General features: G+C 65.0%; 103 protein-coding genes, 3 tRNA genes and 1 other RNA gene (1 of these 107 running past the window's edge). 32 read left to right on the top strand and 75 right to left on the bottom strand.

What is annotated here, in order from left to right; all coding sequences use genetic code 11:
• Together AC5RTS_RS11200 and AC5RTS_RS11195 are read left to right on the top strand one after the other, a co-directional pair.
• Positions 1 to 223, top strand: partial view of an acyl-CoA dehydrogenase family protein gene (locus AC5RTS_RS11200; RefSeq protein WP_493992109.1) — the 3' portion only. Its footprint begins 935 nt before the window's first position; only the last 223 of its 1158 coding nucleotides appear in the window; the start codon falls outside the window, past its left edge; the stop codon is at positions 221 to 223.
• A gap of 42 nt (positions 224 to 265) precedes the next feature.
• A complete protein-coding gene (locus AC5RTS_RS11195; protein WP_493992108.1) occupies positions 266 to 838 on the top strand; it encodes a peptide deformylase in 573 nt (190 codons plus the stop codon).
• A 67-nt stretch (positions 839 to 905) separates the two neighbouring features.
• On the opposite strand, the gene AC5RTS_RS11190 is transcribed toward AC5RTS_RS11195, so the two are convergent.
• The 3 genes from AC5RTS_RS11190 to rnpB form a co-directional block, all read right to left on the bottom strand.
• On the bottom strand, positions 906 to 2369 hold the full coding sequence (locus tag AC5RTS_RS11190) for a glyceraldehyde-3-phosphate dehydrogenase (protein ID WP_493992107.1): 1464 nt from the start codon (positions 2367 to 2369) through the stop codon (positions 906 to 908).
• A gap of 110 nt (positions 2370 to 2479) precedes the next feature.
• On the bottom strand, positions 2480 to 3781 hold the full coding sequence (locus AC5RTS_RS11185) for an MFS transporter (RefSeq protein WP_493992106.1): 1302 nt from the start codon (positions 3779 to 3781) through the stop codon (positions 2480 to 2482).
• A 145-nt stretch (positions 3782 to 3926) separates the two neighbouring features.
• Positions 3927 to 4327, bottom strand: an RNA gene (rnpB, locus tag AC5RTS_RS11180) — RNase P RNA component class A.
• Positions 4328 to 4403: 76 nt separating this feature from the next.
• Between rnpB and AC5RTS_RS11175 the strand changes: the two genes are divergently transcribed.
• Positions 4404 to 5174, top strand: coding sequence for a YaaA family protein (locus tag AC5RTS_RS11175; RefSeq protein WP_493992105.1), 771 nt, complete (start codon positions 4404 to 4406; stop codon positions 5172 to 5174).
• Here AC5RTS_RS11175 and AC5RTS_RS11170 read toward each other — a convergent pair.
• The 3 genes from AC5RTS_RS11170 to AC5RTS_RS11160 all read right to left on the bottom strand — a co-directional run bounded on the left by AC5RTS_RS11170 (position 5171) and on the right by AC5RTS_RS11160 (position 7868).
• A complete protein-coding gene (locus AC5RTS_RS11170; RefSeq protein ID WP_493992104.1) occupies positions 5171 to 6127 on the bottom strand; it encodes a reverse transcriptase-like protein in 957 nt (318 codons plus the stop codon). The two genes, AC5RTS_RS11175 and AC5RTS_RS11170, sit on opposite strands and share 4 nt — an antisense overlap.
• A 3-nt stretch (positions 6128 to 6130) precedes the next feature.
• Positions 6131 to 6871: a zinc ribbon domain-containing protein gene (locus AC5RTS_RS11165; RefSeq protein ID WP_493992103.1), complete on the bottom strand. Its 741-nt coding sequence runs from the start codon at positions 6869 to 6871 to the stop codon at positions 6131 to 6133.
• Positions 6872 to 6938: 67 nt separating this feature from the next.
• Positions 6939 to 7868 carry a Nif3-like dinuclear metal center hexameric protein gene (locus AC5RTS_RS11160; RefSeq protein WP_493992102.1) on the bottom strand — a complete coding sequence of 310 codons (930 nt, stop codon included), beginning with the start codon at positions 7866 to 7868 and terminating at the stop codon, positions 6939 to 6941.
• A gap of 129 nt (positions 7869 to 7997) precedes the next feature.
• Between AC5RTS_RS11160 and msrA the strand changes: the two genes are divergently transcribed.
• From msrA to epsC, 3 genes are all read left to right on the top strand, one after another.
• Positions 7998 to 8522 (top strand): peptide-methionine (S)-S-oxide reductase MsrA, encoded by a 525-nt coding sequence (gene msrA, locus AC5RTS_RS11155; protein ID WP_493992101.1) that lies wholly within the window; start codon positions 7998 to 8000, stop codon positions 8520 to 8522.
• A gap of 83 nt (positions 8523 to 8605) precedes the next feature.
• A complete protein-coding gene (gene cysK / locus AC5RTS_RS11150) occupies positions 8606 to 9541 on the top strand; it encodes a cysteine synthase A (protein ID WP_493992100.1) in 936 nt (311 codons plus the stop codon).
• 50 nt (positions 9542 to 9591) lie between these two features.
• The gene (gene epsC / locus AC5RTS_RS11145; protein ID WP_493992099.1) at positions 9592 to 10176 is read left to right on the top strand and encodes a serine O-acetyltransferase EpsC; all 585 of its coding nucleotides are present in this window, start codon (positions 9592 to 9594) and stop codon (positions 10174 to 10176) included.
• 111 nt (positions 10177 to 10287) lie between these two features.
• On the opposite strand, the gene gnd is transcribed toward epsC, so the two are convergent.
• From gnd to AC5RTS_RS11115, 6 genes are all read right to left on the bottom strand, one after another.
• On the bottom strand, positions 10288 to 11724 hold the full coding sequence (gene gnd, locus AC5RTS_RS11140) for an NADP-dependent phosphogluconate dehydrogenase (RefSeq protein WP_493992098.1): 1437 nt from the start codon (positions 11722 to 11724) through the stop codon (positions 10288 to 10290).
• Between the two features lie 117 nt (positions 11725 to 11841).
• The gene (locus AC5RTS_RS11135; RefSeq protein WP_493992097.1) at positions 11842 to 12687 is read right to left on the bottom strand and encodes a serine hydrolase; all 846 of its coding nucleotides are present in this window, start codon (positions 12685 to 12687) and stop codon (positions 11842 to 11844) included.
• Between the two features lie 224 nt (positions 12688 to 12911).
• Positions 12912 to 12984: transfer RNA gene (locus tag AC5RTS_RS11130), tRNA-Val, on the bottom strand.
• An 85-nt stretch (positions 12985 to 13069) separates the two neighbouring features.
• Entirely contained in the window at positions 13070 to 14041 is a 972-nt protein-coding gene (locus tag AC5RTS_RS11125) for an NAD-dependent protein deacetylase (protein ID WP_493992096.1), read from the bottom strand.
• Positions 14038 to 14508: a peroxiredoxin gene (locus AC5RTS_RS11120; RefSeq protein WP_493992095.1), complete on the bottom strand. Its 471-nt coding sequence runs from the start codon at positions 14506 to 14508 to the stop codon at positions 14038 to 14040. The genes AC5RTS_RS11125 and AC5RTS_RS11120 overlap by 4 nt, the downstream gene beginning before the upstream one ends.
• Positions 14505 to 14924, bottom strand: a complete 420-nt coding sequence (locus AC5RTS_RS11115) for a DUF3052 domain-containing protein (protein ID WP_493992094.1) — start codon at positions 14922 to 14924, stop codon at positions 14505 to 14507. Before AC5RTS_RS11115 ends, AC5RTS_RS11120 begins: the two co-directional genes overlap by 4 nt.
• Positions 14925 to 15217: 293 nt before the next feature.
• Here AC5RTS_RS11115 and aceE point away from each other — a divergent pair, with 293 nt between their 5' ends.
• The 6 genes from aceE (at position 15218) to fabF (ending at position 23184) form a co-directional block, all read left to right on the top strand.
• Complete coding sequence (gene aceE / locus AC5RTS_RS11110) at positions 15218 to 17962, top strand: pyruvate dehydrogenase (acetyl-transferring), homodimeric type (protein ID WP_493992093.1); 2745 nt, start codon at positions 15218 to 15220, stop codon at positions 17960 to 17962.
• A gap of 197 nt (positions 17963 to 18159) precedes the next feature.
• Positions 18160 to 19389 carry a PucR family transcriptional regulator gene (locus tag AC5RTS_RS11105; RefSeq protein WP_493992092.1) on the top strand — a complete coding sequence of 410 codons (1230 nt, stop codon included), beginning with the start codon at positions 18160 to 18162 and terminating at the stop codon, positions 19387 to 19389.
• Between the two features lie 109 nt (positions 19390 to 19498).
• A complete protein-coding gene (locus AC5RTS_RS11100; protein ID WP_493992091.1) occupies positions 19499 to 20452 on the top strand; it encodes an ACP S-malonyltransferase in 954 nt (317 codons plus the stop codon).
• Entirely contained in the window at positions 20449 to 21504 is a 1056-nt protein-coding gene (locus tag AC5RTS_RS11095) for a beta-ketoacyl-ACP synthase III (RefSeq protein ID WP_493992090.1), read from the top strand. Before AC5RTS_RS11100 ends, AC5RTS_RS11095 begins: the two co-directional genes overlap by 4 nt.
• A gap of 112 nt (positions 21505 to 21616) precedes the next feature.
• Positions 21617 to 21862 carry an acyl carrier protein gene (locus AC5RTS_RS11090; protein WP_055240832.1) on the top strand — a complete coding sequence of 82 codons (246 nt, stop codon included), beginning with the start codon at positions 21617 to 21619 and terminating at the stop codon, positions 21860 to 21862.
• 86 nt (positions 21863 to 21948) lie between these two features.
• Positions 21949 to 23184 (top strand): beta-ketoacyl-ACP synthase II, encoded by a 1236-nt coding sequence (gene fabF / locus AC5RTS_RS11085; protein WP_493992089.1) that lies wholly within the window; start codon positions 21949 to 21951, stop codon positions 23182 to 23184.
• A gap of 117 nt (positions 23185 to 23301) precedes the next feature.
• On the opposite strand, the gene AC5RTS_RS11080 is transcribed toward fabF, so the two are convergent.
• The 7 genes from AC5RTS_RS11080 to AC5RTS_RS11050 all read right to left on the bottom strand — a co-directional run bounded on the left by AC5RTS_RS11080 (position 23302) and on the right by AC5RTS_RS11050 (position 30146).
• Complete coding sequence (locus AC5RTS_RS11080) at positions 23302 to 23805, bottom strand: DUF3145 domain-containing protein (RefSeq protein ID WP_493992088.1); 504 nt, start codon at positions 23803 to 23805, stop codon at positions 23302 to 23304.
• Positions 23806 to 23950: 145 nt separating this feature from the next.
• Positions 23951 to 24895 carry a tyrosine recombinase XerC gene (locus AC5RTS_RS11075; protein ID WP_493992087.1) on the bottom strand — a complete coding sequence of 315 codons (945 nt, stop codon included), beginning with the start codon at positions 24893 to 24895 and terminating at the stop codon, positions 23951 to 23953.
• Positions 24896 to 24959: 64 nt separating this feature from the next.
• On the bottom strand, positions 24960 to 25487 hold the full coding sequence (locus AC5RTS_RS11070; RefSeq protein ID WP_493992086.1) for a methylated-DNA--[protein]-cysteine S-methyltransferase: 528 nt from the start codon (positions 25485 to 25487) through the stop codon (positions 24960 to 24962).
• Between the two features lie 87 nt (positions 25488 to 25574).
• A complete protein-coding gene (gene dprA, locus AC5RTS_RS11065; protein WP_493992085.1) occupies positions 25575 to 26813 on the bottom strand; it encodes a DNA-processing protein DprA in 1239 nt (412 codons plus the stop codon).
• Positions 26810 to 28360 carry a YifB family Mg chelatase-like AAA ATPase gene (locus AC5RTS_RS11060; protein ID WP_493992084.1) on the bottom strand — a complete coding sequence of 517 codons (1551 nt, stop codon included), beginning with the start codon at positions 28358 to 28360 and terminating at the stop codon, positions 26810 to 26812. The genes dprA and AC5RTS_RS11060 overlap by 4 nt, the downstream gene beginning before the upstream one ends.
• 270 nt (positions 28361 to 28630) lie before the next feature.
• Entirely contained in the window at positions 28631 to 28987 is a 357-nt protein-coding gene (locus AC5RTS_RS11055; protein ID WP_493992083.1) for a YraN family protein, read from the bottom strand.
• A gap of 109 nt (positions 28988 to 29096) precedes the next feature.
• Positions 29097 to 30146 (bottom strand): hypothetical protein, encoded by a 1050-nt coding sequence (locus tag AC5RTS_RS11050; RefSeq protein ID WP_493992082.1) that lies wholly within the window; start codon positions 30144 to 30146, stop codon positions 29097 to 29099.
• Positions 30147 to 30408: 262 nt separating this feature from the next.
• Here AC5RTS_RS11050 and AC5RTS_RS11045 point away from each other — a divergent pair, with 262 nt between their 5' ends.
• Positions 30409 to 31308, top strand: coding sequence for a hypothetical protein (locus AC5RTS_RS11045; RefSeq protein WP_493992081.1), 900 nt, complete (start codon positions 30409 to 30411; stop codon positions 31306 to 31308).
• A 49-nt stretch (positions 31309 to 31357) separates the two neighbouring features.
• Here the strand turns inward: AC5RTS_RS11045 and AC5RTS_RS11040 are convergent, their stop codons facing one another.
• Complete coding sequence (locus AC5RTS_RS11040; RefSeq protein ID WP_493992080.1) at positions 31358 to 31957, bottom strand: 2'-5' RNA ligase family protein; 600 nt, start codon at positions 31955 to 31957, stop codon at positions 31358 to 31360.
• 41 nt (positions 31958 to 31998) lie between these two features.
• On the opposite strand from AC5RTS_RS11040, the gene AC5RTS_RS11035 reads away from it, so the two are divergent.
• A complete protein-coding gene (locus AC5RTS_RS11035; protein WP_493992079.1) occupies positions 31999 to 32565 on the top strand; it encodes a GNAT family N-acetyltransferase in 567 nt (188 codons plus the stop codon).
• On the opposite strand, the gene AC5RTS_RS11030 is transcribed toward AC5RTS_RS11035, so the two are convergent.
• From AC5RTS_RS11030 to ffh, 14 genes are all read right to left on the bottom strand, one after another.
• Positions 32562 to 32882 (bottom strand): DUF2469 domain-containing protein, encoded by a 321-nt coding sequence (locus AC5RTS_RS11030; RefSeq protein ID WP_227901490.1) that lies wholly within the window; start codon positions 32880 to 32882, stop codon positions 32562 to 32564. The genes AC5RTS_RS11035 and AC5RTS_RS11030 overlap by 4 nt on opposite strands.
• Positions 32883 to 32889: 7 nt before the next feature.
• Positions 32890 to 33693: a ribonuclease HII gene (rnhB, locus tag AC5RTS_RS11025; RefSeq protein WP_493992078.1), complete on the bottom strand. Its 804-nt coding sequence runs from the start codon at positions 33691 to 33693 to the stop codon at positions 32890 to 32892.
• The gene (gene lepB, locus AC5RTS_RS11020; RefSeq protein WP_493992077.1) at positions 33690 to 34457 is read right to left on the bottom strand and encodes a signal peptidase I; all 768 of its coding nucleotides are present in this window, start codon (positions 34455 to 34457) and stop codon (positions 33690 to 33692) included. Before lepB (AC5RTS_RS11020) ends, rnhB begins: the two co-directional genes overlap by 4 nt.
• An 11-nt stretch (positions 34458 to 34468) precedes the next feature.
• Positions 34469 to 35173, bottom strand: a complete 705-nt coding sequence (gene lepB, locus AC5RTS_RS11015) for a signal peptidase I (protein ID WP_493992076.1) — start codon at positions 35171 to 35173, stop codon at positions 34469 to 34471.
• A 5-nt stretch (positions 35174 to 35178) separates the two neighbouring features.
• Positions 35179 to 35538 carry a 50S ribosomal protein L19 gene (gene rplS, locus AC5RTS_RS11010; RefSeq protein ID WP_227901486.1) on the bottom strand — a complete coding sequence of 120 codons (360 nt, stop codon included), beginning with the start codon at positions 35536 to 35538 and terminating at the stop codon, positions 35179 to 35181.
• A 238-nt stretch (positions 35539 to 35776) separates the two neighbouring features.
• Entirely contained in the window at positions 35777 to 36556 is a 780-nt protein-coding gene (gene trmD, locus AC5RTS_RS11005) for a tRNA (guanosine(37)-N1)-methyltransferase TrmD (RefSeq protein WP_493992075.1), read from the bottom strand.
• The gene (rimM, locus tag AC5RTS_RS11000; protein WP_493992074.1) at positions 36557 to 37123 is read right to left on the bottom strand and encodes a ribosome maturation factor RimM; all 567 of its coding nucleotides are present in this window, start codon (positions 37121 to 37123) and stop codon (positions 36557 to 36559) included.
• A gap of 164 nt (positions 37124 to 37287) precedes the next feature.
• On the bottom strand, positions 37288 to 37530 hold the full coding sequence (locus tag AC5RTS_RS10995; protein ID WP_146364407.1) for an RNA-binding protein: 243 nt from the start codon (positions 37528 to 37530) through the stop codon (positions 37288 to 37290).
• Position 37531: 1 nt separating this feature from the next.
• Positions 37532 to 37939, bottom strand: coding sequence for a 30S ribosomal protein S16 (gene rpsP, locus AC5RTS_RS10990; protein ID WP_493992073.1), 408 nt, complete (start codon positions 37937 to 37939; stop codon positions 37532 to 37534).
• Between the two features lie 207 nt (positions 37940 to 38146).
• Positions 38147 to 39028 carry a VOC family protein gene (locus AC5RTS_RS10985; protein ID WP_493992072.1) on the bottom strand — a complete coding sequence of 294 codons (882 nt, stop codon included), beginning with the start codon at positions 39026 to 39028 and terminating at the stop codon, positions 38147 to 38149.
• A 29-nt stretch (positions 39029 to 39057) separates the two neighbouring features.
• Entirely contained in the window at positions 39058 to 39573 is a 516-nt protein-coding gene (locus AC5RTS_RS10980) for a GrpB family protein (protein ID WP_493992071.1), read from the bottom strand.
• A gap of 7 nt (positions 39574 to 39580) precedes the next feature.
• Positions 39581 to 40132: a GNAT family N-acetyltransferase gene (locus tag AC5RTS_RS10975; RefSeq protein WP_493992070.1), complete on the bottom strand. Its 552-nt coding sequence runs from the start codon at positions 40130 to 40132 to the stop codon at positions 39581 to 39583.
• A complete protein-coding gene (locus AC5RTS_RS10970) occupies positions 40129 to 40692 on the bottom strand; it encodes an NUDIX domain-containing protein (protein WP_493992069.1) in 564 nt (187 codons plus the stop codon). The genes AC5RTS_RS10975 and AC5RTS_RS10970 overlap by 4 nt, the downstream gene beginning before the upstream one ends.
• Positions 40693 to 40794: 102 nt before the next feature.
• On the bottom strand, positions 40795 to 42378 hold the full coding sequence (gene ffh / locus AC5RTS_RS10965) for a signal recognition particle protein (protein ID WP_493992068.1): 1584 nt from the start codon (positions 42376 to 42378) through the stop codon (positions 40795 to 40797).
• A gap of 129 nt (positions 42379 to 42507) precedes the next feature.
• On the opposite strand from ffh, the gene AC5RTS_RS10960 reads away from it, so the two are divergent.
• Positions 42508 to 43902, top strand: a complete 1395-nt coding sequence (locus AC5RTS_RS10960; protein WP_493992067.1) for a glucose-6-phosphate dehydrogenase — start codon at positions 42508 to 42510, stop codon at positions 43900 to 43902.
• Between the two features lie 6 nt (positions 43903 to 43908).
• Here AC5RTS_RS10960 and AC5RTS_RS10955 read toward each other — a convergent pair whose 3' ends face one another.
• A complete protein-coding gene (locus AC5RTS_RS10955) occupies positions 43909 to 44247 on the bottom strand; it encodes a P-II family nitrogen regulator (RefSeq protein ID WP_227911708.1) in 339 nt (112 codons plus the stop codon).
• The gene (locus AC5RTS_RS10950) at positions 44244 to 45539 is read right to left on the bottom strand and encodes an ammonium transporter (RefSeq protein WP_493992066.1); all 1296 of its coding nucleotides are present in this window, start codon (positions 45537 to 45539) and stop codon (positions 44244 to 44246) included. Before AC5RTS_RS10950 ends, AC5RTS_RS10955 begins: the two co-directional genes overlap by 4 nt.
• 237 nt (positions 45540 to 45776) lie before the next feature.
• Here AC5RTS_RS10950 and AC5RTS_RS10945 point away from each other — a divergent pair, with 237 nt between their 5' ends.
• Positions 45777 to 47444, top strand: coding sequence for a hypothetical protein (locus tag AC5RTS_RS10945; protein WP_493992065.1), 1668 nt, complete (start codon positions 45777 to 45779; stop codon positions 47442 to 47444).
• A 90-nt stretch (positions 47445 to 47534) separates the two neighbouring features.
• Here the strand turns inward: AC5RTS_RS10945 and ftsY are convergent, their stop codons facing one another.
• Positions 47535 to 48722, bottom strand: a complete 1188-nt coding sequence (ftsY, locus tag AC5RTS_RS10940; protein WP_493992064.1) for a signal recognition particle-docking protein FtsY — start codon at positions 48720 to 48722, stop codon at positions 47535 to 47537.
• Between the two features lie 62 nt (positions 48723 to 48784).
• On the opposite strand from ftsY, the gene AC5RTS_RS10935 reads away from it, so the two are divergent.
• Together AC5RTS_RS10935 and AC5RTS_RS10930 are read left to right on the top strand one after the other, a co-directional pair.
• The gene (locus AC5RTS_RS10935; RefSeq protein WP_493992063.1) at positions 48785 to 50014 is read left to right on the top strand and encodes an MFS transporter; all 1230 of its coding nucleotides are present in this window, start codon (positions 48785 to 48787) and stop codon (positions 50012 to 50014) included.
• Positions 50011 to 50742, top strand: a complete 732-nt coding sequence (locus tag AC5RTS_RS10930) for a glutamine amidotransferase (protein ID WP_493992062.1) — start codon at positions 50011 to 50013, stop codon at positions 50740 to 50742. The genes AC5RTS_RS10935 and AC5RTS_RS10930 overlap by 4 nt, the downstream gene beginning before the upstream one ends.
• Before the next feature lie 53 nt (positions 50743 to 50795).
• Here the strand turns inward: AC5RTS_RS10930 and smc are convergent, their stop codons facing one another.
• Entirely contained in the window at positions 50796 to 54407 is a 3612-nt protein-coding gene (smc, locus tag AC5RTS_RS10925; protein WP_493992061.1) for a chromosome segregation protein SMC, read from the bottom strand.
• A gap of 214 nt (positions 54408 to 54621) precedes the next feature.
• Here smc and AC5RTS_RS10920 point away from each other — a divergent pair, with 214 nt between their 5' ends.
• Genes AC5RTS_RS10920 through AC5RTS_RS10905 form a run of 4 tightly spaced genes read left to right on the top strand, consistent with a single transcriptional unit; the run spans position 54622 to position 60167 of the window.
• Positions 54622 to 55647, top strand: a complete 1026-nt coding sequence (locus tag AC5RTS_RS10920; RefSeq protein ID WP_493992060.1) for a 3-oxoacyl-ACP synthase III — start codon at positions 54622 to 54624, stop codon at positions 55645 to 55647.
• On the top strand, positions 55641 to 58334 hold the full coding sequence (locus tag AC5RTS_RS10915; protein ID WP_493992059.1) for an alpha/beta fold hydrolase: 2694 nt from the start codon (positions 55641 to 55643) through the stop codon (positions 58332 to 58334). Before AC5RTS_RS10920 ends, AC5RTS_RS10915 begins: the two co-directional genes overlap by 7 nt.
• Positions 58331 to 59338 carry an NAD-dependent epimerase/dehydratase family protein gene (locus tag AC5RTS_RS10910; protein ID WP_493992058.1) on the top strand — a complete coding sequence of 336 codons (1008 nt, stop codon included), beginning with the start codon at positions 58331 to 58333 and terminating at the stop codon, positions 59336 to 59338. Before AC5RTS_RS10915 ends, AC5RTS_RS10910 begins: the two co-directional genes overlap by 4 nt.
• A gap of 1 nt (position 59339) precedes the next feature.
• Entirely contained in the window at positions 59340 to 60167 is an 828-nt protein-coding gene (locus AC5RTS_RS10905) for a serine hydrolase domain-containing protein (RefSeq protein ID WP_493992057.1), read from the top strand.
• Between the two features lie 6 nt (positions 60168 to 60173).
• On the opposite strand, the gene AC5RTS_RS10900 is transcribed toward AC5RTS_RS10905, so the two are convergent.
• Positions 60174 to 61643 carry an HNH endonuclease gene (locus tag AC5RTS_RS10900; RefSeq protein ID WP_493992056.1) on the bottom strand — a complete coding sequence of 490 codons (1470 nt, stop codon included), beginning with the start codon at positions 61641 to 61643 and terminating at the stop codon, positions 60174 to 60176.
• A 265-nt stretch (positions 61644 to 61908) separates the two neighbouring features.
• On the opposite strand from AC5RTS_RS10900, the gene AC5RTS_RS10895 reads away from it, so the two are divergent.
• On the top strand, positions 61909 to 62301 hold the full coding sequence (locus tag AC5RTS_RS10895; protein WP_493992055.1) for a VOC family protein: 393 nt from the start codon (positions 61909 to 61911) through the stop codon (positions 62299 to 62301).
• 3 nt (positions 62302 to 62304) lie between these two features.
• Here the strand turns inward: AC5RTS_RS10895 and mutM are convergent, their stop codons facing one another.
• From mutM to AC5RTS_RS10875, 4 genes are all read right to left on the bottom strand, one after another.
• Positions 62305 to 63285: a bifunctional DNA-formamidopyrimidine glycosylase/DNA-(apurinic or apyrimidinic site) lyase gene (mutM, locus tag AC5RTS_RS10890; RefSeq protein ID WP_493992054.1), complete on the bottom strand. Its 981-nt coding sequence runs from the start codon at positions 63283 to 63285 to the stop codon at positions 62305 to 62307.
• Positions 63286 to 63296: 11 nt separating this feature from the next.
• Positions 63297 to 64004 (bottom strand): ribonuclease III, encoded by a 708-nt coding sequence (gene rnc / locus AC5RTS_RS10885; RefSeq protein ID WP_493992053.1) that lies wholly within the window; start codon positions 64002 to 64004, stop codon positions 63297 to 63299.
• Between the two features lie 88 nt (positions 64005 to 64092).
• Positions 64093 to 64296, bottom strand: a complete 204-nt coding sequence (gene rpmF / locus AC5RTS_RS10880) for a 50S ribosomal protein L32 (protein WP_146364453.1) — start codon at positions 64294 to 64296, stop codon at positions 64093 to 64095.
• A gap of 2 nt (positions 64297 to 64298) precedes the next feature.
• Positions 64299 to 64865, bottom strand: coding sequence for a YceD family protein (locus tag AC5RTS_RS10875; RefSeq protein ID WP_493992200.1), 567 nt, complete (start codon positions 64863 to 64865; stop codon positions 64299 to 64301).
• Positions 64866 to 65092: 227 nt separating this feature from the next.
• Here AC5RTS_RS10875 and AC5RTS_RS10870 point away from each other — a divergent pair, with 227 nt between their 5' ends.
• Complete coding sequence (locus AC5RTS_RS10870) at positions 65093 to 65674, top strand: YdcF family protein (RefSeq protein ID WP_493992052.1); 582 nt, start codon at positions 65093 to 65095, stop codon at positions 65672 to 65674.
• Positions 65675 to 65686: 12 nt separating this feature from the next.
• Here AC5RTS_RS10870 and coaD read toward each other — a convergent pair whose 3' ends face one another.
• Positions 65687 to 66151, bottom strand: coding sequence for a pantetheine-phosphate adenylyltransferase (gene coaD, locus AC5RTS_RS10865; protein ID WP_493992051.1), 465 nt, complete (start codon positions 66149 to 66151; stop codon positions 65687 to 65689).
• Between the two features lie 40 nt (positions 66152 to 66191).
• Between coaD and AC5RTS_RS10860 the strand changes: the two genes are divergently transcribed.
• Both AC5RTS_RS10860 and AC5RTS_RS10855 read left to right on the top strand, forming a co-directional pair.
• On the top strand, positions 66192 to 67439 hold the full coding sequence (locus AC5RTS_RS10860) for an aminotransferase class I/II-fold pyridoxal phosphate-dependent enzyme (RefSeq protein WP_493992050.1): 1248 nt from the start codon (positions 66192 to 66194) through the stop codon (positions 67437 to 67439).
• On the top strand, positions 67436 to 68284 hold the full coding sequence (locus AC5RTS_RS10855; protein WP_493992049.1) for a spermidine synthase: 849 nt from the start codon (positions 67436 to 67438) through the stop codon (positions 68282 to 68284). Before AC5RTS_RS10860 ends, AC5RTS_RS10855 begins: the two co-directional genes overlap by 4 nt.
• Here AC5RTS_RS10855 and rsmD read toward each other — a convergent pair.
• Genes rsmD through AC5RTS_RS10840 form a run of 3 tightly spaced genes read right to left on the bottom strand, consistent with a single transcriptional unit; the run spans position 68281 to position 72210 of the window.
• Positions 68281 to 68928, bottom strand: a complete 648-nt coding sequence (gene rsmD / locus AC5RTS_RS10850; RefSeq protein ID WP_493992048.1) for a 16S rRNA (guanine(966)-N(2))-methyltransferase RsmD — start codon at positions 68926 to 68928, stop codon at positions 68281 to 68283. The two genes, AC5RTS_RS10855 and rsmD, sit on opposite strands and share 4 nt — an antisense overlap.
• 59 nt (positions 68929 to 68987) lie before the next feature.
• Complete coding sequence (locus AC5RTS_RS10845; protein WP_493992047.1) at positions 68988 to 71207, bottom strand: ATP-dependent DNA helicase RecG; 2220 nt, start codon at positions 71205 to 71207, stop codon at positions 68988 to 68990.
• Positions 71197 to 72210 (bottom strand): DAK2 domain-containing protein, encoded by a 1014-nt coding sequence (locus AC5RTS_RS10840; RefSeq protein ID WP_493992199.1) that lies wholly within the window; start codon positions 72208 to 72210, stop codon positions 71197 to 71199. The genes AC5RTS_RS10845 and AC5RTS_RS10840 overlap by 11 nt, the downstream gene beginning before the upstream one ends.
• A gap of 198 nt (positions 72211 to 72408) precedes the next feature.
• Between AC5RTS_RS10840 and AC5RTS_RS10835 the strand changes: the two genes are divergently transcribed.
• From AC5RTS_RS10835 to AC5RTS_RS10825, 3 genes are all read left to right on the top strand, one after another.
• The gene (locus AC5RTS_RS10835) at positions 72409 to 72705 is read left to right on the top strand and encodes a hypothetical protein (protein ID WP_493992046.1); all 297 of its coding nucleotides are present in this window, start codon (positions 72409 to 72411) and stop codon (positions 72703 to 72705) included.
• 120 nt (positions 72706 to 72825) lie between these two features.
• Positions 72826 to 73950: a non-hydrolyzing UDP-N-acetylglucosamine 2-epimerase gene (gene wecB, locus AC5RTS_RS10830; RefSeq protein ID WP_493992198.1), complete on the top strand. Its 1125-nt coding sequence runs from the start codon at positions 72826 to 72828 to the stop codon at positions 73948 to 73950.
• Positions 73951 to 73986: 36 nt separating this feature from the next.
• Positions 73987 to 75048, top strand: coding sequence for an XcbB/CpsF family capsular polysaccharide biosynthesis protein (locus AC5RTS_RS10825; RefSeq protein ID WP_493992045.1), 1062 nt, complete (start codon positions 73987 to 73989; stop codon positions 75046 to 75048).
• 486 nt (positions 75049 to 75534) lie between these two features.
• Here AC5RTS_RS10825 and AC5RTS_RS10820 read toward each other — a convergent pair whose 3' ends face one another.
• The 14 genes from AC5RTS_RS10820 to AC5RTS_RS10755 all read right to left on the bottom strand — a co-directional run bounded on the left by AC5RTS_RS10820 (position 75535) and on the right by AC5RTS_RS10755 (position 99980).
• Positions 75535 to 76500, bottom strand: coding sequence for a hypothetical protein (locus tag AC5RTS_RS10820; RefSeq protein WP_493992044.1), 966 nt, complete (start codon positions 76498 to 76500; stop codon positions 75535 to 75537).
• A gap of 239 nt (positions 76501 to 76739) precedes the next feature.
• On the bottom strand, positions 76740 to 80525 hold the full coding sequence (locus tag AC5RTS_RS10815) for a CDP-glycerol glycerophosphotransferase family protein (RefSeq protein WP_493992043.1): 3786 nt from the start codon (positions 80523 to 80525) through the stop codon (positions 76740 to 76742).
• Positions 80526 to 80592: 67 nt separating this feature from the next.
• A complete protein-coding gene (locus AC5RTS_RS10810) occupies positions 80593 to 81306 on the bottom strand; it encodes a phosphocholine cytidylyltransferase family protein (RefSeq protein WP_493992042.1) in 714 nt (237 codons plus the stop codon).
• 139 nt (positions 81307 to 81445) lie between these two features.
• Entirely contained in the window at positions 81446 to 84304 is a 2859-nt protein-coding gene (locus AC5RTS_RS10805; protein ID WP_493992041.1) for a CDP-glycerol glycerophosphotransferase family protein, read from the bottom strand.
• A gap of 110 nt (positions 84305 to 84414) precedes the next feature.
• On the bottom strand, positions 84415 to 87168 hold the full coding sequence (locus AC5RTS_RS10800) for a bifunctional glycosyltransferase/CDP-glycerol:glycerophosphate glycerophosphotransferase (RefSeq protein WP_493992040.1): 2754 nt from the start codon (positions 87166 to 87168) through the stop codon (positions 84415 to 84417).
• Positions 87161 to 90277 carry a bifunctional glycosyltransferase/CDP-glycerol:glycerophosphate glycerophosphotransferase gene (locus AC5RTS_RS10795; RefSeq protein ID WP_493992039.1) on the bottom strand — a complete coding sequence of 1039 codons (3117 nt, stop codon included), beginning with the start codon at positions 90275 to 90277 and terminating at the stop codon, positions 87161 to 87163. Before AC5RTS_RS10795 ends, AC5RTS_RS10800 begins: the two co-directional genes overlap by 8 nt.
• Position 90278: 1 nt before the next feature.
• Positions 90279 to 91565 carry a UDP-N-acetyl-D-mannosamine dehydrogenase gene (gene wecC / locus AC5RTS_RS10790; RefSeq protein WP_493992038.1) on the bottom strand — a complete coding sequence of 429 codons (1287 nt, stop codon included), beginning with the start codon at positions 91563 to 91565 and terminating at the stop codon, positions 90279 to 90281.
• A complete protein-coding gene (locus AC5RTS_RS10785; protein ID WP_493992037.1) occupies positions 91546 to 93447 on the bottom strand; it encodes a glycosyltransferase family protein in 1902 nt (633 codons plus the stop codon). Before AC5RTS_RS10785 ends, wecC begins: the two co-directional genes overlap by 20 nt.
• Positions 93447 to 94340: an ABC transporter ATP-binding protein gene (locus AC5RTS_RS10780; RefSeq protein ID WP_493992036.1), complete on the bottom strand. Its 894-nt coding sequence runs from the start codon at positions 94338 to 94340 to the stop codon at positions 93447 to 93449. The genes AC5RTS_RS10785 and AC5RTS_RS10780 overlap by 1 nt, the downstream gene beginning before the upstream one ends.
• The gene (locus AC5RTS_RS10775) at positions 94327 to 95205 is read right to left on the bottom strand and encodes an ABC transporter permease (RefSeq protein WP_493992035.1); all 879 of its coding nucleotides are present in this window, start codon (positions 95203 to 95205) and stop codon (positions 94327 to 94329) included. Before AC5RTS_RS10775 ends, AC5RTS_RS10780 begins: the two co-directional genes overlap by 14 nt.
• On the bottom strand, positions 95205 to 96947 hold the full coding sequence (locus AC5RTS_RS10770) for a glycosyltransferase family 4 protein (protein WP_493992034.1): 1743 nt from the start codon (positions 96945 to 96947) through the stop codon (positions 95205 to 95207). The genes AC5RTS_RS10775 and AC5RTS_RS10770 overlap by 1 nt, the downstream gene beginning before the upstream one ends.
• Entirely contained in the window at positions 96944 to 98161 is a 1218-nt protein-coding gene (locus tag AC5RTS_RS10765; protein WP_493992033.1) for a glycosyltransferase family 4 protein, read from the bottom strand. The genes AC5RTS_RS10770 and AC5RTS_RS10765 overlap by 4 nt, the downstream gene beginning before the upstream one ends.
• Positions 98162 to 98208: 47 nt before the next feature.
• Positions 98209 to 98643, bottom strand: a complete 435-nt coding sequence (locus AC5RTS_RS10760; protein WP_493992032.1) for a hypothetical protein — start codon at positions 98641 to 98643, stop codon at positions 98209 to 98211.
• Positions 98644 to 98963: 320 nt separating this feature from the next.
• Positions 98964 to 99980, bottom strand: coding sequence for an LCP family protein (locus tag AC5RTS_RS10755; RefSeq protein ID WP_493992031.1), 1017 nt, complete (start codon positions 99978 to 99980; stop codon positions 98964 to 98966).
• A gap of 93 nt (positions 99981 to 100073) precedes the next feature.
• Here AC5RTS_RS10755 and AC5RTS_RS10750 point away from each other — a divergent pair, with 93 nt between their 5' ends.
• Positions 100074 to 100544: a DUF3515 domain-containing protein gene (locus AC5RTS_RS10750; RefSeq protein ID WP_493992030.1), complete on the top strand. Its 471-nt coding sequence runs from the start codon at positions 100074 to 100076 to the stop codon at positions 100542 to 100544.
• A gap of 14 nt (positions 100545 to 100558) precedes the next feature.
• Here the strand turns inward: AC5RTS_RS10750 and AC5RTS_RS10745 are convergent, their stop codons facing one another.
• The 7 genes from AC5RTS_RS10745 to leuC form a co-directional block, all read right to left on the bottom strand.
• The gene (locus AC5RTS_RS10745; RefSeq protein ID WP_493992029.1) at positions 100559 to 101614 is read right to left on the bottom strand and encodes an LCP family protein; all 1056 of its coding nucleotides are present in this window, start codon (positions 101612 to 101614) and stop codon (positions 100559 to 100561) included.
• Between the two features lie 128 nt (positions 101615 to 101742).
• Positions 101743 to 102900: a D-alanine--D-alanine ligase family protein gene (locus tag AC5RTS_RS10740; protein ID WP_493992028.1), complete on the bottom strand. Its 1158-nt coding sequence runs from the start codon at positions 102898 to 102900 to the stop codon at positions 101743 to 101745.
• Entirely contained in the window at positions 102897 to 103940 is a 1044-nt protein-coding gene (locus tag AC5RTS_RS10735) for an NAD(P)H-dependent glycerol-3-phosphate dehydrogenase (RefSeq protein ID WP_493992027.1), read from the bottom strand. Before AC5RTS_RS10735 ends, AC5RTS_RS10740 begins: the two co-directional genes overlap by 4 nt.
• On the bottom strand, positions 103937 to 104731 hold the full coding sequence (locus AC5RTS_RS10730; protein ID WP_493992026.1) for a lysophospholipid acyltransferase family protein: 795 nt from the start codon (positions 104729 to 104731) through the stop codon (positions 103937 to 103939). The genes AC5RTS_RS10735 and AC5RTS_RS10730 overlap by 4 nt, the downstream gene beginning before the upstream one ends.
• A gap of 9 nt (positions 104732 to 104740) precedes the next feature.
• Positions 104741 to 106081: a UDP-N-acetylglucosamine 1-carboxyvinyltransferase gene (gene murA / locus AC5RTS_RS10725; protein ID WP_227901429.1), complete on the bottom strand. Its 1341-nt coding sequence runs from the start codon at positions 106079 to 106081 to the stop codon at positions 104741 to 104743.
• Between the two features lie 249 nt (positions 106082 to 106330).
• Positions 106331 to 106948, bottom strand: coding sequence for a 3-isopropylmalate dehydratase small subunit (gene leuD, locus AC5RTS_RS10720; RefSeq protein WP_493992025.1), 618 nt, complete (start codon positions 106946 to 106948; stop codon positions 106331 to 106333).
• A gap of 11 nt (positions 106949 to 106959) precedes the next feature.
• Positions 106960 to 108417: a 3-isopropylmalate dehydratase large subunit gene (gene leuC / locus AC5RTS_RS10715; protein ID WP_493992024.1), complete on the bottom strand. Its 1458-nt coding sequence runs from the start codon at positions 108415 to 108417 to the stop codon at positions 106960 to 106962.
• Positions 108418 to 108530: 113 nt separating this feature from the next.
• Here leuC and AC5RTS_RS10710 point away from each other — a divergent pair, with 113 nt between their 5' ends.
• Complete coding sequence (locus AC5RTS_RS10710) at positions 108531 to 109250, top strand: IclR family transcriptional regulator (RefSeq protein ID WP_493992023.1); 720 nt, start codon at positions 108531 to 108533, stop codon at positions 109248 to 109250.
• A gap of 34 nt (positions 109251 to 109284) precedes the next feature.
• Positions 109285 to 109710 (top strand): potassium channel family protein, encoded by a 426-nt coding sequence (locus AC5RTS_RS10705; protein ID WP_493992022.1) that lies wholly within the window; start codon positions 109285 to 109287, stop codon positions 109708 to 109710.
• A 106-nt stretch (positions 109711 to 109816) separates the two neighbouring features.
• Here the strand turns inward: AC5RTS_RS10705 and thiL are convergent, their stop codons facing one another.
• From thiL to AC5RTS_RS10670, 7 genes are all read right to left on the bottom strand, one after another.
• Complete coding sequence (gene thiL, locus AC5RTS_RS10700; RefSeq protein WP_493992021.1) at positions 109817 to 110830, bottom strand: thiamine-phosphate kinase; 1014 nt, start codon at positions 110828 to 110830, stop codon at positions 109817 to 109819.
• A 101-nt stretch (positions 110831 to 110931) separates the two neighbouring features.
• Positions 110932 to 111007: transfer RNA gene (locus AC5RTS_RS10695), tRNA-Glu, on the bottom strand.
• Between the two features lie 159 nt (positions 111008 to 111166).
• Positions 111167 to 111238, bottom strand: a tRNA-Gln gene (locus tag AC5RTS_RS10690).
• Positions 111239 to 111372: 134 nt separating this feature from the next.
• The gene (locus AC5RTS_RS10685) at positions 111373 to 112098 is read right to left on the bottom strand and encodes an HAD family hydrolase (protein WP_493992020.1); all 726 of its coding nucleotides are present in this window, start codon (positions 112096 to 112098) and stop codon (positions 111373 to 111375) included.
• 10 nt (positions 112099 to 112108) lie between these two features.
• Positions 112109 to 113626, bottom strand: a complete 1518-nt coding sequence (gene gltX, locus AC5RTS_RS10680; RefSeq protein WP_493992019.1) for a glutamate--tRNA ligase — start codon at positions 113624 to 113626, stop codon at positions 112109 to 112111.
• A gap of 40 nt (positions 113627 to 113666) precedes the next feature.
• Positions 113667 to 114278 carry a hypothetical protein gene (locus AC5RTS_RS10675; protein ID WP_493992018.1) on the bottom strand — a complete coding sequence of 204 codons (612 nt, stop codon included), beginning with the start codon at positions 114276 to 114278 and terminating at the stop codon, positions 113667 to 113669.
• Positions 114278 to 115051, bottom strand: a complete 774-nt coding sequence (locus tag AC5RTS_RS10670; RefSeq protein WP_227901417.1) for a fumarylacetoacetate hydrolase family protein — start codon at positions 115049 to 115051, stop codon at positions 114278 to 114280. Before AC5RTS_RS10670 ends, AC5RTS_RS10675 begins: the two co-directional genes overlap by 1 nt.
• Positions 115052 to 115343 lie beyond the last annotated feature (292 nt).

The following is a 115343-nucleotide window of genomic DNA, read 5'->3' as shown; positions in this document are numbered from 1 at the left end:
CAATGAAGGCAAACTCGACGCCGTCGCCGCCGCGAAGGCCAAGCTGTGGGCCAGCGAACGTGCCAAGTCCATTACGGACAGGTGCCTGCAGCTGCACGGAGGCTACGGCTACATCCTGGAATACCCCGTGGCGCAGGCGTTCCTCGCGGCACGGCTGCTGACCATTTTCGGCGGCACCAGCGAAATCATGCGGGAAGTGATCGGGCGCGACATCGCCCGCTAGGCAAAGCGCCTCCCGTTCCATCCATAGGAAAGAAAGACAGCAATGACCGTTCGTCCCATCGTCATCCATGGAGAACCCGTCCTGCACCGGCGGGCAGCCGAGGTGGAAGAGTTCAATGACGAACTGCGCACCCTGGTTGCGGACATGTACGAAACCATGGACGTAGCCAACGGTGTGGGCCTCGCGGCCCCGCAGATCGGTGTCGGGCTTCGCCTCTTTACCTTCGCCTACGAAAACGACGACGACGCCCCGGACCGCGGCGTCGTCATCAACCCGGTGCTCATCACCTCCAAGGTGCCCGGCTCGGCGCCCGATCCGGACGAGACGTCCGAAGGCTGCCTGTCCGTGCCGGGTGAGAACTTTCCCGTCAACCGGGCGGACTGGGCCAAGATCAAGGGCTTTGATGAGAACGGCGCCCCCGTGGAATTCGAGGCAACCGACTGGTTCGCCCGGGTCATCCAGCACGAATACGACCACCTGGACGGCAAGCTTTACGTGGACCGGTTGACGGACCGCTGGAGCCGGAAGGCGCGCAAGGCCATCAAGGCCCAGGGCTGGACCGTTCCCGGTAACACCTGGATGCCCGGCGTGGATCCGGATCCGTTCGGCCACTGAGCAGGCTGCACCACAACGGAAGGCCCGCAGGTTTCCCTGCGGGCCTTCCGTTTTTGCTTTGCTGCTCCTAGCCGGCGATGGAGGCCAGCGACTGGGCCTTCGGGTAGGCCGGAGGATTCACCTGTGCCATCTCCTCCAGGACGCGGACCACCTGGCAGCTGTAACCGAACTCGTTGTCGTACCAGACGTACAGCACAAGGTTCGTACCGTTGGAGATAGTCGCGAGGCCGTCCACGATGCCTGCACGCTTGTTACCGACGAAGTCGCTGGACACTACTTCGGGTGAGTCGATGTAGTCGATCTGCTTGTGCAGGGGCGAGTTCAGCGACGTTTCGCGCAGGTAGGCGTTGACTTCGTCCTTGTCCGTGGCCGTTTCCAGGTTCAGGTTCAGGATGGCCATGGAGACATCGGGGGTGGGCACGCGGATGGCGTTGCCGCTGAGCTTGCCGGCCAGTTCCGGCAGCGCCTTGGCCACGGCCTTGGCGGCACCGGTTTCGGTGATGACCATGTTCAGGGCAGCGGACCGCCCGCGGCGGTCCCCGTTGTGGAAGTTGTCGATGAGGTTCTGGTCATTAGTGAACGAGTGCACGGTTTCCACGTGTCCGTTCACAATCCCGTACTTATCGTTGAGGACCTTCAGCACCGGGGTGATCGCATTGGTGGTGCAGGAGGCGGCGGTGATGATCCGGTCCTCGTCGGTAATGGATCCGTGGTTGATGCCGTGGACGATGTTCTTCAGGTTTCCCTTGCCCGGTGCGGTCAGCAGGACGCGGGAGACACCCTTGGCGGCGAGGTGCTGGGACAGGCCCTCTTCGTCGCGCCAGCGTCCGGTGTTGTCCACTACGACGGCGTCGCTGATGCCGTAGGAGGTGTAGTCCACCGTCGCGGGATCGTTGGAGTAAATGACCTGGATCAGGGTGCCGTTCGCGAGGATGGTGTTCTTTTCCTCGTCTACGGTGATGGTTCCGTTGAACGCGCCGTGCACGGAATCCCGGCGCAGCAGGCTGGCCCGCTTAACCAGGTCGTTCTCAGAGCCCTTCCGCACCACGATGGCCCGCAGCCGGAGCCCCTGGCCGCCGCCGGCCTTTTCCACCAGGATCCGGGCCAGCAGCCGTCCGATGCGGCCGAAGCCGTAGAGGACGACGTCGGTGCTCGTGCGTTCATCGGCACCGCGCTTGCCGGCGACGTCGGCGAGTTCGGTACGCAGGAACTCGCCCAGGTCGCCGCCCTGTTCCTTGTACTTGTTGCTCAAGCGGGCCAGATCGATGGAAGCGGCCCCGAGATCAAGTTCGGTCAGTGCCTTCAGCAGCGGGTAGGTCTCGGAAACCGGCAGCTCCGTCTCATCGATCTGCCGGGCAAACCGGTGGGCCTTGAGGATATCGATGACGGACTTGTTGACGAGCGGGCGTCCGTGGACCGAAGTCACCACGCTGTTCTCCCGGTAGAGCCGCCCGATCAGCGGGATCATGGCCTCGGCGAGGGCCTCCCGATCCATCCAGGAATCAAGGCACGTATCGGAATTGGAGCTCACAGATCTTCACATCCTTTTCTCAGCCGGCACTGCGTTGTGCCGGTTGGCGGTATTCCCTACAAGTGTATTAGGACACATCAAGCCCATCGGACAGCGAAGCGAGACGTTGGTCACAATACGGTGGGGCGGGTCCGGCCGGACTGCTCCGTATCCGCGTCCGCCGGCTCCAGGTCGGCCAGCTCGCGCACGCGGCGCAGCGGTCCGAATGCGGCTACCAGCGGCGCCAGTGCTGCAACCAGGACTCCCGTAAGGATCGCTCCCCGGATCCCGACGAGGTCCACCAGAAGCCCGGCCGCAAATGCGGCAATGGCGAGCATGCCCCACGTCACCATGCGTAAAGCTGAGCCGAGCCGTCCCAGCATCTGCGGCGGACAGACCCGCTGGCGGAAGGTGGTTGAAACAACAATGTTGAGGGAAATGGAAAAGCCGGCAATAAACAGGCCGATGAAGCCGGCAGCCATTCCCCACCCCGGCGAAATCAGAAGCACGCCTGCATAACCTGCCACCGCGGGAAACATGGAATAGCGCCACACCCGGCCGGATCCGAAACGGCCGGCAATCCATTTCACCGAAAGCCCGCCGACGGTTCCGCCAACAGCTGTGGCTGCCGTCAGCAGGCCCAGCATGGCGGGGGTTTCCCCGAGGGATCTGATGACCAGGAGGACCAGCAGCGACACGACGATGTTTCCGCCGAGATTCCACAGTGCACCAGTGAACAGCAGCATCCGGAGCGGCACCGTGCTGAAGATGTAGCTCAGGCCCTCGCCCATCTCGCGCAGGACCCGGCGCTCCTTGGAGCGGGCGGGCTCCGGTTCGGTCAGGTCCAGGCGGAGGATCGCTGCCAGGGAGGCAACTGACGCCGCCACCTGTAGGAGCATCGCGTTGGACGCTCCCCAGACAGCCGTCACCCAACCGCCCAGGGCCCGCCCGCCGGCGTCGCCCATGGCGCCGGAGCCTGTCATCAGACCGTTGCCGTCGACCAGTTCCTCACGGTCCACTGCGGCGGGGATGAGGGCCTGCTCGGCCAGGGTGAAAAAGACGGCAGCGAGCCCGGCAAGGAAGGACACGGTGAAGAGCTGCGCCACTGTCAGCACATCCAGCCACCAGGCCACCGGCAGGCTGGCCAGCAGCAGTGTCCGCAGGGCCAGCGAAAAAACTATCACCGGCCGCCGCCGGTACCGGTCCACGAGCACACCGACGGGAAGGCCGAACAGCAACCACGGCAGGAAGGGCATACCGGCGAGGATTGCGACCGTCGCATTCGAGGCGTCCAATTCAGTAACCGCAATAACAGGCAGCGCGACGCTGGTCACTGCGACACCGAAAATGCCCGCCGTCGAGGAAATCCATAACCGCCGGAAATTGGCGTTGCGGAATACCAACGGCTTCTTTGCCTCCGCGGTATTGGACATTGCCACAGAATAGCGGAGCGAGTGGGGAAAACCGCCCAGTCTGCGTCGGGGAATCGGCGCATTGGCACAAATCCGGGAAAAAGGGGCGTTTTGTGCGGGCTACTCTTGCGCTGCCCGGGTTTGTGCCTTCGGCGGTTTGGAGGGGTGGACGGGTTGGCCGGTAAGCCGGGTTTTGTACACCTGATCCGTTACCGGAAAAGGTGCGGCAATCATCCATCTAGGGCCGCCGTTGCCGGCGGCCTCAAGCGGCCTACCCGGACACATCGGGCGGGCAGCCCTCAAACGTGTCCTGTATGGCCTTGCTCCGGGTGGGGTTTACCTAGCCGTCCCGGTCACCCGGGACGCTGGTGGTCTCTTACACCGCCTTTTCACCCTTACCTGCGGGCCTGCACAGCAGGCCGCGGGCGGTTTGTTTTCTGTGGCACTGGCCTGCGGGTTTCCCCGAGTGGGCGTTACCCACCACCCTGCCCTGCGGAGCCCGGACTTTCCTCGGCGGCACCGGCACCCGTAAGGGCGCCGTACCGACGCGATTGCCTGGCCAACCCGTCCATGGTCAACTCTACCGTCCCGCAGCGGCTGCCCCGGCCAGGAGCGCGGGCGGACACTCGCGTACGATTAACCGGTGCTTATTCTGCTCCCGCCGTCCGAAGGAAAAACACCCGCTGAAACGGGGCCGGCCCTTGACCTGTCCCGGCTGCGTTTTCCGCTGTTGTCCGAGCCCCGGAACCAGGTCCTCAAGGCCTTAGCGGAAACCAGCCGCGCCGAGGACGCACTTGCCATCCTCGGCGTCGGAGCCAGCCTTGCCGCCGAGGTGCAGCGCAACACGGTCCTGGATAGCGAGCCGTGTGCTCCGGCCCACCGGGTGTACACCGGCGTCCTGTATGACGCCCTGGGCTACGATTCGCTTTCCGAGGAAGCCCGGCGGCGGGCCGACGAGTCCGTCCTGGTCATTTCCGCCCTGTGGGGTGCCATCGGCTTCGCCGACCCCATCCCTGCCTACCGGCTTTCCATGTCCGCACGGCTGCCGGATACGGGCCGGCTGGCGGCGTTCTGGAAGCAGCATCTGACGTCAGTGCTGGGCGGATATGCCGCTGACTCTCTGGTGGTGGACTGCCGGTCCAGCACCTATGCGGCTGCCTGGGCACCGGTTCCTGAGAACACGGCCGCAGTGAATGTGTTCCAGGTCCGCGACGGCAAACGCAAAGTCGTTTCGCATTTCGCCAAACACACGCGCGGCGAGCTGGCCCGGTACCTGTTGCTGCGCGGGGGTACCGATCCGGCCACGCCGCAGGACCTGCTGCTGGCAGTGCAGGAGAAGTGGGATGCCGAGCTGGCGGCCCCCGCGGGGCGGAAGCCCTACCAGCTCAACATCATTCTTCCCGAACAGGCCTAATCGGCTACCAGCTCCACTTCGAAGCCCTCTTCGTTCTCCAGATAGGCTGCGTAATGTTCCGGTCCGCCGGCGTGCGGGTGGCGGTCTGCGAACAGCAGGGTCCAGCCGTGGCTTGCTGCACGCCTGGCCAGCAGCTCGACGTCGGCCTGCGACCCCGCAACGAAGGCCAGGTGGTTCAGCCCCGGACGGCGGCGTGAGTACGGGACGGGCTCGACGTCGGGGCCGGCCTCGAGCACGATATACCCGTCCGCGCCCTGCCAGCTCGCGCCGGTGGACCAGGTGTCCTTGCGGAGGTAACCGAGGCGTTCCAGCAGCCAGCCCAGCGACTTTTCCGCGGCCGGGAAGTCGTTGACCCAGATCTCGGTGTGATGCAGGCGTCCGGTGGGAGACGGCGGCGTCGACGGCGCGGGGTCCGGAGCCGGCATTGCCGGTGCCTGGGCGGCGGTGGCGCCCCGCGGCTTCCAGGGCACGCCCGCGGTCCCGGCGTCCATGGCTTCATTGGAGAGCCTGTCGGCGTCCTTGTTCAGTTCACGGGGAATCCACTCGTACTTCACCCGCCGCGGGTCGACCACGGAGCGGGCCTTGGCGGCGAGCTTCTGCATGTCTGCGTGCTTGATCTTCCAGCGCCCGCTCATCTGCTCGACGACGAGCTTTGAATCCATCTTCGCGAGGATCCAGCAGTTCGGGTCGATCTCATGCGCCAGTTCCAGGGCGGCAATCAGCCCGGAGTACTCGGCAACGTTGTTGGACACCTTGCCAACGTATGCGGCCTTTTCCGCGAGAATCTCCCCGGTCCCGGGGTCACGGACCAGCGCTCCGTAGCCGGCAATACCGGGATTGCCGCGGGAGCCGCCGTCCGCTTCGACAATCAGCGTGCGCCGGGCTCCCGCGGAGGGCTGCCGGGCAGCGTCTTTATCCCCGCCGGAAGCAGGCTCCGGGTCGAACAGTGTCACTTCCTAGCTGCCCCACTCATCGGACCGGACGAGGATGCACCCGGAATCGGGGCAGTAAACAATGTCGTCGTCGGCTGCTTTACGGATATCCGCCAGATCGCCCGGGCTCAGCTGCATCCCGGAACCTTCAGAGGTGCCGTGGAACAGCCGCGCGGCACCAATGCCGTGCTTGGAGAGCGTCTTTTCGTATACAGCGAGCAGGGCAGGATCAAAGCTGCCGGCGAGCTCTTCGCGGCGCGCTTCGGTGTCGGCCTGCTCGGCGCCGATCACCGAAAGTTCGGCGTCGCGCTTTTCCTCCAGCTCCCGGCGCTTCGCGTGCAGCGTTTCCAGTTCAGCTGCAGCCTCGGACTGGCGCGTACGGGCGGTTTCGAGGCGCTCCATGACTTCGAGTTCAACGTCTTCGAGATCGGAGCGGCGGCGCTGCAGCGAGACAATTTCCGCCTGCAGGGCGGTGAGCTCCTTCGAGCCGCCCTTGCCGCTGTCCAGGTGCTGCTGGTCCCGTGTCATGCGGGCCACCACGGAGGCAACATCGGCTTCCGCGCGGGCGAGCTCGCGCTCGACGTCGGCCACGTCGGTGCCCGCGCTGACGCGGGCGCTCTCGGCAGCGGCAACGGCGTCGGCAAGCGAGGCGATTTCAGGATTGTTGCTTACGCTGCGGACCTGGTTGCGCAGGGCCTTGATCCTGCTGTCCAGGGCCTGCAGATCAAGCAGCCTCAGCTGCTCCGCGGGCGATGCTTTTGCCACCGATTACCTCCGTGTATATCCGGACCTACCTGGCCCGGCACTCCTAAGCCTATGCCACTCAGCCGCATCACTTCAGTCCGGGAGTCAGGACAAAGTCCCAGGGATCGGTGTTCACCCCGCTGACGCGCACGTCAGCGACGAACCCCTGGTCCGTCAGGACGTTTTCCAGGGCGCCGGCGGCCGGCGTCAGCCACAGCCATTCGCTTCCGAAGTGGGAGACGTCGATGAGATAGGGGCGTCCGTTTCCGGCGAGTGCGCGTTCGCGCAGTTCCGACGCCGGGTGGTGGCGCAGGTCTGCGGTGACGTAGACGTCGGCACGCTGGGCACGGACGGCATCAAAGAGGCTGTCTCCGGCACCGCCGCACACGGCAACCCGCCGCACCAGCCCGTGCGGGTCTCCGGCTACCCGGACGCCGCCGGCAACGGCCGGCAGGATGCCGAACACCCGCTCGGCGAAGTCCCCCAGGCTCATCACCTCGGCAAGTTCACCCACCCGGCCGATCCCCTCTTCGGGCAGGCCTTCCGGCGCGGGAACCAGCGGGATCACATCACGCAGACCGAAGGCATCGGCAAGCACGTCGGAGACGCCGCCGACGGCGCTGTCCCCGTTGGTGTGTACGGTCAGCAGGGCGCATCCGCCTTCGATCAGACGGTGCACGGCGTCACCTTTGAACGTAGTGGCCGCGACGGAATTCACCGGCTTCAGCAGCAGGGGGTGGTGGGTCAGCAGCAGGTCCGCGCCCCATTCAAGTGCCTCGTCTATGACGTCACTTGTGGGATCCACGGCGAACAGGATCCGCCGGACTTCCCGGTCTGCGCGCCCGGCTACCAGGCCCGGGGCGTCCCAGTTCTCTGCCAGCGATTCAGGCCATAGTTCTTCCGCAGCCAGCAACACATCGCCCAGGGTGGGTATGCTCCCGCCGCCGGCCTCTGCCGGCTGGATATCCTGATCGGCGGTATCCGCGCCGGCCCGCTCATTGGGGTGCTCCGCTTCCATAGGTTTAGTTCTACCCCGATGCGCGGGCGGCGCTCAATTCCGCCGCACCGGCGGTGATGCACTCCACATCCCGGAATCCGGCTCCCGGGATCCGGGAATCAATACGCCGCCCGCAGCATTGTTATAGGCATGAAGACGTACGTACTCGGCGGAGGCTGCTTCTGGTGCCTCGACGCCCTCTACCGCAAGGTCCGCGGAGTCACCGATGTGGTGTCCGGCTATACCGGCGGTTCAACCCCCGACCCCGACTATGACAGTGTCTGCACCGGCACCACCGGCCATGCCGAAGTGGTGGCCGTCACCTTTGACGAAGAGGTAGTGCCGGGAGAGGTGATTCTGGATATGTTCTTCTCCCAGCACGATCCCACCACGCTGAACCGGCAGGGCTACGACATGGGCACCCAGTACCGCTCATCGATGTTCTACCGCGATGAGGACCAGCGCAGGGAATTCGAGTCCGCGCTGGAGCGGGCACGCGGAAACTGGAAGGATCCGATCGTTACCGAGATCACTCCCCTGCCGCAGTTCTACCCGGCGGAGGACATCCACCAGGATTTTTATGCCAAGCGTCCGGGCACCGGGTACTGCCAGGTCATTATCAATCCGAAACTGGCCAAGGCCCGCAAGTATTACTCCGAATGGCTTCAGGACTAACCGCTCCGAAGGCCGCCGATAGGCTTGGACGGGCAGATGTCCGTCCGGCATTTTCGAAGAACGTTTGAGGAACAGAGGAAAACATGGCTCGCATATATGACGATGTAACCCAGCTCGTGGGCGGAACCCCGCTGGTCCGGCTGAACCGGCTCGCCGCCGGCCTGCCCGCCCAGGTGGCGGTAAAGCTGGAGTTCTACAACCCCGCCAACAGCGTCAAGGACCGGATCGGTGTGGCAATTGTCGATGCCGCCGAGAAGGCAGGTGCGCTGAAGCCGGGAGGAACCATCGTAGAGGGCACCTCGGGCAACACCGGTATCGCCCTGGCCATGGTGGGCGCTGCCCGCGGCTACAAGGTGATCCTGACGATGCCGGAGACCATGTCCACCGAACGCCGTGTCATGCTGCGTGCCTACGGAGCCGAGATTGTCCTGACGCCCGGCGCCGAAGGCATGCGCGGTGCGGTCGAGAAGGCCAAGGAGATTGTCGCCACCACGGACAACGCCATCTGGGCCCAGCAGTTCGCCAATGAAGCCAACCCGGCCATGCACCGTGCCACCACTGCCGAGGAAATCTGGGCGGACACCGACGGCCAGGTGGATATCTTCGTGGCCGGCATCGGCACCGGCGGCACCATCACCGGCGTCGGACAGGTCCTGAAGGAGCGCAAGCCAAGCGTGCAGGTGGTTGCCGTGGAGCCCAAGGACTCGGCCATCCTCAACGGCGGTTCCCCGGGACCGCACAAGATCCAGGGCATCGGCGCGAACTTTGTTCCCGAAATCCTGGACACCACCATTTACGACGAGGTTTTCGACGCCTCGATCGAAGACTCGGTTGCCACCGCCCGCGCGCTGGGCACCCAGGAAGGCATCCTCGGCGGCATTTCCTCCGGTGCCATCGTCTGGGCGGCGCTGGAACTGGCCAAGCGGGAAGAGAACGCCGGTAAGCTGATTGTCGCCACGGTCTGCGACTTCGGCGAACGCTACATCTCCACCGTGCTGTACGACGACATCCGCGGGTAGAGTACGACCGCCCCGGCGGGGGCATTGAAAAACCGAGCAGAAAGTTCTCTGTGAGTCTGTTAGCCCGACTGCGCGAAGACCTCGACGCCGCCGCATCACATGATCCGGCGGCACGGGGCTCGCTCGAAAACCTTGTTGTCTATTCCGGCCTGCATGCCATTTGGATGCACCGGCTGACACACCGCATGTGGGCCCGGCCGGGACTGCAGTTCCCGGCCCGTGTCCTCTCGCAGATCACCCGCTTCGCCACGGGCATTGAGATCCATCCCGGTGCCACGATCGGCCGGCGGTTCTTCATCGACCACGGCATGGGTGTGGTGATCGGGGAAACCGCCGAGATCGGCGACGACGTGATGCTGTACCACGGCGTCACCCTCGGGGGACGTTCGCTGGCGAAGGTCAAGCGGCATCCGACCATCTGTGACGGCGTTACCGTGGGCGCCGGGGCCAAGATCCTGGGGCCGGTGACCATCGGGGCCAACAGCGCCGTGGGCGCCAATGCCGTGGTGGTCAAGGACGCCCCCGCCGATTCCATCATCACGGGCATCCCCGCGAAATGGCGGCACCGGGACACCAAGATGACGCAGCCCGCCGTTGACCCGGCCGAATACGTGGATCCCGCGATCTATATCTAGCCGAATTCCGGAGGATCCGCCGGACATCGCACCGGACATCGAGCCGAACACAGGAAAGGCCCGCAGCATCCGCTGCGGGCCTTTCCTGCTTAACGCTGTCTCATGACGCTGCTAGTGCGTGTCCACTGCCTCGACTTCGGCGCGGTCCTCGCCCCACATGGTGTGGAAGGTGCCTTCGGCATCCACACGGTGGTAGGTGTGCGCCCCAAAGAGGTCGCGCAGGCCCTGGGTGAGTGCCGCGGGAAGCCGCTTCCGGCGCAGGCCGTCGTAGTAAGCCAGCGACGAGGAGAACACCGGCACCGGGATTCCCAGCTGCACGGCCACGGAGACCACGCGGCGCCAGGCGGGCACGGCGGCGGCGATGGATTCGGCGAAGGCCGGGGCGAGCAGCAGGTTGGCCGGAGCCGCACCGTCCGCATAGGCCTTCATGATGTCATCCAGCAGCTCCGCGCGGATGATGCAGCCGGCACGCCACAGCGAGGCGATTTCATCAAGCTTCAGGTCCCAGCCGTACTCCTTGGCTGCTGCGCCCAGCATGTCGATGCCCTGCGCGTAGCTGACCAGCTTGGACGCGTAGAGGGCCTGACGGACGTCCTCCACGAACGTCTCCGGGAGCTCGACGGCGGCTTCCTCACCCTGAAGCGTCTCCTGCGCAATCTCACGCTGGCCGCGCTGGGAGGACAGTGCCCGGGCGAACACCGACTCGGCGATGCCGGACACCGGCGAACCCAGATCCAGGCCGGAGACAACCGTCCAGCGGCCGGTGCCCTTCTGTCCTGCGGAGTCCACGACCACGTCCACGAACGGCTTGCCCGTTTTCGCATCCACGTGGCCCAGGACCTCGGCGGTGATTTCGATCAGGAAGGAGCTGAGCTGGCCGGTGTTCCATTCGGTGAAGATCTGCGCCTGTTCGGCGGGTTCGATGCCCGCGGCGGAGCGCAGCAGGTCATAGGCTTCACCGATGACCTGCATGTCGGCGTATTCAATGCCGTTGTGCACCATTTTGACGAAGTGTCCGGCGCCGTCGGTGCCGATCCAGGTGCAGCAGGGCTCGCCGTCGTACTTCGCTGCGATCTTCTCCAGCATGGGGCCGACGGAGTCGTAGGACTCGCGGGAACCGCCGGGCATGATGGACGGGCCCAGGAGCGCACCCTCCTCGCCGCCGGAGACACCTACACCCACGAAGTGGAGGTCCTTCTCCGCCAGCGCGGCTTCGCGGCGACGGGTGTCCTCATAGTGCGAGTTGCCGGCATCGATCACGATGTCACCGGGCTCCAGCAGCGGCACCAGCTGGTCGATCACGGAGTCCACGGGTGCACCGGCCTTCACCATGATCAGCACGCGGCGGGGCTTTTCCAGCGAATCAACGAGCTCCTGCAGCGACTCGGTGCGGATGAAGTTGCCCTCATCGCCGTGGGCTGACAGCAGTGCATCGGTCTTCTGGACGGATCGGTTGTGCAGGGCCACCGTGTAACCGTTGCGGGCAAGGTTGCGGGCAAGGTTGGCGCCCATGACGGCAAGGCCGGTTACACCAATTTGTGCACTCAAGTTCTCTCCAAGGATCTTTGTGGTGCCCCAACGGGCACGGGCCGGCGCGGGCTCATCGCGCCGCGTTCAGGCTCCAGCCTATGCTTCCGGGCCGCCTCGCCGCCACATGGCCCAGGATCAGCCGCCGTCCGCATATCCGTTGATCATGGCTGCCACGCTCTCGACGACGTTGATACCGTCGGCCAGGGTGGGGTTGCGTGAGCTCAGCACGACGATGCTGTAATCGCTCGCGCCTGCCCGCACGAAGCCGGCGCTGCCCACATTCCACGCCGCCTCGTCGTCCTGCAGCCAGCCGTTCTTCAGGGCAATCTCCGCCTCCAGGTCGCTGACGCCGGCCGTGATGCCCCAGGACTGCTCCGGGCAGACGTTTTCCATCAGCGCAACGGCGAACGCGTGGAGGTCCGGATCCAGCCAGTCAGCGCCGTCGGCCACGGTCCGGGCGATGCGCAGCTGATCCTCCGCCGTGGTTTCACTGGCTCCCCACATCTCCCCCGCTTCCGTGGCCTCCACACCTATGAGGTGGTAGGTGTGCTGCAGTTCCGGCCTGCCGCCCAGGGCGTCATAGAGCGTGCTGGTGGCCTCGTTGTCGCTGTACTCGATCATCAGCGTGGCCAGGTTCGCTTCCTCGGCGGTGAGGTAACGCCCTTCCTCGGTGGCCTGGCGGAGCAGTGTCAGGAGGATGGGCACCTTCACCAGGCTTGCCTCAAGGTAGCGCTGCTGCGCGTTGTACTGCCAGGATTCCCCGGAGGCGTTGTTCCGGACCGCCACGGAAAACTCGGCGCCATTCTCAGCCGCCAGACGGTCCAGAGCCTCAGTCACGGGTTCAGCAACCCGCCCGGTCCCGTTTTCCGTCCCTCCGGAGCCGCCGCCGTCCGCCGTTGCCGCCGTGGCGTCCGCTTCGGGCGGGGCCGCCGTCGTCGTCATCCCTGAGCACCCGCCGGCGGCAAGAAGCAGAAGTGCCATTGCTGCAGAGCAGCTGCGCTTCCCCCATGCCGATCCGCTGATCCCCAATCTCACCGTCCTCTTCCGGTTCCTTCCCGTGTCTGCGCTTCTGCCCGGGCACAATCCATTTCAGCAGGAGAGTTTTAAAGGTTGCTGAGTCCGGGACCCGGACTCCACATGCTCCGCTTAACGAAAAAGACCGTCGCTGCCTTCCGCAGGTGCGGAAGGCGGCGACGGCCTATCTGTGGGTCCTACCGGGATCGAACCGATGACATCCACGGTGTAAACGTGGCGCTCTACCAGCTGAGCTAAAGACCCTCATTGTGATGCCTTACCGCCCGGTTCATACCGGTCCGGCCCTGCATCACGAGGAACTACGTTACCCCAAGAAACCGCTTCCTGCCTAATCGGCGCCCTGGCCGGCGTTGCGGGGGGTACCGGCTGCGGGCCCCGTGGAGGCCGGAAGGTCGGGCAGATGCTGCGCCAGCCAGGTCAGTGCCGTACTGACGCCCATGTCGATCTTCAGGGTTGCCAGCGGGTCCCCCCGGGTGGCGCCCCGGTTGATGATGACCACAGGTTTTCCCGCTTTGACGGCATAACGGACAAAGCGGAGACCGCTCATGACCGTCAGCGAGGAGCCGGCCACCAGCAGCGCACCGGCGTCGTCGACGACGGCGAAGGCCCGGGCCACCCGGTCCTTGGGCACATTCTCGCCGAAGTAGACGAAATCCGGTTTGAGCATGCCGCCGCAGACCGGACAGTCGGCGACCACGAAATCATCGGTGTCCGCGATCTCGGCATCAGCGTCCGGGGCAATCTCGCCGCCCTCCCGCACGCGGTCCAGATATCCCGGGTTCAGGTCCTGGAGCAGCTCCGCGACCTCCGCACGGGAGAAGCCGGTCCGGCAGTCCAGGCAGATCACCCGGTCGTAGCGTCCGTGCAGGTCAATGACGTTGACGCTGCCTGCGTCGCTGTGCAAACGGTCGACGTTCTGGGTGATGAGGCCGGACAGAAGACCCCGGCGTTCCAGGTCGGCCACGGCCGCATGGCCGGGATTGGGGTCGGCGTGACGGAGGTGGTGCCAGCCCACATGGTTCCGGGCCCAGTACCGCCGGCGGAGGTCTGCATCGCCGACGAACTGCTGGTAGGTCATGGGATTCCGGGGCGGGGCATCCGGTCCGCGGTAATCCGGGATCCCCGAATCCGTGCTCAGCCCCGCGCCCGTGAGGAGGGCAATCCGCCGGCCGCCAAGCAGCTCCGCTGCCCGGCGGAGGAGACGCAGCTCGTCGTCAGTGGGTTCGGGGACCTGCTCCAGGGCGCCGCGGCTGGCGAAGCCTGTCAGGCCGAGTCCCGGACGCTGCCCGGTTTCACTCATAGTTCCTCCAAGGCCGAACGGTACTGTTCGAGCGGACGCGGCACGCCGGGATCCGATCGGATGCAGCTGCGCAGGATGCCCTCGCCGTCGATAACGAAGCTCGCCCGCGCTGCCTGCCCCTGCCGGGCATCAAAAACACCGTAGGCCTTCGACGTTTGGCCGTGCGGCCAAAAGTCCGACAGCAGCTGAAAAGTGAACCCTTCGTGCTCCGACCAGGCGCGGAGCGTGTATTTCGAATCACACGAAACCGCGAGCAGGTGCACTCCCGCATCAGTGAACATCGCGCGTTCACGCTCCAATTCCGCGAGCTCTCCCCGGCAGATCGGGGAGAAGGCGAACGGAAAAAAGACGAGGGCAACGGACGAGCCGCGCAGGCCCGACAGGCCCACCGCCTCACCAAACTGGTTCGGTAGGCAGAACTCCGGCACCGCAGTACCTACCACCGGCAGGTCTGCGAACTGCGTCACTTCTTGCGTCGGCTGACCAGTCGGGTCGCTGTCCAGTCATCGCATACGCCCGGCGATGTGGTGACGTGGAGCCCCGCTGTGGGGGCCGCTTCCTCAATATCGGCCGGGGAAACGTACCCGTCCCGGCCGGATTTGGGCGTCAGGACCCAGACAACTCCGCCGTCGTCGAGCGTGGTCAGGGAATCGACCAGTGCATCCACGAGGTCACCGTCATCGGCCCGCCACCAGAGGATGACCCCGTCTACTACGTCGTGGTCTTCTTCGGTGAGCAGTTCACCTCCGATGAGGTCCTCAAGGTCGTCGCGGAAGTCAAAGTCCACGTCGTCGTCGTAGCCGAATTCCTGAACCAGGTCCCCGTCCTTGAAACCCAATCTGCTCGCCACGTTATCCTCGGTGACGGCCTCGGCCTCGCTCACTTCACTCCTCCTGGTTGACTGCATAAATACAAGGGAATCACACATTTGCCTGATCCGCGCGGTCCCGGACCCAACGAAACACCTTTAAGCGGCAGGCATCAAGGCTCCGCGGCTTGTCCGCCTTCAGCGATGCGTCCGGGTGCAGGCTACGCAACAGGGCCAACCCCGGACTACAGTGGAGGAAAAGCAGATTTGGGCGCCCTGGCGCGCATCCGTGCGCAAGCGAAGATCCGGCGGACAGCGGCTGGATCCCACTGAAGAATCTGGCAGACACAATCTGTACTTGAGAGAGGTTGGCCGTGGCCGCAGAAGACACAACGGACATCCTGAGCGGGTTAACCAACCAGCTTCCGGACCGTGATCCTGAGGAAACCGCAGAATGGATCGAGTCGCTTGACGAACTGATCCGCTCGCAGGGCACCGAACGCGCGCAGTACATTATGCGTTCGCTGCTGCAGCGTGCAGGTTCCCAGAGCGTGGGCGTGCCGATGGTAACCACCACGGACTACGTCAATACCATCCCCGTGGACCAGGAACCCGAGTTCCCCGGCGATGAGGAAATCGAACGTCGTTACCGCGCCTGGCTGCGTTGGAACGCCGCCATCATGGTGCACCGCGCCCAGCGCCCGGGCATCGGCGTCGGCGGGCACATTTCGACATACGCCGGTGCCGCGACCCTGTACGAAGTGGGCATGAACCACTTCTTCCGGGGCAAGGACCACCCGGGCGGCGGAGACCAGATTTATTTCCAGGGTCACGCCTCCCCCGGCATGTATGCCCGCGCCTTCCTTGAAGGCCGGCTGAGCGAAGAGGACATGGACGGGTTCCGGCAGGAGAAGTCCCGCGAGGGCCACGCCCTGTCCTCCTACCCGCACCCGCGCAGCATGCCCGATTTCTGGGAGTTCCCCACCGTGTCCATGGGCATTGGCCCCATGAACGCGATCTACCAGGCGCAGTCCAACCGCTACCTGCAGAACCGCGGCATCAAGGACACCTCGGACCAGCACGTCTGGGCCTTCCTTGGCGACGGCGAAATGGACGAGCCCGAATCGCGCGGCCTGCTCCAGCTGGCCGCCAATGACAAGCTCGACAACCTGACATTCGTGGTCAACTGCAACCTGCAGCGCCTCGACGGTCCGGTCCGCGGCAACGGCAAGATCATGCAGGAACTGGAAGCCTTCTTCCGCGGCGCCGGCTGGAACGTCATCAAGGTTGTCTGGGGCCGCGAGTGGGATGACCTGCTGCAGCGGGACAAGGACGGCTCGCTCGTGGACATCATGAATGCCACCCCCGACGGCGACTACCAGACTTACAAGGCCGAGTCCGGCGGATTTGTCCGCGAGCACTTCTTCGGCAAGAGCCCGGAAACCAAGGAACTCGTTGCCAACCTGACCGACGAGGAGATCTGGAACCTCAAGCGCGGCGGGCACGACTACCGCAAGGTGTACGCCGCGTACAAGGCCGCCACGGAATTCAAGGGTGCCCCCACGGTCATCCTGGCCCACACCGTCAAGGGTTACGGCCTGGGTACGCACTTCGAGGGGCGCAACGCGACCCACCAGATGAAGAAGCTGACCCTGGATGACCTGAAGGCCTTCCGCGATCACCTGCGCATCCCGATCAGCGACGAGCAGCTCGAAGCCGATCCGTACCAGCCGCCGTACTACAACCCGGGTGCAGACGCTCCGGAGATCAAGTACATGCTGGAGCGCCGGCGCGAACTGGGCGGCAACGTCCCGGAGCGCCGGGTTAAGCACGAGCCGGTGCACCTGCCGGATGAGAAGGCCTACGAAGTAGCCAACCGCGGCTCCGGCAAGCAGCTGGCTGCCACCACCATGGCCTTCGTGCGCCTGCTCAAGGACCTCATGCGGGACAAGGAATTCGGCAAGCGGATTGTGCCGATCATCCCCGACGAGGCCCGCACCTTCGGTATGGACTCCTTCTTCCCGACGGCGAAGATCTACAACCCCAAGGGCCAGAACTACCTGTCCGTGGACCGGGACCTGGTCCTGGCCTACAAGGAGTCCCCGCAGGGCCAGATTGTCCACGTGGGCATCAACGAGGCCGGTTCCATCGCGGCGTTCACCGCTGCGGGCACCTCCTATGCCACGCACGGCGAACCGCTGATCCCGGTCTACGTTTTCTACTCGATGTTCGGGTTCCAGCGCACGGCCGACTACATCTGGGCGGCCACCGACCAGATGGCGCGCGGCTTCCTGATCTCCGCCACAGCCGGCCGCACCACGCTGACCGGCGAAGGCCTGCAGCACGCTGACGGCCACTCGCCCATCCTGGCCTCCACCAACCCCGCGGTGAAGACCTACGATCCGGCTTACGGCTACGAGATCGGGCACATTGTCCGGCACGGACTGGAGGAGATGTACGGCCCGGATTCCAAGGATCCGAACGTCATCTACAACCTGATGGTCTACAACGAGCCGATCCAGCAGCCCAAGGCCCCCGAGGACCTTGACGTTGAAGGCATCATCAAGGGCATCTACCTGCTCGCCCCGGCCAAGATCGACGGACCCCGCACCCAGTTGCTGGCCTCCGGCGTGGCCGTGCCGTGGGCGCTGGAAGCCCAGAAGCTGCTCGCCGAGGACTGGGGCGTGTCTGCTGATGTCTGGTCGGTGACGTCCTGGAACGAGCTGCGCCGTGACGGCCTGGCAGCGGAGGAGGAAGCCTTCCTCAACCCCGGCTCGGAGCCGCGGGTACCGTTCGTAACCCAGCAGCTGGCCGGCGCTACCGGACCGATCGTGGCCTCCACGGACTACATGAAGGCCGTGCCGGACCAGATCCGCCAGTTCCTGCCGAACGAATTCGCCACCCTGGGTGCCGATGACTTCGGATTCGCGGATACCCGTGCCGCAGCTCGCCGGTACTTCAAGATCGACAGCCACTCGATGGTGGTGCGGGCGCTCGAGATGCTGGCCCGCCGCGGTGAGGTTGATGCCAATGCACCCAAGGAGGCCATTGAGAAGTACCACCTGCTGGATGTCAACGCCGGCACCAGCGGCAACGCCGGGGGCGACGCCTAGCCGCGTACCGGCTCCGTAACACGGACGCCGGTGCGCGGGCCGCACCGGCACCACCTTGGAAGAACCGCCGCACATGCGGCGGTTCTTCTGCGTCCGGCCCTTCCTCCCGTGCTGCCCCTGGAGAAGAGCGCAGCTAGCGAACTTGTAGCCTTCGCACAAAATGGCCGATCACCGGCTCAGGCCGTAAGCTCGCCTGTATGCCAGTGACTTCCAGTAAGCCAGCCGCCTCGACACCGCAGCGGGCGGCGGCAGACACCACCACGGTGGACCGCCTCAAAGCCAACATCGGCAGGCTCTCCACCGCCACGCTGCAGCAATTGGATATTTCGCTGCCCTGGTACCGGGGACTGCGACCTGATGAGCGGTCGGCCCTGGGCATGGTGGCGCAGAAAGGTATCGCGTCCTTCGTGAACTGGTACCAGCGCCCTGCATCGCCGGCGTGGGTGCTGAGCGACGTCTTCGGTACCGCCCCGACCGAACTGACCCGCTCCATCAGCCTGCAAAAAGCCCTTCAACTGATCCGGGTGGTTGTCCAGGTGGTGGAGGACCGCGTGCCGGAGCTCGCAGCCAACGAAGTGCAGTCTTCCCTTCGTGAAGCCGTATTGCGCTATTCGCGGGAAGTCGCCTTCGCCGCCGCCGACGTCTACGCACGCGCGGCCGAAACCCGGGGAGCGTGGGATACCCGCCTTGAAGCGCTCGTGGTGGACGCGATCCTGCGGGGCGAGAGTTCGGATGCCCTGCGTTCCCGCATCGCTGCGGTCGGATGGACCTCAACGGCCCCGGTAACAGTGATGGTGGGCCACTCCCCCGCCGAAGCCAACGCCTCCTTCGTTAACGAGCTGCGCCGTGCCACCGGCCGGCTCGCCGAGGACACGCTGGTGGGCATCCAGGGTGAGCGGCTGATCCTGGTGCTGGGCGGATTGGAGGACAAGTCCTTCTCCTACACCAAGCTTTCGGAACTATTCGGTCCCGGCCCCGTGGTCTACGGACCTCCCGCAGCCTCCCTCGTCGAAGCCGGGCCCTCCGCTCAGGCGGCATTTGCCGGTCTGACTGCGGCACGCGCCTGGCCCGCAGCACCGCGCCCCGTTGCCGCCGACGATCTCTGGCCCGAACGGGTGATGTCCGGTGACGACACGGCGCGCCGGGCACTGGTGGAAAGCATCTACCGCCCCCTTCTCGGCGCGTCCAACGGCCTTGCCGAAACACTCGGCGCCTACCTCTCGCTGGGCCACTCGCTGGAGGCCACCGCCCGTGAACTCTTTGTCCACGCCAACACCGTGCGGTACAGGCTCCGCCGCGTCTGCGACGTCACCGGGTGGGATCCGATGCTGCCGCGGGAGGCCTTCGTCCTGCAGACCGCCCTGGTGGTCGGGCGCCTCGCACCTGCCGGCAAAGCCGCACCGGAAAAGCCTCCGGCACGGCTCTAAACCCTGCCCGGACGCCCACCCGGGCTTGTAGACTTCCTACAACCCCGCCCCGAGAGCTTGGTTCACCCAAACACCCGATCCTGCCCCCTATGTTTGGAAAGCTGTATACGTGCTTGCAATTGTCTGCCCCGGCCAGGGGTCCCAAACGCCAGGATTCCTCTCACCGTGGCTGGAACTGCCCGGCGTCAGGGATCATCTCACCGCGCTAAGCGACGTCGTCGGGCTGGACCTGATTGCCCACGGCACGGTTTCCGATGAGGAGACCATCAAGGACACCGCCGTGGCGCAGCCGCTGATCGTGGCGGCCGGGCTGATGGCGGGCCGGTTGCTGCTGGACCCCGCGTCCCTCACCTCGGCCACCGTGCTTGCCGGCCATTCCGTCGGGGAGATTACCGCATCGGCGATTGCCGGAGCCCTGCCGGAGAAGGACGCCCTGGTGTTCGTCCGGGAGCGGGCCAACGCCATGGCCCTTGCCGCGGCGGCCGAACCCACCGGGATGAGCGCCATCCTCGGCGGCGACCCGGATGACGTCGCCGCCGTGCTGGAAGCGGCGGGCCTCACGGCAGCCAACGCCAACGGCGGCGGGCAGACCGTCGCCGCCGGCACCCACAACCAGCTGGAAGTCCTCACCGCTGCTCCCCCGGCCAAAGCCCGGGTCATACCGCTGAAGGTCGCCGGCGCCTTCCACACATCGCACATGGCCCCCGCCGTGACCGTTCTTGAAGCCCTGCGCCCGTCCCTGTCCCCGCAGGACCCGCTGCCGACCCTGCTCTCCAACCGCGACGGCGCTGCCGTGGTCTCCGGTGAAGCAAACCTCGACAGCCTGATAGCCCAGGTGTCCCGCCCCGTGCGCTGGGACCTCTGCATGGAAAACATGGTTGCCATGGGTGTTACCGGCATCCTGGAACTGCCGCCGGCCGGAACCCTTACCGGACTGGCACGCCGCGGCATGAAGGGTGTGCCGACCCTGGCCCTGAAATCCCCCGAAGACCTACCAGGTGCCCGTGAGTTCATCCTGGAACACTCAGGCACGGCAGCAACAACCGGAGAAGGTATCGCGTGAGCACGCCCACCCTGAAGCAGTCCCCCGTCAACGAGTTCAGCCGTATCCACGGCATCGGCGCGTTCCGCCCCGACGTCATTGTCAGCAACGACGATGTCTGCCAGTGGATTGAGTCCTCCGACGAATGGATCCGCCAGCGCACCGGCATCGTCACCCGGCACCGTGCAGACAAAGGCACGTCGGTGATCGACATGGCCGAAGCCGCCGGCCGCGAAGCCTTGGAAAACGCCGGTATTGACGGCTCCCAGCTGGGCGCCGTCATTGTCTCCACGGTGACCCACCCCTATGCCACCCCCTCTGCCGCCACGCAGATCACGGAGCGGCTCGGTGCCACCCCGGCACCCGCATACGACGTCTCTGCTGCCTGCGCCGGATACTGCTACGGCATTGCCCAGGCAGATGCGCTGGTCCGTTCCGGTGCCGCCAACTACGTGCTGGTCATCGGTGTTGAAAAGCTTTCGGACATCATCGACAACACCGAACGCACCATTTCGTTCCTGCTGGGCGACGGCGCCGGCGCCGTCGTCGTCGGCCCCTCCGACACTCCCGGCATCGCGCCCTCGGTCTGGGGCTCCGACGGCAGCAAGTCCGGAGCTATTGGTATGACCCACTCCATGCTGGATGTCCGCGAGCTCTCCCTCGCCGCAGAGTCCGAGGGCGGCGTAACCGCAGCGGAGCTGCGCGAAACCAAGCTCTGGCCCACCCTGCGCCAGGACGGCCAGACCGTCTTCCGCTGGGCCGTCTGGGAAATGGCCAAGGCAGCCCAGCAGGCCCTTGACGCCGCCGGCATCACCGCCGAGGACCTGTCCGCGTTTGTGCCCCACCAGGCCAACATGCGCATCATCGACGAAATGGCCAAGCAGCTCAAGCTGCCCGAATCGGTGGTCATCGCCCGCGACATTGCCGACGCCGGCAACACGTCCGCCGCGTCCATCCCGCTGGCCACCTACCGGCTGCTGAAGGAACACCCCGAACTGAGCGGCAAGCTTTCGCTGCAGATCGGTTTCGGCGCGGGCCTCGTGTTCGGCGCCCAGGTAGTGGTCCTCCCCTAGCTGCACCATCCGCCGTCTCTGCCCGCCTGGCAGAACGGCCCCCTCACCACACCGCTTCGGCGGCTGGAAACCGGACCGGTCACATACCGGCACAACAAGAAAAGGAGCCAACATGGCTAGCAACGAAGAAATCCTGGCCGGCCTCGCCGAGATCGTCAACGAAGAGACCGGCCTGGCCCCCGAGGCCGTCGAGCTGGACAAGTCCTTCACCGATGACCTGGACATCGACTCCATTTCCATGATGACCATCGTGGTCAACGCCGAAGAGAAGTTCGGCGTGCGCATCCCTGACGAAGAGGTCAAGAACCTGAAGACCGTCGGCGACGCCGTGGACTTCATCTCCAACGCCCAGGCGTAATCTCCGGCGGCCGCTGCCACGCGGCGGCCGCCCGGTACCGCCGGTATCCCGGCACCCCAACAGCAACTGTTTCAAGAGAGTGAATCATGGCCCGCAAAGTAGTCATCACAGGCCTTGGCGCGACCACGCCCATCGGCGGGGACGTCCCCACGATGTGGAAGAACGCACTGCAGGGCGTCTCCGGCGCCCGGACGCTGGAAGACGAATGGGTGGAGAAATACTCCCTGCCCGTCACCTTCGCCGCGCGGGTCACCACTCCCGCCACTGAGGTCCTCTCCCGGGTTGAAGCCAAGCGCATGGACCCGTCCACCCAGTTCGCCGTCGTCGCCGCCCGTGAGGCGTGGGCCGACTCAGGACTGGAGGACGTAGACCAGGACCGGCTCGCCGTCACCTTCGCCACCGGCATCGGCGGCGTCTGGACTCTGCTCGATGCGTGGGACACCCTGCGTGAGAAGGGTCCGCGGCGTGTGCTGCCCATGACCGTTCCCATGCTGATGCCCAACGGTCCCGCCGCAGCCGTCTCCCTGGATCTGGGCGCCCGTGCCGGCGCGCATACCCCCGTCTCCGCCTGCGCCTCCGGCACCGAGGCCCTGCACCAGGGCCTGGAACTGATCCGCTCAGGCAAGGCCGACATTGTCGTCGCCGGCGGTGCCGAGGCCTGCATCCACCCGATGCCGATGGCTTCCTTCGCCTCCATGCAGGCGCTGTCCAAACGCAACGATGATCCGCAGCATGCCTCGCGGCCCTATGACCGTGACCGTGACGGCTTTGTCATGGGTGAAGGCGCCGGCGCCCTGGTGCTGGAGAGCGAAGAGCACGCCCTTGCCCGCGGCGCCCGGATCTACGCCGAGCTGGCCGGCACCGCCGTGACCGCAGACGCCTACCACATCACCGCACCGGACCCGGAAGGACTGGGCGCCACCCGGGCGCTCAAGGCTGCACTGTTCGATGCCCGGGCCCAGGCCGAAGACGTAGTCCACGTCAACGCCCATGCGACCTCCACCCCGGTGGGCGACAAGCCCGAGTACACGGCACTGAAAGCCGCACTGGGCAGCGCCCTGGACGGAGTGGCCGTCTCGGCGACCAAGTCCCAGATGGGCCACCTGCTGGGTGCTTCGGGCGCGGTGGAAGCCGTCCTGACGGCGCTGGCCGTGTACGAGCGCCAGGCGCCCGTCACGATCAACCTGGACAACCAGGATCCGGAAATCCCGCTCGATGTGGTCACCTCCGAACGCAAACTGCGCGACGGCGACATTGTTGCCCTGAGCAATTCCTTCGGCTTCGGCGGCCATAACGCCGTGGCAGTGCTCCGCAACCACTAGAACGGCGTGCCGGCCGGCGTGCCGGCAGAACCAAAAAGAACAGGCATCCGCTTCCCTTCACGGGAGCCGGATGCCTGTTCTTTTGCTATGGAAGTGTGTGTCGGACCGTCCGGCCCGTCAGCCGACCTGGTGCAGCCAGCGCACCGGGGCACCGTCCGCAGCATGCCGGAAGGGCTCCAGCTCCTCGTCCCAGGCTTCGCCCAGGGCAAGGGAAAGCTCGTGATAGACGGCGGAGGGGTCTCCGGCGCCTGTTTCGTAGGCATAGCGGATACGGTCCTCGGACACCATGATGTTGCCGTGGACATCGGTTGCGGCGTGGAAGATCCCCAGTTCAGGCGTGTGGGCCCAGCGGCTTCCGTCGGCTCCCGGGCTCTGGTCCTCGGTCACCTCGTAGCGCAGGTGCGCCCAGCCGCGCAGGGCGGATGCCAGAAGAGAGCCGGTCCCCTGCGGCCCGGACCAAGCGATCTCGGCGCGGACCATTCCGGGCGCGGCCGGCTGAGGGGTCCACTGTAGATCCGTTCGCTTTTCAACGACGGATCCGATGGCCCACTCAATATGAGGGCACAACGCGGAAGGGGCCGAGTGCACAAAGAGTACTCCGCGCGCCATCACAACAGACATTCCATCCTCCATAGCTGTAGGTACGTCTTCCCCAACGACCTGCTGCATGGATGAATAATGGTCCGCGTGCCCGCTGTCCATCATTGTGCCGCAAGTTATCGGAATGCGCCAATGAGCCGCACGTACCGCAAAGTGTCGTATGGTCCTAGGCGCGCGGGTGGGCCTGGCTGTAGCTCTGTCGGAGCCGGTCCACGGAGACATGGGTGTACAGCTGTGTGGTGGCCAGCGAGGAATGCCCCAGGATTTCCTGTACGGCACGCAGGTCCGCCCCGCCGTCCAGAAGGTGGGTGGCCGCTGAATGCCGCAGTGCGTGCGGCCCGGTGGCCGAGGTGTCCGGCAGGGCATCCAGCAGTTCGGCGACCACGCTGCGGACCTGCCGCTGGTCCACTCTGCGTCCGCGTTTTCCGAGGAACAATGCGGGACCGCTCTCCGCGACCGCCAGGGCAGGCCGTCCCCTGCGCAGCCAGTCATCGACGGCAAGGGCAGCGGGGAGACCGTAAGGCACCGTACGTTCCTTGTTGCCTTTGCCCAGAACCCGCAACGTCCTGCGGTCCGGGTCCAGATCATCGATGTCCAGGCCGGACAGTTCTCCTACGCGCACTCCGGTGGCGTAAAGCAGCTCCACCATGGCCCGGTCTCGAAGGGCAACCGGCTCGCCTTCAGCTGCCGCCGCCTGCATAGCCGCGAACAAATCCTCGAGCTGGCTGCTGCGCAGCACACCGGGAAGGGTTTTTTCCTTCTTGGGTGCCTTGAGCCGAAGCGCCGGGTTCTCGCTGATGAGTTCTTCGCGCAGCGCCCAGCCGGTAAAACTGCGGGCAGTGGCTGCCCGGCGGGCCAGCGTGGAACGTGCCTGGCCGCTGCTGCTCAGTTCCCCCAGCCATCCACGCAGGATGCCCAGATCCAGCTCGTTGAGCGACGCGACCCCGGAACCGTGCGCAAAGTTCAGCAACTGGGCGACGTCGGATTCATAGGCGCGCACCGTGTGTTCGGAGCGTCCCCGTTCTGAAATCAGGTACCGGCAGAAGCCCTCAAGTGCTGACCGGAATTCTGCCGGCCAGGACGCGGCATCTGCGGTTCCCTTGCTACTCACCCCATTACTGTTCTCCTATTGTTTCCTTCCTTCAAGCAGGCTCGCGGTCCGCGGCGGGAAGTCCTCAGGCAGGCACTCTGCCGGTATGCCCGCAGGACCGCCGCAGCTGTTCGGTGCCGGGCGACTGTTCGAGCTTGAGCAGGTACCTTTTGGTCTCCACCCCGCCCGAATATCCCGTCAGCGCTCCCCGGGAGCCGACCACTCGATGCGTCGGCACAACGATGTTGAGCGGGTTACGAGACAACGCTGCTCCGACGCTGCGTGCTTTGGCCGCATCTCCCAGGTCCAGTGCGAGCGATTTGTAGGTGGCGGTTGAGCCGTAAGTGATGCTGCCTACCCGGTCCCAGACGCTTCGCTGAAAATCCGTGCCCCGCGGGGCGGTGCTGACGGTGAAGCAGCATCGCCTGCCGTCGAAGTACTCGGCCAATTGGCGTTCCACGTCTTCAAAGCCCTGCTCCGCTGCTATTCCGTACGGTGTACCAACTCCGGTCAGCTCAGCCGGCGGGCTCAGCTTCACCGCGGTGAGGACGCCGTCAGCCGCGACGAGGGTAAGCACCCCGACGGGCGAAGTAATGATCTTGTGAGTAATCATGATGTGTTTTCCTTCGTGGGTGGAGTGGGTGGATTTCGGGGAAGGGTGGTCATGAGCAGACTTCAGGAACGGACGGCCGCTCACCCCCTAGCGTTTGCCGCGACGCCACGCGTCAGGCCCGGCCCGGATTGCCAGGCCTTCCAGTTCAAGCCGGGCCAGCCCTGCCCGCACCCCCGCCACAGGGAGCCCGGCCACCGAGGACAGCTTGGCGATGGTGGCGGCACTGCGAACAGGAAGCGCGTCCAGCAGCAGGAGATCCTCGATGGCCAAACCGTCATGGTCCGCTCTCTTCTGCCCGGGCTCCCCGCCCGGACCGGGTTCCTCGTTTGGCTCGGGTTCCCTGCCTGGCCCGGAACTCAGCGGCCCGGCCAGCTCGGCGACTTCCCGTGCGTCGGTTACGCAGACGGCGCTCCCGTCACGGAGCAGCCGGTGGCAGCCGGCGGAGTTCGCCGAGTAGACCGATCCGGGAACCGCCCCGACTTCGCGTCCCAATCCGGCCGCATGGTGGGCGGTGTTCAGTGCCCCGGAACGCCACCTGGCTTCAACCACTACCGTTGCCGCACTCAGCGCGGCGATAATCCGGTTCCGCTGCAGGAACCTCCACCGCGTAGGGGCCGATCCGGGCGGCACCTCGGACAACAACAGACCCCGTTCCGCGACTGCACGCAGCAGATCTTCGTTGCCTGCCGGGTAGAACCGGTCCGCTCCGCACGCCATCACTGCGATGGTGGGCACACCCACACCGGAGACCTCGGGGGTGCAGGCGAGCGCAGTACGATGTGCCTGCGCGTCAATGCCGTAGGCACCCCCTGAGACCACGGTGTACCCCCTGCCGGCCAACCCCGCTGACAGATCACCGGCAATCGACAGGCCATAGCCGGTGGCATCCCGGGATCCCACGATGGCCACCGTACGATTCACTTCCGGCAGGACCCGGGAGAGGTCTCCTCGGGCCCACAGGCACAGCGGCATGCCCAGCTCGAGATGGGACAGGGCTTCGGGCCACCGCGGGTCCTCCGGGATGAGCAGCTCACCGCCCAGCCGCTGCATGGTTTCCAAGTCCCGGTCAGGAGCCAGATCGGCAACCCGGGGTCGCCAGCGCTTCAGTCCTTCTGCCAGGGCGTAGCCCTTACCGGCCACACCCACCGAGGTGAGGATGCCGGAGGTCCTGTTGATCAGCCCGGAGGACATCTGCTGTTCCCCTGTGGCTATCTGCAATGCCTGCTCCGGTCCGACGGCCGACACCAGGGCAAGTCCCACCATGTCCGAAGGTTCGAACAGCCTCGACAGTGCGGCACGTGCACGGAGAAGCGTGCCCCCGCTCATGCCGCTGCCCCTTGGGTGCGGAAGCCCAGTGCCTGCCCGACGTCGTCGGCGTCCGGTGTGCCGTGACCGGCCAGATCGGCGACGGTCCAGGCGACGCGCAGTACGCGGTCGTAGCCGCGGGCCGTCAACAGCTGCCTCTCCATGGCCCTGTCCAGGGCGGCTGTGGCTTTTGGTTGCGGCCGCAGCGCGTCCCGCAGCAACCCGCCGGGAACCTCGGCGTTCGTACGGCAGTTCAGCGGCTCCAGCCGTTCCCTTTGGAGGTATCTCGCTCCCCGCACGCGTTCCGCAACCGTTGCGCTTGTTTCCGGCGTCGCGGTGGAAAAATAGTCAGCCAGTGCAACCCGATGAACGCTCAGCTGCAGGTCTACGCGGTCAAGGAGCGGACCGGAAAGACGGCTGAAGTACCGTCGGCGCTGTTGCGGCGTACAGGTGCAGTCGATGCCTTTTCCTGTCGCCAAACCGCAAGGACAGGGGTTTGCTGCCAGTATCAGCTGGAAACGGGCAGGGTATACGGCAGTGCCCGCCGCTCTGTGCAGTACCAGCTGCCCGCTTTCCAAGGGCTGGCGCAGCCCGTCCAAGACCCTTCGCTCGTACTCGGGTGCCTCATCCAGGAACAGCACACCCCTGTGGGCCCGGGACGCCGCGCCGGGGCGGGGAATGCCCGGGCCACCTCCGATCACTGCCGCCGTGGATGCTGTGTGGTGCGGGCTTTGGAACGGTGGCCGGCGCAGCAGCTCGCGGCACGGGCGCCCCTGCCACGCCAGGGAATGGATGGCGGTCACTTCCATCGCCTGATCGTCGGACAGGTCCGGAAGGATACCGGGCAGCCTTTCGGCCAGCATGGTTTTTCCCGCCCCTGGCGGTCCGGTCATGAGAAGGTGGTGGGCGCCCGCTGCGGTAACCTCTATGGCAAAGCGTGCCTCCTGCTGGCCGGACACGTCGGAAAGATCCGGCATGGCCAGTAGTTCGGCGCCCTCTTCCGCTTCGGGGCCAGCTTCACCGGCCGGAGCAACCGGAGCGGGAAATGCCAGCAGTTCCGGATCGGCGCCCAAGCCGGCAGCGACCTCCGCGAGGGACGAGCAGCCCCGCACCCTGGCTGTAGGAACCAGTGCCGCTTCTGCGGCGTTCTCCACGGCCACGACAAAGTCCGAATAGCCGGCGGCGACCGCCGCCATCACTGCCGGAAGGATCCCCCGGATCGGCCGCAATCTGCTGTCGAGCCCCAGCTCGGCAAGGAAAACGCATCTGCCGGGGCTGCGGAGCGCCCCACCGGCGCACAGAGCGGCCACGGCGATGGCCAGATCGAAACCCGACCCGTGCTTGGGCACGTCCGCAGGCATGAGGTTCACCGTGATGCGGCGACGGCTCAACGGCAGTCCGGCATTCTTCGCTGCCGACTTCACCCGGTCCCGCGCCTCGTTCAATGACGCGTCAGGCAGACCAAGCAGAACAAATGAAGGGAGGGACTGGCCGATGTCCGCCTCGACTTCCACCATCCTGCCCCGGAGGCCTACGAGCCCTACGCCATAGGTGCGGCCCAGGCTCATGGCGCCACCTGGGCCGGGCTGACGATATTGCCCGGCTTGCCTGTAGTAACGGGGATCCGGCGTTCCTGTGCATTCATGGCACCACCCTGTCCTGGGCGCCGCCGTCATGGGGCTTCTGTCCCTGTGGGTGTGTGTAACGCCCCGCTCCCGCAGGAAGCGATCGTCCTGTGGAGGAATAGCCGCCCGCATGCGCGTTGCCGTCCGCACCCGACGCCGGCCCGATCATCCCAGCGTGCTGGCCCAGAGCGCCCGGGCACCCATCCGAAGCTGTCAGCAGATCCCGCGCAGGTGTTCGAGTACGGGGGCACCGGTGCCGTCATCCAGCACTGCCACCGCATCTATCCTTCGATGCGCAAAGTAGCGGTTGTGTGCCCGCACCCATGCCGCACCCAGATGATGAAGGCGGGCCAGCTTGGCGGCGCTGATGGCTTCAAAGGGGTGGCCGAAGTTCAGGGAGGAACGCGTCTTGACCTCTACAATCACCAGGGTTGCTCCGTCCACCGCCACTAGGTCTATCTCGCCCTCCGGGCAGCGCCAGTTCCGGTCAATAATGCGCAGCCCTGCCTCTGTCAGGTACTGCGCCGCCAGCTCTTCGCCGCGGCTGCCCAGTATGTCTTTGGTTCTCATGCCTCCACACTCGCGGCTGCAGGCCACCCGAACAGGCGCAGCCCGGGTCCTGTGGACATAGACCGACGGCCCGTAGCCGGAGGTGCCCTGTGGAGGTAGCGGGGATTCCCTACTCCTTGAACCAGCCCTCGCCGTCCAGGGACCGACGCCAATACTGCCCCGGTTCACCGGTCTCACGCAGGACGTCGGTAAGCCAGATGGTCCGGTCCGGATCCCAGCCGGCAAGCACCGAACCTGTCTCCCCATCCACGGTCAATGCCCTGCCCGCGCAGCTGAGATACCCCGAGACCGTCAGATGGACAGCGTCCCACTCCCCGGCCACCCCTTCCCAGTCCGGAATAAGCCAGCGGCCCTCACGTCCGGTGGTGCACAGCCAGACCCAGCGGCGGGAAGCGGACACTTCCAGCGGGAACCGGCGGCACAGCAGAACCCAGTCCTCCTCGCTGCGGATTTCAAACGTCCTGCCCGCCCCGCCGACCGGAATAGTGGTGGCGCGCTCCCAGCCCGGATAGTCCTCCACCAGGTTCAGCCCCGCCGGAATACGGCCGACTGTGCCGGTGAGGCCAAGCGGAATGGACCACCAGTCCCCCGTCCATTCCGGCCCGCGCCGACTTTCCCGCCACGTCAGCTCATCGGCACGTATGGCGCGGCCCCACTTGGCCAGTGTCTTTTCCGGGTCCCTGCCCAACGGTGCCGGATCATCCGGTCCCCGCCAGTCGATGGCCCACTGCCGCTGCGTCCGCGAATCCGCCAGAAGCACCTCCATGACCACCGCCCGTTCTGCGACGCACTGCAGAGCCCGGCGGATAGCCGGTATGGCAGCAAGCACATCCTCCCCGTCAGGTTCCTGCCAGTATCGGGCGCTCATCACTGACCGCTGAAGGGCATCGTCCAGAAGGTCCTCCGTGAAGCCCTCTAAGTCCAGAGAGTCCAACCGTGCTGCCAGTGCCTCCACCGACGCCGCCGGGCGCGGGGCGGCCGCACCGAGGTCATGGGCATCGCTCCCGAACAGCACTACCGAGGTGCCCCGCCCGGGATCGAGTTCATACCCCAGATCGAAAACGGCGCTACGGACGTCCGCATTCAGCTCCGCCGCGATTTCCAGGCACAGGCGCCTGCCTCGCGGCCCGGCGAGCAGCATCGCGGTATCGGGAGCCACGTCCCCTCCTCACTCGGACCATCTTCATGGTTGGCGGTCACATTGCCCGGGCAATAACCCTCGGAAGATTAGTCCTCCGCGGAGCACAGCACCAGTGTTGTTTCCGTTCTAATTACCCATTTCTGCTCGAAAAATACCTGGTTTTGAGTATTTTTGCGCCGATCTTGCCCGGTCCCTGCGCTATTCCACAGCCAAATACTGCGAAAGGCGCGTCAGGCTGTGGCCGCACAGCGCCAACTTCCAGACCAACAAGAAGGAAACCATGCACATCCGCAAGACGCACCGAACCGTTCTCCTGAGCGGCATGGCGGTCATCGCCGGGCTGTCCCTCGCCGGCGGAACCCCCGCCCTGGCGACCGGAACAGGCCAGTCAGAGGGTCACCCGAGCACCGGCCCGTCGGCAACGTCTGCCACCCCCTCGGCACCGGCCAAACCGGTTCAGGAGACGGGCATCTACCTGTACGAGAAGAAGGAGAAGGACAAGCCGGCCGCCTGGGAAAACTCAAAGACGCAGACCCTCCTGACCACGCAGGAAGGGCACCGCTGGTTCACCGATATTACGGCACTGATTCCCTCGGAGGTCTGCGGAGACGGCTGGGCGGTGCAGCAGGACCAGCTGGAGTCTCCGGAGGCCATTGCGTGGCCGGAAACGATCAATTATCCGGAAGGATTCCCGGGGAACGTGACCCTGGTCGACGCCAAGCACCAGGAACTCGCGGACGTGGCACAGGTACCGGACTGCGGGGCAACCGACAAGCCCAGCGAGTCACCGACCGAGCAACCCTCACCGTCGCCGTCGTCCCCAACCGACAAGCCCAGCGAGTCACCAACCGAGCACCCCTCACCGTCGCCGTCGTCCCCAACCGACGGGCCGGGTGAGTCGCCGTCCCCGAAGCCCGCGCCGACTGGCTCTGCCACCCCGACGCCCACCGGCACTGCCCCCGCCCCCAAGGGCACGGCCACTCCCATGCCGTCCGGATCGCCGACTACCACCCCGGCAGCACCCGCGATTACACCGGCAGGAACCGACCCGTCGGCAACCGATCCGGCACTGGCCAGCACGGGTGCTGACGGGCTGTTCGCGGCAGTCGCAGGAGCCGGGGTCCTTGGCCTGGGCACGGTCCTTGTGCTGCTGAGCCGCCGCCGCGGCAGGCACAGCTAAACCGCTGTCCGGCCGGCACCGGCCGCTCCAGGGTGTGCCCCGGCCGTCTTCAACGGCCGGGGTACACCACCGGCATGGGCGTGAGCGTCACCGGTGCCAGCGCCAGTAACGGCGGCGGCCCGGTGTAGCCGCGGGCAAGGGTGATGTGCGGCCGCAGGGTCGGGGCAAACATAAAGTTTGGATCCCCTGCCATAAACCCGGCCGTGTCCTCGATCCCGCAGCCGGCCAGGAAGTCCTCGAGCTCCGCCAGCAGGGCAGCGTGGAGAGCGCTGAGCTCCGGGGTGGGAGCATATTCCACCACCAGGGTCCGTCCGTCCGCGCCGAACCCGCTCAGGTGTACCGGCTGCAGCCGGAAGGAGGCCGGGGGCAGCAATGCCTCGGTGCGCCCGATGTACCCCTCCAATGCTTCCTCATAGGCGGCCAGGGAGATACCGGTGGCGGAGCGGATGACCCTGTACACATCGCGTACCTTGCCGAAGTGGATAAGGGTCAGATGCAGCCGGGACCGCGGCACCGGGCGCAGCCCGTGCGGCCCCGCTGAGGATACGGAACCGAGCAGGGCAAGCAGATGCGCCCGTGACGCATCGTCGGGCTGCATCTGGGCATACAGCCGCAGGTTTGCAGCAAAACCGGGTCGGGGCTCGGGCATGTCAGCAGTCTAGGCCGGACTTCCGCACCTACGATGTGGGGATGGTTTTCGAAATCCCCCGGCTGGCCAGCGGTCCGCTGGTGCTGCGCCCGCATACACCTGCCGACCTCGCTGCTGTCCATGCCAGGTGCGTCGATCCGCTGACCGTCAAATGGACAACCGTTCCGCTGGACTACACGCCGGAGATGGCGCAGGAGTATCTGGAGACAATCTCCGTGCCGCAGGAAAACGCGGTGTCCTGGGCGTTGGAAACGAATGGCTGCTATGCCGGGACCATTGACCTGCGTTTCCAGGGAGCAGCATCGGGCGGCCTGGGGTTTGTCACGTCCCCGGAATTCCGCGGCCGGGGCCTGATGTCCCGCGCTGTGCGTCTGGCAGTTGGCCATGCCTTCGATCGCCTGGGCTGGGACGTGGTGACCTGGAGCGCGCACGCCGGAAACGCCGGCAGCTTCAAAACGGTCTGGCGGTGTGGCTTCCCGCCGCCGATAGCCATTCCCTACCTGCTGGGACACCGCGGAAAAATGGTTGACGGCTGGCGGTCCAGCCTTGGCCGGGAGGATCCGCGGGAACCGGCCGCACCCTGGGAAGACGTGCAGCTGCCGGGCTAGAGTTCGTCGGCCTTGGGCAGGGTCAGGTCGTCGTTGCGGGTCAGTTCCTCCACATTGACGTCCTTGAAGGTGATGACGCGGACGCTTTTCACGAAACGGGCGGAGCGGTAGACATCCCATACCCAGGCGTCCTGCAGGGTGAGGTCAAAGTAGATCTCGCCGTCGGCGGAGCGTGCCTGGAGGTCCACATGATTGGCCAGGTAGAAGCGCCGCTCGGTTTCCACCACGTAGCTGAAGAGCCCCACAACGTCGCGGTACTCCCGGTACAGCTGGAGCTCCATGTCCGTTTCATAGTTCTCTAGGTCTTCGGCGCTCATGTTCCTATCATCCCCCAACTGGGCTTAGGCGGTCCCCTGGTGCCGCGGCGGTTTGTCCAGGCCTCGGCTTGGTGCCCAAGTGCCAGGACATACGGTGCAATGGCGTAGGTCCGTGGGTGTCGATAGCCGCGCGGTGCGACTCGGTTGCATAGCCCTTGTTAATCTCCCACGCGTAGTGCGGGTTAGCAGCGGCAAACTCTACCATCATGGCGTCTCGTTCCACCTTGGCCAGGACGCTGGCTGCGGCTACGCTCAGGCACTGCATGTCCGCTTTGATCCGGGTGTGCACCTCCGCGGTGCAGCCCTCCCCGGGTGCCAGGGCGTTGGGAGCGCCGACGCCGGGAGCGGGTGCCTCCAGTTCGTCGAAGAGGCTTCCCTGCCGCTCCGGCGAGAGCCAGTTGTAGTTGCCGTCCAAGAGCACGACGTCGGGGCGCCGGGTGAGGCACACCTGCTCCCAGGCGCGCGTTCCGGCCAGCCGCAGGGCCCCGGTGAGCCCGAAGAGGTCGATTTCCGCCGCGGTGGCGTGTCCGACGCCCCAGGCCAGCGCCCACTTCTTAATCCGAGGCACCAGTGCGTTCCGGTCCGCCACGGAGAGCAGTTTGCTGTCCCGAACACCCTTCAAGGATCGGACCGTGGCCAGGTCCACCGCGACCAGCCCCACCGACACCGGGCCGGCCAGGGCGCCGCGCCCCACCTCGTCGCAGCCGGCAAGGATTTGATGCCCCTGCGTGGCGAAGGTCCGCTCAAACCGCAGGGTGGGTGCCTTCGAAGCGGCGGCCGGCTTGGCGGCGGTGGACGGGGCGGTGCTCACTTGCTGCTGCTTCCTTCGGGTTCCGGGACGTCCTTGAAGACCTCGTCATAACTGCTGACCCCGCCGATGCGGTTCAGCGGCCAGGCGGTCACAACGGCTTTGCCTTCAATGTCGTCGACGTCGATGAATCCGCCGCCTTCACCGTTTTGGTGTTCGCGGGAATCCGCCGAGGCGTTGCGGTGATCGCCCATCACCCAGACTTTCCCTTCCGGAACCACTACGTCAAAGGGTGTGTCCGAGGGTGCGGCGCCGGGATACAGGTAGGGCTCGTCCAGGGGCTCGCCGTTGACCGTGATCCTGCCGTCGGCGTCACAGCACACTATGTGGTCCCCTTCGGTGCCAATAACACGTTTGACCAGGTGCTGCTGGGATTCATCGGGCAGCAGTCCCACAAAGGTAAGGGCGTCCCGTACCGGGTTCGATTCCTTTTCGACGGTTTCGGGCAACCAGCCCTTGGTGTCCTTGAACACCACCACATCGCCGCGGTTCAGGTCCATCGGTTCCGGGACCAGGAGGTTCACGAAGATCCGGTCGTTGATTTCCAGCGTTTCCTCCATGGACCCGGACGGGATGTAGAAGGCCCGGAAAAGGAACGTCTTGATAAGGAAGGACAGCAGCAGGGCGATGACAACAATGGTGAGGACTTCCCGCAGCCAAGCTCCGAGGCCGCGCTTCTTGTCCTTGGATGCCTTGTGCGCTGCGTGATCCCGCTGTTCCCCGGAGCCGGGCGTCCCGTCCTGGGACTGGTCCGGATTCTGCGACATTGCGTTTCCTCTTATTTCTCCGTGTTCCACTCGGCTCCTAAGGATAGCCGGTCAATACTGGTACTGCGTTCGAGCGGCCAGAGAATCCACCGGGCTTCGCCGATAACCCGGTCCGTGGAGATCAGGCCGCCGCCGGGCGCGCCCAGCAGGGACCGCGAATCAGCGGACTGGGACCGGTGGTCCCCCATCAGCCATAGCCGTCCTTCCGGAACGGTCACGTCGAACCCGTGGTCGCTGGCTGCATCTCCCTCATAAACGTACGGTTCCTCCACCGGAGTTCCATTAACCGTGATTCCCTCATCGGAGCAGCAGCTGACCCGGTCCCCGGGAACTCCGATGACGCGCTTTACGTACACTGTGTCGCTGCCGGCGAGCCCGAGCCAGCGTCCCACGGTGACCGCGGCGTCCGCGAGGGCGGGGCGTCCGCTGTGCAGCGGCGCCAGGGAACCGCGGCCGTCAAAAACCACCACGTCGCCGCGGCGGATGTCCTCCGAGGCATAGGCCATGCGTGAGACGAGCACCCGGTCCCCGGGTTCCAGCAGCGGCTGCATGGAATTGGACGGGATGTAGAAGACGTCAAAGAAGAAGGCCCGGACGACGGCGGCGAGGATTACGGCCGCGGCGAGAGCACATAGCACAAAACGCCAGCCCACAAACCGGGGCCGGCGTTTCGTGTGCTTCGCGGAGGGATCCCCGGAGGCGGATGCTGCAGACAAGTAAGTTACTTGGCGGGACGGAAGTCGCGCTTTTCCTTGATCTTGGCTGCCTTGCCGCGCAGGTCGCGCATGTAGTACAGCTTGGCGCGGCGAACGTCACCCTTGGAGACAACCTCGATCTTGTCGATGACCGGGGAGTGCACCGGGAAGGTACGCTCAACGCCGACGCCGAAGCTGACCTTGCGGACCGTGAAGGTCGCGCGGAGGCCGTCGCCCTGGCGCTTGAGCACGAAGCCCTGGAAGACCTGAACACGGGTGTTCTTGCCTTCGATGATGTTTACGTGAACCTTGACGGTGTCACCGGCGCGGAACTCGGGGATGTCCGTACGCAGGGAAGCTGCGTCAACAGAATCTAGGATGTGCATTGTTTATCACTCCTGGTGAACGCCACAGGTCATCCACTTTGGTAACGGCAGCAAGAATGCGGCCCAGCCGGGCGGCACGGATGCTGTCGAAGTTAGAAAGACCGGCTGGACCCGAGGATGGGTTGCCGGTGTGTCATGGCTGTTGGCCGCGCTCCCCCTGTGGCAGGTACGGGCCCAGATGACACAGTGTCTTATTTTGCCACATCGGCATCCCCGGCACCAATCACTGGTACCGGGTTCAGGCGGAGTGGCGGATCCTGCCGTCCCGGACCTCGTAGCCGAGGGAAGCCAGGGTGGCCCTGTCGGCCTTGTCCAGGCTGGCGGGGTCGAGGTTTTCAATCAGATCGGGACGTCGGGCGGCGGTGCGGCGCAGCTGCTCATCCCGGCGGAAGCGGGCTATCCTGGCGTGGTTGCCGCTGAGCAGAACCTCGGGAATCGGACGCTCGCGCCAGTCAGACGGCTTGGTGTACACGGGATACTCCAGCAGCCCGTCCGAGTGGGATTCCTCCACCAGGGATTCGGGATTGCCGACGACGCCGGGCACCAGGCGGCCCACGGCCTCCACCATCGCCAGCACGGCCACTTCTCCGCCGTTGAGGACATAGTCACCCAGGCTGATCGGGCGGACGTCGAAGCGTTCGCCGGCCCACTCCAGGACCCGCTCGTCGATGCCTTCGTACCGTCCGCAAGCAAAGACCAGGTGCTTTTCCTCGGCCAGTTCGTAGGCCATGGCCTGCGTGAAAACGGCTCCGGCCGGGGAGGGAACAATCAGGACCGGACGGCCGTCTCCCTCGCCGGCCACCGCGTCGAGCGCCTGGGCCCACGGTTCGGGCTTCATCACCATGCCGGCGCCGCCGCCGTACGGGGTGTCATCCACGGTCCGGTGCCGGTCAGTGGTGAAGTCCCGCAGATCGTGCACGGCCAGATCCAGCAGGCCGTCCTGGCGGGCCTTGCCGATCAGGGACAGCTCCAGGGCTGCCAGGTACTCGGGGAAAATGCTGACGACGTCGATGCGCACTTACTGTCCGGCTTCCTTCGGATCGGCCTTCTTCTCTTCCGGCTTTTTCTCTTCGGAGGTGTTCAGTTCAAAAAGCCCTTCGGGCGGTGTCAGCAGCACGTAGCCGCCGTCCACATTGACCTCGGGAACGATCGCCTCGACAAACGGCACCAGGATTTCCTCTCCCCCGGTACCTTCAACCACCAGCAGGTCCTGCACCGTCAGAGTACGCAGCCCGCTCACCGTGCCGACGACGTCGTCGCCCACGCGCGCCTGGAGGCCCACCAGCTCGTGTTCGTACCAGCCCTCGTCGTCGTCGTCTTCATCCACCGTTTCGGTGTCGATGAACAGCTTGGCGCCGCGGAGCTCCTCGGCACCGTTGCGGTCCGCAACCTCCTCGAAGCCCAGCAGGAGGATGTCCTTGTTCCAGCGTGCGCTGAGTACGGTCAGCGGACCCTTGGAGGCCGGTTCCACCGTGAGTTCGGTGCCCGGGACGAAGCGGTCCCCGGGGGCGTCGGTCAGGACCTGGACGGTCACTTCGCCGCGGATGCCGTGCGGCTTACCGATACGTGCCACCTGCAACTGCATGGAACCTCCTCTGTCGGGGTTTGTCACCTGGGTCGGCGGGTGCCCGCCTCACAAAAAATCCGGCCCCTGCACCATTATCTGGTGTCGGGGCCGGATCCTGTGTACTGCTTTTTACTGCTGGTACTGCAAGGAAGAACTGTCCGCTTCCGCAGCGCCGCTGATTATCAGCGGCGCCGGTCGGTATCCACGACGTCAACCCGGACCTGCTCACCGTTGGCCAGGGCGGCAATGACCGTGCGCAGTGCGCGGGCCGTCCGTCCCTGCCGGCCGATGACCCGGCCCAGATCGTCCTGGTGAACCCGAACCTCGAGGGTTTCCCCACGGCGGTTGCTCTTGGCGGAAACCTTGACGTCCTCAGGACTGTCAACGATGCCGCGCACGAGGTGCTCCAGCGCTTCAGCGAGCAAGTTACTCAGCCTCAGCCTCGGCGGGAGCCTCGGGGGCTTCCTCCTTCTTGGCCTTGGGAGTGATGGCCTCGGGGACAATCACGGACTTCTTTTCGGGAGCCACGAAGGCTTCCTTCGGAGCCTTGGTACGCAGGGTACCTTCCTGGCCCTCGATGTTCTTGAACTTCTGCCAGTCACCGGTGATCTTCAGCAGTGCTGCGACCTGCTCGGTGGGCTGGGCGCCGACGCCGAGCCAGTACTGGGCGCGGTCGGACTTGATGTCGATGTACGACGGCTCTTCGGTCGGACGGTACAGTCCGATTTCCTCGATGGCACGGCCATCGCGCTTGGCACGGGAATCCATGACAACAACGCGGTAGTGTGCTGAGAACTTCTTGCCGAGGCGCTTAAGGCGAATCTTTACGGCCACTTTTGTGGTCACTCCTGATCTGAAATGGGGCGAACCCGTACTTCTGCTCCCGTGGGGCGGGCCATAACGTTGGGGTTCAAAAGGACAAGATGCATGCACGGAGAGAGGGGCCGCGCAGATCGAGTACCTGACCATTGTGCCAGATGACTCCGCCTTTTGCGACTTGCCGACCCGCCGGGCCGGCAAGTATTCGCTGCAGGCACCTGATCAGCGCACCGCCACCCGCAGGCGGTTGCGCCAGGGATCCTCAAAGACCAGCTCCGCACCCGTGTGATGGCTGGACACGCCGGCAACTTTCAGCCGGTCGGCCAGCGCCACGACGTCGTCAGCCGCAGGTACGCCGATGAGCACTTCACCCAGCCCCAGGGTGTCCCTGCGGGGGCCTGCCCCGCGGCTGTTCCACACGTTCATGGCCATGTGGTGGTGATAGCCGCCGGCGGAGACAAACAGTGCCTGCCCGTGGAAACCCGCGGTGCGTTCGAAGCCCAGCGTGCCCACATAGAACGCTTCGGCTGTCGCCGTATCCCCCACCTGCAGATGGACGTGCCCGACGCCGGCGGCCGTTCCGCTCAGAGAGTCAAGGGCCGCGTCGGTCAGGTAATCACGAAGGTAGGCCTGCGGTGACAGCGCAAGGGAAGCCATCTTCACTTCCGGACCATGCGGCGTGCTGCTCCACTCCCAGGTGCTGCGCGGCTTGTCATAGTAGAGCTCAATACCGTTGCCCTCCGGGTCGGTGAAATAGAACGCCTCACTGACGAGGTGGTCGGCGGAACCCACGAATGCCGTGGCGTCATACCGTGCGGCAGCGGCAACCGTTGCTGCCAGGGAGGCCCGGTCCTCAAAGAGGATGGCGGTATGGAAGAGGCCGGCTTCACCCCTTGAGGCAGCCTGCAGGCCGGGAGCCGGAGCCAGATGCACCAGCGGGACCGCACCCCGGCCCAGATACTGGCCGCCGTCGGCTTCGGCGACCACATCGAGCCCCAGGGCGCCGCGGTAATAGGCGGAGACCCGATCCATGTCCCCGACCTTGAGCATGACCGTCCCCATGGACAGATCGGAAGGCAGCAGGTCATTTACTTGAAGGTTCATGTAAACAAGCTTACTTGAAGCTTCATGTATTAGCGAGCCGCGGGCTGTGCGTTCGCTGTTCCGGCCAGCAGTTCGGTGACCACCGCGGTTTTGGACTGGGTGTACGCGTCCCAGCCGGATGTTCCCTCGGCTGCAGACCGTTTGGCTGCCAGATACCGCTCCCGTGCCTGCGGGTCACTTCTCAGCAGGTCCCGGAAGGCAATGCGCCGCTGCCATGGCCGGGAGTCGAATTCGACCACGTGCAGCACGTACTTCCGTGCTGCACGGGTGGGATAACTGAGCCAGCAGTGCCCGGGACGCTGGCCTTCCACATCGAACCCATCAGCGGCCAGTTCCTGGGAAAGGGACAGGATCCGGTCCTGCCCGACTCCGATGAGCAGATCCACCACATCCTTGGCCGCGAGATCCGGCACCGAGGTGGAACCGATGTGTTCCACCCGCGAGGCCGGTGCCAGCCGGTGGATCCTGCGTGTCATCCGGGCTGCCATGCGCGTCCATTCGGCATACCGGCTGGGAACCAGGACCACGGATTGCTGTTCGTTCATGAGGGCATCATCCCCTTGAGGCCGGGCGGCGGTGCTGCAGGCGCGCCCGCATGGCCACCCGTTTCCCCATGCCGTCGAGTCCGAGAGCCGCCTCGTGCTTGCGCAGCGCCCCCAGTTCAGCCTGCGGGTCCGGCACAACCTCGAAGCCGCAGCTGGCATAGAACGGCGCGTTGAACGGCACCTCGGCAAACGTGCAAAGCGTCATGGAGGCATAACCCTGCTCCCGGGCCCAGTCCAGCGCCGCTTCCACCAGGGCCCGGCCCAGCCCGGCGCCGGCGGCGTCGGGATGGACGGACAGCTGTTCCAGATGCGCCTGCCCGTCGATTTCCTCCAGCCGGGCAAATCCGGCGGGCGGACGGCCTGCCACCAGGATCCGGCGGGCAGCGATGAGCTCGGGCAGCGTGGCCGCCGGCGGCAGTGCCGCCCGGGATGGCCGTACTCCCGGCGCCGCGGCCAGCAGGGTGTCGGAAGCGGTCTCCAGCGCCGGCAGCAGCGGCAAATCACCGGCGTCCGCCGGCCGCACCCGGTCCTCCGGTGCGGCAGGCGGTTGCGGCGTCACGCCCGCTCCCGGCGTCCGAGGATCCCGGAGAATTCCTCCACCGGCGGCATCATCCTGCGCAGCGGCGGCGAGCTCACCGCTTCGGAAGATACCTGTACGCCGTCCACCAGTTCCACTGTTGTGCCCAGCTCCAACCCCTGCAGCGCACCGGCCAGCTGCTTGCCGGTGACACCGTCGAGGGCCTGCAGGCACTGGTCCGCTGGAAGGAACCGCGCGTCAAATTCACCGCCGGCCCCGGTGAAGGCGGCCACCGTGGTCGCCAGGGTTCCGCCGTCGAAAAGGAACGCGATGGAATCGCCCTGCCCCGGACCGCCCTGCAGATAGTCCACCGCCAGCACCCGGCCGACGTCGAACCCGGGATCCAGGGTGTCCCGGGCGACGCGGCGGGCCGCGGTGCGCGGATCCTCCCCGGCCTTGACCACGCCCACCGGAAGCTGCCACGGACCGTTTCGATAGCGCAGCAGCAGGATCCCGCCGCCAACGGTGCGGATGAGCGCACCGGCCGTGGTGCTCCGCTTGAAGATTGAGCCGTAGTATCCGCTCAGTCCCGGTGCTGCCATAGTGCCCTCTTTCCGTGGTGCCGGACTGCGACTATGGAACCACGCAGGAGCGTTAAACACGCAACGCCGGACGGGTAGTCCGGCGTTGCGTGGGTGGCGTGGTTACTTGCCGAGGAACTTATCGAACCCCTTGGGCAGGTTCAGCGATGACGGATCGAAGTCCGTATCCTGGGCGCCGAAAGCGCTGCCGGTAGGCAGTGCCTTGCGGGCACCGGCCCGCCGGGCCTCCGCTTCGGCGCGTTCCTGCGCCGCCTTGGCCGGGTTGCCGGACTTGGCCTTCTTTTTGCCCTTGGCAGCCTGCTGCTTCTTGCGTGCACCGCCGAAACCGCCGGGGCCGGCCATGCCGGGCATCCCCGGGATGCCGCCGCCCTGGGCCATCTTCTTCATCATCTTCTGGGCCTGGACAAAGCGCTCCAGCAATCCGTTGACCTCGGAGACGTGCACACCGGAGCCGCGGGCAATGCGGGCGCGGCGGGAGCCGTTGATGATCTTCGGAGCCACGCGCTCGTGCGGGGTCATGGAGCGGACGATGGCTTCGACCCGGTCGATCTCGCGCTCGTCAAAGTTTTCCAGCTGCTCACGCATGCCGGCAGCGCCGGGCATCATCATGAGCATCTTCTTCATGGAGCCCATCTTGCGGATCTGCTGCATCTGGGCGAGGAAGTCGTCGAGGGTGAAGTCTTCCTGGTCGGCGAACTTCTTCGCCATCCGGTTGGCTTCGTCCTTGTCCCAGCTCTGCTCGGCCTGTTCGATCAGGGTCAGGACGTCGCCGAGGTCCAGGATGCGGCTGGCCATACGGTCCGGGTGGAAGACCTCGAAGTCGGTCAGCGCCTCGCCGGTGGAGGCGAACATGATCGGCTTGCCGGTCACCGAGGCAACCGAGAGGGCGGCGCCGCCGCGGGCATCGCCGTCGAGCTTGGTCAGCACGACGCCGGTGAAGTTCACGCCCTCGTTGAAGGCCTGTGCCGTGTTGACGGCGTCCTGGCCGATCATGGCATCGATCACGAAGAGGACTTCGTCCGGGTTGATGGCGGCGCGGATGTCCGCGGCCTGCTGCATCAGTTCGGCGTCCACGCCAAGGCGGCCGGCGGTGTCCACGATGACGACGTCGTGCAGCTTGGTGCGGGCTTCCTCGACGCCCTGGCGGGCCACGGCTACCGGATCACCGGTGGCTGCTTCGAATTCGGAGGAGACGCCGGGGTGCGGTGCATAGACCGGCACGCCGGCGCGTTCGCCGTTGACCTGGAGCTGGCGGACGGCGTTGGGCCGCTGCAGGTCCGCTGCCACCAGCAGGGGGCTGTGGCCCTGGGACTTCAGGTGCTTGGACAGCTTGCCTGCAAGCGTGGTTTTACCGGCGCCCTGGAGGCCGGCGAGCATGATGACCGTCGGAGGGTTCTTGGCAAGGCGCAGCCGGCGGGTCTCGCCGCCGAGGATGCTCTTGAGCTCCTCGTTGACAATCTTGACGACCTGCTGGCCCGGGTTGAGGGCCTGGGACACTTCCAGTCCGAGGGCACGTTCCTTGACCGACGCCGTGAAGGCGCGCACTACCGGAACGGCGACGTCGGCGTCCAGCAGGGCGCGGCGGATCTCGCGTACGGTGGCGTCGACATCGGCCTCGGTGAGCCGGCCCTTGCCTCGCAGGTTTTTGAAGGTTGAAGTCAACCGGTCAGACAGTGAATTGAACACGTGCCGCGCACTTCTTTCGTCAGTTTCTTCGCCTTGTTTGGCAGGCCCAGCTGTTAAGGGTACCAAGCCGGTCCGGCAAATTGCCGCCAGAGCCTTACTCGGAAGCGGACGCAGTGGGACGCTGGATAAATGCCGGATCCCGAGCACGTGCGCACCCTGCTGATCCTTGGCGGTACCGGAGACCTCTCCGGCCGCCTGCTGCTTCCCGGGCTGGGCCGGGTTGTCGGCCAGGGCCGGGCCCCGGGCATCACCGTGATCGGTTCGGGGTCCCGGGACTGGACCGGTGAGCAGTGGCAGGACCGCGTGCGGTCCAGCTTCGAGACAGCTTATGAGGCAGCGGACAGTTCCGGGCGCGAGCAGCTGCGGGAAACGGTGGACCGTTCCCGCTACCTGAGACTGGATCTCTCCTCCGGAACCGAACTGAACGACCGGATCCGGGAACTGGACGGCCCGTTGGCCGTCTATTTTGCGCTTCCCCCGGCGCTGACTGCGCAAACGGTGGACCGGCTCCGGAACCTGCCGCCGGGCACCCGCCTCGTGTTGGAGAAACCTTTCGGCAGTGACCGGGAATCCGCCGTGGCCCTCAACAAGGCGCTGCGCCGTCTGGTTCCCGAGGCGGACGTCTTCCGGGTGGATCATTTCCTGGGCATGACCACGGTGATGGACATCCTGGGGCTCAGGTTCACCAACCGGCTGCTGGAACCGGCGTGGAACAACCTTCACATTGAGAAAGTGGAAGTGGTCTTTGATGAGCAGCTGGGGCTGGAAGGACGGGCAAAGTACTACGACAGCGCCGGCGCCCTGAAGGACATGATCCAGAGCCATCTGCTGCATGTGATGGCGTTTATGGCCATCGGCGTGCCGGCCACCCTCGGCGAGCGCGATCTGCGTGACCTCCTGGCCGCCACTCTGCGGGCAGCAGAGGTGGACCCGAAGTCGGGTAGCCGCCGGGCCCGCTACACGGCCGGCACCGTGGACGGGGAGGACCTGCCGGCCTATGCCGATTCCCCCGGCGTCGACCCGTCCCGCCGCACCGAAACCCTGGCCGAAGTCACAGTGCATATCCACAACGACAGGTGGGCCGGCGTTCCGTTTATCCTGCGTTCCGGAAAAGCGATGAACCGGACCCGCAAGGAGGTGCTGGTGACGTTCCGGCCGGTAAGCCATCTCCCGGCCGGCTTCACCGGGGTGACGGACCTGCCCTCCCGGCTGCGGATTTCCTTCGGCCCGGCGGAAATTGAACTTGAACTGAACGTGAACGGTCCCGAGAACGTGTTCCGGCTCGAGCGCACCGGCCTGAAGGGGCCGACCCATATGTCGCACCTGACTCCGTACGGCGAGGTGATTGAATCCGTGCTGGACGGAGATCCGCTGCTGTCCGTGCGTGCCGATATAGCGGAGGAATGCTGGCGGATCGTGGATCCGGTGGTGCGGGCCTGGGCGGCGGATGAGGTGCCGCTGGAGGAATACGAGGCCGGAACACAGGGACCGCCCGGCTGGGACACCAGCCGGGCGGACCTGTAGGGACCTTTAGAGGGCGCTGTCCCCGCGCTCACCTGTTCGGACCCGCAGGGCCTCCTCCACGTTCACCACCCACACTTTGCCGTCGCCGGCCCGGCCGGTATTGGCGGTGGATACCAGGACATCAACAATGTCATTGACCCATTCGTTGGCCACCAGCACCTCCACCCGCACTTTGGGCAGCAGGTCCACGGTGTACTCCGCGCCGCGGTACACCTCGGTGTGGCCCCGCTGGCGGCCGTAGCCGTTGGCTGAGCTGACCGTGAGTCCCTGGACTCCGTAGCTCTCCAGGCTCCCCCGGACGGCGTCCAGCTTCTCCGGGCGGACAATCGCGGTTACGAGTTTCATGAGTTGACCGTCTCCTTGGTGGTGGTGCGTGCTGATTCGGGGAAGGGCGTAAAGGATCCGCCGGTACCCAGGCCGCCGAATTCGTAGGCGGTTTCCGCGTGTTCGCTCAGGTCCACGCCGTTGACCTCGGCTTCTTCGGATACCCGGAAGCCCATGGTCTTGTGGATGGCCAGGCCAATGACGAGGGTCAGCACCGCGGCGTAAACGATGGCGATCAGGGCTGCGGCGAGCTGGGCGCCGAGCTGGGCAAGTCCGCCGCCGTAGAACAGGCCGCCGCCGGTGCCGTCGACCGGCAGTGCAATGAAGCCCAGGGCGAGGGTGCCCACCAGGCCCGCCACGAGGTGCACGCCGACGACGTCCAGTGAGTCGTCATAACCGAAGCGGTACTTCAGTCCGACGGCCAGGGCCGCCAGCACACCGGCAACCAGTCCCAGCCCCACGGCGGCCAGCGGGCTGACGTTGGCGCAGGCCGGGGTGATGGCTACCAGGCCGGCCACCACACCTGAGGCGGCGCCCAGCGACGTGGCACGTCCGTCGCGGATCCGTTCGGTCAGCAGCCAGCCGAGCATGGCTGCTGCGGGAGCGGCCAGGGTGTTGATCCAGATCAGGCCTGCCTCTTCGGCGGAACCGGCGGCCCCGCCGTTGAAACCGAACCAGCCGAACCACAGCAGGGTTGCGCCGAGCATCACGAAGGGGATGTTGTGCGGGCGCTGGCTCGGATCCTTGCCGAATCCCTTGCGCTTGCCGATGATCAGGGCCAGCACCAGGCCGGCGACGCCGGCGTTGATGTGGACCACCGTGCCGCCTGCGAAGTCGATCGCCTCACCCACGACGGAGCCCACCGCGCCCTCGGCGCTCAGTAGTCCGCCGCCCCAGACCATGTAGGCCACCGGGCAGTAGACCAGTGTCACCCAGATGGGCACGAACACCGCCCAGGCACCGAACTTGGTGCGGTCCGCTATCGCACCGCTGATCAGGGCCACGGTAATGATGGCGAAGGTGGCCCCGTAGCCGGCACTGATCAGGTCCTCGGTGCCGAGAATGTCTTCCAGCCCGAAGGAGGTGAAGGGGTTGCCGAACAGGCCCGCGAAGCCGTCGCCGCCCGTCATGGAGAAGCCCCAGAGCACCCAGACCACACCCACGAGTCCGATGGAGACAAAGCTCATCATCATCATGTTCAGTGCAGCCTTGGCGCGGGTCATGCCGCCGTAAAAGAATGCCACCCCCGGTGTCATAAGCAGCACGAGCGCCGCTGAAACCATCACCCAGACGTGACCTGCTGACAGATCCATCTTCACGTCCCTTCACCTTTGGCGGGCCTTTCCCGCCTGGAAAGAACTCTGCCGGGGCCAGATTTCCGGGTGTGCCTGATGGTGTTGCCGGGAGGTTACAAAGCCCGGGTTCCGGTAAAAGGCCCGTGTCGGTCCGGTTTCGGGGAGGTTTCGCCGGGCAGGCGCCCGCATGGCCGCAGGATGCGGAGAGTCCCTGTGGCAGGATTGGTGGCACTGTCTCAAACCGAAGGACCATCCGTGCCACAAGACCTCCCCACCGACCGTGACGCCGCTCCCGGAGAGCGCCGGAAGCCCCGCAGGAAAAAACTGCTTGCCGGCGCCGCCGCACTGGCCGTCGCAGCAGCGGCCGCCGTCACCGTCCCGGTTCTCCTGGACGGCGACGAAGCTCCCGCCGCAGGGCCCACCGGGGCCACCTTCAGCGTTGAATCCGCTCCCACGCTTCCTCCCGCTCCCGAGTTCAGCTATTACCAGCAGGCCGGTCCCCCGGCCGGCTCACCCCTGAACCCGGTGGCGCCGCTCTCAGTCAAGATCGCCGCGGAAACCACCGGAACGTTCCTTCCCGACGGCCTCGTGGGCCTCTCGCTGGAGGCCACCGACCTGGCCGATCCGTCCCTGTCCGGCGATAACCCGGAAATGGTGGAGTCGCTGTCCGGCCTCGGACGGCCGCTGCTGCGTTTCGGCGGCAACGCCGTGGACCGCCGGTTCTTCTGGACTTCCACCGGCGAAGCCATCCCGGGGAACCTCAAGGGGGACAAGGCCCACCCCGTGCGTGCCGTAACCCCCGCGGACCTGCAGCGGGTCAACACCCTCCTGGAAGCGGTGGACGGCGAGATTGCCCTGACCGTGGATCTGGGTAACTACGATCCGGCCCGGGCTGCCGATATGGCCAAGGCCGCCTCTGCCGCCTTCGGCGAGCGCCTGACCGGCATCACTGTGGGCAATGAGCCCAACGGGTTCGCCAAAACGGGCCTGCGCGGTTCCGGGTACGGGATCCCGGACTACCTCACCGAGCTGAAGGCCTACGCCGACGCCATTTACGCTGTGGCCCCCGAGGTCCCGATTATCGGGCCGGGAACCTACGAGTCGTCCTGGTGGAAGGCTTTTGCCGAGACTCCCCTGCCGCAGGAGAGGATCCTTTCCTTCCATCATTACCCGCTGTCCTCCTGCGAGGGGTCCGACCCGCTGGGCAAGCCGGTCATGTCCAACCTGACCAACCGGCACATCCACGACCATGGCAACAACTTCCGGAGTGAAGCCCTGAAACCGGCCCTCGCCAACGGATTGGAGACCTGGATCCCGGAAACCGGCGTGTCAGCATGCCCCGGTTCCAACGAGACCACGAAAACCCACGCCTCGGCACTGTGGAGCGCCGACTACGCCCTGAGCGCGGCGCAGCTGGGGATTTCCCGCGTCAGCTTCCACAGCTCCCTCATCACCTGCACCGGCGGTCCGCCCATGTCTGCCATCTGCATCGGCGGGGAATACCTTCAGCCCAACGGGCGCGTGGACGAGCGGGCGAACTACTACGGCCTGTCCATGGTCGCCGAGATGCCCGCCGGAGACTTCCTCAAGCTGGAGACTGCATCGGGTGACCTGGCCTACCCCTACGCCGTCCGCCACGCGGACGGCAGCATCAGTGTTGTGGTGGTGAACAACCACAATCCGGAGACGGACGCCCAGGCCCAGGTCACGCTGGAGCTGCCGGGCAAGGCCCTCACCGGCACCATGTCGCAGATGACCGGCCCGGCGTACGGTGCCCAGGACGGCACTCTCATTGACGGGGCGCCCGCGGAGGGGACCCCGGCAGCGGAGCGGCTGACCGTCCCCGGGTTTGCGTACGGGTCCAGCACCCAGACCTTCCCGCTGACGGCCGGGACGGTCACGGTCCTGAACTTCACGTTCTAAGGCACGTCCGCGCACGGTGTCCGTGCTCCGGACAGCGCAATGCCCCGCCCTCCTTGTGGAGGGCGGGGCATTGTCTTTGGGGACCTGCGGCTAGCTCAGCAGTGCGTCCACGAAGCTCTCGGCTTCGAAGGGTGCCAGGTCATCGGCGCCTTCGCCCAGGCCGACCAGCTTGACGGGCACGCCCAGGGTGCGCTGGATGGCGACGACGATTCCGCCCTTGGCGGTGCCGTCCAGCTTTGTCAGGACAATGCCGGAGATGTTGACCACCTCGGCGAAGACCTTCGCCTGGGTCAGGCCGTTCTGCCCGGTGGTGGCGTCCAGGACCAGCAGGACCTCGTCCACGGCGGCCTGCTTCTCAATGACGCGCTTGACCTTGCCGAGCTCGTCCATCAGGCCGACCTTGTTCTGCAGCCGCCCGGCGGTGTCGATGAGCACCACGTCCACTTCACCGTCGATGCCGGCCTTGACCGCTTCGAAGGCCACCGATGCCGGGTCCGCGCCGTCAATCTCCGAGCGCACGGTGGGTACGCCCACTCGCTGGCCCCAGGTGGCCAGCTGCTCGGCCGCTGCGGCGCGGAAGGTATCCGCGGCGCCCAGCAGCACATCCTTATCCTCGGCCACCAGGACGCGGGCCAGCTTGCCCACCGTGGTGGTCTTGCCGACGCCGTTGACGCCCACCACCATCACCACGGCCGGAGTCTCGGCGTGGCGCTCGACGGCGAGGGAGCGGTCCATGGTCGGATCGACCAGCTTGATCAGTTCCTCGCGCAGCATGGCGTGGACTTCCTGCGGGTCCTGGCTGCCGGAGACCTTCACCCGTGAGCGCAGCGCGTCCACCAGTTCCATGGTGGGTTCGGTGCCGAGATCGGCGAGGAGCAGGGTTTCCTCAATCTCATCCCAGACGTCTTCGTCGATCTTGTCACTGGAAAGCAGGGCCAGCAGCGCCTTGCCCAGAGCGTTGTTGGATTTGGCCAGCCGTGCCCGCAGCCGGGCCAGGCGGCCCTGTACCGGTTCCGGCGTCTCGATGGTCCGGGCCGGCGGGGCGGGGGTTTCCTCCAGGTCGCGGAGGTCGTCGGGAACAACGACGCCGGTCTCCCCCGGCGGCGCTTCCAGGGTGTCGGTGCCGGCGCCGGATCCGGTGACCGGATCATTGGCGTCGCGCCGGGTGGGATACATGCTCTTGGGGGTGCGCCGGGTCCTTACCAGCAGCGCAGCCACAGAGCCGACCACAGCCAGGGCGACGAGGACGTAGATCACTATCGATAGGGTCTCATTCACGCTTCCAAGCTTCTCATATGCCGCTCACGGCCCACCCGGGCATCTGAGAGAATCAGCTTATTATGGTGCGCACTCCCCGAATCCGAATCCCGCAGGAAATCAAGGTCCTCATCGCGGCCGCCTTCGTCATTGCCCTCGGCTTCGGCATTGTGGCCCCGGTACTGCCGCAGTTCGCCCTGAGTTTCGACGTAGGCGTCACGGCGTCGTCGGTAATCGTCAGCGCCTTCGCCTTCACCCGGCTGGTGTTCGCCCCGGCCGGCGGCGTGCTGCTGGAAAAACTCGGTGAACGCCCGGTGTACATTGCCGGCCTGCTGATCGTGGCGCTGTCCACGGCCGCCTGCGCCTTCGCCCAGAGCTACTGGCAGCTGCTGGTCTTCCGCGGCCTGGGCGGCATCGGCTCCACCATGTTCACCATTTCCGCCATGGCGCTCATCATCCGGCTTGCACCCCCTGAAGTCCGCGGACGGGTGTCCAGCGCCTATGCCTCGTCCTTCCTGCTCGGCAATATCGGCGGGCCGCTGCTCGGCGGCCTGCTGGCAGGTTTCGGCCTGCGCATCCCGTTCCTGGTCTATGCCGGCGCCCTGGTGGTGGCGGCCGGGGTGGTGTACCTGCGGCTCAAGGACGCCCGGCCCGCCCCCGGTGTGGAGGAAGCCAAGCCCGCCGCCCTGCCGGTCCTGACCGTACGGGAAGCGCTCCGCGATTCGGCGTACCGGGGCGCCCTGGTCTCCTCCTTCGCCAACGGCTGGTCCTCCTTCGGCGTCCGGAATGCCCTGGTGCCCCTGTTCGCCGCTGCCGCCCTGTCCGCCGGGCCCGAGGTGGCCGGCATTTCCCTGACCGCCTTCGCCGTGGGCACCGCCGCCGTCCTGACGTTCTCCGGACGGCTGGCCGACAGCTGGGGCCGCCGCCCGCTGCTGCTGATCGGGCTGGCAGTGAACGCCGTGGCCACGGCGATGATCGGTTTCAGCTCCAGCGTGACCGAATTCCTGATCATCTCCGTCATCGCCGGCATGGGCACCGGCCTGCTCAACCCGGCCCAGCAGGCCGCTGTCGGCGACATCATCGGCAACGGCCGCAGCGGCGGCAAGGTCCTGGCCACCTTCCAGATGGCCAGTGACACCGGCGCCATCGCCGGGCCGGTGCTGGCGGGCATGCTCGCGGATTCCCTGGGCTACTCGTGGGCCTTCGGGGTGACCGGCGGCATTGTGGCCATGGCGTTCGTCGCCTGGCTGGCCGCGCGGGAAACCCTGCCTTCGCGCAAGGCCGCCGAGGCCCGCACTACCATCGAGGAATGAAGCCTTTCCTGCTTGTTGCCACCCGCGCCGAAGATGAGGCCGCCGATGAGGAGTATGCCTCGTTCCTTCGCTTCGGCGGCCTGGCCGAAGAGCAGCTGCACCGGGTCCGGCTGGAAAAGGAGCCGCTGCCGCCGGTGAACCTGGACGAGTACAGCGGCATCATCGTCGGGGGCAGCCCCTTCAATTCCAGCGACCCGGAGGAGTCCAAATCCGCAGTGCAGCTGCGGGTGGAGGCAGAACTCGCAAAGCTGCTGGACGACGTCGTCGCCCGCGACTTCCCGTTCTTCGGCGCCTGTTACGGCGTGGGAACGCTGGGCCGGCACCAGGGCGGCACGGTGGACCGCCGCTACGGCGAGCCCATCGGACCGGTGGAGGTCCGGCTGACCGCCGAGGGCCGGCGGGATCCGCTGCTGGACGGGGTTCCGGACAGTTTCGCGGCCTATGTGGGGCACAAGGAAGCCGTGGCCGAGCTGCCGCCGCATGCGGTGAACCTGGCGGGATCGGCCACCTGCCCGGTCCAGATGTTCCGGATCAAGTCCAACCTGTACGCCACCCAGTTCCATCCGGAACTGGATGTGGCCGGTCTGCTGACCCGGATATCCGTGTACCGGCACGCCGGATATTTCCCGCCGGAGGAAGCGGAGACCGTCATGGAGGCCGTCCGCGGCTCGGCGGTGCACGTGCCTCCGCAGGTGCTGGCCAACTTCACCGCCCGGTACGCCCGCTAGCTACCGCGGCCCGGCGCGGCCCGCCGTACCGCGGTCAGCTGCCGGTCCCGGGGTCAGCTGCCGGTCCCGCGTTCGATCCGCTGGCTGATGACGGTCGAAACGCCGTCGCCGCGCATCGTCACGCCGTAGAGGGCGTCCGCCACCTCCATGGTGCGTTTCTGGTGCGTGATGACAATCAGCTGGCTGGATTCACGCAGCTCCTCGAAGATGCCGATGAGCCGGCCGAGGTTCGTATCATCGAGCGCCGCCTCCACTTCGTCCATGACGTAGAACGGTGAGGGCCTGGCCTTGAAGATGGCCACCAGCAGCGCCACTGCGGTCAGCGACCTCTCTCCCCCGGACAGCAGCGAAAGCCGCTTGATCTTTTTGCCGGCCGGCCGCGCCTGCACTTCGATGCCGGTGGTCAGCATGTTCTCCGGTTCGGTGAGCACCAGGCGGCCCTCGCCGCCCGGGAACAGCCGCGCAAACACGTGTTCAAACTGTTCGGCGGTGTCGCGGTAGGCGGCCGTGAAGACTTCCTCCACCCGGCGGTCGACGTCCGCAATGATGTCCAGCAGGTCCCGGCGGGTGGCTTTCAGATCCTCCAGCTGGGTGGAGAGGAACTGGTGGCGTTCCTCCAACGCGGCGAATTCCTCCAGGGCGAGCGGGTTGACCTTGCCCAGGGCGGCCAGGTCCCGCTGCGCCCGTTTCAGCCGCTTTTCCTGTTCGGCCCGCACATAGGGGACGCCCTGCATGAGTGGATTGCCGTCCTCGTCCACCGGGATGTGCAGTGCCGCCCATTTGTCCGCTCCGGCGCCTTCGGCTTCCGCCGGCACCGGGACCGGCTGGTCGGGGCCGAAATGGGCCAGCAGGTGCTCGGCGGTGACGCCCAGCTCTTCCAGTGCGCGGGCTTCCAGTGCCTCGATCCGCAGGGCGTGCTGGGCACGGTTGAGTTCATCCCGGTGCACGGAGTCGGTGAGCCCGGCAAGCTCGGCTGCGGCTTCAACGTTGGCTGCGCGCACGGACGAGAGTTCGGCGTCGCGCGCGGCTCGGGTCGCCTCGGCGCGGTCCCTTTCCTCCGCCGCGAGCGACAACGAGTGCTGCAGGCGGGCCAGCACAGTCTCGGCCGCGGCGGCCACGGCTTCAGCCCGGGCCTGCTGCCGGGCACGGTGCCGGGCGCGTTCAGCTGCTGCCGCCCTTGCCCGCTGTTCTGCCGCTGCCGCCCGTTCCAGCGATTCTGCCCGCCCGGACACTGCCTTCAGCTGCTCCTCCGCTGACCGCAGCGCCAGCCGGGCATCCATTTCCGCCCGGCGGGCCGAGGCCGCCCGCAGCGCCAGCGCGTCGCGCTCGGCGGCGGACGGTTCCGCGTCGGGCAGCTGTTCCTGCCCGGCGGCGGCAAGCCTGCCGGACACCGTTGCCAGGTGCTCTTCCGCGTCCGCCACATTTGCCTCCGCAGTGGCCACCAGCGCGGCAAGGCGTTCGGCTTCGCCCGTGGCGGCCCTGACCGCGGAGGCCAGTGTGCCAAGGCGCTCGGCAACGGCGGCCAGCCGGGCATCGGACTCGTGCAGTGCGGACAGCGCTGCTTTGCTGCGGGCCCGGCAGGCGTCGACCCGGGCTTCCGCCTCGGCCATGCCTGCACCGGCCTGCTCCGCCCGGCTCCGCGCAGCGGCCAGCCGGGCATCGGTCTCCTCCACCGCGGCCTGGATCTCGATGAGCCCCGGCGCCGAGGCTGATCCGCCGCGGGCGCTGAAGGCGGTCAGCACGTCCCCTTCCGGGGTCACGGCGGTGGCGGCCGGCCGGGCGGTGACCAGTGCCACGGCATCATCCAGGGTTTCCACCGCCACCGTATCCGCCAACAGCACGTTCAGTGCTGCCTGCATCCTGGGGTCGGCGCTGATCAGGGACAGGACCGGCATTGCCCCGGGCGCCAGGGCGGGAGTGTCCGCGGCGGGCGGGTTCCCCTGCCCGGCCGGAAGCCCGCCCAGCAGCAGCTCGACCTGCCCGCCGCCGGTGTCCTTGAGGTGGCGCAGCGCCCGGGCAGCAGCGTCCAGATCTTCCACGGCCAGGGCATCCGCCGAAGCACCCAGGGCCGCCGCGACCGCCCGCTCGTACCCGGGCTTGACGCTGATCAGGTCCGCCAGCGGCGCCAGGAGACCCGCCACTTCGGCCTCGCGCAGCGCCCCGCTGCCGTCGCGGCGATCCAGCCCGACGGCGAGTGCCTCCCGGCGCGCCGCCAGTGTCTCCATCTCGCGCACCGCTTCATTCCGGGTGCCCGCCAGCTGTTCCAACGTTGCCCGGGCGGCGTCCAGCTCTGCTTGGGCCGCCTCGTACCCGGCGTCCAGGTCCGCTTCACCGGCTTCGGCGCCGGCGGCGGAAGCCTCCAGCTGCTCAAACTCCGCCTGTGCTGCTGCCCGGCGTTCCCCGGTCGCCGTGATCGATGCCTGCAGCCGCTCCAGTTCGGCCTGTGCGGAGGCCAGCCGGGAGCGGGCCGCCTCCTCCTGCCCGGACAGCCGGGCCAGTCCCTCGCGGCGGTCCGCCGCAGCACGGAGCACGGCAGCGAAGCGTTTCTCCTCGGCAGCGGCCTCTTCCTCGGCGTCCTCGCGGATTTCCACGGCGTCCTCCAGCCGTGCCTGCCGGTCGCGGATGTCCGCTTCGAGTGCCGCCGCGTCCGCCCGTACCCGCTCCGCGGAGGCCAGCAGCTGTTCCGGGTCCCGGCCGGAACCGGCTGCGGGCTCTTCGGTCCCCAGCAGCCGGGCACGTTCAGCCGCGAGCGCGCCGAGCGAGCGGAACCGTTCCTGCAGCGAAGACAGCTCATACCAGGTCTCCCGGGCGGCGTTCAGCGCCGGAGCTGCCTGGGCGGCCAGCGCCTCCAGCTCCGACTGCCGCAGCCGGCCGGCGGCTACGGCCTCCTCGACCTGCGCCCGCCGTGCCTTGAGCGCCGCTTCATCTGCGGCCTCTTTTTCGTAGGATGCCTTCAAGGTGGCCAGATCATCAGCGAGCAGGCGTGAGCGGGCGTCGCGGACATCCTGCTGCACGGTCTTGGCACGGCGCGCCACGGCCGCCTGTTTGCCCAGCGGGCCGAGCTGGCGGCGCAGTTCGGCAGTCAGGTCCGCCACCCGCGCCAGGTTGGCCTGCATGGCCTCGAGCTTGCGCAGCGTTTTTTCCTTGCGCCGGCGGTGTTTGAGGATGCCGGCGGCCTCCTCGATAAACCCGCGGCGTTCCTCCGGCGTCGCGTGCAGCACCTTGTCCAGCTGGCCCTGCCCGACGATGACATGCATCTCACGGCCCAGGCCGGAGTCGGAGAGCAGTTCCTGGATGTCCAGCAGCCGGCAGGGGCTGCCGTTGATCGCGTACTCGGATCCGCCGGCACGGAAAAGGGTGCGCGAGATGGTGACTTCGGAGTATTCGATCGGCAGGGCGCCGTCGGCGTTGTCGATGGTCAGCGATACCTGCGCCCGGCCCAGCGCCTGCCGGCCCGAGGTGCCGGCAAAGATCACATCCTCCATCTTCCCGCCGCGCAGTGTTTTCGCGCCCTGCTCCCCCATCACCCAGGCCAGGGCATCCACTACGTTGGACTTCCCGGAACCGTTGGGGCCCACCACGGCTGTCACGCCGGGTTCAAACTCAAAGGTGGTGGCCGATGCGAAGGACTTGAAGCCTCGCATGGTCAGGGTCTTCAGATGCACTGGGGTTAATCTCTCCTGCCGGGGTTGATCTCCTAAATCTACGCGGTTAGCGTCAAAATTCCGCTCTACTCGGAGAGCGTAATCCGGCTTTTCCCTGCTGAATCACCGGGCCGGAAAGTACGCTGATAAATGAGTCATATGATTTTAGGGCGTGGATGCAGGCTTCACGGCGGCCGCCAGCGCGATAGATACATCATCAGACAAGGCAGGCATTTTGACCGGGAACTTCAACTTCCAGCACTCCAACTCGGCCATCCTCAGCGTTAACAGCGTTGAAGCTCCGGTGGTAATGACGTCCAGTTCCTTCGACGAACGGCTTGAGCCTTCGCTGAAGCGGCTGCGGCTTTCCAAACGGCTGCTGGAACGGGTTGCCGGCGTCAGCGAGCGCCGGTGGTGGGCCCCGGGTTCCGCGTTCGACGACGGCGCGATCGAAGCGGGAGCGAAAGCGCTGGCCGAATCCGGCGTCGACGCCTCCCAGATCGGCCTGCTGATCAACACTTCGGTTACCCGCCGGAACCTCGAGCCTTCAGTAGCCGTGAAGATCCACCACGGCCTGGGGCTGCCCTCCTCGGCGATGAACTTCGACCTGGCCAACGCATGCCTCGGCTTCGTCAACGGCATCACCCTGGCCTCCAACATGATCGATTCCGGGCAGATCAACTATGCCCTGATTGTGGCCGGCGAAGATTCCCAGGGTGTGCAGGAAGCCACCTTCGAGCGGCTCAACCGTCCCGATTCCACCCGTGAGGACTACCTGCGGGAGTTCGCCACCCTCACGCTGGGCTCCGGCGCAGCGGCAGCGGTGATCGGCCGGGCGGACAAGCACCCCGGTTCGCACCGGATCCTCGGCGGCGTTTCGCGCGCCGGCACCCAGCATCACGAGCTGTGCGTAGGCGGCGTCGACGGCATGTACACGGACACCAAGGGCCTGCTGGACGGCGGGCTGGAGCTGGTGGTGGACGGCTGGAACGAGGCACAGGAGAACGGCTGGAACTGGACCGGCATGGACCGCTATGTGACCCACCAGGTGTCCAATTCCTACACCAACGCCATCATTAAGGCCGTGGACCTGGACCGCGAAAAGGTGCCGATCACCTTCCCGAACTGGGGCAATGTGGGGCCGGCGTCACTGCCGATGACCCTGGCCCAGGAATCGCGGACCCTGAGCCCCGGCGACCGGGTGCTGTGCATGGGCGTGGGCTCCGGCCTGAACACCACGATGATGGAGATCGCGTGGTAGAAGAGCTCTGGCCCGGCGTACCCCACGCCTGGTCCGCGTTTGTCCGTGTGCCCTCCACCGCCGCCGTCGACGTTCCCGGCAGCGTGCACAAGTGGCACATCCTCGATAACGGCCCCCAGCTTGCCGCCGCAGGCATCGAACCGGCGGGAACCCTGCTGTGTGTGCACGGCAACCCCACCTGGTCCTACCTTTGGCGCAGCCTGCTGGCCGCCGGGTCCACGGCGGAGAAGCCGTGGCGCGTGGTGGCCGTTGACCAGCTGGATATGGGTTTCTCCGACCGCACCGGCGTCTTCCGCCGCCTGGAGGACCGGATCACGGATCTCGGCAACCTGACGGACACCCTGGGCATCACGGGGCCGGTGGTCACCGTCGGCCATGACTGGGGAGGCGTCATTTCCCTGGGCTGGGCGCTGCGGCACCGCCGCCAGCTGGCCGGTACCATCCTGACCAACACCGCGGTCCATCCGGCCGGATTCTCCCTGCCGCCGGCCCTGAAGCTGGCGTTGCATCCTGCCGTCCACCCGTGGGGCACCCGCAGCACCGACGCCTTCATCCGCGTCACGCACTCCCTGGCACAGCCTGCCCTGAGCACCCCGGTCAAGGACGCCTTCTCCCTGCCGTACCGCAGCGCGGTCCGCCGCCAGGGCGTGGCAAACTTCGTCGCCGACATCCCCGCCGATGAAACGCACCCGAGCTGGCGTGCGCTCAACGCCGTGGCCGACGGCATCCGCCGGCTCAACGTTCCCTCGCTGGTCCTCTGGGGCCCCAAGGACCCGGTGTTCTCCGACCGGTATCTGCGTGACCTGCTCGAGCGCATGCCTGCCTCCTCGGTACACCGGTTTGAGGGCGCAAGCCACCTGCTGCCCGAAGACGTGGATATCGCCTCACCGGTTTTCAGCTGGCTGAAGAGCGCCGTGGAAGCGCCGGCGGATACCTCGCTGCGGCGCAGCGAACCGTTCCGCCCCATGCTGGCCGAACTCGACGAGCGGGCAGGCGACACGAGTGCCGCCGTCGTCGACATGGCACCCCTGGACGGCAACGGCACCGGTCCCCGCACCCTGTCCTGGGCCGGTCTTGCCGAACGGGTCAATGCCCTGGCCGCCGGCCTGGCTGCAGCCGGGGTCCGCCCCGGCACGCGGGTGAACCTGCTGGTGCCGCCGGGCATTGAACTGACCTCGCTGATCTACGCCTGCCTGCGCCTGAACGCCGTCATTGTGGTGGCCGACGCCGGGCTGGGCACCAAGGGACTCGGCCGGGCGATCAAGGGCGCCGGGCCGGCCTTCCTGATCGGTATTGACCGGGCCCTCATCGGTGCCCGGGCCTTCGGCTGGCCGGGGATCCGGATCAGCGTCGACGAGCTCTCCCCTGCCCGCAAGCGCCTGCTCGGCGTTCAGCACTCGGTGGCGGAACTGATTGCCGACGGCGCAGGCTCCGACGTTCCGTGGCACCCCGTGGATCCCGACGCCGATGCCGCCGTCCTGTTCACTTCCGGCTCCACCGGACCGGCCAAGGGCGTGGTCTACACGCACCGGCAGCTGGCCGCGATGCGCGATGCCATCCGGAACACCTATCACCTGCGCGCCGGCACGTCCCTCGTGGCCGGGTTCGCGCCGTTCGCGCTGATTGGCCCCGCCCTGGGCGCGACGTCGGTAACCCCGGACATGGATGTCACGTCCCCGCGCACCCTGACGGCGGCCGCCCTCGCCGACGCCGCCGTGGCCGTGAACGCCACCACCGTCTTCGCCTCTCCGGCCGCGCTGGCCAACGTGCTGGCCACCTCCGACGGGCTGGACGCGGTGCAGAAGAAAGCGCTGGAAAAGGTGGAGGTGCTGCTCTCTGCCGGGGCTCCCATTGCCGAACCCCTCCTTGCCCGGGTGCAGGACCTGGTTCCCAACGCCGCCCTGCATACCCCTTACGGCATGACCGAAGCCCTGCCGGTGACGGACATCAGCCTGGAAGGCATCCGTGCCGCCGGTTCCGGCAACGGCGTCTGCGTTGGAACACCGGTGTCCGGTGCGCGGGTGGCCATCGCCGAGGTGTTCCCGGACGGCTCGGTCGGCAGCGAGCCGCTGACCGCCGCGAACCGCACCGGCGAAATCCTGGTCAGCGCCCCGCACGTCAAGGACCGCTATGACCGGCTGTGGATCACCGAACGGCACAGTTCCTCGATTCCCGGCTGGCACCGTACCGGCGACGTCGGCCACCTCGACGACGACGGCCGGCTCTGGGTGGAGGGGCGTCTGGGACATATCCTCACCACCGCGGGCGGTGTCCGCACCCCGGTGGCCGGGGAACAGGCGGCGGAAACCGTCGACGGTGTAGGCCGTGTAGCCGTGGTCGGCGTCGGTCCCGCCGGGAGGCAGGTCCCCGTAGCCGTCCTGGAAACCTCTCCCCCGGTCCGCCGGGCGGGTACGGCGGATGCCGGGCTGGCCGCCGCTGTACGCTCCCGGGTCCTTGAGCTGTGCGGGTATGACCTCGCCGCGGTGCTGGTGCTTCCGGCCATGCCGACCGATATCCGGCACAACTCCAAGATCGACCGCACGGCGCTGGCAGGCTGGGCCTCTCAGCTGCTGGCCGGCGGTCCCGTGCCGAAGCTGGGCAAGCACGGGAAAGGCGGTCCTGCTGTTCCGGCTGCCGGCTCGCCTGTTCCCGGCACGGCGACTGCCTTCGAAGGGGCATCCCGATGAGCCTGGTCCCCCGCAATGTCCTGGTGACCGGTGCCAGCGGGTTGCTCGGCGGCGCAGTCGCCGATCTGCTGGCCGCCCAGGGCCACAAGGTCCGCACTTTCCAGCGCCGTCCGGGCCTGGACGGCACGGATTTCGTGGCCGGGTCCGTCTCGGATCCTGCCGCCGCGGCCCGGGCCGTCGAAGGCATGGACGCCGTGATCCATCTTGCTGCGAAGGTGTCCTTCACGGGCGACTGGCAGGAGTTCGAGGACACCAACATCTTGGGGACCCAGGTCCTCCTCAAGGCAGCCCGTGCCGCCGGGGTACGCGACGTCGTTTTCGTTTCCTCGCCCTCGGTGGCCCATTTCGGTGAACCGATTGCCGGTGCCGGAGCAGGCACGGCCGATCCGGCACGTGCCCGGGGCTTCTACGCAGCATCCAAGGCCGAGGCCGAACTGCTGGCCCTGGCCGCCAATTCGCGCGATTTCCGGGTGACGGCCATCCGGCCCCACATTGTCTGGGGTCCCGGCGATACCCAGCTGGTGGAACGGGTGATCGACCGTGCCCGGTCCGGGCGCCTGCCCCTGCTCGATGCCGGTGCCGCCCTGATTGATACCACCTACATCGATAACGCCGCCGCCGCCATTGTCCGCGGGCTTTACCGGATGGACGCAGCGCAGGGCAAGGCCCTGGTGGTGACCAACGGGCAGCCCCGCCCGGTGGGAGAGCTGATTGCCGGTATTTGTGCCGCTGCGGGCGTGAAGACGCCCGGGTGGAGTGTGCCCGGAAAAATTGCCCGAAAGGCCGGAAGCGTGATTGAGCGTGCCTGGCTGGCGGCAGGCAGGCGCGGGCTGGTCCATGACGAGCCGCCGATGACCCGCTTCCTGGCCGAACAGCTTTCCGCCTCGCACTGGTTCGACCAGAGCGAGACCCGCGCCGTCCTGGACTGGACGCCCGAGGTGTCCATCGAAGACGGTATGGCCCGGCTGGCCGGACACTACGGCGGCCGCGCCCCCAACTCCTAGGATGAGCGTTGTGAACAGCCTGCAGAAAATTGAATCCTGGCCCGTGGATAACGCTGCCGTCGCCGTTGTCGGCGCGGACGGCCAGGTGCTGGGAACCGCCGGCGACCAGGAGCGGCGCTTTCCGCTGGCATCGGTTACCAAGCTGCTGAGCGCCTACACCGTGCTCATTGCCCTGGACGAAGGTGCGCTGGAGCTGGACCAGCCGGCCGGGCCGGAAGGCTCCACCGTGCGGCACCTGCTGGCCCATTCCGGCGGCTACGATTTCGGCGACCGTACCGTCCGCTACGAGCCGGGTACCCGGCGGCTGTATTCCAACGCGGGCTTTGAAGTGCTGGGCGAAAAGCTCGAAGAAGCTACCGGCATCTCTTTTGCCGATTACATGCGTGAAGGCCTGTTGCAGCCCCTGGGAATGTCCGGCACGGCACTGGAGGGCTCCCCGGCTGCCGGCGGGGTCTCCACTGCTGCTGACCTGTCGCGGTTCGCGGCTGAGCTGCAGGCCCCGGACCTGACCGATCCGGGCCGGCTGGAGGAAGCAACCCAGGTGGTCTTCCCCGGACTCGCCGGAGTACTGCCGGGCTTTGGCCGGCAGAAGGAGAATGACTGGGGCCTGGGCTTCGAGATCCGGGACCACAAATCACCGCACTGGACCGGAGCCAACAGTTCGCCGAAGACCTTCGGGCATTTCGGTCAGTCCGGCACGTTCCTGTGGGTGGACCCGGACGCGCAGGCTGCCGCCGTCTGCCTCACGGACCGGGACTTCGGACCGTGGGCGGCAGAAGTCTGGCCTCCCTTCACAGATGCAGTGCTGGCCGAGCTCGCGGAGCGCTAGTACGCGTTAGGCAGCCCGCAGGTAATCCACGATGCAGGTCTCCAGGCTTCCGGTCTCCAGGCTTCCGTTGGAGCCGGTACCGGGCGTCTCTCCCCCTCCGGGCAGCGGCGGCGCCGTGGACTGGTAGGTATGCCCCGTCGGGGTGGTGGTTTCTACCGTGTGCGGCCCCGGTTGGTCGACCGTCCGGCTCTGCCAATCAGGTGCTTCCTTCGCCTGGTTGCATGCCTCACACAGTCCCTGTCCGTTGGCGGCACTGGTCGCGCCGCCTTCCCGGTGTGGCCGGATGTGGTCCAGATGCCTGATCGGCGCCCCGCACCACGGCATCCGGCAGGTCTGGTCCCTTGCAGCAATAAACCGTGCCAGGGATCGTGGAAACAACCGGGTGCGTGCATCCATCCCGATAAGTTGGCCGGAATCAGGCGCGGTATACAACCGTCGGATCCAGCGCTCAGCAGCCTTGTCCCGTCTGGGCTGTCCGGGCCCGTGTCGCGGGGAGTCCCCCTTCCCGCCGGCGTTGTCCACACCGGCCTTCAGGTCACCAGCGTTGTCCTCCCTGCCGGCGTTCAGGTCACCAGCGGCGCCCCGTACCAAGTCCCTCGCCCATTGAGCGGGAATCGGACCGTACCCCGGGACCAGCGCAGGCTCCGAATCCCCGTCCAGCAGGGTCCGATCTGACATCACCAACTGGACTTCCACCTTCATTTGCCCTGCCTCAGCCTCCCCGGTGATCCGTTCCACCAGGGTGTCGGCCATGATCTGTCCCCGCCCGCGGGCATCCCCCTGGGCACGGAGCCGATCTGCTTCACGCGACAAAGCAGCATAAACGCCAACACCCTGTGCCACAGGCAGGAGTCCGGTCAGGTAGGTCATGGTGTCCGGCGCAGGACGGCAGGAAACAAACCGCTCGGAGTGCGCCTTGGCCGCACGCTTCACCGCTGCCGCCGGGTCAAGCCGATACGCAGCGCCCCGCGCACGCGAAATAATTTGCCGGTCCCCCAGCCCTTCAAGCACATCCGGATCTCCGGCAACTTCTGTGTCCACGCGCTGCCGGTCCTCCAAGCTGAGGCACGCCGTCTCGCGGACGAGCAAGGTTGCCCGCCACTCGCTGATCCTTCCTTCCGTCAGCGCCTGCAGGGTGCACGGCATTTCGGAAGTCAGCACCTTCGCAAAGCCCAGCAGCCGTCCCCCGCGACTGGGCGATTCCCGCCGTGCCAGGGCTATCTGGGAAGCGACGCCACGCCCCAGCTCCTCCCGCCGGAGGCCAGCGGCTGCCTGCTTACGCCGCTGCGAGGCATCAAATGCCGCAGCAGCCCTGGCCTGCGCCGCCGATGCTGCCGCCTTCAGCTCCTCGAGTGCACGGATCCGATCAATGAGTTCGCTGTCTTCCCGTTCGCTGTCTTCCCGCTCCGCACCGGAAAAAACGTCGTTCCCGAGCGCCTCAACCCAGCCAGCCACCACTGCAGTACCGGCGGTCAAACCACCGGCCTGCCTGTGACCTGAAGAGCGACAGTATTCGAACATGTGTTCGAGTCTAAGGCCCGGACAGGAGCCGTTCCAGTGAAAAACTACCTGTTTAACCACCCGTTTTGCGCCGTCCTTTTTGTCCTGTGAATCCCGGTGGACCCCATCCGAAGAACGCCCCCGGTGCGGGCTTGGAGCACGATGGGGACGGAAGACACGATGGGCGAGGGAAGGAGTCGAACGCCGTACGCTACCGGTACACACCCGAAAGAGGTCCACCGTGAAGATCTTCGATCCGCAAGTCATCCTGTTCGTTGCCGACATCTCCCGGGCGGCACGCTTCTACGCGGCTTTCGGCTTCACTGAAGACTTCCGCGCAACAGGAGCAGACGGAGCCCCGTTCAAGATCGAGTTGTCGCTGGAAAGCTTCGAACTCGGTCTGGCTCTGCCCGGTCCGGCAGCCGAAGCCCACGGGCTCACCCCGGTCACGCTGGGGCATCGAGCATGCCTCACCCTCTGGACCGACGACGTCGCTGCCGCCTATGCCATGGCTATCGATGCCGGAGCAAAGGACCTTCAGGGCCCGCACCCGTTCCTGGACGGAAAGCTGCAGGTTGCCTTCGTGGAGGACCCCGACGGACATCCGCTCCAGTTTGTGGAACGGCAGAGCTGAAACCTACCAGCGCCCGTTCCGCGGCCGCGGCTGGCACACCGGACAGGAATAGGAGGACCGGTTCATAAACGAATCCCGGCGGATCAGGGTGTTGAGTCCCAATGCGGCGCACCGCGGGCAGGGTTCTCCTTCGCGGCCGTAGGCATTCAGCGACCGGGCAAAGTACCCGGAGGCGCCGTTGACGTTGACGTAGAGGGAATCAAAGCTGGTGCCGCCGGCGGCCAGGGCACGCGTCATGACATCCTGCACGGCTTCGACCAGCCGCAGCGCGTCTGCCCGGCGCATGGTGTCGGTGGCCCGGGCAAAGTGCATCCGTGCCGCCCAGAGGGACTCGTCCGCATAGATGTTCCCGACGCCGGAGATCAGCCCCTGGTCCAGCAGGGCCCGCTTGATGCCTGTCTTTCGGGCGCGCAGCCGGCGGTAGAACCCGTCAAAGGAAAAGGCCGGATCCAGCGGATCGCGGGCAATATGCGCCGCCTCGGAAGCCACCAGGGGTAATGCCGTCTCCGAGAGCCCGCCCGGTTCACCGTCGGGAGTGGGCACCAGGTCGGTGAGGAACACGCCGCCAAAGATCCGCTGGTCCACAAACCGCAGCTCCGCAGGCATCGGAGTGCCGGCAGCATCTGTGGCGGGGCTGAGCGTGAAGCGGACCTTGAGGTGCTTCTCATCGGGCAGGGAGGAATCCTCCATCAGCAGCTGCCCGCTCATCCCGAGGTGCGCCATCAGCGCCAGGTGCGGAACGCCGTCGTCGTGCCCGGGACCGGTGACCGAGGCGGATTCCACCAGCGGCAGCCAGAGGAACTTGCCGCGGCGTACGACGTCGGTAACCACGGCGCCTTCAAGGTTGCCGGCGAGGTCCTCGGGACCGGCGGCATGGCGCCGCACGGAACGCGGATCCAGGATCTGCACGCCGGTGATGGTGCGGCCGCGGACCCAGGATGCGAGTCCGCGGCGGACCACCTCTACTTCGGGAAGTTCAGGCACGGCCGGGGCCTTTAGGAACCGGCAGCCGCGGCGTCGGTCTTCTTGGCGTTGATCATCTTCCAGGAGGCAGCGGCAGCTTCCTGCTCGGCTTCCTTCTTGGAATGGCCGGTCCCGGTGCCGTACGGCTTGTCGCCGATATGGAGCACCGCCACGAAGCTGCGGGAGTGGTCCGGGCCGGAGCCGGTGACACGGTATTCAATGTCGCCCATTTTCCGGCTGGCGGCGATTTCCTGGATACTGGTCTTCCAGTCCGTGCCGGCGCCCAGCGCTTCGGCGTCGGACAGCAACGGACCGATCAGGCGCATCACCATCTGCCGGGCGGTTTCAATGCCGTGGTCCAAATACACGGCGCCGATCACGGCCTCCGTGGTGTCAGCCAGGATGGATGACTTATCCCGTCCGTTGGTCAGTTTTTCACCCTGGCCCAGCAGGATGTACTCCCCCAGACCCAGTTCGCGGGCAATGCCGGCGAGGGCGCGGGTACTCACGACGGCGGAGCGGCGCTTGGCGAGCTCACCTTCGGAGAGGTTCGGATTATCCCGGTAGAGCGCATCGGTTACCGAGAACCCCAGAATGGAGTCGCCCAGGAATTCCAGGCGTTCGTTCGTGGGGATGCCGCCCTGCTCATAGGCATAGGAGCGGTGCGTGAGTGCAAGACGAAGCGTCCCGGCGTCGATATCGACACCGAGACGCTTCATAAGCTCTTCAGTATTCTTCACTTTTTGGATACAACCCGAAAAGCAGTATTCACGGACCCGCCTGCAGCAGCATCCCTAAGGATGTACATCGCGGGCCCGAACACTGGTCTTAGACGTCCGCGACCTTGCGGCCCTTGTATTCAAGGAACAGCGCGGTGCCGGCGGAGTCGGTAACGACCTTGGCCTGGTGCGGCAGGCTATAGGTGACGCGGCCGTTCTCCACGGTCTTCACCAGGTTGGGCGCGGTCGCCTTCCACTGGGACCGGCGTGCACGTGTATTCGCGCGGGACATTTTCCGCTTCGGAACAGCCACGACTAACTCTCTTCTCTCTCGTCTGACTCTGTACTTGGTGCCGCAGTATCTTCTGCGGCGGTGCCGGTCAGCCCGGCGAGGGCTGCCCAGCGAGGATCCATGACTTCATGGTGGTGACCCGGATCCTCTTCAAGGCGCGCTCCGCATTCGGAGCAAAGGCCTTCGCAGTCTTCCCGGCACACCGGCTGGAACGGCATGGTAAGAACCACGGCGTCCCGCAATACCGGTTCAAGATCGATGACATCTCGCTCGATCCGGCGTTGCTCTTCTTCATCTTCTTCTTCGAAGGACTCAGCGTCCTCGTAGTAGAAGAGTTCCTGCACATCGACTTCTTGGTCGTACGCGAGTGGCTTCAGGCAGCGGCCGCATTCGCCCCTTACGGGAGCAATTACGTCGCCGGACACCAAAATCCCTTCGTGCACGGCCTCCAACCTCAGATCAAGCTCGAGGTCGGATCCTTCCGGAACGCCGATAAGCGCAACACCGAAGTCTTTCGGTGCCGGTACATGTTCATGCATGGTCCGCATCGTTCCCGGGCTGCGCCCGAGGTCCCTGACGTTGATAGCCAGGGGAGATTCCGGATTGGACCGCGAAAATTCGCTAATGAGAACTCCTGTAGAACATAGACCGACATATCATCTTAGCCTGACTTGCCGGTATCTCTCAAACTGCGGCTGACTGGCAGCCGAAGAACGCGTGCATGCACGGTGTTCCGAGACCAGTTTACCCGCCCTCGGCCGAACCGCTAACCGGCGGCCTGCGGGCCTGCCGGGGCACTGTCGCCTAGTGTTGTTACGTGCCTTCCCTCCTGCGGCTTCCGCGCCGACGCCTCCTCGTGCAGCTGACGACGGCGGCGCTGTGCGTTGGGTTCGTCTGGCTGCTGGTCGCGGTGAACCTTTTTGTGTATCCGTCCGCCGCGTCGGAGGATCCTCCCCGGGCCGACGCCGTCATCGTCCTGGCCGGTGCCAGCAGCGAGCGGCTGCCCGTGGGGCTGGAGCTGATGAGCGGGGACCATGCGCCGGTGCTGGCGCTCTCTGCCACCCATACGCCGGGGAACGCGCGGACCGACTATATCTGCACCCACAGCGTGAACCCGCGGGTGACGTGCTTTTCCCCGGAGCCCATGACCACCCGGGGTGAAGCGCGGGCGGTGGCCCGGCTGGCCAGGGACAACGGATGGGACAACATCATTGTGGTGACCTCCAGTTACCACGTCGCCCGGGCAGGCCTGAACCTGGAACAGTGCAGTTCCGCGGACATCACCCTGGTGGCGTCGCAGCCGGAGATTGGCCTGACCGACTGGATGGGCCGCTTCGTGGAGGAGACCGGCGGAATCGCGGCGGGCTTTATCCGCCCGGCCTGCGCCAACCCGGTGTAGGTCCGGCGGCCACTACTGCAGACGCTTCAGCACTACCCCGGGCACGTAGTCCGAAATGTCTCCGCCCAGCGAGGCGACTTCCTTGATCAGCGAGGAGGAGAGGTGGGTGTAGCTGCCCTCGGCCGGCAGGAACACGGTTTCGACGCCGGTGAGGTGCCGGTTCATCACGGCCATCGGCAGTTCGTACTGGTAGTCCTGGACGGACCGCAGGCCTTTCACAATGGCGTTGGCGCCGTGTTCGCGGCAGAACTCCGCCAGCAGGCCCTCCCCCATCGGAACCACCGACACGCCGCGCAGCGAGCCCAGGGTTTCCGACGCCAGCTCCAGGCGTTCTTCCGCGGAGAACCGGTACTTCTTTGCATAGTTGGTGGACACCGCCACGATCACTTCGTCAAAAAGACTCGCGGCGCGGGCAATCACCTCCACATGGCCGTTGTGGATGGGATCAAAGGAACCGGGGCATACAGCGCGTCGCATAAGTCGAATCTACCGGGTGCGGCGGGGTAATACTTGGTGGATGAGTTCTTCTCCAGCCGCGCCCCTGCTCCACTCCCGGCAGACGCCGGGCCCTGCCCCCTGGCAGCGCACCGCCGCCGGTGCCAACCTGCTGGCTCCGGACGGCAACCTGGGCGTGACCATTTTCGAGGAAATCACCGCCCTGGCCGGACGGCACGGCGCAATCAACCTCGGCCAGGGTTTCCCTGATGAGGACGGTCCCGCCGAAATGCTCGAGGCCGCCCGGGCTGCCATTGCGGGCGGCGCCAACCAGTACGCCCCGGGCCAGGGCCTTCCGGTGCTCCGCAATGCGGTGGCGGCGCATCAGGAGCGGTTCTACGGCCTGCAGATTGACCCGGACACCGAGGTCATCGCCAGCACCGGCGCCACCGAAGCCATTGCCTCCACCCTGCTGGCGCTCACCGGCCCCGGAGACGAGGTGCTGACCTTTGAGCCGTTCTACGATTCCTACGGTGCGGTGATCGGCCTCAGCGGTGCCAGGCACACCACGGTGGCTTTGGAGGCACCGCAGTTCCTGCCGGCCGACGGCGCACTGGAGGCGGCGTTCACCGACCGGACTCGGGTGGTCCTGGTCAACAATCCGCACAACCCCACCGGCACGGTGTTCCCGCGCCGGGTCCTGCAGGAGATAGTTGATCTGGCTGCCCGGCACAACGCCGTGATTGTCACCGACGAGGTCTATGAACACCTCACATTCGACACCGCGCAGCACATCCCCGTCGCCACGCTGCCGGGGGCAGCGGAGCGGACACTGACCATCTCCTCCGCCGGCAAGACCTTTTCCGTGACCGGCTGGAAGATCGGCTGGGTCACCGGGCCGGCGGCCCTGGTGGCTGCGGTGCGGACCGTCAAGACCTTCCTCAGCTACACCTCCGGCACACCGTTCCAGTCCGCCGTCGCCGTCGGGCTGGGGCTGCCGGATGAGTACTTCACCGGCGCGGCGGCCACGCTGCAGGCCAAACGCGACCTGCTCGGCTCGGGTCTGCGGGCCGCGGGCCTGGACGTGCTGCCGTCCCAGGGCACCTACTTTGTCACGGCGGATACCTCCGCCCTGGGCATCACGGACGCCACGACCCTGGCCCGCCGGCTGCCGGAACTGATCGGAGTGGCGGCCATTCCGGTGGCCGTGTTCTGCCACGACGACGGCGCGCAGCGCACCCGGTCGCTCCTGCGGTTCGCCTTCTGCAAGAAGACCGAGGTCCTGGAACTGGCATCGGAACGCCTCGCTACCCTGGGCGGCGTGCTGTGAAGGCCGCCGGGCAGGGCGGCTCCGGACGGGGTACAGCCGGGCGGGAAAGCGTCACGGCAACGCGGCTGCTGCGCGGCATCGGCGCGCATGCCGCCATCGCGGAGGACGGATTCACGCCCGGCGCCTTTGTGCTGAGCATCGGCGGAGCGGAGCAGTCCCACGTGGATCTGGCCCGGCCGGACGAAATCTTCTACGAGTACCTGCGGCGGATGGGCAACGTGCTGGACCTGGCCGCAGCACCCGGGCAGCCGCTGCGGGCACTGCATCTGGGTGCGGGCGCATTGACCCTGACCCGGTACCTGCAGGCCACGCGGCCCGGCTCCGAGCAGGTGGCCGTTGAACTTGAACGCGAATTGCTGGACTTTGTCCTGGCGCACCTTCCCCTGCCTGACGGCACCGCTCTGGAAACCGTCATCGGGGATGCCCGGGAGTCTCTGGACCGCTTTGCCGGCCGGCAGTTCGACGCCGTCGTCCTGGACATCTTTGCCGGTGCCGACGCGCCGGAACACCTGACCACGGCGGATTTCTACGCCGAACTGGCCGGGCTGCTCTCCCCCACCGGCGTGCTGCTGGTCAACGTGGGAGATGATCCGCCGCTGGCCTTCGCCCGCCGGCAGATCCGCGAACTGCAGGCCGGTCTTGCGGAAGCCGGCCGCAGCGAGGGAGGTGTCGCGGCGCTGGGCCCGGCCGACATGTTTACCGGCAGGTACCCGGGCAACATTGTGCTGGCCGCAACGCCGTTCGGGTGGCCGGAGGAATGGACCCAGCGCCTGCTGGCTGCCGGGCCGCATCCGGCGGCGGTGCTGACCGGGGAGGACCTGGACGTCTTCGCGTCAGGATCCTAGGCTCCGGGCTGCCCTGCCGGCGTGTCCTCGTCCCGGGCCGGCTCCGCCGGGGCGTCCTCATCCTGGGCGTCCTCGTCCTGGGCGGGCTCGGCAAACCAGAGCGTGGTTTCACCGTATTTCTTCTCGCTGAAGCGCTCCAGGCCCGCCGGCCACGCAGGTTCCGGCGAACGCGTGGAGCGTTCCAGCACCACCACCGCGCCCTCGGCCAGGTGGCCGGCCAGCGGCGTCAGCACGGCGTCGAGCTCATCTTCGGTGAGAGCGTAGGGCGGGTCGATGAACACCACGTCCCAGCGGACGTCCGCTGGGACCCGCATCAGATATGTCTCGGCTTTGGCCCGGTGCACATTCACGCAGGAACGGCCCAGCACCTTGTGGACCAGGTCGGCGTTGCTCCGGCAGGTTGCGGCGGCCTTGTCCGCCAGTTCCACCAGGTCCACGCTGCGGGCGCCGCGGCTGGCGCTTTCCACGCCCAGCGCCCCGGACCCGGCGAAAAGGTCCAGCACCGCTGCATCCTGCAGGATCCCGTAGGACTCGAGCCGGGAGAACAGTGCTTCCTTCACCCGGTCGGTGGTGGGACGGGTTCCGTCCCCGGGGACGCTGTACAGGGTGGTTCCGCCGGCGGCTCCGGCAATAATGCGGCTCATGCCTTCACTTTATCCGCCGTCGGACAGCCGGCCGGAACCGGACCGCGCCGGCACACGGGCTAGCCGCGCTCCAGGAACGCCTCGGCCTCGGGGTTCAGGTACGCCTCGATGGCTTCGTCCAGGGCCGGATACCCGCGAAGGTCCGGATCCTCGGCGACCAGGGCCACGGCGTCGGCACGGGCCTTTTCAATGAGGGCTTCATCCTGGACCGCACGCAGCAATTTCAGGGTGGACCGGCCGCCGGACTGGCTGGCACCGAGGATGTCGCCTTCCCGGCGCAGCTCCAGGTCCTTGCGGGAGAGTTCAAAGCCGTCGGTAGTGGCAGCCACCGCATCCAACCGTTCCCGGCTGGGGTGGCCGGGTTCCAGCTGGGTGACCAGCAGACAGGTACCGGGCAGCCCGCCCCGGCCTACCCGTCCGCGCAGCTGGTGCAGCTGGGAAATGCCGAACCGGTCAGCGTCCATGATCACCATCAGCGACGCGTTCGGCACGTCCACGCCCACCTCGATGACGGTGGTGGACACCAGCACGTCGATATCCCCGCGGTTGAACGCGGTCATGGTCTCGTGCTTGTCGGCCGGGTCCAGCCGTCCGTGCAACGGCGCAACCACCTTCCCTGCGAGCGCCGGGACGGTGGTGAGGTATTCGGTCAGCTCGGTGACGGAGGTCAGTTCCTGGCGCTGCGCCGGCTCCCGGCTGCCGCCGTCGTCGTCGAACAGCGCGACGTCGCTGCCGGGCTCATCTTCCCGGGCACCGATCTTGGGGCACACCACGTAGACCTGCCGGCCGGCGTCGATCTCTTCCCGGGCGCGGGCCCAGATCCGCTGTTCCCACTGCGGCTTCTCGGCCAGCGGAGCAACGAAGGTGGAAATGGGAGCCCGTCCGGCGGGCAGCTCGGTGAGGGTGGAGACCTCCAGGTCGCCGAAAACGGTCATGGCGACCGTCCGCGGAATGGGGGTGGCGGTCATGACCAGCAGGTGCGGGGTGCTGTGCCCCTTGGTGCGCAGCACGTCGCGCTGCTCCACCCCGAACCGGTGCTGCTCATCCACCACCACCAGGCCAAGGTCGGCGAAGCTGACGTGCTCGGACAGCAGGGCGTGCGTGCCGATGATGATGCCGGCGGCGCCGCTGGCAGCATCCAGCAGGGCGGCGCGGCGGCCGGCGGTGTTCATGGACCCGGTCAGCAGCGTCACCCGGGTGCCGTCCGGATCCCCGTCCAGCTGCCCGCCCCTGCCCAGCGGTCCCAGCATGGCGGTGATTGATTCGTAGTGCTGGGCGGCGAGGACTTCGGTGGGGGCGAGCAGGGCCGCCTGTCCCCCGGCGTCGATCACCTGGAGCATGGCGCGCAGGGCTACCAGTGTTTTACCCGACCCCACCTCGCCCTGCAGGAGGCGGTTCATCGGATGGTCCCCGGCCAATTCCGTGGACAGCTCCCGGCCGATTTCCGCCTGGCCGTTGGTGAGGGTAAACGGCAGGGACTGATCGAAGCGGTCCAGCAGGCCGCCGGGCACGGCCGGCCGGGCGGTTGCCTCTTCCTGGGCTGTCAGGGCACGACGGCGGGCCAGTGCCGTCTGCAGGACCAGCGCCTCCTGGTAGCGGAACCGGTGGCGGGCCTTGTAGGCGTCACCGACCTCTGTGGGGCGGTGGATCTGCTCATACGCCTCGGTCAGGCCAAGGAGGCGTTCCCGCTCCCGGATGGAGGCGGGAAGCGGATCGCGGAGCCGTTCGGTTTGTAGGGTGTCCAGCAGCATGGCCACGGATTTGGCGATGGTGGGGCTGGCCACCTTGGCGGAAGCCGGGTAGACGGGAATCGGCCGTTTGGCTTCCTCTTCATCCACGGCATCTTCGTCCAGCAGGACGTAGCTGGGGTTGGTCAGCTGCAGCTGCCCCTTGTAGGCGCCGACCTTGCCGGAAAACATGGCCCGGCTCCCGACGACGAGCTCCTTGGCGGCAGTGAACCCGTTGAAAAACGTCAGGTGAAGCTGGCCCAGGCTGCCGTCGGTGTCATCGGTGACCACCACTTCAACGATCATCCCCTTGCGCGCCCGCATCTGCCGGCGGTTGTTGCTCTGCACGCGGGCGATCAGGGTGACGTCTTCATCAAACGGGATCTCGGCAATGGGAGTCAGCTCGCCGCGTTCCAGATAGCGGCGCGGAAAGTGGTGGAGCAGGTCCCCCACGGTCTTCAGGCCCAGATGTTTTTCCAGTGCCTTGGCGGTGGTCTTGCCGATCCGCCGGTCCAAGGGGAAATCCAGTTCCCCGGGGAGCCTAGAGTCCATGTGCCTTGGAGGTCTCCCCTGATCCGGGGGCACCTGCGGTTTCGGCGTTCGGCGGGATGACGGGAAGTTCCCGGGTCTCGTGTCCATCGGCGGAGAGTTCGGTGATGGACAGGTTCATCGGCTCGCCCAACTGGCGCAGCAGGTCAATGGTGGCGCCGGCGTCCGGCGTGTGCACGTGGACCCGCCAGCGGTAGCCGTCCTCCACCGGGCTGACGGCACTCATGATCACCGAATCCCCCATCTCGTCCAGCTGCAGCCGCAGGGTGGCGGCATCCAGCGGGCTGAGGTTGATGGTGCACATCACTTCCACGCCCTCCATGCGGGGCATGTGCGCGTGGATGTGCGGTGCCTGGACGTCGTAGCCGTGCAGCCCGTCCAGGAGTTCTTCCTGCAGTTCCTCCCCCAGGGCCGCTGCGCGCAGGGCGTCCAGGATGAGCAGGAAGCCGACGCCGCCGGCGTCCACCACCCGTGCCTCGCTCAGGGTGTCCAGCTGGTTTTCGGTGTCCACAACGGCGGCCAGCGCGGCATCCATCATGGCGCGCAGGGTCAGGGCCAGCCCGGCATTGCTGTCATCGCCGGTGATCGCAGCTTCGCTGTCCGAGGCGGCGTGTGCGGCGGCTTCCAGCACCGAGAGCATGGTGCCGGGAACCGGGTCGCTGAGCACGGACCAGGACCGCAGCTGGGCACGCTGGAGGGCGGCGCCCAGCAGCGGTGCGGAGAGCCGGACGGCACCGGCGAGAGGCTCGGCCATGGAGGTGAGGAAGACGGAGAAGAGCGTGCCGGAGTTTCCGCGGGCGGATTCCATCGCGGCCCGGCCGGCCAGGCCCAGCAGCTCGCCAATGTCGGCGGTGTCCGCCTCGGCCGCTGCCTCCGTAGCTGCGCGGAGGGTGAGGTACAGGTTGGTGCCGGTGTCGCCGTCGGCCACCGGGAAAATGTTGATGGCGTTGAGGCGGTCGCTGTGGTTGCCAAGGGACACCTCTGCGTTGCTCAACCATCGCTTCAGCGCTTGCGCGTTGGCGGTGATCTTAGTCTGCAAAGTAATCCCGATTCCTGCTTATGCGGCCCATCTGCGCCATCCCGTCCGGTTCCCGCCGTCCTTGCCGCTAACCGTTTATGTCATTAGGAAGCCTACCGCAGGGCACTGACAGAAGCTGATAACGATTTGCCGCCGGTTCGGCCGGGAATGTGGAATGGTTGACCCATGCCCCAGAAGCACTATCCGGACATTGCCGCTGCCCGGCACATGCGCGAGCCCTCCCCCAGGACCGCTGTCCCCGAGCCGAGCAGTCCGCCCAGCGCCACCGCCTCTCCCGCGCCCGAGAGGCGCGTCGACGGTACGAAACGGCGGTCCTCCGGGAAGTCTTCCGTCGTGACCCGACCCGTCAAGGAGCCAAAGGATAAGGCGTACCGCCGCAAACGGTTCATTGCGGTTATGGTCAGCACCGCGGTGTGCATATCGGTGCCCGCCCTGATTGTCCTGCTGGTCCTCTTTGGCTAATACTCACCCGGTTCAAGCCGCGCCGCGGGTAGGGCAGCGAAAAATATAATCACCAAGTTGGCCACTCTCGGCTAGACTGACCACGATTATCAGTTAAAGGGAAGTGTCGTGGGGGAAATCATGCCGGTTATTATGCCTATTTACGGGACCCGGCCCGAGGCCATAAAGATGGCCCCCATCATCGCCGAGCTCCAGGCATCCAGCACCTTCGACTGCTTTGTCACCGTTACCGGCCAACACCGCTCCATGCTGGACCAGGTGAACGCGCTCTTTGGCATCAGCCCGGATCATGACCTCAATATCTTTGAGCCGGGCCAGTCCCTCAACGACATCCTTGTCCGCACGATTAGCGGACTAGACAAGCTTTTCGCCGTCAACCGGCCGGACGCTGTACTGGTGCAGGGCGACACCACCACGTCCACGGCCGCTGCCCTGGCAGCGTTCAACCACGGCATTCCGGTGGTGCATGTGGAGGCGGGCCTGCGCAGCGGCAATCCGCATTCCCCGTTCCCGGAAGAGGGCAACCGGAAGATCACTTCCCAGATAGCCAGCCTGCACCTGGCGCCGACCGAAACCAGCCGGGCGAACCTGCTGGCCGAAAACATTAGCCCGGAAACCATTGTCGTCACGGGCAATACGGTCATCGATGCCCTGCTGGCCACGGTGAAGAAACAAATTCCCTTCGCAGACCCGGCATTGGAAACCCTGGTGGCCTCCGGCCGGCGGATCCTGCTGGTAACGACCCACCGGCGCGAAAACCAGGGCGACGCCATGAACGGGATCGGCCGTGCCCTGGCCCGCATCGCTGCTGCGGAGCCAGATTTGACGATCGTTTTTCCTGCCCACGCCAATCCAGCGGTCCGAGAAGCAGTCCTGCCGCCGCTGGAAGGCCTGCCGAACGTGCTCGTCACCGAGCCGCTCGAATACGGCGAATTCACCCGGCTACTATCGCTCGCCCACATTGTCCTCAGCGATTCCGGCGGAGTCCAGGAAGAGGCCCCGAGTCTGGGCACCCCGGTCCTGGTGATGCGGGACAACACCGAGCGCCCCGAGGCTGTTGAGGCGGGCGTCGTGAAGCTTATTGGGACGAATGAGGACCGGATTGTGGCTGAGGTGAACCGCTTAATGCACGACGCTGAGTCTTACCGATCCATGTCCGAACCAGTGAACCCGTACGGGGACGGGACATCCGCCACACGAAGCACAGCGGCAATAAAGTACTTGCTATCTCCCCAAACTATCTAAGACTAAATTCCTTTACTACCTTGAATGTGAGCATCTTTGTCTGACGCAGTTCTCTCTATTGCCCGGGACCAGTCTGTCACCGACCTCGACAATTTGTTAAAGCGTGACAACTGCCCCGTCCGTTTTATCCATGTCGATCACGGCGATAAAGATAGCGACGTTGATACAAACCTTGTAAAACTCGCTCGTCAAAATTCTGAAGATCGAGAGCTGATTGCGACGCTGACGAACAACGGGTATTACACGTACATGACCAAGGACAATGCCACACGGTTCGTGAGCGAAAAGTCCTTGGGAACCCTCTGGGGAGCCCTTGCATCCAAGACGTTTCATCGTTCGCCCGAAGGTATCGTTTACTCCTTCTCTAACGCTGTCGCTACAGATCAGCCGAAGCGCCTCCTGGTCATGTTTTCCTCCATCAGTGGAAACATAAATACTCCCAGCTTGATGAGGTACTTCGAGCAAAACTTCAAGTCCATTCAAAAATTTATACCTACCGACACAGCGGTTCTTAGGATTGCAGATCTAGGCGGAGTAGTTGGGGCTTTCTACCTCAACACCACACATCTTCTACAGAACGTTGAGAACATTCAGAAACTTATACGCGATGTTCGAAAGAAACATGGGATCGGACATGACTCGGTAGTCTTGTACGGAGCCTCGAAAGGTGGCACTGGTTCACTCTTCCACGCGGTGAAAGGGCATTATCGATGCGTAGCTGTAGATCCGATCGTCGACGGCGAGCATTATGTAATGCGATGGAATGACGCACACTTCACTGGAAACGGCATCTTCCCCGAAGATAAAAAAGAAGTATTTACCCAGATGGTTCAGGATATGGGGTCACTTCCGGAACCGGCAAAGTCCTCTCCTACGCGGTGGAGCGTAATTTGCTCCGACCGATCCCCGCAATATTCCTACATATCGCGTACCCTAATAGACCCCGCGAGTTCTCGTATGTCCTTCTTCAATTCAAGGAATCCGCAGATCAAGGACCACCCAGACGTGAGCCGAATGACGCTAAACATGGCCACGACACTGCTCAACCTCCACCTCTATGCCCTTCCGGTTACTGCGGGTCTATACCCGATCGACTAGACAGCTTAAAAGGATCTCATCCACAAGGCCAACGCAAAAGATTGCGCCCGGAGATTGGTGCTGCTTGCCCACCGCGATCTGGACAACAACATTCGGCTTGCGCGACACGCCCGAACTAGTCTCTAGATGTCCTATACAAGGCCACCAGAGAGGAGGGCTTGGCACGCTTCAACAGCTTCGTCACGGCCCGCGCCTGCCCATCCTGCCACGGCACACGACTCACCCCGCCGCCACCGGCACCCAGGTAGCGTGGCCTCAACCTGGCCGAAGACACCCCCAAAACCCTGGACCAAGCACTCGCCTGGGTACCGGAGATCCCGGATGCCCTACCGGGGGTAACCAGACAGATCGGGGAAGAGTAGTCGGAATCCCGGATTTGGGATTCCGACTACTCCTCACGGTGCGGCAGCTTTGTCAGCCATGGATACCCTAGCCACAGCCCTTCAACTGTCAATGCATTGCCCGCTGAAGGCGACCCACGCCCTGCTACTTTGCGTGATAAGCGGCTAGAACAGTTGTATACATCCCTATGGTCTCCAATGCAGATGGAGCCTGAGGGCGAACGAACTCACTATAACCCGGAACGGTTTTTGCGTACTGATGCCAGATATCCCGATAAATATAAACGGCGGTCCGGCCATGCTTGACATATCCATCCAGGTACCGGTAATCCGGATCTTTCCACGGCTTATTGTGCGTGAGGTAATGGATATTTTTTAACAACGGCAGACCCGCTGCATCCAGGTCGGGCAACAATGTTATGCGCTGATTATAGGCGGCTGGTAGCTCGTCAATTCCCCCGCTATGGTATGCCACAATGGCAAGGGCAACTTGTTCCGCATTCAACACTGTCGCTCCCTCCGCCTGTATCGTTAGGTATGCATACCTAAAGAAACCGAACGTACCAGCGTCCACGTACCTTTCGATGTTGATTGCGACAACGCCCGCGTTGTAATACGGGATAATCGCGCTGTCATTGGTTACAGGAACCTGCAACTCAGCGAGTGAGTTCCTCGGAACTCCGACCCGTAGTAGATCAACATTAAACTGCAGTGCAGACACCGCCGCGCACTTAGGAAGGAGATCTGCTAACTCGTACTTACCGACGCAAAGGATGTCGTAGTCTACCTTTAACGCGTCCTTGTACCCTTGATCGCGCAACCAATATGGGAAAAGCCAGTTATTGAAAACCTGATTCGGCCACCGCTGCTCCTTCATGGCATCTAGATCGTCTACAGTTCCGTAGGTGGCCAAGACAGCGATATCCACAAAGTGTATGTCGTGATCCGAGAGAACGTCTCGCATGTTTTGAGTCAGGTCCTGACCATCGAAACACATATAGTAGTCGAATGGATTATCGGCATTATTGTCCTGGATACTGCGAAAAGCTACCAGGCCCGGAAAGAATATCCCGGAGTCTCCAACCATATAGACAGCGATGTTTTCAGACATAAAAGGTGTCGTTTCTCTAGAGGCCTCTGGTAATACTGACCTGTGGTGCCTATTTTTGTGTACAGAGAAGTGCAGCGGCAACACCTCTTCCAGCAATGGACGCCTAGGTAGCGTTGCTAGAGCGCCGGACCAGCCCCACGCGGTCACTGCCTATAGGCATAGGGGCACACAAAACAGCAGTGTCGTGCAAGCCCGTCACCATCTATGTGGCTCCCATGCGGAGCGCCGCTGACTTCTATTTATCTAGTAACGTGGATAAATGCTTCCCGGGTCTTTACCCAGTAAGACTCCGCATCAAACATCACGGCGTTCCTTCTGCGACCCGCCAAGACATCAACGATTCCCATTGATAGCCCCTCGACAGAGTTGTCGACCAAGCATTCGACATTTTCCGACAATACCTGGCGCGAACCAGGTATGTCTGTCGCGACGATCGGCGTTCCGAGAATCATCGACTCAAGCAACACCATCGGCTGACCTTCATGATTGGAGGAAAGGGCAAAACAGTCGGCCGCTCGAAGCGCTGGGAAAGGATTAGCCCGATGCCCCGCGAAAAACACCTGTTCTGCTAGTTCGAGTCGACTGACCAAATCCTCCAGATCTTGCCGCATAGGACCTTCCCCAAGAAGGATGAGGTTTGCTTTATAGCCTTTGTCCCTCATATCAGCCATTGCGCGAACTAGCTTAGCCTGGTCCTTTTCGAGGGACAGTCGCCCCATTGCGAGCACAGTCGGCACCTCCGCGGCGAACCACGGAGCAAGGTCATCATCCAACGGCTCTAGGGCCCTCTCCCTCACTCCGGCAGGATCGATCTGATTCATGACCGCCACGAACTTACTCGAGCCGCCGGCTGTTAGACGGAGCATGCTTTTCCGGTTCACCTCCGAAAGTGCGGGAGAGACAGACGCAAGAACATCGAAATGATCATAGAGATCAAAGACAGTTCGAAGATATGGGAACTTCATCTTCCACTCTGCTTCCATATCACTGTGTAGATAGATGATCTTTTTGGCATTTACCGAACCGGCTGCGAGAACGGAAGTCCAATACCTAGAATAACCCTCAAACTCAACTATGACATCGAACTCGGTGTCGCCGAATAAGCGGCGGTATTCGCGCCGAAAGGCTCCCATATATAGGTCGCGCTGCTCATCGGAAGGAAGAACATGCCATCGATTAAGATAATCAATCAACCATTTTTCTTCAATATTCACTACCTGGCGACCCGCGTCACCTAATACTTTTACGAATGATGGGAGGCCCTTTAATACGTTAGCGCGTCCTTCTTCCTTCTCCACTGCCCCCGCTGGAACCACTACCGTTACGTCGCAGCGCTCCGGATCGAGGGACTTAAGCAGGTTGGTCAGTGAAGACGAGATTCCATTCGGGAGCATGCTGTGATGAAAGAGGTACTTCCTCTTCTCCGGGGACGACAGTTGAATATTGTATTCGTTGTCTTCCTCTAGGAAGAAAGCAGCGACCCGTTTTGCGGCCTTGCCATCTTCCCGAGCGCAGAACCGGTTCACGAGTTCTACCGGAGCTATGAACTCGGCCGGCGTTGAAAGCGCATCGCTAACGGAGGCCACCAAATCACCGGATGAATGCACCTCGGTTAGTCCAAGCTGGGTCGGTGTGAAGTACAAACCTCGTTCTGCAATGTACTCATCGAGATCGTATGTATAACAAATGACCGGGCGCCCAATGGCAAAGAAATCGAACATGATGCTTGAGTAGTCGGTAATTAGAACATCAACTACCGCAAGAAGCTCATTGACGTTAATCTCGTCACTGACCATATGAACTGGCAGATCGGCAGGCAGAAGCGACACCGATAAATGATGGCCCTGGAAAAGTACAAGACAGTCGAGCTCGGCCAGTGCCCGGAGATCGGTACTGAGACGATCAGTGTCGAAGTGCTGGCTGGCTGTTCCGCCTCGCCAAGTCGGGGCATAAAGAACGATTCGTCGGGGATCGTCGGCCCCTATACCTAGCGCGCGGAGAATTTCTGCCCTTCTCGGGCCATCCATATTCACTGTGAGGTCAGTTCGTGGGTATCCCGTGTACCCCACCTTGGCAGTCGCGAGGCTCAGCACGTCGGAGCGTTCCAAGAGGACATTCGTCGTGTGTTCGTTGGGCGTGAGGATATGTGTAGCTTGGAGCAGATTTCGAGATACGTTGCGATGCTCCAGGATCCCCGTACCGACGTCTTTCCCCAGGGTTTTCATCGGGGTGCCATGCCAAGTATTGAGATACCGCTGCTCCGGCCGGCGAACAAAGAACGGCGGGAACGTCACGTTGTTTACCAGATATTTAGCCGTAGCAAGATACCGGCGGTTTAGGTGCGTACCCCGAGGAGCGAAAATGACGTTGTCCATGTTGCGCATCCAACGCGGGATGTGCACATCCCGCGATACTGACCATACATGGGTATAGTTCCTATATTTCGGATCGGACAACAACTCGATGAATAGCGCGTAAGGATTACAAGTTATCTGCTTTCCGAAAAAACTTTCATATAGAATGACGTCTTCGCGTACGGGCAAGTTCTCCATCATCTCTGCGTACTCGAAGAGTGCTTGAAGGTTTGCATCCTTCTTATACTTGGCGCTATCGATTCCACGGGGCGCCGTCGATATTCTGGTCATCCGTAGGGTGTCGGACGCGGCCGCGATATCGCCCATTCTGGCATATGCCTGTCCGAGCCTCAAAAATATAGCTTGGTTGAAGGAGTGGCTTCGGTCCGCTGCCACTTTTAGGCAATCGGCAGCGTCTTGCCAAAGCTCGCGTCGCTCAAATCGGCCAGCAACTGTAAGAATGAAATTTGCGTCGCCTGAGCGTAGCGCAAGCGCCTTCGAATTTCGTAGGAGTGCCAGTCCGTAATCCGGTCGCTGACTAACCACTGTCTCCCCCACTTTTGGAGACGCTTCTGGGGAAACGGCGGGCGTGTTCAGGGAGGCCGAATACGCCGAGACAGCTTTTTCGTGATCGCCTTGCGCCTCACGCACAACGCCAAGCCGGAACGACCAGTATCTTGCGACCGAGTCCCCTGTCGGAAGAAGGTCGATTCCGTAAGAGTAACAATCCTCTGCAGCTGCGAAGTCTGCCATCCGCTCATACGCGTATCCGAGCCGGAAATGATACCGCGGCTCGGACGGATTCAGTAAGGTCGCCTGGCCGTATCGATATACGGCTTCCTTCCAGAAGTAGCTGCGTTCCAAAGCGCGACCTGCACGGAACTGCAATTCGGCCGTAAGCGGCCGCTTATCGCTATCTTTTTCGAACTGTGCTGCGGCTTCGTGCCACATTCCCCTGCGTTCATAGAAAACGCCAACGCCCAGCTCCTTGCTTTGGAACTTTGCATCTGCCTCGCGAGTACGGAGGAAGATCGCCTCAGCCCGTTCTGGAAACCCGGCTTTCTTCCAGCAGTGGCCTTCTCGGAAGAGGTTCTCCGGCCGCCCAGGACGAAGCCTGTTCGCTTGTTCGAACGCGACCGCGGCGTCCTGAAAGCGATTCATCTCTTCGAGCGTATCTCCAAGACGCAGAAACCAATCCGGAGACTTTCTGAAGTTAGGCGCAGACGCTTGGAGGACTTCCAGCTCTCGCCAACGCTCGCCTTTTCTGCGCAGCAACTTAGCCCGCTCATCGTCGGACTGCGCTTTCGACATTCGGACGTTGCTTTGGCAACGTTCGAGACGTCGAGCCCAGACAGCGTTTTCAGGCTCTAGGGCCACCGCAGCCCGATAGTGATGCAGCGCGCCGTCATTGTTACCTTGCTTTTCCAAAACGGTACCCAGTCGGTATCGCCACGCAGCTCGATCCGGCTGAAGCTCAATTGCGTCCTCGAGCAACTGTTGCACATCGTTGATGTCACCAGCATGAAATCCCAAATTCGCGAGGCGATAAAGCGCTTCGGCCCGCTGAGCACCGGCACCTTTGGTTGATCGCGTATATAGACTGCTTGCGAGACCTGTCTGGCCTATTTTCTCAGCCAGCCGGCCAGCGTTTATTAGTGTTTTAGGTTTCATGTGTGCTCAGTCGGTGACGACCGCGTCCCTTTCTAAAGCTGCTGGAATTCGTTTACCCGAAGGTGGCTCAGTTTAACCGGCCCTCCGTTGCCAGGCAGTCGTTCGCCCTAACGAGGTCCTCGGCAAAATCCACCTCCACTGCGTAATAGTGGCTGATACCAACGGGAAGATAATTCACGCCGTCCTGCTGAATTGTCTTGACGATGCCGCCCTCGAAGTACTCCTGGTCCTCAACGTCGTCCAGCCTCTGAATCAGATGCTTCTTGTCTGAAGATGAGATGTAATTGATGCCGACTGCCTCACCGAGCGCATTGACCACACTCTTGGACAGTTCCCGGATATACCCGTCGTCATCGACCGTGTATTTGACTTCCTCGTCGGACACAACAGAGGTATCCACAGCAACAAATGAACGATCCTCGTGGACGTGGGACGCGATATGGATCAGGAGCTCCGGGTCAAACACCACGTCTCCGTTCATCCACAAAACTCCGCCTTCGGCAGAGTTTCGCAGCGCCTTCAGGAGGCTTTTGGATGTGTTCGTCTGATCGAATGCCTCGTTGTAAACGAAGGACGCATCCGGAACGTGTTCCAAGATTTGCTCAAGCTTGTACCCGACGACGATGGTAAGCCGAAGCTCATCCCCGAATGCTGCGCGCAGGTTCTCTACCTGTTGCGTCATGATGGTCCGCCCGTCGTCCAGCTGGGTCAGCGACTTGGGATGCGGGCGCGCGAGCCTGGTGCCCATTCCGGCGGCGAGTATTACAGCTTGAACGGTCATTGCATGTCCTGTCGATCAGAGAGGCGTGTCGGGGGAAATACCCAACAAGTACTCGCAGCTCCCCTGCTGCACGCCGCCAATCGTCAGATGTAACGCGTTCCCCGGGAACAGAATACGCACAATATGAATAAAGGGTGAACTATTGAGGCAGGCCGTGTCCCTCCGTCTTGCCCCACACAGCATCCACCACCCTATTAGCCGCAGCGCCATCGTCAGCCCCGAGATACCTGAGCGTGAACTTTCGGTGGCGGCTAAGGTAAGGCTCCGCGGCTGCTTCCGCAGCCCTAATTGCAGCGACGAGCTCCTCCGTGGTTTCTACCATCGGTCCGGGCGCCTCAGCCTCCAGATCAAAGTAGAAACCTCGCTCGGAATCGCGGTATCGCACCAGGTCAGGGGTCAGGAAATACACCGGTTTGCCGGTCACACAGAAATCGAACATGGCCGATGAGTAATCGGTGACCAGCAGATCGGCCGCCAGGTACAGGTCATTGATTTCCGGATGAGCAGTGACGTCTACATAGAAATCCTGCTCGGTGGTCTTTCGCTTGCCGGCAATTTTGTGGTGACCGCGGTAGAGCATGACATAGTCCTCGCCCAAGCCTACGGCCGCGGCTTCAAAATCCAGGTAGGGATTGGCCGCGTCTCTGTTATCCCTCCACGTAGGGACATACAGCAATGCTTTCTGACCGCTTTCGATGCCCAGCCTGCGCCGGGCCTCGGCACGCCGGGCAGGCGCCGTGTCAGCAGCCAGGGCATCGTTGCGCGGATAGCCGAAGACGGCGGGTTCTCCGCGGTATCCGAAAGCAGCCGCCAGGGTATCGGCCGCAAACTTATTCTGCGCCAGCAACATGTCCCAGGCTGCTGCCTCACGCGAGATCAGCGCCCGGTAGGAGGCGGTTGTGCCAGCTATCGGTGTGTCGGCTCCTACGCGTTTGAGCGGGGTACCGTGCCAGGTCTGCAGGTAGAACTGTCCCGGCCGCTTGCGGAAGTAATGCGGGAAGTTGTTGTTGTTGACTAAATAGCCGGCGGTTGCGAGGAGCTTGAACCACTGCGGGCTCTCCCTTAGCACGGGTGTACAGCCCGGCGGCACCGGCACCGAGAAATCGGCAATCGTCCAGTACCGCTGAAGTCCGGGGATCCGCTCGCCGAGGACATCGCTGATCGCCCGCCCGCTGTCGGATGGTGACTTCCCGTCGAAGGATTCGAACAGGATGATCCCGCTGTCCACGGGATCGGCGGTTTGGGCATAGTCCGCGATCGCCTGGCTGCGGCGCAGCGCCGTGCGGTCGTCGGGGGTTCGAGGTGCCGCTACCCGCAGGACCAGGTCCTGTTCATTGCCCTCGCCTACGAGCTCCAGGTGCATCAGATCATGTCCCAGATGCAGGGGCATGGACGTGAGGAGGTCACCGAGCCCCGGCACTCGGGCGACACCGCCTCCGAGTTCCTCAGGAATGTGATGAACAACGCGGTAGTGGCCGGGTTCCAACGCAGACCGCCCGTAACCCCACTTGTCCTGCGACAATGGAAACTCCGCCTGGAACCGGCCGGCACTATCCAGCCAACTGGCAGATGAGGCGCGCACCTCGTTGCGGGCAGTCAACAGCATCAATGTCGGTACGGCCGCGCCTTCGGGTCTGCCGCATCCACGGGAGTGTCCCTCCAGGATGAGTGTGTCTGCGTCGTCGAGCATTCGCACGCTGCTCAGTGTCAATCGTTCCGGGCGAAGGGAGACCTGCAGGTAACCGTAGCCGGTGCACTCCATGCGCAGCGCTGCCGAGGAGGCCAAGACTGCGGACAAATCTGCTCCCGAGCCTTTCCAGCCCACCGGTTCTGTTCGGCCATTGGGTAGGAGTGCCTGAATCGTCCAGCGCTTCTCCCGGTTGGCAGGAACTTCGGCGTCCGGCATGCGGAGGGTGAACGTCGGATCGTCGGCTTCCTGCCGAAATTCCTGTGTGTCCTCCCCGTCCGCCTGGAGATAAAGTGCCGACGGCACGACGTCGCCCTGCCCGCCGAAGCCGACGGTTACGATGTTGCCTTCCACGTGAACTGTGGAAGCGGCGCACGAATAACGGATTGTTTTGAGCCGCAGACCCTTGTCGGCATCCATCAGTCCGATCACCCGGGTGCGGCTATTCGCCGGAGCCCCTACCGGAAGGCGCCTCGGGACCAGATCCTGGTTCCGGACCCGGATCCTATTCGAAGCAGTGAAATCCCCGGAGAGCAGGGTGACGTGAAAGAACCATTCCGAGGACCGGCCGGACTCCTGCACGCCCGGCAGGGCAGGCGTATCAACCTCAACGGTAAACGCTGCGCCGGCATAGGACCGGAAGCGGTCCGCTGCGGCGGCATCGATCCGCTGGTCTTTCCCCCTTGTGACTGCGAGCGCCACGGCCGTGGCTGATCCTTGCTGCCTGAGTTCCACCTGCAGCTCACATTCCGCCGGGTTGATCCCAGGCAGATAGGCCCACGCTCCTATGGTCAGCGTCCCGTGCTCTGTCCACTCGAAGCGGGTGAGTTGCGCCCTCACGGGCAGATCAACGGCCCCCAGGCTAAGGAGCCGGGAATCAATCCGTTCCGAAAGCAACGCAAGGTACCCCGGTGCGGCCGCCAGGCTGCCGGCCGCCTGCGGATCCGATGTGGCTTCGGTGCGATAACTCCTGCCGTTGTCCTGTAAGTCCGCCAGCACCAGCAGGAGGTCACCGCGCCGTCCGTCGGCAGTCAACGAGAGCAGTACCCGTTGGTGGACGCCCAGCGACCTCAACACCTCAGAACCTTCCACCCGTTGAATCACGGCCGCGATGAACTTCTGAAGGAGCGCAAAATGCTCCTCTCCGCTGTGCTGGAGATACTCCACGTGGGGTTGCAAGTCCTTGAGCCGCTCGACAACCCATTGCCGGGCCTGGGCTGTCGCAGTCTCCGCATTCACGGTGCCCGCAACTGCCGCAGCTTCCTGCAACCAGGATGCCAGCGCAGCGGTATCGGGACCCGTCTCAGGCACTGGCGGCAGTTCAGGCACAGCCCAGGCTGACGGTGAGGGGACCTCCGCCGTCTGCCGAGGCATCCAGTCCGCTACAACTTTCACGCCTTGTTTGAGCCATCGTGTGCCCCTCATACGGCGCGCCCATAAGTCTGCGGCAGTTCTTCTACGGAAAGCTGCCGGTTCCAAGGGCGTCCAAGATTCTCGACGGCTGCGGTAACCCTGGCGCAGGACCCCGAATCCCAGAAGGGGAATGTTTCCCGTACCCGGTCCTCGTACAGTTTCTCGCGCTTAAGTCCCCTTTCAACTACGCGTTCGAGTTCGGCCAGTGCCCCGGGTGCGTCCTGTACAACGGGGCCGAAGCCGTGCCGGGCGTAATCGAAGTACCCCTTGCGGTAAACGTGCTTACCGCGGAAAATCTCGTCTCCGTCGAACTGCATGTAGATGAGGTTGCTGCCGGTGTAAGCAGCGTCAAAGGCGATTGAGGAATGGTCTGTAATCATGGTGTGCGCCTTGACGAGTTCGGCCTGCACACTGACATCGCGGTACCGGACCGGTTGTACGTATTCCGGCAGGTCCAGATGGGGAACCACGAATTCGAACTCAGGATGCGGCATAAATACAACGTCCACACCCTGGTTTGCACTGAGTTCCTTCAGTTCCGGTGAACGCAGCAACGCCATCCAGGCCGCTCCGAAATCGGTGGCTTCGAAGGCAGCGGCGGCTTCCTCAGGAGTCGGACAGACTTCGATGACCTTCTTTACGTACTGGCGCCAGGTTGGCGCAACCAGCACGTTGCGGCGTTCAGTTACAGGGCTTTTAAGCGCGGCCTTCCGCAGTGCATCGTAGCGTGGCAGGCCGGTGAGCTTGGCCTGGTGGCTTGACAGACGGTACACGCTGTTGTTGCCGGCAATCGAGTCATGTTCGCCCCGGGTGGTGGTCACCATGATGGAGATATTCTTCCCGTTGATCCACCGGGACATGTCATCCTTAATGACGCCGTGCTGAAGATAAACGAACTTCGCGTTGCCGTCACCAAACCGCTTCCGTGGCACGGGATACTCCACGTACCAGTTGGCGTGGGACGACAATTTGTAGGCGGCATTCAGGTACAGCAGGACGAGCTCATCTGAGCCGTACGGGACCAAACGGAATCCGTCGGCTTCCAACCGTGCCCAGTCCGGGCAGTCTCTTTTGATAACGAAGAAAGCGTTGATCTCCGGACGGTGCTTTCTCAGGTACCTGTAGAGGTGCTCAGCATTATCATCGGCCCGGTCAGTCCGGTCCATGAGCAGCCAGGCGTCCTGGTACAGCGTGCGGGCCTTTTCACTGTGTGCCCTGCGGATCAGTGCTGCATCCGCTACAGCCCGCCGTTTCGCTTTGATACCTTCAACCTGTCGCCGGACAAGCCGGCCGGCGGTCTCGGCCGCAGTCCGCGGACGGGAACGGCCGGTGAGGACCCGCCGGACCGTGAGGCTGGTTCGTGCTTTGGCCAGCTTCCTGCCCACGCGCCCGGTCCCAATCGAAGACGTGCCGGTGCGGGCTCCCGCGGCTGACGCCACACGAAGGTAGGGGGTGGGGTTGGGTTTGCGTCCAGGCTGCAGCGGCACGCCGCGGTCGGTCGTCACATGTCCCGGTGATCCATCGAGCGCAATCCGGGTATCTTCGCCCATCGGGAGCACCAGGATCCGTTCCCGCAGGAGCACCCGTCCAAGCACCCGGTGTTCCACCACCTTCGCTGACACCGGCACCACCGGAAGAGCATCTACCATGAACTCCTCCTCGGGTAAGGCGCCCTGGAAGAGGTAGTGGTATGTGGTGACCTGCTGATCAGGGTCCGTGGGTCCCTGCAGAATCGGATGCTCGGCAAACCGCAGCCCCTTGTAATAGGAACGCAGAATGTTGTGGAACAGCCACCCCTGACTCACCACACTGAAGGTATCTATGACCTCTAGGTCTATCAGCGCGATGATTCTCTCCAGCAGGCGGTGCATGCTTTCCTGCTGATCAGGTGTGGCGGACCCGGTATCACTGTGCATCCGCTTGTCATCTATGTAGAACCACACCAGGTCGTAAAGCACCATGTACTGTGCCCAGTGCGGCACCCGGCCCCGGCTGCGTTGTGTGGCCTCCAACATTCCCAACCATCCGTGTTCGGGGAGGTCGCGGTAAGCGCGGGGATCACCCCATGTGCCTTGCACCAGGGATGCTCCGCTGTTGCGCTGACGGCGGTAGTAGTAGCTGGCCGATGCAACCAGCCCGACGACGGGGCGTTCGGCTGCGGCCAGATACCGTCCGATCAGGTGTGCGTCCTCGAATTTCGGCCGGATCCGTTCATCAAAGCGAAGGTTGTTTGCCTCGAGGACCTCGCGTCGAAGGAAAGTCGTGGGGCCGTGCATATGGATGTACTCCGGGTTGAGGTCCAAATCCACCAGCTGGTCCCCGAGACGGAATTTTCGGTTGAGCAGGTGCCCCTGAGACGTCTTGAGCGAAAGGTCGTTAAACTGCACCAGCCGTCCGGCCAGCATTTGTGCGGACTGCTGTGTGTCTCGTGCGATGAAGGCCGCAATCCGCTCAAAATACTCTGGATGGAACGCGTCGTCGGGATCGCAGAAGGTTACCCACGTGTTCTTCACCAGACCCAGGGCGACGTTGCGGGCGGACCCCGGCCCGCCGTTGGCTTTGCGGACCAGACGGACGTTTTCCCGGTTTTCGGCCCACCGAGTCACCAGAGCGGCCGACTCATCCGTGGAACCGTCATCCACGACAACAATGTCCAGGTCATGTACGGGATAGGTCTGGATTTCCAGCGACTTGAGAAACGTCGGTACGTACTCTGCGACGTTATAAAGCGCTACTACGAGGGAAAATTGGCCCTTAGCCACGGCGGTCTCCTGTTGCATTCTTTGGGCGGGCAGGGGCAGCCGTCAGCAGGGCTTCCGCTGCCACCGCAGCGGCTAAGCCCATACTGATGGACGCGAAACTCATGTCCAACGTCGAGGCGTGCGACATGGAGGCATACTGGGGTGGCTGCAGCGCCATGACCAACTCATCCGTCGTGGATACTACCGGTAGCCGGCCCAAGTCAGCGGCAGGATCCAGGTACAACCCTCGGGTCCGGCGGTACTCGTCCAGGTCAGGCACCAGCAGGTAGGTCGGGCGGTTGAGCACCGCATAGTCGAACAGCGCGGATGAATAGTCGGTGACAAGGGCATCCGAAGCGAGGTACAGGTCGTTGAGCTCGGGATACTCCGTAACATCAATGGCCGCGGGGAACGGATCAATATTCCGCTGGCCGGCCACATTATGGTGCCCGCGAATCAGGAAGCGGTAGTCCGGTCCCAGCAGGCGGCTGGCTTCCTCAACGTCCAAAAAACCTGCCCAGTCGGACCTGCCCGCCCCGTCACGGATGGCGTCCCGCCAGGTGGGGGCGTACAGCAGCACCTTATGGTGGGGCGCGAGTCCCAGCAGTGCCCGTACCCGGAGGCGGGTCTCTGCGGCATCCGGGGCGACAAGGGCGTCGTTCCGAGGATATCCCGCCGTCAGTACCTCACCCGTATAATCGAGTGCCTTCGGGAGGACACCCCCCGCGAACTCGTTCTGTGCCAGCAGCAGGTCCCACCATTGGGACTCACGTGCCATCAGGTCCCGGTAGGACAGGGAAAGCAGGTGCTGCGGAATGTCCAGGCCGATCTTCTTCAGCGGTGTCCCGTGCCAGGTCTGCAGGTAGAACTGTCCCGGCGCCTTGCGGAAGTACCAAGGAAAATTGTTGTTGTTCACCAGTATCCGGGTGGACGCCAGCGTCTCATACCATTCGGCGGTGCCCTGCAGCAGCGGCACCGCGTACTCCGGCACCGGAACGGACCGGTCTGCGACGGACCAGTACAGCGGCTCGTCGAAAGCTCGCCCGGCCAGGTAATCGGAAATGGCCCGCGGACTGTCCGTGCAGTTCTTGCCGCCGAAGCTCTCAAAGAAGATACCGGGCCGTATGTGGCGCACAGCCGCCGGACGAAAGCTTTCCCGCCGCAGACGGTACTGGTGGAAGGTACCGGTTTCGTCTTCGGCCAGCGGGGCGCCAATGCTCACGGCCATCGCACCGGAGGCGGTCCTGAGGCCCCGGACGCGTGCTCCGGGAAGCAGTTCCGATCGGAAGCTTCTGGCGGTGCTTTCATCCACGCCCACGGCCGGATCGGCCGGGCCGGCCGCTCCCCCGGTGCGGTTCAGGCGCAGCGTGTAGGAGCCCGACGGCGGTGCCGGCAGTTCGGTCCCCCAGCGGCGGGTGGCCAGTGGTACCCGGAGCTGCAGCGTCCCGTCGTGTCCGTCCAGAACTTCGGCTGGAAGGGTGAACCGCGCCGTCGCCAGGGCGTAGGAGGCATCCGCCGGCGCCCCCTCGACTATGAACAGAAGTTCGTCCACACCATCGCGGGTCAACACAGATAGCGCGGTCACCGCGGGTCCGGAACCGGGTTGCCGTTTCACGGCCGGGCGCGGAACGGGAACCGAGCGTTCCACCCGGAAACCGGCTGCCTCGGCAGCTACGGTCAGTTCCGAAGCCGGGGCGTTCAGCTCCACGGTGAACGCGGATGCAGCATAGCTGCAGTTCCGGTCCCCGGAGAACAGATCGATGTCAGGATCGCTCCGGCGCGTGAATGACAGGACCTCGGCCTCCGCGCCGGTGACGCACAGGTCCAGGGAGTTGGTCCGCAGATCGACGTTGCGCAGGTAGGCGTGCCCGCTGACCGAGACCCGTCCCGATACTGCTTGCACGGGTTCGTCAAGCGCTACCACCAGATCGAGCAGGCTGGGCTGCACCTCCAGCAGTTCCCGGTCTATCGGTGTGGAAATCGCGTCCAATAGCGGCGGCTCCGCGAAGATCCGGCCGTTGGCGAACGTCAGCGGGCTGGCTGTGCCGTTGTTGATCCGGTCCACCACGGCGCGCCGAATGTCCTCCCGGTGGCCGTTCGCGGCCAGAAGGAGCAGTATTCGTGCCTGCGGATCGATCCGGTCCAGATACTTCTCTCCGGCGCAGTAGAAGTCCCGGACACCGTGGTGCAGTAGCTGCCAAAACTCATCGGAGGCATCCGGCACCTGCTCAATGTACGGGACCATGTCGCTGCCCAGGAGTCGCCGGTACCAGCGCTCCTGCACCGCAGCTGACCCCTCGGCGCGGAACAGGGCGGTGACGTCCCGTGCCACGGCGAGCCGGTCCTGCAGGTCTTCCAGCAGGTGTTTGGCCTGCGTGATGGAGGACCCGTCCTCACGGATCCGCCACCAGTAGACCACGGGGCTCAGGATGTCGAAGCTTCGGGCGCGGAGGTAGGCGCGGCTGGTGGTCTCCTGGTCCTCGTAGCGTATGCCTTCGGGGATGGGCCCTACGCAGCGGTTCCAGAAGTCGCGGAGAAATACCTTGTTCCACAGGAACACATCATCAATTGCCTCGGGGCAGTCGTCCAGCCGGATACCGGTGAGCTGCTGCGAATGGATCCGCTCGGCCAGCCGCACCGGAGTGCGTTTATTGCCGCGGATCCGCCCGTAGGATCCCACGCAGAAGTCCGAACCGCTGCCGGCGAGGTGCGCGACCATGGTGGCGTAGGCATCGGAGGGTACAACGTCGTCGGCGTCCGCAAACGTGAGGAACCGGCCGCTGGCGGCACGGATACCCATGTTGCGTGCGCGCCCGTTACCGCCGTGCGGCAGTTTCACCAGCGTGATCCGGCGGTCATGCCGCGCGTAGCCGGCGGCAATTGCCGCGGTACCGTCCGTGGACCCGTCATCCACCAGGATGATCTCCAGGTCCCGGTAGCTTTGCGTCACGAGGCTGGCCAGGCACCGGTCCAGGTATCGGGCAACGTTGTACATGGGGACAACAACGCTCAGCAGCCCGTGCCCCGCCGCGCGGTTGCCCGGGGCGGCCAGACGGCGGAGCCGCGCGCGCAGTGCAGGGTGCAGCTTGCCTGCCAAACCGCTCAGGGGACGGGTGGATGCGTTCGGCATATCAGTTCCGCCAGAAGCCCCGGGTATCTACGATCCGCTTCCCCGCCAGCTGCTCGGGGGTGAGCTCACGGAAAGCGTCGTGATCCACGAGAAGAACGACGACGCCCGCCTCCTTAACCGCCGTCTCTCCGCTCACCACGGTGATGTTCCCAAATCCGGCCAGCTCCTCCGGCAGGGGCGTGTGGGCAAAAGCGGTGCCGGCCAAGATGCGCAGGGACGGGTTGGCCTCGGCCAGGCGGCGCACAATTTCCACCGCCGGAGATTCCCGGGTGTCATCCACATTGGCTTTGAAGGCCAGGCCCAGGGCCGCGACGGTGGTGGCGCCGGATTCCGCCAGGGCCGCCTCAACTGCGGCCACCACGTGGTCCGGCTTGGCGTCATTGACTTCCCGGGCGGCCCGGATCAGCTTGGCGTTTTCCGGGTCGGCCGCCACGATGAACCAGGGGTCAACGGCAATGCAGTGCCCGCCGACGCCGGGACCTGGCTGCAGGATGTTCACGCGAGGGTGGTGGTTGGCCAGATCAATGAGATTCCAGACGTCGATGCCGAGGTTGTCGCTGATAACCGAGAGTTCGTTGGCGAATGCAATATTGACGTCGCGGTAAGCGTTCTCCACCAGTTTGGCCATTTCCGCCGTAGCCGCATCGGTCAGGTGGATGCCGCCCTGGCAGAAGCTGCTGTACAGTGCGGCGGCTGCGGAGGCGGCCTCAGGGGTCAGACCACCGATGATCCGGTCGTTAGTGACGAGTTCGATCATGATCCTGCCCGGCAGCACCCGCTCCGGGCAGTGTGCAAACATGACGGCTGCTTTGCCGCCGTTCGCATCCGGAGCGAGATCGGGGCGCAGCCCCAGGATGACCTCAGCCAGGTGTTTGGTGGTACCCGGAGGTGACGTGGATTCCAGGATGACCAGGTTGCCGGCCTTGATGCGCGGGGCGATGTTACGTGCCGCTTGCTCTACGTAGACCAGGTCGGCGGTCTTGTCCTCTTTGAACGGTGTGGGTACCGCCACGATGTAGGCGTCGGCTTCGGGAACGGTAGCCTGGGCCACGAGGTGGCCCTGGCTGACGGCGCCGGCCACGTGGATCCCTAGATCGGGTTCGACGAAGGGCACGCGGCCTTCGTTCACAGCCTCAACCGTGTACGGATTTACGTCGACGCCGATCACATGCAGGCCCTTGCCTGCCAGGATGGCGGCGGTCGGCAGGCCGATGTAGCCCAGGCCGATGACGGCGACTGTGGTGACGGCCGTTGTGGTCTCGCCGGCGCTATATGTCTGTGTGTTCATTCGGTTCCCCATAGAATCGGAGGTCACCCGAGGCCAGCAAAGTGGCGTCGTCGACCTTCCATGTATGTCCGCTGGCTTCACGGACCTGGTAGTAGTTGAAGCGGTCCGCCGAGTAGATCCGTTTTCCGGCGGCGGCAGCCTGCTTCAGGAAGCCCGTGTCCTCACCCAACCCCAGTGACGGGAAGGGCAGTTCAAGGGCAAGAGTGCGTCGGGTGACAATGGTCGGTCCCATCACGAAGTCCGTGTAGCGGTGTTCGCGGTGTCCGAAGCGGAGGACGACGGCGTTGGAGCTGCGCAGGTGCATGTAGTGTGCCTGCTTGCCCACCACGTCGGCGCCGGAATACTCCAGCGCATACAGCTGGTCGCTGAGGTAGTGCGGCCCGTAGTGGTCGTCGTCATCCATCTTCGCCACCACCTCACCCGAGGCGGCCTCGACGCATCGGTTCAGGCACTCCCCCAGTGATACTTCGGGTCCGGCGGTGAGCAGTCGGACCTTTGTCAGCCCGGAGGCCGCGGAAAGCTCCTGCAGGCGTTCCGGCGCCAGGACGAATCCGTGGGTCAGCAGTACCAGCTCCACGTCCACATCCTGCTGGGCAGCCAGCGTGCGGAACACGTTCTCGAGTTGGTGCGGCCGGATGGTCGGAACCAAGGCAGATACCGTAGGACGGACCGGCGGACGGGACTTCAGCGGGGCCGCGGCCGCCACTATGGTTTCGGCGCGGTGTGCATACGTGTGCTCGGACCAGATCCGGCGCTGGGCACGGTGGACGGTGCGGTCATTGTATTCAGCGTTGCGGACCAGCCCTGCACTCAGTGTGGCGGCCTCCTCCCGGGTGGAGGCAACGGGCACCTCGTCCGGGCTGAAGAACCGGGCCACGGCGTCGCTCGGTGCGCTGATCACGGGAGTCCCCGCGGCGCTAATCTCGAAAATACGCCGGGCACACATACTCGGAGAATCCACCACTGAGTTGACGTTCAGGAAGACCTTGTAGGCCTTGTAGGCGGACAGCATCTGTGGATACGACAAGGAGCCGACCACCCGGTCATCCAGGGGTGGGGGGAACTGATAGTTGGGGTCCCCGCCGAGATTCCGGGAAAATATTTCCAGGCCGAGGGGCAGCTTCGCGTCCATCGCTCCGCCCAGGAGCATGTCCATCTGGTGACGCCGCTCCGGGTACTTGTGGGCGAAGTACATACCGGCGAAGCCGATGTCCCTGGCATGCCGGCCGTGTTTCGGCCGTGCCGGGTTGTGGATCGCCGGCTGGGCGGCGAACGGGAGGACACCGATGTTGCTGTGTCCCAGGTCCCTGCGATAGTGCTCGACCCTGCGCACATCGGAGGTGAAAACGTGGTCGAACAGCGCCGCTGCAGGGAGGAAATCCTCATAGTGCGGCGGGTCTTCCTTGTTCCAAAAGACGGTGGGGATCCCCTGGCTGCGGCTGTAGGCAAGCAGGTCCACGAGTGCGGCGGCCGGGCCGGCAGGTCCGGCCAGCTTCCCGCGCCACAGCCGGTTGTTGCCCGCCCACGCGGACTCCACGAAGATCAGGTCCACAGCGCGCTCCGTCAGCTGCTGCCGCCAGCCGGCCGGGTCCAGCGCCACCGTGTTCCATTCGAAGGCGAAGGCCGCGGCGGAGAACTCGTCAAGGATGACGCCCACCGTCAGGTCGCCGCGCCTGGGCGGACGTCCCGGGACGGTGGCAGCGGGAATCGACAGCCGCCGTTTGGAACCGCGGCCTATCCAGCCTGCCTCCACGCCACGGGAATTCGCCGGATCGGCGAATCCCTGTTCCGCCCGCCGGCGCACGTTCCATTCGCGCAGTTCCGACGGCCCGCCGGAACGCAGGTGCCAGAGGCCGGTGCGAAAATCCTTCAGCGACGCCATTACTGGACCTTCGCACTGCGGCGGCCGGTGGAACGTTCCTGGATCCGGGTGACGGTCAGTGCCTCCATGGCGTCCGTGCGAATTTTGGCCGCACTGATGTTGTTGCCCTTGGACAGGTGCCGGGTGAAGTCCTTATAGGCCTTCACGACCTCCCGCGGCTCACCGTCCATCAGCAGGTCGCCCTTATCCATCCACACCACGCGCGAACACATCTCGGTGATGGTTTCCAGGCTGTGGCTGACCAGGAACACGCAGCCGGCGTTTCCCCGCAGCTCGTCCATCCGTTTCCGGCTCCGGTCCGCGAACTGCGCGTCGCCGGTGTTCAACGCCTCATCGATCAACAGGATCTCGGGGTCGATGCTCGCGGCGATGGCGAAGCGGAGGCGGGAGGACATACCGGAGGAATAGGAGCGCATGGGCAGGTGGATGGCCTTTTCCAAGCCGGAAAGTTCGACAATGGACTCGTACCGTTCGCTGATCTGGTCATAGGTCAGTCCCATGGCCAGGCAGCCCAGGACAACGTTGTGGTCTCCGGGGAGTTCGGGGACCAGGGCCGCATTGACGCCCAGCATGATCGGCGTACTGGAGGCGTACACCGCGCCTGTGTCCGGCTTGACCTGGCCGTTGATCAGTTTCATCAGTGTGCTCTTGCCGGAACCGTTGCGGCCGACGATGCCGATCGACTCTCCCCGGACCGCCACGAGGGACATTGGGTTCAGGGCATTGACGGTCACCAGGTTCGGTTTGCCCGTGATGCGGCGCAGCAGGCCGCCAATGCCGTTCCGGCTCCCCGGGACCGCTTCGCTCGAGGGCACACGATAACTCATGCTTACCTCGTCGATCACCACGCAGGGGTCCTCCGCGAGGAACTGCAGGTCCTCAGGCGCGTCCATAGGTCTCCTCCGCCCGCCAGAAATAAACAGCCCCTACCGCAAGTGCGCCCAGCGCCCAGCAACTGAGGATGGCCCACGACTGCCATGACGGCACTGCTGCATAGAGCAGGCAGTCCCGCACAATATCCAGAACCTGGAACAGCGGATTCAGCTCGAGAATGCCGAGCACCACGGGGTCGTCGATAAAGCGGTCAAAACTGTAGAAGACGGCGCTGGCATACATCCACGCCCGCAGCGCGAAGCTCAGGAGGTGCACGACGTCGTTGACCCGGGAGATCACCCGCGCCAGTATCAGGCCTACTCCCAGGTTGAAGATCCACTGCAGGGCAAGCGCCGGGATCACCAGCAGCCACCGCCACGTGACGTCCTCCGTGGGCGGGACCAGAAGCACCAGCAGCATCATCACAATCAGGACCGGTATGTTGGCCAGCAGCTCGCGCAGGTTCACGGAAATCGGCAGGGTGGCCCGCGGGAAACTGAAGGCCTGGATCACGGCGCGGTTCTGCTGGATGGACCGTGCGCCGTTGGTGATGGCCCGGGAACTGAACTGGAACAGGAAGACTCCAATGACCAGGTAGCCAATAAAGTTCTCGATCCCGCCGCCGGTGTTCAGCAGCAGGCCAAAGATCAGGTAGTAGGTCAGGCCGTTCAGGATCGGGTTCAGGATCAGCCAGGCGCTGCCGAGGCGGTCCCTGCGGTTGCCGCTCTGCACCCGCGATTTGGCGTCGTAGGCGATGAAGTGCCGGTAGTTCCAGATCTGGACGAGGTAGTCGACGAATCCGGGACGCGCACCGACCCGCTGCAGTCCCCTGATGTCTACAGACAGGGGCTGCACCGCCAGTGCGTCCTCATTGGTCCGCGCCATTACGCAGCACCTGCGAGCGCGCGGTACCACTCGGTGGTCTGCTCTGCCGCTGATCCCCAGGTACGGGTGGCCAGAACGTGGCTGCGCCCGTTGCTTCCGAGCGCGGCGCGGCGCGCGGCGTCGGACATCAGGGAATCGATCGCTTCGGCCAAGTGGGCCGGATCGGAGGGCCGAACCAGGAGCCCGTTCTCTGCATGCCGGACCAGCTCGCCCAGCGCCGGCAGGTCGCTGGCTATTACGGGCCGGGCGCAGGCCATGGCCTCCACCGGCTTCAGCGGCGTTACCGCTTGTGTCACGTTCAAATCCTTCCGAGGCACCACAAAAACGTCGAGTGCCTGATGATACAAATGGGCCTGTTCCCGGGGCACCCGGCCGGTGAAGATCACGCGGCCGGTCAGTCCGAGTTCGGCGGACAGCGCCTTCAACCGCGGTGCGGACGCACCGTCGCCCACGATCAGGCACTTGAGGTGCCGGTGCCGGTCAGCGACGAGGCCGAAGGCTGCAATGAGGTCATCGAGCCCCTCATAGTCAACCAGACTGCTGACCGTTCCAATTAATTCCGTGTCCGGATCCAGGCCGAGGGCACGGCGGGCTTCGGCGGCCGGCAGGGGTGTTTCGAGGTATCCCTCCCCCACGGCGTTGGGAAGCAGTCGGATCCGTTCCCGGGGAACTCCGCTGCCGGAGATCTGTTCGGCCATGACGGTCCCGAGCGTGGGCACCAGGGCCGCGCGACCCATAACGTCCGCTTCCCGGTCCTGGAAGAGCCGGTACCGCTCGCTGCTGCGCGCTTCCTCCGGCCGGGTCGAGGCCCATGTGTCGGCGAGCTGCCCGCGGACTTCGTAGATCCAGGGAATGCCGAGGGCCTCGGCGACGGCGGCAGTGACCAGTCCGTTGACGAAATGCGTGGTGGTATGCAGAACGGCCGGCCGCGTCTGCAGGGCCAGGGCAAGGGTCAGCTCGGCCTGCTGCTGCAGACGTTGCTGCATGCCAAAGGGCAGGTGTGCAGGCAGCAGCCGGTAATAGGTGACGCCGTCAATGCTGTCGCTGTCCCCGGCCAGCAGTTTGCCCACCTGGACCGGGTAGCCCGGACGGGTCACTGCATGCACCTTCCAGCCATGCTCGGACTGTGCCTTCAGGATTGAGTGCGTGCGCTGGGCATAGCCGCTTCCGGTGTGCGGGAGGCTGTTGGTGAGAACGTGCAGCACCGTCTCGGGGTTCGGGGCGTAACCCTTGGCCGGATCCAGGCGCGGCTGCCATCCTTCGAAAACGGCCAGCTCCGACGCCAAGCGGCGCTGCTGGCGGCGCTCCGCGGGGCTGCCGGCCGCGAGGACTTCGACGGCACCGGTCATGTCGCCGTCGTACCACCGGCGGCGCGCCACCGTACCGGGCAAACCGCGGGTACCGGGTTCCGCTGCGCCAATGAGCCGATCAGCCAGGTTCCCTAGTCCGGCAGCCGTAGCCACGTCCGCGAAGTGCAGTGCCTTCCGGCCGGCAATGCCGTCCGATACTGCCGCAGTGAGCCGGCGTTCGGCCGTTTCCTTTTCGCCCCGCACGACGGCGGCAAGCGGTCCCAGGACTGTCCCTGCTGCAAGCCTCTCCGCTGTGCGTACCATCGGATCCAGCACCCGGCTGGGAAGTCGCCGGGATATCTGCAGTGCCAGGACCACCGGGTCATCGCCCAGATGCTCGAGTACGGTGCCTAGCGCCAGGGAGGAATTACGGGCCGCTGTCCTGAACTTCATGCGTGCGGCCGGTCCGCCGCCACGCTGCGCAGCAGGTCGGCATAGGCCACTGCCAGTGCATCCACGTCGGCATTGTCCTGCACCCAGTCCCGTCCGGACGTACCTGTGAGGAGTCTGCTCCGGTCAGCGTGGAGTTCCTTCCACAGCTGGGCGATCGATTCAGCGGAGGACTCCACCACGTCGCCGGCACCCGATTCCTCGATGATCGAACGTGCCTCGCCGCGAACGACGGCGGTAACGTGCCGGCCTACGGCCAGTACCTCGTAGGTCTTGGACGGGATGGTGGTTTCAAAGGATTTCCAGTCGTCGCGGAGGGAGACCACACAGGTGTCCGCCTCCCGGTAGTACTCCATGACTTCCTGTCGGCGGGCCGGGCCGTGAAAGCTCACGGGTGCATCGAGTTCCCGGGCCAGTGCCATCAGCTGCCGACGCTGGACGCCGTGGCCCACCATCGTCAGGTGGACGTAGTCGCGTGCCAGGGCAGCGGCCCGGATCACCAGGTCCAGCCGCTGGCTTTCGCCGTGGTTGCCGAGGTAGAGCACCTCCAGCCGTTCCCGCCTTTCCGGGGGTGGAGGCAGCAGCTCCCGTACCGAAATGTCAACGCCGTTGACCACCGTGGCCACGTTCTTCAAGCCTCGTTCCCGAAGGGTGGCGGCGAACCCGTAGGTTACGGTCACCACCAGGTCCGCACGTTCCTGGAACGTGACTACTGCCCGTTCCGTCAGGCTCTTGGCACTTCCCCGGACAATCCGGGCGTCGCGGGCAATATCGGGCCAGGCATCGCGCATGTCAACGACGAAGGGAACACGTCGAATCCTGGAGAGCAGGTATCCGGCTCCAAGGATGGGCAGGCTGGGAACAGTCACGATGACTGCGTCGGGCCGCCGGGTCAGCATGCCGGCCGCTACGGATGCCGCGGCACTGAAACAGTGGTCCATTAGCCGCCCCAGCCGTGTGGTGCGGTGCCAAAGGTAGGGAACCCGCAGGATCCGTTCACCAAACATGCCCACGTCCCAGCGGAATGCACGCCCGGCCTCGGATTTTGGGAGTGTGCGCCGGCCGTTGGGTGCGTGGGCAACGGGCGTAATAACCAAAACCTCCCAATCGAGACTTCGGAAATACCGGTTGAATTGTGTCCAACGGCGCTGGGGAGGGCTGTGTTCCGGCGTATATGAATGGGTAAGCAACTGAACCCGCACCGATATTTCCCCCATACCAAAAACGTCGCCGCGCACTTCACGACAGAAAGACGGAGCCTATTCTACTCCTTGGTTTTACCTGTCCCGACCGGAACCGTCGGGCCTGATCCTCGAAGTTTCAGATAATACAGTGCTCCCGCACCAATCAGGAGAACAATGACGCCTCCCCTGACTGCCCATCCGGTTCCGCCGCTGGAATTGGCATTTTCGGCGGAAAGCGGCGCTGCACTGGGCGTGCCGGTAGGGCTGACCTCAGTGGCACTGGGTGAGGACGACGGCGAAGCGGAAACCGTCGGTGTCGTGGACGGAGTGGGTGTGGGCGTGGGCGAGGGCTCGGCGTTCGGGTCGCGTGCCTCTCCGGTCTCCGGGTCCCAGACCAGGCCGGTGTACTCCCAGGTGGCCGGGTTGACCAGGTTCCCGGTGACCGGCTCAATGAAATAGCCGGTATCCGGGTGGATGAGGTAACCGGTGGAGGTATCCACTTGATAGCCCGTCACGGGATCCGTTCCCCGGGGCGCCGGAGCCTGCTCCGGCGGAGCCGAAGGGTTCACAGGAGCGGGTTCGGGGTTACCCGGATTCGGGGCCGGCTGCTGGGCCGGAGGTACGGACGGGGCCGGCTGGGGGGCCGGCTGGGGGGCAGGCTGCACCACGGGCGGAGGATCGGCAGGCTGTTGCGGCGTCTCCGGAGAAGGGATCACCGGATCGGAGGGAGGTTCCTCCCCTTCCACTGCTGAAGCCGGGCCGGCCGCTATGAGCCCGGCGATCAGCGCCGCAGCCCCGGCGGCAGCAGCACGTTGTCTGAATTTACCCATGGTCTTTAGTTCCGCTCTTTGATGGTGTCCACGTATCCGGCCATGTCATCTGCATCCAGAGCGGCCCCCATGTCAGCAATGGCACCGGTATCGGGAATGATAATCGATTGTCCGTCCGCGGAGGTGCCAATTCCTGCATTGGGCAGGGTAAACATATGCACGTCATCAGAGCGCACGCTGCGCAGGCTCAGTCCAAGGCTGCCAACCGCGGCAGCATCGAGTTCCTCGTCGACACGGAGATAGGGGGAAATCCCGCTCACCATGTTGTTGATCCTGACGGGGTTCGAAAGGGTGTCCTTTGCCAGGACACCGGAAATAAGACCGGAGAGGAAAGCCTGCTGGTTTTTGACCCGCTGATAGTCCCCGTCAGTAAAGGCATACCGTTCGCGGACATATTTCAGCGCTGATTCGCCCTCGATCCGGATGGGACCTGCGTCGAAATACTCCCCTTCCGCCCCTTCCGATTGGAAGGCCACCTCATTGTTCACGGAGACTCCGCCCAGGGCCTCCGTCAGGCCTTTGAACCCCTCGAAGTCAATGACCGTCACATGATCAATCGGAATATCGAAGAGGGACTGCACGGTGGCCACAGTGAGCTGGATGCCGCCGAACGCGGACGCCGCGTTGATCTTGTGCTCGCCGTACCCGGGGATCTCCACCCAGGTGTCCCGCATGATCGACGTGACGTAGATGCCGTGGCGGTCCCCCGGGATGTGCAGCAGCATCATGGTGTCTGACTGCGCGTCACCGGCGGCGGGGTCCCTGCTGTCGCTTCCGATCAGCAGGATGTTCTGTGAGTCCTTGGCAGCTTCGGACTTATCCGGCCGGTCTGCGGGGAGCGCATTGGCGATGACCTGCTTACCGGTGTCAAAGGTCCGTGCCAGGTTCCAGAGGTAGCCTCCGGCAGCCAGCGCGGCCACCAGGACCAGGCTCAGCATCACCAGCAGCACGGTCCGCGCCGGGCGGCGGGTCTTGCGGGGCCGCTGCTCGGTATCGTCGAAGGTAAATGGATGGTCGCTCACGTTGTGTCCTCAGGTCGGGGGCGCTAGAAGTCTACCCATACGGGGGCCCCTCCGGATTCCAGCGGTACCCGGCACGCCGGATATCCTTGGTCCATGAAGTCCTTTGCACTCCCAGTTGTGTCCTTGGCCGTTGCGGCAGTGGCGACCGGCTGCAGCCCGGTGGCCAATATCGAGTCCGCACCGGACGCAGCCAACCCGGAGTGCGCCGCCGTTATGGTGGCTTTGCCGAGCGAAATGGCCGGGTATGAACTGAGGGACACTGACAGCCAGGCGACGGCGGCGTGGGGCAACCCCTCCAAGGCGATCCTGCGCTGCGGAGTTCCCGTCCCGGGTCCCACAACCGACCAGTGCGCCACGGTGAACGGCGTGGACTGGCTCCTCCGCGAAGGTGACCAGACGTGGACCGCCACCACCTACGGCCGGGATCCTGCCGTGGAAGTGATTTTCAATCCGAACGAGATTGCCTCGTCAACGGTGCTGGTTCAGTTGCAGAACGCCGTATCCAATATCGAGCCCACCCGGGAATGCCTGAGCCCCGAAGATACCCTGGACTTGGAAGGTTAGTTTAGGGATCCGGATTAGCTGGCGGGTGCTCCTGCCGGGAGCCGTTCTGCCAGGTTATCCGCCGCAAGCGCCTCGGCTATGGCCGCAACTGTCCCCCGGTCCGGGACCGCTGCTGGCAGGCCGTCCGCAGATACACCTCCGCTGACAACGGGCAGCGTGTACATGTGGACATCCGCCGGCCGGATCTGCCTGAGGCTGAAGGCCAAGGCTCCTGCGGCCCTCGAGTCGAAGCCCTCATCCACACTGAGGTACGGCGAAAAATCACGGACTACGTTGCTTATCCGCACCGGACTGGTGAGCGTTTCGCGGTCCAGGAGTCCGGAGAGAATACCGGCAAGCAGCGCTTGCTCGTTCCTGACCCGCCGCGAGTCGCTGTCGCCCGTGAACGTGTGCCGGGTGCGGACGTAGTTCAGCGCCGACTCCCCTGTCACGGTAATCTGCCCTGCAGCGAAGAACTCGCCGGCGGCTCCGTCGGCGTAGAAGGCTTCGTCGTTATGCAACGTGACCCCGCCCAGGGTGCTGGTCAGGCCACGGAAACCCTCGAAGTCGACGATGGCTACGTGGTCAATGGGTACGCTGAACAGGTTCTGCACCGTCTCAACCGTCAGGGAAACGCCTCCGAGCGCCATGGCAGAGTCGATCGGGCGGCTGCCGTGGCCCGGCACGTCCACCACCGCGTGGGGCAGGATGGACAGCACGTAAACGCCGCTGCGGTCTCCCGGAAGATGCAGCAGCATCATCATGTCCGGAGTCGCATCGCCGCCTGCGGGATTCCGCGTTTCGCTGCCCATCAGGAGAATGTTCCGTGCGTTCTCTGCGGCTTCCGTCCGCGGTGGCTTATTCTCCGGAAGCGCGCCGGCGATGGTCGTCCTGCCTCCGTCGTAGGCGGTGCCCAGATACCAGAGGAACCCTCCTGCGGCTACAGCTACCGCCAGCACCACACCCAGCATTGACAGCACGGTATTGCGGATATGTTTTCTCCGCAGTCCCATCCGCCGGCGCCCGTGTGCCGGAGCCGCCGCAACGGTGTCCGGTGATGGGCGCCTGCGCATGCCGGGTCCTTGCATCATGTCCGGTCCTCGCATCCAGAGTCAGTCCTAAAGGCCTGAGTCTAACCATGCGGGGGCTTCCGGACAGGGGAAACTGCAGCGGGAGGGATACCCGAAAAACCCGGAGCCCTACGCGCTCCGGAGCTGGTCTAGCGCAGGCCGGTGGGCCGTTCCAGTGCCAGCGAAATGAGTTCGTCGATCAGCTCGGTGTAGGGCAGCCCGGATTTGGCCCACATCTGCGGATACATGCTGATGGGGGTGAACCCGGGCATGGTGTTGATCTCGTTGATGATCAGTTCGCCGCCGGGGGTGTAGAAGAAGTCCACGCGGGAGAGCCCCTCGCCGCCCACGGCGTCGAAGGCCACTCCGGCGAGCTGGCGGACCTGTGCTGAAATATCCGCCGGGAGATCCGCCGGGCAGCTCAGCTCCGCCGCGGTTCCGTCAACATACTTGGCTTCGAAGTCATACCATTCGTGCCCGCCGTCCTGGACGGCGATTTCACCCGGCTGGCTGGTGCGGGGATCTTCGGTGCCGCGGCCCTGAAGGACGGCCACCTCGATTTCCCGGCCGACGATCCCGGCTTCGACTACTACCTTCGGATCGTGCAGCCGGGCGGCCTCAATGGCCGCCGGCAGCTGTGCCGGGTCCGTCACCCGCGTGATGCCCATGGAGGAACCGGCCCGGGCGGGCTTCACGAACAGCGGGAAGGCCAGTGACCCGGCGCGGTCCAGGCAGCCCTGCGGATCCCGCAGCCACTGCCGGTCGGTGATGACCTCGTAGGGGCCAACACTCAGTCCGGCCGATTCAAACACGACCTTCATGTAGTGCTTGTCCATTCCCACGGCGGAGGCCAGCACCCCGGCACCCACGTACCGGACATCTGCCATTTCCAGCAGTCCCTGCAGGGTACCGTCCTCGCCGAACGGTCCGTGCAGCAGCGGCAGGACGACGTCGATCCGTCCAAGGCTGCGGGGCAGGCTGCCAGGGGCGTGGGCCACCAGTTCGCGGCTGTTGTCCTGGGACGAGAGAACTACCGATTCCTCGGATGCCGACACTTCGGGCAGGGTGGCCGAGCGCAGGGACCATTGCGCGGGATCAGCCGAGACGAGGCTCCACTGTCCGTTTTTGGCAATGCCGATGGGAACGACGTCGTACTTGTCGGTATCAATGGCCTGCAGCACACCGGCCGCGGTCACGCAGCTGACGGAGTGTTCGCTGGAGCGGCCGCCGAACAGCACTGCTACGCGCGGCCGGCTCGAACCGCCGGCGGGAGCGGCAGCGGCAGCAGATGGGAATTCAACACTCACGGGGCGGACACACCTTCGGATTTCAGTTCGCGGGCCAGCAGCCGCGGGCCCAGTTCATCCACAGTTATAGCGCCCTGCAGTACGGCGACGACGTTTTCGGTGATGGGCATGTAGACGCCCAGCTGGGTGGCCCGGTCCAAAACGGCCTGGGCCGATTTGATCCCTTCGGCGGTCTGCGTCATGGACGCATTGACCTCGGCCAGGCTCAGGCCCTGCGCGAGCAGTGTGCCGGCAGTGTGGTTGCGGGAGAGCGGCGAGGAGCAGGTGGCAATCAGATCCCCCATGCCGGCCAGACCTGACATGGTTTCGGCGTCGCCGCCCAGGGCCAGTGCCAGCCGGGTGGTCTCCGCCAGTCCCCGTGTCATCACGGAAGCCTTGGTGTTGTCCCCCATCTTCTTACCGTCACAGATTCCGACGGCCAGGGCGATCACGTTCTTGACGATGCCGCCGATCTCGGTACCCACCACATCGGTGTTGGTGTACGGCCGGAAGTAGGGCGCGGTGCAGGCTTCGGCGATCCACCCGGCAGTGTCCAGGTCGGTGCAGGCCACCACCGAGGCGGTGGGCTCCTGGCGGGCGATTTCCATCGCCAGGTTCGGACCTGACACCACTGCAATTCGTTCCGCGGGCAGGCCGAGCTCCTCGGCGATGACCTGGCTCATCCGCGCATCGGTTCCACGCTCCAGCCCCTTCATCAGGGACACGACGACGGCGTCGTCCGGGATCAGCCCGGCGACGTCGCGCAGCTGCGCACGCAGGGACTGCGCCGGAACAGCCAGGACCACCAGTTCTGCGCCGCTGAGCACCTCGCCCAGGTCCGTGGAGGCACGCAGGTTCTCCGGAAGGACAGTGTCCTTGAGGTACTGGGTGTTGCGGTGGCGGCCGTTGATGTCCTGGGCCACCTCGGGGCGGCGGGCCCATAGCCGGACGTCAGTGCCTCGGCGGGCACCGGAATCTGCGGCGATTTTGGCGAAAGCCGTACCCCAGCTTCCTGCGCCCAGGACGGCGACGACGGCGGGATGTTCACTGCGGGCGGTCACTCTCGAGCCTCCGGGTTGATGTGTTTGGATGTGGTGCCGGAGGCGTTGTCTCCGGTCTCGAAGGACCGGCCGATTTGACGCTGTCCGTTGGCCACCGGGTCCCAGCGGGTTTCGGGCGGCTCCGCACCGCGGAGTTTGGACACCATGTCGGTCAGGTCCGACATGATCCGGTCGGTGGCGCCGTCCAGGACGGACTTGCTCAAGGGCTGTCCGGCAAAGTCGGACAGGTCAACCGGCTCACCCACCACCAGCTGTACGTGTTTGCGCGGGAAGAGCGAGGGACGCTTCGCATAGCGCGGGAGCAGTTCCTGGGCTCCCCAATGGGCTATCGGGATCACCGGCACCCCGGTGGTCAGCGCCAGCCGCGCCGCGCCGGTCCGGCCTTTCATCGGCCAGAGATCCGGATCCCGTGTCAGTGTGCCTTCCGGGTAGATCACCAGTGCCCGCCCGGCGGCGAGGGCCTCGCGGGCAGCATCCAGGGACCCTGCCGCACCGGCGGTCACGCGTTCCACCGGAACCTGGTTCGTGGACGAAAGCGCGGGGCCCAGCACCGGTACCTTGAACAGTGACGCCTTGGCCAGGAAATGTGGCGGGTAACCCTGGTTGTAGAGGAAATGACCCACCACCACCGGATCGATTTCAGTCACGTGGTTGGGGCAGACAATAAACCCCGTGTCCTTGGGCAGGTTCCCTGCACCGTGCCACTGCTTCTTGAGGAAGAGGTTGAACACCGGGCGCAGGGTCCCCGCGAGCAGCGCGAAGACCACCCGTGACTTGGTCGATTCCTTCATGGCGTCAGGCTACCGGAGTCCGGCGGATACGCCGGAAGCCACGTCAAAGTCCGCGCCGAGTCCCTCTAGCTTGCCCTGGAAGTGTTCGTAGCCACGGTTGATCAGCTCGATGCCGGTGACACGGGACGTGCCCTCGGCGGCCAGCGCCGCGATCAGGTGGCTGAAGCCGCCGCGCAGGTCCGGAATATCGATCTCCGCTCCGCGCAGCTGCACGGAGCCCGCGATAACTGCCGAGTGCAGGAAGTTCCGCTGCCCGAAACGGCACGGGACGCTGCCGAGGCATTCACGGTGCACCTGGATATTGGCGCCCATCCGGACAAGAGCGTCAGTGAAGCCGAACCGGTTCTCGTACACCGTTTCGTGCACGATGGAAACGCCCTCGGCCTGGGTCAGCGCGACCACCAGCGGCTGCTGCCAGTCGGTCATGAACCCGGGGTGCACGTCAGTTTCCAACACCAGCGGGTTCAGTGCACCGCCGGGATGGTAGAAGCGGATGCCGCCGTCGTCGACGTCGAACGCTCCGCCGATCTTGCGGTACGTGTTCAGGAACGCGGTGAGGTCCTTCTGGTCCGCGCCCTCAACGTAGATGTCGCCCTTCGTCACCAGGGCCGCCGAGGCCCATGAAGCAGCCTCGTTGCGGTCAGGCAGGGCACGGTGGTTGTAGCCCGTCAGTTCTGCCACGCCTTCAATCCGGATGACCCGGTCTGTCTGCACGGAGATGATGGCGCCCATCTTCTGCAGGATGGCGATGAGGTCAAGGATCTCCGGCTCCACGGCAGCGCCGCGCAGCTCGGTGATACCCACGGCCTTCACGGCGGTCAGGAGGACCTGTTCGGTGGCGCCGACACTCGGGTAGGGCAGCTCCAGCTTGGCGCCGGTGAGGCCCTTGGGTGCGGAGATGGAGATACCGCCGGGGCGCTTTTCCACCACGGCACCGAAGTTGCGCAGCATCTGCAGGTGGTAGTCGATGGGCCGGTCGCCGATTTTACAGCCGCCCAAATCCGGGATGAACGCCTCGCCGAGGCTGTGCATCAGGGGTCCACAGAGAAGAATCGGGATGCGGGAATCGCCGGCGTGAGCGTCAATATCCTTGGACGCCGCGGTCTTCGCGTTCTTCGGATCCATGGTGAGATCGCCGGTAACCGGGTCCTTGGAGACCTCTACGCCGTGCAGCTTCAGCAGCGATGTGACAACCTCAACGTCCTTGATTTCCGGAACGTTGCGCAGCAGGGAGGGACCGTTGCCAAGCAGGGCGGCAACCATGGCCTTGGGGACAAGATTCTTCGCCCCGCGGACCGGCACCTTTCCGGAGAGAGGAACACCGCCTCGGATCGTAAGGACGCTACCCATGAACACCTGATTTCTTAACTAGATTGGCCCCGAACGCAATAAGAGACTGCCTCCAAGCATAGGAGGAAGCGCCTACTTACTGAAATGACTCCGCTCCCCGGCGGGGGCCCTGCCGGGTGGATTCCGGTCATGGCTGGCGGAGGGGAAAGCAGATAGGCCCCGCCGTCGCGGGGCCTACCAATAGTATCGAGATTCGGGGACGCCCATGAAACCGGGCGGGGCGCAAATCGGCAGTACCCTGCCGGATTCCTAACCGGGAAAAACGCCCTGGTGTAGGGCAGGAAGGGTGGTGGGCTTGTAGGACGGCCGATGCGCTTCGAAGCTGGTGATTTCCGACTCATGCCGCAGGGTCAGTGCAATGTCGTCCAGGCCTTCGAGCAGCCGCCAGCGGGTGTACTCGTCAATATCGAACGGCGCATTCACGCTGCCGCAGACCACGGTGCGGGCCTGCAGGTCAACCGTGACCTCCGTCCCCGGAGCCTCCTCCAGCACTTTCCAGATGAGTTCAATGTCGTCCTGGGCCACCTGCGCAGCCACCAGTCCCTGCTTCCCGGAGTTGCCGCGGAAAATATCGGCAAACCGGGAGGAGAGCACGGCGCGGAAACCGTAGTCCTTCAAGGCCCAGACGGCGTGCTCGCGGGAGGAGCCGGTACCGAAATCCGGTCCGGCCACCAGCACCGAGCCGCGGCTGTAGGGTTCCTGGTTGAGGATGAAGTCCTCGTTCTTCCGCCAGCCGGCAAAGAGGGCATCTTCGAAGCCGGTCCGGGTGATCCGCTTGAGGTAGACGGCGGGGATGATCTGGTCCGTGTCCACGTTGCTCTGGCGCAGCGGAACACCGATGCCGGTGTGGGTGGTGATCTTTTCCATAACAGGTTCTCCTATGCAGCGCTGGCGGCGTCGACGGCGGCACCGGGCAACGGGTCCAGGTCAGAGGGCGAGCTGAGGGTTCCGCGGACGGCCGTGGCGGCCGCGACAACCGGCGAGACCAGGTGGGTGCGGCCGCCCTTGCCCTGGCGTCCTTCAAAGTTCCGGTTGGACGTGGAGGCGCAGCGCTCCCCCGGTTCGAGCTGATCCGGGTTCATGCCCAGGCACATGGAGCACCCGGCGAAACGCCATTCCGCCCCGAACTCCTTGAACACCTTATCCAGCCCTTCGGCTTCCGCCTCCAGACGCACCCGTGCGGAGCCGGGCACCACCATCATGCGGATATCCGGATCCTTCTGCCGGCCGCGGATGATGTCGGCGGCAATGCGCAGGTCCTCGATGCGGCTGTTGGTGCAGGAGCCGAGGAAGACCGTATCCACCCGGATTTCCTTCATGGGCGTACCGGCGGCCAGATCCATGTAGGTCAGCGCACGTTCGGCCGCGGCGCGGGCGTTTTCGTCGGCGAAGTCCTCGGGTGCGGGCACGGCGTCCGAGAGGGACACCCCCTGGCCGGGGTTCGTGCCCCACGTGACAAAGGGCTCCAGCTCATCGGCGTCCAGGAACACCTCGGCGTCGAACACCGCGTCCGGGTCCGAGGCGAGTGAGCGCCAGTGCTCGACGGCGGCGTCCCAGTCCCGGCCCTGCGGCGCGTGCGGGCGTCCCTTCAGGTAGGCGAAGGTGGTGTCATCCGGCGCCACCATGCCGGCCCGCGCGCCTGCCTCGATGGACATGTTGCAGATGGTCATCCGCGCTTCCATGGACAGTGAGCGGATCGCGGAGCCGCGGTATTCGAGCACATAGCCCTGACCGCCGCCGGTGCCGATCTTGGCGATCACGGCCAGGATGATGTCCTTGGAGGTGACCCCGGGGCGCAGCGTCCCCTCCACGTTGATAGCCATGGTCTTGAACGGCTTCAAAGACAGTGTCTGGGTGGCCATCACGTGTTCCACTTCGGAGGTTCCGATGCCCATGGCCAGGGCACCGAACGCTCCGTGCGTGGAGGTGTGCGAGTCTCCGCAGACCACGGTCAGTCCGGGCTGGGTCAGGCCCAGCTGCGGGCCGACCACGTGCACAATGCCCTGTTCGGCGTCGCCGAGGGGGTGCAGCCGGACACCGAACTCCGCGCAGTTGGCCCGCAGCGTTTCAATCTGCGTGCGGCTCACGGGGTCAGCAATCGGCTTGTCGATGGCCAGCGTGGGCGTGTTGTGGTCCTCGGTGGCGATGGTCAGGTCCGGACGGCGCAGCCCCCGGCCGGCCAGGCGCAGCCCTTCGAAGGCCTGCGGGGAGGTCACCTCATGAATAAGGTGCAGGTCGATGTACAGAAGATCCGGGGCACCGTCCTCGCCCTTGTGCACTACGTGCTCATCCCAGACTTTCTGCGCAAGCGTCCTGCCTGCTACATGCTCAGCCATGCCGGTACCCCTCGTTGAGATTCTTGTGCTGTTCCTCAAGGGAACCAGCAGACGGAGCTGCCGGTCCAGCTTTTCAATTTGCATCTCAGATAGTGAGACGGCAGTATCAGAGGATGGACACAGCAAGCGGGGTAGGCGTTATCGACAAAGCGGCCATGGTGCTGGACGCCCTGGAGGCGGGGCCGACCACGCTTGCCCAACTGGTCTCCGCCACCGGACTTGCCCGCCCCACCGTGCACCGGCTGGCGCTGGCACTGGTCCACCACCGCCTGGTGGGGCGCGACATCCAGGGCCGGTTTGTCCTGGGCGGGCGCCTGGTGGAGCTGGCCTCCGCCGCCGGTGAAGACCGCCTGATCGCTTCCGCGGGTCCGGTACTGCTGCAGCTGCGCGATGCAACCGGCGAAAGCTCCCAGGTCTTCCGGCGGCAGGGCGAGTGGCGCGTCTGTGTAGCCTCTGCGGAACGCCCCATCGGCCTGCGGGACACCATTCCGGTAGGTACCCAGCTTTCCATGAAGGCCGGCTCAGCCGCCCAGTGCCTGCTGGCCTGGGAGGACCATGACCGGCTGCTGGAAGGCCTGCACAACGCCCGGTTCACCCCTACCGTGCTGGCCGGCGTCCGACGCCGGGGCTGGGCACAGAGCCTGGGGGAACGGGAGCCCGGGGTCGCGTCGGTGTCCGCTCCGGTGCGGGGTCCTTCCGGACGCGTGATCGCCGCCGTTTCGATTTCCGGCCCCATTGAGCGGCTGACCCGCCAGCCGGGCCGGATCCACGCCGAAGTAGTCGCCAAGGCCGGCGCCCAGCTCACTGAGGCACTGCGCAAGAACGCCGACTGAGCCTATTCTGGGAGCCTCCAATGCACCGGGAGGCATGATGAAGCGAATGCGCGTGCTGTGGAATATAGTCCGGGTGACCAAGGCGGATTACGTTCTCTACGGCTTCCTGGTTGTCCTGGGCACTGCGGGCCTGCTGCTGCCCCGGTTTGAGCCCGGCATCCCGGATTACGGGGACAGCCTCTGGTACCTCTTCAGTTCCTTCACAACCATCGGGTTCGGCGACTACGTAGCCGTTACCCTGGCCGGCCGGCTCGTAACGGTGGTGGTGGCGCTTTACGGCATCCTGGTGGTGGCACTGCTCACCGGGATCATTGTGGGCTTCTACAACGAGCTGCTCCGGATCCGGTCCCGGACCTCACTGAATGAACTGGTGGGTGAGCTTGAGCATCTGCCTGAGCTGTCCCGGGATGAGTTGGCCGCCCTGGCCCGGCGCATCCGGGAACGCCACATCCTGCGCTGACGGCCGGACCGCTTTGGCTCCGCCAAGCCCAGCCAAGCCCAGCCCAGCCAACTCAGCCAACTCAGCCAACTCAGCCAACTCAGCCAACTCAGCCAACTCAGCCAACTCAGCCGGCGAAGTGGTCCCAGCCCGTGATCCGGGGCGCCTCGCCGCCCACCGTGACACCCGCGCCGTCCTGCACCAAGCCCATCCGGATAAATCCCTTCGGCAGCTCGGCACCGGCCGGGAAGGTGGCGAGCAGTCCGTGGTCCTCTCCCCCGCCCAGCACCCAGTCCAGCGGATCCGCTCCGAGTCGCTGCGCTGCGGGGGCGAGCAGGCCGGCACGGCTACGGACGTAGCCCGCGTCCAGGTCGATTCCGACGCCGGAGGCCCTCGCTATCCGGCCGGCGTCGCGCACCAGCCCGTCGGAAACGTCCAGCATGGCCGTGGCGCCTGCAGCCGCCGCCCGCGGGCCGAGGTGTATCGGCGGGTGGGGCCGGTTCTGGGAGGCGACAAGGGTGGCAAGAAGCTGGTCCGGCTCTTCCCGGACGGCTGCATAGTCCATGCTGCTCTCCAGTACGGCCAGCCCGCCGGCCGCGGCTCCCAGTGCCCCGGCAAAGGCCACGACATCTCCGGGCCGTGCTCCGGAGCGCAGCACCGGCGCCCTCCCTTCAAGGTCACCGGTCACGGCTGCGGTCACAACAATCTGGCTGCCGCGGCCGAGATCTCCGCCCACCACTGAGCAGCGACCGGCGTCGAAGGTCAGTGACGCCACTGCCCCCGCGAGACCGCCGGCCAGCTCCTCCACCCAGGCAACCTCGGTGCTGCCGGGCAGTGTCAGGCTGACGACCAGGGAGGTGGGCACGGCGCCCATGGCGTTGATGTCCGACAGGTTCTGGGCTGCGCATTTCCAGCCCACGGTGTATCCGCCGGTGCGGTAGCCGGAGGGCCAGAACAGACGGAAATCAGCATCCTGGACCAGCGTGTCGATGGAGATCACCGTCCGCCCGTCGGGAGCGGCGATTACCGCAGCGTCGTCACCGGGCCCAACGAGGGCGGTGGTGGGCCCGAGCCTCGGGAAGATCCGTTCCAGCAGCGCTTTTTCGTCGAGCTGTTCCACGGTCAGGGTGGCAGGAGGCACGGGCACGTCCTTAGGGGTTCCAGGGAAGGGCAGGTCTTTGAAACTAGCACGGCGGCTTAACGCAAAAGCCGGCTCCGGACGATATGTCCGGAGCCGGCTGCTGGTGACCCCAGCGGGATTCGAACCCGCGTTATCGCCGTGAGAGGGCGACGTACTAGGCCGCTATACGATGGGGCCGGGTACAGTGCTCCACGCGCTCCAAGTATCCGGTGTTACTCAATCGGATCGGAGGGTGCCTGTGCACTTCCTTTTGCCGGTTTCGAAGAACCGGCCTGAAGAGTATTTCATACACTTCAACTGGAGACCAATCGGGCCTAAACCGCGTATTGGTTACCGCTGGGATACCAGGACTCGAACCTAGAATGACGGTACCAGAAACCGTTGTGTTGCCAATTACACCATATCCCAATGTGCTGGAAGGGACGTTTTGGAAGGTTTCCCTTCCGCGTTCCTTTGGGCTTCAACCCCTCAGCACGAGTTATTACTATACACGGCTTTCGGAGCAAGTACAAAACGGAGCTGACAGCCGTTCCGTGGCGCTCTCAGAGCAGGTCCAGGACCTCCGTCAGTGAGCCAACCGTGTACACCCCGGAGGGAACGGCTGCGTCGTGTCTCCGCACCGGCGAGGGGTTGTCGGCACGGTCCAACCAGATCCCAGTCAGGCCGGCATCGCGCGCACCGAGAGCGTCTACGTTCAGGTTGTCCCCGACATACGCCGTCCGTGCCGGCAGGCTGCCGACGAGCCGTGCCCCTTCGTGGAAGATGGCCGGATCGGGTTTGGCAGCGCCGACGGTGTCGATGCCGACCAGGACGCGGATGCGCTCCAGTCCGGCGGCATCGAGCTTGGCGCGCTGATAGTCGTGGACATTGTTGCTGACGGCTCCGTAGCCGATTCCCCGGGCTTCCAAGGCATCGAGGAGCGGGACGACATCGTCGAACGCACGGAAGTACTGCGGCAGGGCGGCTTCGTAGGCCTCGTTCCAGGCCCGGGCGGCGTCACTGTCCAAAGGCGCCAGCCCTGCCTGCTCACGGGCATGCTGCAGGCGCAGGACCCGCTGGTCGGCGAAGCTTAGATGCCCGGCAAGGTAAGCGTCGTAGTGACCCTGCGGGTCGGCGGCGAACAGGGACGTATATGCGTCCCAGTCCGCCGCCGTGAAATGTGCCAGGTCTTCCGCGGCGACCGCCTGCAGGGTGGTGCCCATGGCGGCCTGCAGGTCAATGAGCGTCTCATCGATGTCGAACAGTACCGCGTCGATAGACCTGCGCATTTCGGTGTTCCTACGCGGCGGCGCGGAAGGCGCGGATGCGGGCCAGCGAGGAATCCCGGCCCAGGATCACCATGGATTCGAACAGCGGCGGGGAGATGCGGCGTCCGGACACCGCCGTGCGCACCGGTCCGAAAGCCAGGCGCGGCTTAATGCCCATCTCCTCTACCAGCGCCTGACGCAGGGCTGCCTGGATATTCTCCGCCGTCCAGTCCTCCACCGCGTCGAGCGCGGTCAGTGCGGCATCGAGCACCTCGGCCAGGTTCGCCGGCAGCCCCTTGCGTGCGTCGTCGGCGACGTCCACGGCGTCGTCGGCCTTGAAAAGGAATCCGAGCATGTCCGGAGCTTCACCGAGGAGGGTGATGCGTTCCTGGACCAGCGGCGCAGCTTCGGAGAGGATCTGCTCTTCACGCGGTGTGAGCGTCTCCCCCACCAGGCCGGCGTGCTGCAGGTACGGGACCAGCCGGTTGCGGAAGTCTTCAGCCTCGAGCATCCGCACGTGCGTGCCGTTGATGGCTTCGGCCTTCTTCAGGTCGAACCGTGCCGGGTTGGCCAGCACGTCGTGGATGTCGAAGTTCTCCACGAGCTGCTGGACGGTGAAGATGTCTTCATCCGCGGACAGGGACCAGCCCAGCAGCGAGAGGTAGTTCAGCAGGCCCTCGGGGATGAAGCCGCGTTCGCGGTGCAGGAAGAGGCTGGATTCCGGATCGCGCTTGGACAGCTTCTTGTTGCCGGCGCCCATCACGTAGGGCAGGTGTCCGAACAGTGGCATGTATTCGGCGACGCCGACGTCGATCAGTGCCCGGTAGAGGGCAATCTGACGGGGGGTGGAGGACAGCAGGTCCTCGCCGCGCAGCACGTGGGTGATCCCCATCAGGGCATCGTCCACCGGGTTCACCAGGGTGTAGAGCGGGGCACCGTTGGCGCGGACCACCACGAAGTCGGGAACCGTGCCGGCCTTGAACGTGATGTCACCGCGAACCAGGTCGGTGAAGGTGATGTCCTCATCCGGCATGCGCACGCGCAGCACCGGGGAACGGCCTTCTGCCTTGAAGGCTTCGATCTGCTCGGCTGTCAGGTCACGGTCATAGTTGTCATAGCCGAGCTTGATGTCGCGCCCCGCTGCACGGTGGCGCGCCTCGATCTCCTCCGGCGTGGAGTAGGACTCGTAGACGTACCCGGCATCGCGCAGCTTCGCGATGACATCCTGGTAGATATCGCCGCGCTGGGACTGGCGGTACGGCTCGTGCGGGCCGCCCACTTCCACGCCTTCGTCCCAGGTGATACCCAGCCACTTCAGTGCATCCAGGAGCTGGAGATAGCTCTCCTCGCTGTCCCGGGCGGTGTCCGTATCTTCGATGCGGAACACCATGGTGCCCTTGGTGTGCTTGGCGTAGGCCCAGTTGAACAGGGCGGTCCGGATCAGGCCGACGTGCGGTGTTCCCGTGGGTGACGGGCAGAAGCGCACGCGTACGGGCGTGTCATCGGTAACGGTGGGAAGGTCAGCTAAGGGAGTGGGCGCATTAGTCATGATGCTTCCCAGTTTAGTCTCTTCTCTCCCGGCACACGGTCTAACGCGCGTAGGCGAGGAGCCAAAGGAAGATACCGCCACCCGCCGCGGCGCCTGCGGCCGCTCCGGCGAGATGCTGCAGCCGTGGCGCGGTGCGGACGCGCCGCACGGTCACGAAGACCAGGGTGAGCATCAAGGCCGCAGAGAGCGCGGTCCCAGTCGGTGCGGCGAGCAGCAGCGCCGGCAGCGAGCCGAGTATGACGATGCCGGCACCGAGGCTGACATCCAGCCAGGACCAGGAGGTAAATGCGTTGCCCACCATCAGCACCAGGGCCGCCCCCAGCAAGGCAAACACCGCTGCGGAAAGCGCAAGCGGCCCGTCCATCCAGAGAATCAACCGCTGGACCATAAAGCCCAGCGCGGCCGCCCCCAGGACTACGGGAGGCAGTGAGGACGGCCCGAACCGGCGCAGATCGTTGCGCTTTTGCAGGTAGGCCACCAGGACCGGCGGAAAGACACCCATCAGCAGGGCTGCTCCAATCCCCCAGGGCAGCGCCTGTGCCGGCGCAAAGCTGAGGAACGGAGCAGCCAGGAGGGCGGCTGACCATATCAGGGCAGCCAGCGCCGCCCCGCCGTTCGGATGCTTCCGTTCCCCGCCTGCTCCGCGCCGCATCAGCTGCGGACGGTGTTTACCAACCGGCCGATTCCTTCAATGTCGACCTCAAAGCGCTGTCCGTCGCTGATGATTCCGACGCCCGCGGGCGTGCCCGTGAGAATAACGTCGCCGGGCAGCAGGGTGAAGGCCTGGGACACGTAGGAGACCAGCTCCTTGACGCCCCAGATCATCGAACTGGTATTGCCGTCCTGCACCAGCTCGCCGTCCAGGTAGCCGCGGACGTCGGTGTTTTCCGGATCCAGTTCCGTTTCGATCCACGGGCCCAGCGGGCAGGAGGTATCAAAGCCCTTGGCGCGGGCCCACTGGTCGTCGGTCCGCTGCGCATCGCGGGCAGTCAGGTCATTGGCGCAGGTGTACCCGAAGATCACTTCATTCACCCGTTCAACCGGGACATCCTTGCAGATGCGGCCAATGACGACGGCGAGCTCGGCCTCGTAGGACACCTCATCGGAGAACGAGGGCAGCACCACGGGATCGTTGGGGCCAATGACCGAGGTGTTGGGCTTGAGGAACATTAGCGGCGCGGGAGGGACGTCGTTGCCCATCTCCGCAGCGTGATCGGCGTAGTTGCGGCCGATACCCACCACCTTGCTGCGCGGAATAATCGGTGCCAGCAGACGCACGTCCTCGAGCTTGTGCCGCTCCCCCGTCAGCTGGACACCCGAAAAGAACGGGTCACCCTTGATCACGGCAATTTCTTCGTTGCCTTCTTCTCCGCCGACCACGCCATAGGCCGGGTCACTGTCCTGTACAAATCGAGCAATACGCATGCATCTAAGCCTAGTGGAGAAACGCCGCCGGCATGCAGGTACGGCCACGGCGCAGCCGGGCATCTGGCGTACAGGCGCAGCGCGGGAGGTTGGCGGTTCATGATTTTGCTTACTACCCGGCCGGCAGCCCTTGTCAGCATCAGCCAGGCCGGGGCCTGGGCCGGCAGGGAGGGAGGGCTCGGGGGTTGGATCACAGGTTAAACAGGTGAGGGCCCCGCAACCATGCGGGGCCCTCAACCATCAAATTTTGTCCGGCGGTGACCTACTCTCCCACATCCTCCCGGATGCAGTA

Source organism: Arthrobacter sp. MDT1-49-2 (assembly GCF_059090185.1).
Note: the sequence above shows the minus strand (reverse complement) of the source record. Positions and strands in the feature narration are given on the sequence as shown.

Coding starts and splice junctions, on each gene's coding strand:
- cysK (WP_493992100.1), top strand. CDS start 8,606: ATGGCTCGCATATATGACGATGTAACCCAGCTCGTGGGCGGAACCCCG.
- AC5RTS_RS10845 (WP_493992047.1), bottom strand. CDS start 71,207: ATGGACTCTAGGCTCCCCGGGGAACTGGATTTCCCCTTGGACCGGCGG.
- AC5RTS_RS10785 (WP_493992037.1), bottom strand. CDS start 93,447: ATGGCGTCGCTGAAGGATTTTCGCACCGGCCTCTGGCACCTGCGTTCC.
- AC5RTS_RS10670 (WP_227901417.1), bottom strand. CDS start 115,051: ATGCGTATTGCTCGATTTGTACAGGACAGTGACCCGGCCTATGGCGTG.
- AC5RTS_RS10750 (WP_493992030.1), top strand. CDS start 100,074: ATGAAGTCCTTTGCACTCCCAGTTGTGTCCTTGGCCGTTGCGGCAGTG.
- AC5RTS_RS10710 (WP_493992023.1), top strand. CDS start 108,531: ATGGACACAGCAAGCGGGGTAGGCGTTATCGACAAAGCGGCCATGGTG.
- AC5RTS_RS10930 (WP_493992062.1), top strand. CDS start 50,011: ATGAAGCCTTTCCTGCTTGTTGCCACCCGCGCCGAAGATGAGGCCGCC.
- AC5RTS_RS10955 (WP_227911708.1), bottom strand. CDS start 44,247: ATGAAACTCGTAACCGCGATTGTCCGCCCGGAGAAGCTGGACGCCGTC.
- AC5RTS_RS10675 (WP_493992018.1), bottom strand. CDS start 114,278: ATGCGGCGCGGAGCAGGCGGGGAACGGAAGCATCCGAACGGCGGGGCG.
- gltX (WP_493992019.1), bottom strand. CDS start 113,626: ATGACTAATGCGCCCACTCCCTTAGCTGACCTTCCCACCGTTACCGAT.
- lepB (WP_493992077.1), bottom strand. CDS start 34,457: ATGTCGCAGAATCCGGACCAGTCCCAGGACGGGACGCCCGGCTCCGGG.
- dprA (WP_493992085.1), bottom strand. CDS start 26,813: ATGAGCGGGGGCACGCTTCTCCGTGCACGTGCCGCACTGTCGAGGCTG.
- AC5RTS_RS10905 (WP_493992057.1), top strand. CDS start 59,340: ATGAGCGTTGTGAACAGCCTGCAGAAAATTGAATCCTGGCCCGTGGAT.
- AC5RTS_RS10745 (WP_493992029.1), bottom strand. CDS start 101,614: ATGATGCAAGGACCCGGCATGCGCAGGCGCCCATCACCGGACACCGTT.
- AC5RTS_RS11160 (WP_493992102.1), bottom strand. CDS start 7,868: ATGGAAGCGGAGCACCCCAATGAGCGGGCCGGCGCGGATACCGCCGAT.
- AC5RTS_RS11090 (WP_055240832.1), top strand. CDS start 21,617: ATGGCTAGCAACGAAGAAATCCTGGCCGGCCTCGCCGAGATCGTCAAC.
- wecC (WP_493992038.1), bottom strand. CDS start 91,565: ATGAACACACAGACATATAGCGCCGGCGAGACCACAACGGCCGTCACC.
- AC5RTS_RS11035 (WP_493992079.1), top strand. CDS start 31,999: ATGGTTTTCGAAATCCCCCGGCTGGCCAGCGGTCCGCTGGTGCTGCGC.
- AC5RTS_RS10960 (WP_493992067.1), top strand. CDS start 42,508: ATGCCGGATCCCGAGCACGTGCGCACCCTGCTGATCCTTGGCGGTACC.
- AC5RTS_RS10705 (WP_493992022.1), top strand. CDS start 109,285: ATGATGAAGCGAATGCGCGTGCTGTGGAATATAGTCCGGGTGACCAAG.
- AC5RTS_RS10770 (WP_493992034.1), bottom strand. CDS start 96,947: ATGAAGTTCAGGACAGCGGCCCGTAATTCCTCCCTGGCGCTAGGCACC.
- AC5RTS_RS11060 (WP_493992084.1), bottom strand. CDS start 28,360: ATGAGCCTGGGCCGCACCTATGGCGTAGGGCTCGTAGGCCTCCGGGGC.
- wecB (WP_493992198.1), top strand. CDS start 72,826: ATGCCGGTTATTATGCCTATTTACGGGACCCGGCCCGAGGCCATAAAG.
- fabF (WP_493992089.1), top strand. CDS start 21,949: ATGGCCCGCAAAGTAGTCATCACAGGCCTTGGCGCGACCACGCCCATC.
- AC5RTS_RS11055 (WP_493992083.1), bottom strand. CDS start 28,987: ATGAGAACCAAAGACATACTGGGCAGCCGCGGCGAAGAGCTGGCGGCG.
- AC5RTS_RS11135 (WP_493992097.1), bottom strand. CDS start 12,687: ATGGCACTTCTGCTTCTTGCCGCCGGCGGGTGCTCAGGGATGACGACG.
- AC5RTS_RS10835 (WP_493992046.1), top strand. CDS start 72,409: ATGCCCCAGAAGCACTATCCGGACATTGCCGCTGCCCGGCACATGCGC.
- AC5RTS_RS11185 (WP_493992106.1), bottom strand. CDS start 3,781: ATGTCCAATACCGCGGAGGCAAAGAAGCCGTTGGTATTCCGCAACGCC.
- AC5RTS_RS10775 (WP_493992035.1), bottom strand. CDS start 95,205: ATGGCGCGGACCAATGAGGACGCACTGGCGGTGCAGCCCCTGTCTGTA.
- AC5RTS_RS11040 (WP_493992080.1), bottom strand. CDS start 31,957: ATGCCCGAGCCCCGACCCGGTTTTGCTGCAAACCTGCGGCTGTATGCC.
- AC5RTS_RS11080 (WP_493992088.1), bottom strand. CDS start 23,805: ATGTCTGTTGTGATGGCGCGCGGAGTACTCTTTGTGCACTCGGCCCCT.
- AC5RTS_RS11105 (WP_493992092.1), top strand. CDS start 18,160: ATGCCAGTGACTTCCAGTAAGCCAGCCGCCTCGACACCGCAGCGGGCG.
- AC5RTS_RS10780 (WP_493992036.1), bottom strand. CDS start 94,340: ATGGACGCGCCTGAGGACCTGCAGTTCCTCGCGGAGGACCCCTGCGTG.
- msrA (WP_493992101.1), top strand. CDS start 7,998: ATGAAGACGTACGTACTCGGCGGAGGCTGCTTCTGGTGCCTCGACGCC.
- AC5RTS_RS10820 (WP_493992044.1), bottom strand. CDS start 76,500: ATGTCTGAAAACATCGCTGTCTATATGGTTGGAGACTCCGGGATATTC.
- murA (WP_227901429.1), bottom strand. CDS start 106,081: ATGGGTAGCGTCCTTACGATCCGAGGCGGTGTTCCTCTCTCCGGAAAG.
- AC5RTS_RS10815 (WP_493992043.1), bottom strand. CDS start 80,525: ATGAAACCTAAAACACTAATAAACGCTGGCCGGCTGGCTGAGAAAATA.
- rsmD (WP_493992048.1), bottom strand. CDS start 68,928: ATGAGCCGCATTATTGCCGGAGCCGCCGGCGGAACCACCCTGTACAGC.
- AC5RTS_RS10765 (WP_493992033.1), bottom strand. CDS start 98,161: ATGGGGGAAATATCGGTGCGGGTTCAGTTGCTTACCCATTCATATACG.
- AC5RTS_RS10950 (WP_493992066.1), bottom strand. CDS start 45,539: ATGGATCTGTCAGCAGGTCACGTCTGGGTGATGGTTTCAGCGGCGCTC.
- AC5RTS_RS10980 (WP_493992071.1), bottom strand. CDS start 39,573: ATGAACGAACAGCAATCCGTGGTCCTGGTTCCCAGCCGGTATGCCGAA.
- AC5RTS_RS11045 (WP_493992081.1), top strand. CDS start 30,409: ATGCACATCCGCAAGACGCACCGAACCGTTCTCCTGAGCGGCATGGCG.
- AC5RTS_RS11195 (WP_493992108.1), top strand. CDS start 266: ATGACCGTTCGTCCCATCGTCATCCATGGAGAACCCGTCCTGCACCGG.
- AC5RTS_RS10970 (WP_493992069.1), bottom strand. CDS start 40,692: ATGGCAGCACCGGGACTGAGCGGATACTACGGCTCAATCTTCAAGCGG.
- rimM (WP_493992074.1), bottom strand. CDS start 37,123: ATGCAGTTGCAGGTGGCACGTATCGGTAAGCCGCACGGCATCCGCGGC.
- leuD (WP_493992025.1), bottom strand. CDS start 106,948: ATGGAAAAGATCACCACCCACACCGGCATCGGTGTTCCGCTGCGCCAG.
- leuC (WP_493992024.1), bottom strand. CDS start 108,417: ATGGCTGAGCATGTAGCAGGCAGGACGCTTGCGCAGAAAGTCTGGGAT.
- AC5RTS_RS11125 (WP_493992096.1), bottom strand. CDS start 14,041: ATGAGTGAAACCGGGCAGCGTCCGGGACTCGGCCTGACAGGCTTCGCC.
- AC5RTS_RS10935 (WP_493992063.1), top strand. CDS start 48,785: ATGGTGCGCACTCCCCGAATCCGAATCCCGCAGGAAATCAAGGTCCTC.
- AC5RTS_RS10910 (WP_493992058.1), top strand. CDS start 58,331: ATGAGCCTGGTCCCCCGCAATGTCCTGGTGACCGGTGCCAGCGGGTTG.
- AC5RTS_RS11030 (WP_227901490.1), bottom strand. CDS start 32,882: ATGAGCGCCGAAGACCTAGAGAACTATGAAACGGACATGGAGCTCCAG.
- AC5RTS_RS10810 (WP_493992042.1), bottom strand. CDS start 81,306: ATGACCGTTCAAGCTGTAATACTCGCCGCCGGAATGGGCACCAGGCTC.
- AC5RTS_RS11070 (WP_493992086.1), bottom strand. CDS start 25,487: ATGATTACTCACAAGATCATTACTTCGCCCGTCGGGGTGCTTACCCTC.
- AC5RTS_RS10860 (WP_493992050.1), top strand. CDS start 66,192: ATGAGTTCTTCTCCAGCCGCGCCCCTGCTCCACTCCCGGCAGACGCCG.
- AC5RTS_RS10795 (WP_493992039.1), bottom strand. CDS start 90,277: ATGCCGAACGCATCCACCCGTCCCCTGAGCGGTTTGGCAGGCAAGCTG.
- AC5RTS_RS10985 (WP_493992072.1), bottom strand. CDS start 39,028: ATGAACCTTCAAGTAAATGACCTGCTGCCTTCCGATCTGTCCATGGGG.
- AC5RTS_RS10685 (WP_493992020.1), bottom strand. CDS start 112,098: ATGCGCAGGTCTATCGACGCGGTACTGTTCGACATCGATGAGACGCTC.
- rplS (WP_227901486.1), bottom strand. CDS start 35,538: ATGCACATCCTAGATTCTGTTGACGCAGCTTCCCTGCGTACGGACATC.
- AC5RTS_RS10730 (WP_493992026.1), bottom strand. CDS start 104,731: ATGAAGGAATCGACCAAGTCACGGGTGGTCTTCGCGCTGCTCGCGGGG.
- coaD (WP_493992051.1), bottom strand. CDS start 66,151: ATGCGACGCGCTGTATGCCCCGGTTCCTTTGATCCCATCCACAACGGC.